The organism is Spirillospora sp. CA-142024 (assembly GCF_050942325.1).
Lineage (GTDB): Bacteria > Actinomycetota > Actinomycetes > Streptosporangiales > Streptosporangiaceae > Spirillospora.
Genome location: NZ_CP192077.1, coordinates 4,326,957 through 4,439,401, shown reverse-complemented (window position 1 = coordinate 4,439,401; position 112,445 = coordinate 4,326,957). Strand labels below are relative to the sequence as shown.

Here is a 112,445-nt window from a genome sequence, read left to right as displayed (position 1 = left end):
TGGGCGACGGCGAACGCGGAGTTCGCGGCGGGCACTCCACAATAGATCGCCGTCTGCAGGAGCACCTCCTTGATCTCCTCGGGCGTCAGCCCGTTGCGGAGCGCCGCCCGGACGTGCATGGCGAGCTCCTCCAGATGGCCGCCGGCGACCATCGCGGTCAGCGTGACGCAGCTGCGCGTCCTGCGGTCCAGGCCGGGGCGGTTCCAGATCTCGCCCCACGCGTACCGGGTGATCATGTCCTGGAAGTCGGCGGTGAAGTCGTCCTTGCGGGCCTCGGCGCGGTCCACGTGCGCGTCGCCGAGCACCTCGCGGCGGGTCTTCATGCCCTGCGCGTGCCGCCGCTCGTCGCTCATGCGCTCGCTCATCGTCCGGTCCCTCTCCAGGTGCGGTCCAGGTGCGCGGTGACCGCCTCGGTGACCGCCTCCGGGCGCTCGGCGTTCGCCAGGTGCCCGGCGCCGTCGATCACCGTGAGGCGGGCGTCCGGGATGCCGGCGGCGAGGCGGCCGGCGTGCCCGTCCGGTGGTGTCGGGGCGTCCTGCGCTCCGGCGATCACCAGGGTCGGCGCGGAGATCGCGCCGAGCCGCGCGGTCGCGTCGAACTCCGCCAGGGCGTCGCAGCAGGCGGCGTAGCCCTCGGCGTCGGTCGCGCGGAGCATGTCCACGTACGGTCGGGCGCCCGTGAAGGACGGCGTGAACCAGCGTCCCGCCGCCGAGCCGGCCACGGGCCCGACGCCCTCGCGGCGGACGAGCGCGGCCCGGTCGCGCCAGGCCCCCGGGTCGCCGAAGCGGGGCGAGGTGCAGCACAGGATCAGGCTTCCGACGAGGCCCGGGGCGCGGAGGGCGAGGGCCGTCCCGACCGCGCCGCCGAGCGACACCCCGGCGTAGGCGGCGCGGCCGACGCCGAGATCGGCCAGCAGGGCTGCGATCCCGCCGGCGAGGTCCTCGACGGTGAACGGGCCGTCCGGGGCGGGCGCGCCGCCGTGACCGGGCAGGTCGTAGCGCAGCACGCGCCAGGTGCGGGTCAGCGCGGGCAGCTGCGGCAGCCACAGGTCCATGGACGTGCCGAGCGACGGGCCGAGCACGACGACGGGGGCGTCCTCCGGGCCGTCCAGGCGGTACTGCGGCACTGCGGGACGCGGCACGGCGGTCACGTGCGGCTCCTGCGATAGGCGTCCAGGGCCTGGCCGACGAGGACGGCGGCGGCGCCGGTCCCGGGGTCGCCGCCGAGCAGGTCCAGCAGCTCGTCGAGGTCGGCCCGCATCAGCTCGGTGGACACCTCCAGGCCGTCCAGCAGCTCGGCGGCCGTCTCCGCGGCGCCGCCGGTCAGCCGGAGGCACTCGCGCAGCGGCTGCCATTCGGCGTGCCACTCCCCCGCCGGCCGCTCGTGCGGCGCGGCCTGCGCGGCGAGGAGCACCTGCACCTGCGCCGGGACCTGCAGCGCGGCGGACCGGATCAGGGTCGACAGCGCCGGGTTGCGCTTGTGCGGCATCGACGACGAGCCGCCCCGGCCGGCGCCCGCGGCCTCGGCCACCTCGCCGACCTCGCTCTGCGAGAGCAGCCACACGTCGGTGGCGATCTTGCCGAGGGCGCCGGTGACCAGCGCCAGCGCCGCGGCGAGCTCGGCGACCGGGGTGCGGCGGGTGTGCCACGGCAGGACGGGGCGGGCCAGGCCCGTCTCCTCCGCGTAGGCCGCGACCAGGTCGAGCGCCCGGTCCCCGAAGGCGTCCAGCGTCCCGGCCGGGCCGCCGAGCTGGACGGGCAGCGGCACCGCGGCGAGCCGCTCGCGGGCCTCCAGGCAGCCCAGCAGCCAGTTCGCGGCCTTGGCGCCGAACGTCGTGGGCAGCGCCTGCCGGCCGAGGGTGCGGGCCGCCATCGGGGTGTCGCGGTACCGTGCCGCGAGCCCGGCCAGCGCGTCCAGCGCCCTGTCGAGATGGGCGAGGACGACGCGCCTGGCCCGGGCCGCGACGAGCATGGCGCCGGTGTCGGCGATGTCCTGGCTGGTGGCGCCCTTGTGGACGTGCTCGCCCGCGCTCCCGGCGAGCCCGCGCAGGTCGGCGACCAGCGGGACGACGGGGTTTCCTGCGCCGCGCGCCCGGCGGGCGACGCCGGCGAGGTCGACACGGCCCGCGTCGGCGGCGCCGGTGATCGCCTCGGCCGCGTCCGCGGGGACGATCCCGAGCCGGGCCTGCGCGCGGGCGAGCGCCGCCTCCGCGTCCAGCATGGCGGTCAGGTAGGCGAGGTCGCTCGTGACGGCCTCCGCCTCCGTCCCCGCGCGGACGGGGGACAGCAGTCCCACGTCCGGCGACGCCGGCAGGCCGCGCTCGTCAGAAACCAAGGAAGACCGTCTCCCGCTCCCCTTGCAGGTGGATGTCGAAACGGTACTCCCGGTTCCCCGCGCGCTCGGCGATCAGGGTCGCGCGTCGTCCGTCCGGGACGACGCCGAGCAGCGGGTCGCCCGCGTGGGCGGCCTCGTCCTCGGGGAAGTACAGCCGGGTGAACACGGGCTTGAGCAGGCCGCGGGCGAACACCAGGACGGCGATGTAGGGCGCGCCGTCGCCGACGGCGCCCGGCTTGACGGTGCTGAACCAGTAGCCGCCGCCGGCGTCGGTGCCGCACCGGCCGAAGCCGGAGAACCCGTGCCCGGCGCGCACGATGCCGCCGGGACGCCGCGGGATCTCGCCGTTCCCGTCGGCCTGCCAGATCTCCAGCAGCGCGTCCGGGACCGGCTCGCCCGCGCCGTCGAGGACCCGCCCGCGCACGGCGATCGCGTCGGGGCGCCAGGGCGGCACGACCTCCGGACCGGCCTCGTACGGCAGCGCGTACCCGAAGAACGGGCCGACCGTCTGGGAGGGGGTGGCGGGAGAAGGCGTGCTCATCAGGCCCTGCCTTTCCGGGGGCGACCCCCAGACCCCCGGGCCCGGCGGCCCGACGATCCTCGCTTCGCTGCGGTCATCAGGCCTCCATCGGGGTGTCGCCGAGCACGATGTCCCACTGGTAGCCGAGCGCCCACTCCGGCCGGGTGGTGTCCATGTCGAAGCGGGAGACCAGCTTCTCCCGGTCCTTCTCGTCCGGGATCGACTGGAAGATCGGGTCGTGGGCGAACAGCGGGTCGCCGGGGAAGTACATCTGGGTGACGAGCCGCTGGGTGAACGCGGTGCCGAACACCGAGAAGTGGATGTGCGCGGGCCGCCAGGCGTTGTGGTGGTTGCCCCACGGGTAGGCGCCGGGCTTGACCGTGACGAACCGGTAGCGGCCGTCGTCGTCGGTGAGGCAGCGCCCGGCTCCGGTGAAGTTCGGGTCGAGCGGCGCCGGGTGGACGTCGCCGAGGTGCCGGTACCGGCCGGCGGCGTTGGCCTGCCAGACCTCCACCAGCGCGCCCCGCACCGGACGGCCCGCGCCGTCGAGCACGCGGCCGGTCACGATGATCCGCTCGCCGAGCGGCTCCCCGGCGTGCTGGACGGTGAGGTCCTCGTCCAGCCGGCCGAGCTCCTGGTGCCCGAACACCGGCGAGGTCAACTCGACGCTGTCCGGGCCGAGCTTCGGCATGATCAGGTCCTGCGACGGGGCGCGGAGCACGGTGCTCTTGTATCCCGGGTACAGGTACGGGGGGTGCATCATGCGCTCTTCCCTTCTGCCGCCGTGTCCATGGGCCCGGTATCGGGGCGCTCGTCGTCCGGGCGCCCGGTCAGCCGCGGCCCGGTCGCCGCACGGATCCGCTCGGCGGTGACGCCGGGGGCCGTCTCGACGAGCACGAGGCCGTCTTCGGTGACGTCCACGACGCCGAGGTCGGTGATGATCCGGTCGACGCACGCCTTGCCGGTGAGCGGCAGCGTGCACTCGTCCACGATCTTCGGTTCGCCGTCGCGGGTGGTGTGGCTCATCACCACGATCAGCTTGCGGGCGCCGTGCACGAGGTCCATCGCGCCGCCCATCCCCTTGATCATCTTGCCGGGGACGGACCAGTTGGCGAGGTCGCCGCGCGCGGAGACCTGCATGGCGCCGAGGACGGCGATGTCGATGTGGCCGCCGCGGATCATGCCGAACGACAGCGAAGAGTCGAAGTAGGCGGCGCCGGGCAGGACGGTCACCGTCTCCTTGCCCGCGTTGATCAGGTCGGGATCGATCTCGTCCTCGGTGGGATACGGTCCGACGCCGAGGATGCCGTTCTCGGCGTGCAGGGTGACGTGGCGTCCCTCGGGCATGAAGCCGGGGATCAGCGTCGGCAGCCCGATGCCGAGGTTGACGTAGGCGCCGTCGGGCAGCTCGGCCGCGGCGCGGGCGGCGATCTCGTTCCTGGACCAGGGCATCAGGCGTCGCCTCCCCCGTCGCCGGTGCCGCTGCGCAGCGTGCGCAGCTCGATGGGCTTGTCGGCGGCCTGCTCGGGGGTCAGCTCCACCACGTGCTGGACGAACACCCCCGGCAGGTGCACGGCGTCGGGGTCGATCTCGCCGGGTTCGGCGAGCCGCTCGACCTCGGCGAGGGTGACCCGGCCGGCCATCGCGGCGAGCGGGTTGAAGTTGCGGGCGGCCTTGTCGAACACCAGGTTGCCGTGCCGGTCGCCGACCGCCGCGCGGACGAGCGCGAAGTCGGTGGTGATGCTCTCCTCCAGGACGTACTCCCGCCCGCCGAACTCGCGGACCTCCTTGGCGGGCGAGGCGACCGCGACCGTGCCGTCGGGCGCGTACCGCCACGGCAGCCCGCCGTCGGCGACCATCGTGCCGACGCCGGCCGGGGTGAAGAACGCCGGGATCCCCGCGCCGCCCGCGCGCAGCCGCTCGGCGAGCGTGCCCTGCGGCATCAGCTCGACCTCGATCTCGCCGGCGAGGTACTGCCGCGCGAACTCCTTGTTCGCGCCGACGTAGGAGCCCCTGGCGCGGGCGATGCGGCCCGCCGCGAGCAGCTGCCCGAGCCCACGGCCGTCCAGCCCGCAGTTGTTCGAGACGACCGTCAGGTCCGCCGCGCCCCGCTCGTACAGGGCGGAGATGAGGACCGTGGGCACGCCGCAGAGCCCGAACCCGCCGACGGCCAGCGACGCGCCGTCGCCGATGCCGGCGACGGCGTCCGCCGCCGAGGCCACGACCTTGTCCATACGCCTCCCATTCCCGCTGTGCGGACGGCACCCGCGCCGGCGCCGCCGGCTACCACACTCGCAGCCACCGCCGCGCGTGCCGCAGCCGGGTTTCCGCCCAGTGGAAGGCCGGGGGCGTGATCAGAGCCGCTCGGCCAGCCCGAACAGCGGGAACAGGCTGGTGTCGAAGAACACCGAGACGTGCGCGACGCCGTCCTCCGTGACGCTCAGGACCTGCAGCTGGTAGGCGCTGTGGACGCCGTCCTCGTCGCGCTTGTAGAGGCCGAACGCCGGCTGCCCGTTCGCGGCCGCCGGAACCATCCGGATGTCGCCGGGGGTCGGCCGGCACTGGGCGATGATGAGGCGTACCACGTGGTCGGGGCCGACGAACCACTGGGGGAACGGCGGCATTTCCCAGACGACGTCCTTCTTGAACAGCTCGATCAGCCCGGTGATGTCGGCGTCCTCGAACGCCTTGGCGTAGCGTTCGAGAAGATCGCGCTGGGCGGGGTCCGTCGGCTCGACGAGCTGGTCCCGCATCGGGGCGTCCTGCTCCAGCTGAGCCCGCGCCCGCTGCAGCGCGCTGTTGACGGCGGCGGTGGAGGTGTCGAGCAGCTCGGCGACCTCGGCGGCCCGCCATTTCAGCACGTCCCGCAGGATCAGCACGACCCGCTGCTTGGCAGGCAGGTGCTGCAGTGCGGCGACGAACGCCAGCCGGGTGCTCTCCCTGGCGGCGACGATCGTGGCCGGGTCGGCGGAGTCCGCGCCGAGGACCGTGTCGGGGGCGGGCTCCAGCCACGGGACCTCGTCCGAGGCCACGACGGGCCGCTCCGGCTCGTCGCTCGGCGCGCCCAGCCCCGACGGCATGGGCCGCCTGCCGCGCTGGTCGATCGCGGTCAGGCACACGTTGGTGGCGATCCGGTACAACCACGTCCGGAGCGAGGAGCGCCCCTCGAAGTCGCCGTACGAGCGCCACGCCCGCAGGTAGGTCTCCTGCACCAGGTCCTCGGCGTCGTGGATCGAACCGAGCATCCGGTAGCAGTGCGCCAGCAGCTCCCGCCGGTACGGGTCGGCGAGTTGCTGGAAGTCACGGTCTGTTTCTATGGTGCTGTTCGCCATGGTGGTCGTCACCTTTGCTCGGCGGCATCGCTCGGACGGCGCGGGCGGCGGGCCCCGTCGCCCCCGACCGTAGGCGAGCCCACCGACAGAACACGTGCAACGCCTCCGATGTTACGCCCCGGGCCCCGGCCGGGCCGCGATTCCGGCGGCCGGCGGGGGCCGTCAGAACTCGAAGCCGCCGGGGCGGCCGTTGCGGTCGGCGATCAGGCCGGCCAGGGTCGCGATGGCGATCTCCGCCGGGGTCCTGGAGCCGATGTTCAGGCCGATCGGGCGGTGCACCCGGGCGATGTCCGCGGCGGGGACGCCGAGCTCGGTGAGCGCCGGGATGTGCGGGGCGGGGTGGCGCGGGTTGCCCATGACGCCGACCCACCGCACGGGCTGCGTCAGCACGTCCCGCAGGACGGGCCCGAGCTCGCGGCGGTGGTGGTCGGTCACCACGACGTCGGCGGTGGCGTCGAGCGGCGGAAGGTCGGCGACGCCCGCACGGTCCTTGTCGGGGTCGACGAGGAACGTCCGGTAGCCCAGGTCGGCGGCGTAGCGCAGGAGGTGGTCGGCGACGGCGCCGGCGAACACCACGACCATCGTCCGCTCCCCCTCGGCGGGCTGGACGTCGCCGTGCGCGACGGCGCAGGACGGGTCGGTCTCGTGCGGTGCGGCCATACCTGAAGTGTGCCCCGGGCGGCGCCGGGCGGTCCAGCGGCCACGCCCTCGCCGGAAAACGGGGTTTCCGGAACGTGGAACTCTTGCGCCGGAACGGGTATGCCTTCTGTCTAGACTGCTGTCACCCGGCGGCCACAGGAGGGACCGTGATCGCGAGACCGGAGGGCGGCCCCCGCGTCGTGGTGGGGGTGGACGACTCCGCGGGGGCGCGCTGCGCGCTCTCCTGGGCGATCGGCGAGGCGCGGCTGCGCGGGCTGCCGCTGCTGGTCGCGCACGCCGCGCCGCTGCCGCCGCACGTGTCGGCGGCGGGCCAGCTCGGCTGCGGCATCACCGAGGCGCTGCGCGGCTCGGGCGCCGAGCTCATCGCCCGGCTGCTGTCGGAGGTTTGCGACGGCCCGCCGGGCGGCGTGGACATGACCGCGCTGGCGCTCGTCGGCGAGCCCGGCGCGACGCTGGTGCGGCTGGCGGGCGACGACGACATCCTGGTCGTCGGGCACGGGACGCGCGGCCCGTTCTCGCGGCTGCTGAGGCCGTCGGTGCGGCTGCACTGCGCCCGGCGGGCCCGCGCGACGCTGGTCTGCGTCCGCACGCCCGCGTTCGACACCCTGCTCGAAAGCCTGACGGTGCGCGACGAGTCGCCCGAGCAGGCCGGCGACTCGCGGTTCCGCCGACTGGGCCGCCGCCTGCGCCTCCCGCTCTGACCGGCCCTCCGCCGCGACCACGGTGCGCATAGGCTCTCCCCATGCGCAAGTACGTCATCATCGGCCCCGTCGGAAGCGGCAAGGGGACGCAGTCGGGACTGCTCGCGCGGGACCTCGACATCGTGCACATCAGCGTCGGGGACATCTTCCGCTGGCACGTCAAGAACCACACCAAGATCGGCGCGCAGGTGCGGCGCATCATGGCGGCCGGTGAGCTGGTCGGAGACGACCTGACGGAGAGCGTCGTCCGGCAGCGGCTCGACCAGCACGACTGGAACTACGGGTTCGTCATCGACGGGTTCCCGCGCAGCCGCAGGCAGACGGAGTTCTTCCTGGAGAGCTACGACATCGACGGCGTGATCCACCTGGACCTGCCGGACGAGGAGGTCCGGCGCCGCGTCCTGGCCCGCCGGCTCTGCGCCCGGTGCGGGATGGACTACAACCTGATCGCCGACCGCCCGACGCAGGACGGACGCTGCGACGTGTGCGGCGGCGAGCTCGTGTCCCGCGAGGACGACACCGAGGAGGCGCTCGCCGAGCGGATGCGCGACTACCACGACAGGACCGACCCGATCCTGGAGCTGTTCGGCCGCAAGGAGTACGTGGTCACCGTGGACGCGCGGCCGGGCATCGACGAGGTGCAGCGGACGCTCCGGGAGAGGCTCGGCCTGCCGATGCCGCGATGACCTCCCCCGTCGTCGAGCTGGCGGACGACCGCGCGGCACGCCGGGGCCTGCGGCTGTTCCTGAAACGCGACGATCTGATCCATCCGGAGCTGCCGGGCAACAAGTGGCGCAAGCTCAAGCACAACATCGCCCCCGCGCGCGAGCACGGGACGCTCCTCACCTTCGGCGGCGCCCATTCCAACCACATCCGGGCCACGGCGGCCGCGGGGAAGATCTTCGGATTCGCGACCATCGGGGTGATCCGCGGCGAGGAACACCTGCCGCTGAACGACTCGCTGGCGTATGCCGAGCGCATGGGCATGCGCCTCACCTACATGGACCGCACCACCTACCGGCGCAAGCACGAACCCGATGTCGTCGGCGCGCTGCGCGAGCGGTGGGGCGGCTTCTATCTCCTGCCTGAAGGCGGAAGCAACGCGCTCGCCGTGAAGGGCTGCGCGGAACTGGGCGCCGAGGTGCCGGATTTCGACGTCGTCTGCTGCCCCTGCGGGACGGGCGGGACGCTGGCCGGACTCGCCGCCGGCCTGGCCCCGCATCAGCGCGCCGTCGGGTTCTCCGTGCTGAAGGGCGGCTTCATGGAGGGGGAGGTAGAACGGCTCCAGCGCGAGACCTACGGCGAACGCCTGGGGACGTGGCGCGTCGAAGACGGCTTCCACTTCGGCGGCTACGCCAGGAGAACCCCCGGACTGGACGCGTTCATCGACGACTTCAATGGCCGGCACGGGATCGTCCTCGACCGGATCTACACGGCCAAGATGATGTCCGGCGTGTTCGCGCTGACCGAGCGCGGCGCGTTCCCGGAGGGCGCGCGCGTCCTGGCCGTCATCACCGGCTAGCCGGACGGCCCCGCTCGCCGGGCGGGGCCGCCCGCCCGCCGTTCAGGCCGGGGGAAGATCGACCAGGGCGGCCAGGGCCGCGCGGTGCCGGTCCGCGGTGCCGAGGGCGATGGAGTCGGCCTTGGCGCGCTTCAAGTACAGATGCGCGGGATGCTCCCAGGTGAAGCCGATGCCGCCGTGCATCTGGACGCACTCCTCGGCCGCCTTGAGCGCGACCGCCGAGCAGTGCGCCTGCGCGACGGCGACCGCGATCGGCGTGTCCTCGTCGCCCGCCGCCACGCAGGACGCGGCGTGCCGGGCGACCGCGCGGGCCTGGGTGACCGACGTCCACAGGTCGGCTAGCCGGTGCTTGAGGCCCTGGTAGGAGCCGACCGGGCGGCCGAACTGGTAGCGGGTCTTCACGTAGGCGATGGTGTCGTCCAGACAGCGTTCGGCGAGGCCGAGCTGCTCGGACGCCAGCATCGCGGCCCCGGTCAGCAGCGCGATGCGGACCGCGTCCGTCCCTTCGGCGACCAGGCGGGCGGGCGCCCCGGAGAAGGCGAGGTCGGCGAGCCGCCGGGTCATGTCGAGCGAGGTCACGGCGGTGCGGCGGGCGTCGGCGGCGTCCACCGCGTACAGGCCGCCGGCGGACGGGACGAGGTAGACGCCGGCGGCCATGCCGTCGGCGACGCTGGTGACCTCGCCGGTCACCCTGCCGTCCGTGACCTGCACGGTCGCCGTCGCGTCACCGGGCGCGGCGCTGAAGGGGACGGCCAGCACGGCGATCTCCTCCCCGCCCGCCAGCCGCGCGAGCAGCTCCCGCTCCCCGGCGGCCAGCAGCGCGGCCGTCGCGATCACCGAGCTGCTCAGGAACGGGACGGGCGCGGCGAACCGGCCGAGCTCCTCCATCACGACGGCGGTCTCGCGCCAGGTGGCGCCGGCGCCCCCGAGGTCCTCGGGGACGGGCAGCCCGGCGCAGCCGAGCTGGCCTGCGACGGCCCGCCACAGCGCGGCGTCGTAGGGCTCGTCCTTCTCGGTGCCGGCGAGCACCGACGTCCAGGGCGCCTTGTCGTCGAGGACCTCGCGGACGCTCGCGCGGAGGTCGCTCTCGATCTCGGAGTAGAGCAGGTCACTCACTTGGGCAGGTCCTTCCACGCCACGTCCTTGTCGACGCGGATCTCACCGGGCAGGCCGAGGACGCGCTCGGCGATGATGTTGCGCAGGATCTCCGAGGTGCCGCCCTCGATGGAGTTGCCCTTGGCGCGCAGGTAGCGGTAGCCGGGCGAGCGGCGGGTGAAGTCCACCTCGGTGGGGCGGCGCATCGTCCAGTCGTCGTAGCGCAGGCCGTCCTCGCCCAGCATTTCCAGCTCCAGGCCGGACACCTCCTGGTTGAGCTCGGCGAAGGCGAGCTTGGCGCCCGATCCCTCCGGGCCGGGCTGTCCGGCGGTGAGCTGCTGGCGCAGCCGCGCCCCGGTGAGCCGGGCGGCCTCGGTCTCCACCCACGAGCGCAGCAGCGCGTCGTGCAGGCCGGGGGTGCGCAGCTCGGGGCGGTCCCGCCAGAGCGCGGCGACCACGCCGATCATGCCGCTCTCGCGCGGCGCGGCGTTGCCGCCGATCGCGACCCGCTCGTTCATCAGCGTCGTGGTGGAGACCTGCCAGCCCTGCCCGACCTCGCCGAGCCGGTGCTCGTCGGGGATCCGCACGCCGGTGAGGAACACCTCGTTGAACTCGGCCTCGCCGGTGATCTGCCGCAGCGGCCGGACCTCGACGCCCGGCGCGGTCATGTCGCACACGAAGTACGTCATGCCCCGGTGCTTCGGGACCTCCGGGTCGGTGCGGGTGACGAGGATCGCCCAGCGCGCCTCGTGGGCCATGGACGTCCAGACCTTCTGGCCGTCGACCGTCCAGGCGTCGCCGTCGCGGACGGCGCGGGTGGCGAGCGCGGCGAGGTCGGAGCCGGCGCCCGGCTCGCTGAACAGCTGGCACCACAGCTCCTCGCCGGTCCACAGCGGGCGCAGGAAGCGGCGCTTCTGCTCCTCGGTGCCGAAGGCGAGGATCGTCGGGGCGGCCATGCCGAGCCCGATGCCGTTGCGCTCCGGGTGGTTGGCCGGGGCGCCGGCCTCGGCGAACCGGCGGTCGACGGCGGGCTGGAGATGCCGCGGGGCGCCGAGCCCGCCGAGCCCTGCCGGGTAGTGGACCCAGGCGAGCCCGGCGTCGAACCGGGCGCGCAGGAACTCCCGCGGTTCCATGGCCGAGGGGTCGTGGCCGGCGAGGAACTCGCCGACCCGCCTGCTCAGCTCGTCGGCGTCGGGCGGTGCTGTGCTCACAGGGCGAACCTCCGCGCGGGGCGAGGGTGGCGGGCGGCCACCCGGACCATGAACATACCAACCGGTCGGTATGGTCAGCCCAGCCTAAGAACCGCCGGGAGGCCGAGTCAACCGTCCCCGCCGCGCCCCATCGCCCGGCCGAGCCCGGGATGGTCGTGGTAGTCGCGGGTCTCCACGATCAGGCCGTCCCGCACCCGCAGGACCTGGATGTTGGCGACGCGGAACGTCCGGCCGGTGGTGGTGACGCGGCCCTCGTAGTCGAACTCCGCGACGATCACCTCCGGGTCGGCGGTGTCGTGCACCACCACGTCGCGGGCGCGCAGTTCGAGCGGGCCCGCGGCGGCGGCGCGGAAGTGCCGGTCGATCGTCGCGCGGCCCTCCAGATGCGGCGGCGCGGGAGGCAGCGCGAACGGCTGGTCGACGACCGCGTCCTCGGCGTACAGGGCAGCAAGCTCGTGCCAGCGGCCGGCCGAGATGCCCGCGCTGAGCCGCGCGAACACTTCGCGCGGCGTGGTGGCCGCGCTCACGCCATCGCCTCGGCGAAGGCGCTGTGGTGGGCGTAGTCGCGGGACTCCACGATGTGCCCGTCGCGCACCCGCAGGACGAAGATGTTGGGCACGACGAACTCGCGCCCGGTCTCGGTGTTGCGCCCCTCGTACTCGAACTCCGCGATGATCACCTCGGGATCGGCGGTCTGGTGGACGACGACGTTGCGCGCCTTCATCTCCACCGGCAGCGTCTCCAGCTGGGCGAAGTGCTCGCGCAGCGCCTCGCGTCCCTCCAGGCGCGAGGCGGGATGGGCGAACGGGTGCACGACCACCGCGTCCTCCGCGTAAAGGCGCGGCAGGACGTCGGGCTGCCGCGCGGTGACCCCGTCGATCAGCCGCTGGAAGACGGCCCGGGGGCTTGCGAACTCGGACATGGCTCTCCCCTACAATCGGAGTTCGTGCTCCGTATGAGAAAATATGGAGTCACGACTCCACTTGTCAACGGAAGGCCGCGATGACCTCACCCGCGTCCGGCAGGCCGCTGCGCGCCGACGCCCTGCGCAACCGCGCCAAGGTGCTCGCCGCGGCCGAGGAGGTCTTCGCCGTCCAGGGGACCTCCTCCTCCACCGAGGAGGTCGCGCGGAAGGCGGGGGTCGGGATCGGGACGGTGTTCCGGCACTTCCCGACCAAGGAGTCGCTGCTGGAGGCCGTCCTGGTCGCGCTGCTGGAACGCCTCGCGGCCGAGGCCGGGGAACTGCGGTCTTCGGCCGACCCCGGCGCCGCGTTCTTCGGGTTCTTCTCCCGGGTCGTCTCGCAGGCGGCCACCAAGCAGGCCGTCACCGAGGCGCTGGCGGAGGCGGGCATCGACGCCCGGCAGGCCACCGGACGTGCCGGGCCGGGTTTGCGGGCCGCCCTCGGCACCCTCCTCGAACGGGCGCAGGAGGCGGGCGCGGTCCGCGCCGACGTCGGCCCCGGTGAGGTCATGGCGCTGCTGGCCGGGATGTCCTACGCGGCCGGACGCGCAGGAGCCCGCGACGACGTGCTACGCATCGCCTTCGACGGCCTGCGCCCGTGCGGGTGCGACGATCAGGCGGCCGCGCGCAGGTAGTGGGCCCAGTAGCCCTGCCACGGCCCGTAGCGCTCGGCGAGCTTCCGCAGCTCCGCTTCGGTGAGCGTCCTGCCGTAGGCGCGCGACGCCGCGCCGAGCAGGGCCTTCTCGGCCGGCGTCTCGTCCATCCTGCCGAGGCCGCGGATCAGGACGAAGTTCGCCGACCAGGGGCCGACGCCGGGGAGGCCGAGCAGAAAGTCCTTGACCTGCTCGTAGGGGCCGGTACGCAGGAAGTCCTCGTCGGTTTCGTGCCACGCGAGCAGGGCGCCGTGCAGGTGGGCGCCCTTGCGCTGGTTGCCGGCCAGTTCCGCGAGCCGCCCCTCGGGCAGGGAGACGAGCTGGTCGATGTCGGGGAACGCGGTGTGCTCGGCGCCGTCCACGGTGAGCCGGTTGCCGAACTCCCCGGACAGCGCCCGCTTGGCCTTGGCCGCGGCGGCGATGGGCGTGCGTTGCGAGAGGATCGCCCAGACCAGGTTCTCCAGCGGCGTGGGGAACTTGACCTGGTGGTACCCGTGGAGCCGGTCGAGGACGGGCGCGAAGCCCGGGTCGTCGCGGCCGAGGGCGTAGAAACCGGTGAGGTCGTCGTCCAGGCTCAGGTGGAACCGGACCCGGTCGGCGGCGGCCTCGGTGACGTCCGGAGTGAACGGTTCGGCGCCGTGCAGGGTGACGCGCACGCCGCTCCCCGCCTGGACGATCTGGGCGACGACGGTCCGGCCGCGTGCCCGCAGGGCCTTGGTCAGCGTCCCTTCCTGGATCGTCTGCTCCCCGGACGTGGGCGTGAACCCGCAGACGAACCGCAGTGAGGGGGCGAGGTCGAACGGCGGCGCGGCGGGCAGGTCGATGGTCTCGGTGAACACGGCCGCACACTATCCAGCGGCTACGACATCGCCAGCTCGGCCGGGAGGTCGTCCTCGTGGAGGACGGTCAGGGTGCTGACGGCGCGGGTCAGCACCACGTAGAGGCGGGCGAGGCCGCGCGCCTCGGCGGCGGCGATGGCGGCGGGCTCGGCGACGATCACATGGTCGTACTCCAGGCCCTTGGCGAGCGTGGCCGGGACGACGAGCAGCCGTCCGGTCCCGTCGGAGTCGGGACCGAGGACCTCGTGCTCCAGCCCGGCGGCGTCCAGCGCCGCGGCGTGCGCGTCCGCCCGCGCGTCCGGCACGATCAGCCCGACCGATCCCGGGCGGGTGAGGGCCGCGCGGACCGCCTCGGCGGTCGCCGCGGCGAGGTCGGGGACGCGCCGCACCTCCAGCGCGCCGGTGCCGGGACGCAGCGAGCGCGGCCGCTCCAGGCCGGGCGCGACGTGCGAGAGCAGGCGGGCGGCGAAGTCGAGGACGGTCCCCGGGACGCGGAAGCCGAGGGTCAGTTCCGTGACCTCCCCGTCCTGCCCGAGATGCGTCAGGACCTCCTTCCAGGAGCGGGCCGACCACGCGGTGGTGCCCTGCGCGATGTCGCCGAGGACGGTCGCCGAGCCCGTCCCGCAGCGGCGGCCGAGCGCCCGGAGCTGCATCGCGGACAGGTCCTGCGCCTCGTCCACGACCAGGTGGCCGAGCGAGGTGGTGCGCTCGATGAGATCGTTCAGCTCGTCCAGCAGCGCGCGGTCGGCGGCGGTCCACTTCGCGGACCGGTGCGAGCGGGCGGGCCTGGCCCACAGCACTGCGGCCTGCTCGTCCTCGTCGAGGGCGCCCTTCGCGGCGCTCCGCAGGAACCCGGCGTCCGACAGCAGCCGGTGCAGGACCTGCTCGGCGGTCACCTTGGGCCACACCGCGTCGAGGACCTGCTTGACCGGCCGGCTCCGCGCGACCTGGTCCTGGACCCGGTCGTCGGGGGCCTCGCCGCGCCGTTCCATCCGGACGAGGATCTGGTGGGCGAGCCGCTGCGCGAACGCGGCGCGGCCGCTGCCGTACCGGGTCGTCCCGCGCAGCGCGGCGGCGATCTCGCGGACCTCGTGGTCGGCGAGCCGGTAGCGCATGGCGCCCCGGGTGACGACGAGTCCCTCCTCGGGCTTGCGGACGTGCAGCCACAGTGCCCTGCGGAGCACGTCGGCCATCCGCGCGTCGCCCTTCAGGACGGCGACGGCCGCGGGCTCTTCACCCAGCGGCGCGCCGAGCAGGTCGCCGATCGTCGCCTGCTCGACCCTGACCTCGCCGAGCGCGGGCAGCACCGCCGAGATGTAGGCGAGGAAGGCGCGGTTCGGGCCGACGATGAGCACCCCCGACCGGGACAGCCGCTCCCGGTGCGTGAACAGCAGGTAGGCGGCGCGGTGCAGGCCGACGGCGGTCTTGCCGGTGCCGGGCGCGCCCTGCACGCACACGCTGCGGGGCAGCCCGGCCCGGACGATCACGTCCTGCTCCGGCTGGATGGTGGCGACGATGTCGCGCATCGGCCCGGTGCGGGGGCGCTCGATCTCCTCAGTGAGGATCCGGGACGGGCCGCGCTCACCGCCTTGCAGGTCGCCGCCGTCCAGCGGCTCGTCCTCGAACGCGGTCAGCTCGCCGGCCTGGAATCCGAAGCGGCGCCGCAGCCGCCAGCCCATGGGGTCGGCGGGGCCGGCCTGGTAGAACGCCCGGGACACCGGGGCGCGCCAGTCCAGGACGAGCGGCCGTCCCTCGTCGCCGTCGTGGACGTGCCGCCGTCCCACGTACATGACCGCGGGCAGGTCGGGACCGTCGTCGCCGTCGCGGTCCATGCGCCCGAAGAACAGCGGGGTGCCGGGACGGTCGGCGAGCGCCTCGACCCGCTGGTCGAGCAGCGACTCCAGGAACTGCTTGGACACCCAGTCGGCGGCGACGTCGGCGGACAAGTTCTCGGCGTGCTCGCGCATGCGGCGCAGCGCGGCGCGTGACTCGGCCAGGTGGGCGCGCTCGGCGGCGAAGACCGCGGGTTCGGAAGGGTCGGCGGGCTCGGCGGGCATGCGGACGGACCTCCGGTGACGAGGCGGGGTGAGGGCGAAACTCACAACCTTACCGGCCGGGTGAAGATCCGGGCGTGCGTCGGCGCTTCGCCTTGCCGGGCGGAGCGGGGTGTGTGACGTTGGGCGGCATGGTCACTCTGACGGGACGGTCCGCGCTGGTCACCGGCGCCTCGTCCGGTATCGGCGCGGTGGTCGCGGAGGCGCTCGCGGCCGCCGGGGCACGGGTCGGGCTGGTGGCGCGGCGCAAGGACCGGCTGGAACAGGTCCTCTCCCGGTGCCGCGAGCACGCCCCGGACTCGGCGATGTGGACGGCCGACCTCGCCGACCTCGACGGGGTCGACGGGCTCGCGGCGGACGTCGAACGCGAGTTCGGCGGCGTGGACGTGCTCGTGAACAACGCGGGGATGCCGAAGCGGCGCCGCGTCCAGGACCTCTCCCCCGCCGAGACCGGCGAGGTGATGCGGCTCAACTACCTGTCCCCAGTGCGGCTCACGCTGGCGCTGCTGCCCGGCATGGTCGCGCGCGGGCGCGGGCACCTGGTGGCGATGGGCTCGGTCGCGGCGCGGCTCGGCCCGCCGCACGAGGCCGCCTACTCCGCCTCCAAGGCGGCGCTCACCGCGTTCTGGGAGAGCATGGCGGTCGACCTCGACGGAACGGGCGTTCAGGTCCACGTGATCCAGCCCGCGCTGATCGCGGGCACGGAACTGTTCACGCTCCCGGGCAACGAGCCGCCGCTCAGCGACGTCTCGGACGCGCTGCCGCCGCAAGAGGTGGCCGCCGCCGTCCTGGACGTTCTGGAAAGCGGGCGGTTCGAGCAGTACGTGCCCGGCTGGTTCACCGACATGGCCTCCGGTAAGGCCGCGGACGTCGACGCGTTCGTCGCGGGGGTCAAGGAGTGGACGCGCGACCGTCTGGAGCCTCCCGTGTCCTGATCGGACCGCCGTTGCCGCCGCCCTCGCGCCTCAGTAGGGTGAGGATCCGCCAGTGATCCACGTCACAGTAGCCGCGAGGTGCGATGGCCGCTCCAGAGGGCCTGCGGGTCCGCGACGTCACCGTGCGGTTCGGCCGGGTGACGGCCGTCGACGGGGCCGGGCTCACCGTGCCGCCCGGCACGGTCACCGGCCTGATCGGCCCGAACGGCGCCGGCAAGACGACCCTGTGCGACGTGATCACGGGCCTGCGGCGGCCGGCGGCCGGTACCGTCCACCTCGGCGACGCCGACCTCACGGGCAGCGCCGCGCGCGAGCGCGCCCGGCGCGGCATCGCCCGCACGTTCCAGCGGACGGGACCGGCGGGCTCGGCGACCGTCCGGGACGGCGTCCGGGCCGCGGCGGCGCGGCACGCGATGTCCGGGCGGTATCCGGGCCGGACGGCGCGGGACCGGTGGCGGCGCCGCCTCGACGCCCGCCGGGACGCTGGCGGGCGCGCCGACGAGATCCTCGCCCGCGTCGGCATCGAGGAGTACGCGCACAGCTCCGCCCGTACGGTGCCGCCCGGCGTCGCCCGGCTGACGGACCTGGCGCGGGCTCTCGCCGCCGAACCCGCCGTGCTGCTGCTGGACGAACCGTGGGCGGAGCTCCCGGTACGGCAGGCGCGTGCGCTGGAGGTCCTGCTGCGCGACCTGGCCGGGGAGGGGCTGGCGGTGCTGGTGGTCGAGCACGAGCTGGAACCGGTGCTGGGCGTCTGCGACGTCCTCCACGTCCTGGACGACGGCAAGGTGATCGCGACCGGCGCGCCGGCGGAGGTCCGCGCCGATCCCCGGGTGAAGGCCGCCTACCGCGCCGCCTAGGAGATTTGCCCGGCCGTCACCACGTGTCGATCCACCGCCGGGGACGGTCCTCGGCGGGCTGGGCACCGACGAGGACGGTGGTGATCCAGCGGCGGCTGCGGGCGGGGTCGATGACGTCGTCCAGCTCGAACACCGTGGCGGCATGGAGCGCCTTGCCGTACTCGTAGGCGGCGGCGACCATCTGCTCGAAGAACGCCCGCGGGTCGTCGGCGGCCTCCAGTTCCTTGCGGAACCCGAGCCGGACGGCGCCCTCCAGCCCCATGCCGCCGATCTCGCCGGTCGGCCACGCGACGGTCGCCAGCGGCGCCTTGAAGCCGCCGCCGGCCATGGCCTGCGCGCCGAGCCCGTAGCCCTTGCGGAGCACGATCGTGATGATCGGGACGCGCAGGTTCGCGCCGATGACGAACAGCCGGCCGAAGTGCCGGACGGTGGCGGTCCGCTCGGCGTCCGGGCCGACCATGAATCCGGGGGTGTCGCACAGGGACACGACCGGCAGGCCGTGCGCGTCGCACAGCTGCATGAACCGGGCGGCCTTGTCGGCGGCGTCGCGGTCGATGGCGCCGCCGAGGTGCGCCGGGTTGCTGGCGATCAGCCCCATCGGGCGGCCTTCGATCCGGACCAGCGCGGTGATGATCCCGACGCCGAACGCCCGGCGCAGTTCGAGCACCGACCCGGTGTCGGCCAGGTGCGTGATCGCGCGGCGGACGTCGTAGGCGCGGAGCCGGTTCGCCGGGACGACGTGCCGCAGCATCCGCTGGTCGTCGCACGTCCAGCCGTCCGCCGGGCCCTGGAAGTAGGACAGGTAGCGGCGGGCGGCGGCCACGGCCTCCGCCTCGTCGGCCACAACGAGGTCGACGACCCCGCCCGGTTCCTGGTCGGCGACCGGCCCGATCTCCTCGGGCGCGAAGACGCCGAGACCGCCGCCCTCGATCATGGCGGGACCGCCCATGCCGATGTTGGCGTCGCGGGTGGCGATGATGACGTCGCAGCAGCCGAGCAGCGCCGCGTTCCCGGCGAAGCAGCGCCCGTTGGCGATGCCGATCGACGGGACGACGCCGCTGAGCCGCCCCATGGCGTGGAAGGTCGGCACGTCCAGGCCCGACACGGCGGAGGTGTCGGTGTCGCCCGGCCGTCCCCCGCCGCCCTCGGCGAAGAGCACCAGCGGGAGGCGGCGGCGGGCGGCGATGTCGAGCATCCGGTCGGTCTTGCGGTGGTTCTGGTGGCCCTGCGTCCCGGCCAGGACCATGTAGTCGTAGGACATGACGACGGCCTGCGCGCCGTTCACGTCCCCGATGCCGCAGACCATCCCGTCGGCGGGGGTGCGCTCGATCAGGTCGTCCAGGGAGCGGCGCTGCCGCTGGGCGGCGATGGCGAGGGCGCCGTACTCGACGAACGTGCCCGCGTCGCACAGGTCCTCGATGTTCTCGCGCGCCGTGCGGTGGCCGCGCGCGTGCCGCTTCGCGACCGCTTCCGGACGGGCCGCGTCCAACCCGGTCTCGTGCCGGCGCAGCGCCTCGGCGAGGTCGGCGCGGATCAGGTCGAGGTCGGTCTCGTCGTCCTCGGCGGCGTGGTCGCCGCCGGCCTCGGCGGGCTCGGTGAACAGCAGCGGCGCACCTTCGGCGACGGTGTCGCCGGGCGCGGCGGCAAGCGCCCGGACGATGCCGGCCTCGCCCGCGCGGACGACGTGCTCCATCTTCATGGCCTCAAGGATCAGCACCGGCGTCCCGGCCCGGATCAGGTCGCCCTCGGCCACGTCGACGCTCACGACCGTGCCCTGCATGGGCGCGGGCACGGCGATCGTCCCTGGCGGCGCGTCCGGGACGGCCACCGCCTCGGGCTCGGGCGCGTCGTGGGCCGTCTCGACGTAGTAGCGGTGGTGCTCGCTCTCCAGCAGTTCGGTCAGGTGATCGCCGATGAAGGAGGTGTCGGCTCCTCCCGCGGTGAACTCGGGGTGGCGCAGGACGCCCTGCAGCAGCGGAAGGCTCGTCGCGACGCCCGCGATCTCGAACTCGCCGAGGGCGCCGTGCGCCCGGGCCGCGGCGGACGGGAGGTCCTCCGCGCGGGCGATGACCTTGGCGAGCAGCGGGTCGTAGCGCAGGCCGACGCGGTAGCCGGCGTACCCGTGGGTGTCGACGCGGACGCCGGGCCCGGACGGCGGCGCGAACGCGGTCAGCGTCCCCGCCCGGGGGCGCGGCGTGCCGTCCGCGTCGATCGTCTCGGTGTTGACCCGCACCTGGACGGCACAGCCCGACGCCGCCGGCGGCCCGGCGAGGCCGACGCCCGCCAGGTCCTCCCCCAGCGCGAGCCTGATCTGGGTCTTCACCAGGTCGACGCCGGTGATCTCCTCGGTCACGGTGTGCTCGACCTGGAGCCGAGGGTTGGCCTCCAGGAACCAGAACTCGTCTCCTGCGACGAGGAATTCGAACGTGCCGAGGCCCTCGTAACGGACCCGGGCGGCCATGCGGAGCGCCGCGTCCAGCAGCGCCTCGCGGGTCTTCCCCGGCAGCGCGGGGGCGGGGGCGACCTCGATCAGCTTCTGGTGGCGGCGCTGGACGCTGCAGTCGCGTTCCCACAGATGGGTGACCGCGCCGGAGCCGTCCCCGGCGATCTGCACCTCGATGTGGCGGGCGCGCGGCACGTACTTCTCGGCGTACAGGTCGCCGCTGCCGAACGACGCGAGCGCCTCCGACCGGCACCGCTCGTACGCGGCGGCCACGCCGGCCGGTTCGGTGACGACGCGCATTCCGCGGCCGCCGCCGCCCGCGAGGGCCTTGAGCATGACGGGGCCGTGCTCGCGGGCGAACGCCTCGGCGTCCGCCGCGCTCACCGCGCCGCCGGTCCCGGGCGTGACGGGCACGCCCGCGTCGCGCGCCAGGTCGCGCGACCGGGTCTTGTCGCCGAACAGCTCCAGCAGTTCCGGCCGCGGGCCGACGAACGCCAGCCCGGCGGCTGCGCAGCGGGCGGCGAAGCCCGCGTTCTCGCTCAGGAAGCCGTAGCCGGGGTGGACGGCCGCGGCCCCGGCGTCCTTGGCGGCGGCGATGAGCGCGTCCGCGTCGAGGTACCCGGCGACGCCCTCGCCGGGCAGGGCGCGCACCCCGTCGGCGCGCCGGGTGTGCGGTGAGGCGGCCTCGTCGCGGGTGTGCACGGCGACCGTCCGCAGGCCGAGTTCGGCCGCGGCCCGGACGATCCGCAACGCGATCTCTCCCCGGTTGGCCACAAGGATCCCGCCCACCCGGCCCTCCTCACCTCGCCTGAGCCGCAGGGCCTCACTCTAGAGAGCGGCAGTCGGGGTGACGCCGCCGGCCGCCGGACACAAGATGGTCCGGCAGGGCCCCACGGGGGATAATGAAGTCCTGACCAGGACTCTGGAGGAAAGACGACCCATGGGCACCGCCGGCCGTTCCGTGCGCGAGTCCCTGCTGGACGCCGCCGCGGACCTCCTCGTCGAGCGCGGGTACCGGGGCGTCCGCATGCAGGACGTCGCGGCCGCCGCCGGGGTGAGCCGCCAGACGGTCTACAACGAGTTCGGCGACAAGTGGGGCCTGGCGCAGGCGGTCGTGATCCGCGACAACGACCGCTACCTCGACGGCATCGACGCGGTGCTGTCCGAGCACGACGACCTGTACTCGGCCGTGGTCGCGGCGGTGACGTTCACCCTGGAGATGTCTGCGGACGACCAGCTGACGAAGGCCGTGCTGACCGGCGCGGGCGGCGACGAGATGCTCCCCCTGCTCACCACGCAGGCCGAGCCGGTGCTGTTCACCGCGAGCGCCCGCATCGCCGAGCACGCGCTGCGCCAGTGGCCGCAGCTGGACCACGACGCGCTCACCGAGATCGCCGACGCGGCCGTCCGGCTGACGATGAGCCACATCATGCTGCCCTCCGGCCCGCCGGAGGCCTTCGCCCACTTCGTCGCCCGCATGGTGACCCGCTACATGGCCGTCCCGGCGAAAACGCCTGGCCCGGACGCGGCGCCCCGCGCTATCGTCTGACCCGCCTCGCGGCTGCTGAACCCGAGGACGGAGCGGCCCATCGTCCGCTCCCCCGCCGTCGCGCCCTCTGCGCGGACGGAACTTCCCTGTGCACGCGTCACCGCGTGCCTCCCGGCAGCCGCGAAGGACTCCCCGAAATGCCCGCACGTCAAGATCACCGTCTCGTCCGCACGGGCGAGCACTGGCTCACCCTTCCCAACCCGCATGACATTCCGGTCGGCATCTGCGCCGGCGAGGACGTCCCGCTCGAACCCGCCGCCGTGGACGAGGCGCTGGCGCTCCTGGACACCGCCGGCACGCTGGAACGCCTCGCCGAGGCCACGCCCGGCTACGACGGCCCGGCACCGCGGATCACCCGGGTCGTGCTCACCCCCGACTTCCACAAGGGCGCGGGCATCCCGATCGGGACCGTCCTGGAGACCGAGCACGCCCTGCTCCCGCAGGCCGTCGGCAACGACGTCAACTGCGGGATGCGGCTGGAGGTGACCAATCTGCGAGCCGACCGCGTCCGGCCGCGCCTGGACGCGCTGGAGCGGCGGCTGCGGCACCTGTTCTTCGAGGGCGGGCGCCGGATCGCCCTCACCCCGGCCCAGCGGGAGGGGCTGCTGCGGGACGGCCTCCCGGGCCTCCTGCTCACCGGCGGGACGCCGTGGCCGGGCGTCCGTCCCGAGGACGCCGAGGACGGCCTGGACCGCGTCCACGCCTCCGGATACCCCGTCGAGACCGCCGAGGCGTTCGCCGGCTGGATCGGGAGCGCGGGCGGTGCCAGCCACGACGGCATCATCGGCGGGATCGGCGGGGGCAACCACTTCGCCGAACTCCAGTACGTGGCGCAGGTGCACGACGCCACCGCCGCGCACGCGTGGGGCCTGACGCCCGGCACCGTGGTGTCCATGGTGCACAGCGGGTCGCTGTCGCTCGGCCACCAGGCCAACGCCACCGCGCTGGACCGGCTCCGCGCGGCCTGGCCCGCCGGTCTCCCCCGCCCGCGCAACGGGATCCTGCCGTTCCTGCTGGACGAGCGGTCGGCACCCGCCCGGCGCCGGTATCTCGACGCGTTCGGCAACGCCGCCAACTTCGCGGTCGGCAACCGGTTCTTCCTGGCGCTCACGATGCGGGCCGGGCTCGCGGCCGAGTGCGGGGACACGGCGTCCCGGCTCCTGTACGACGCACCGCACAACCTGTTCTGGCGGGACGGGGACCGGGTCGTCCACCGCAAGGGCGCGACCCCGGCGGGCGGGCACGCCGAGATGGCCGGCGGGCCGCACGCGATGTGGGGCGAGCCGGTCATCGTGCCCGGGTCGATGGGGGCGTCGAGCTTCGTGCTGCGCGGGCACGGGGATCCGCGCACGCTCGCCAGCGCGTGCCACGGCGCCGGACGCCGGGTCCCGCGCGGCGCGTCCGCGCGCGGGAGCGACGCCGAACTCGACGCCTTCCTGCGCGAGTTCCGGGTCGTGACGCCGCTCGACCACCGGAGCCCGGTGGTGGCGCGGCGGTCCGACGTGATGGCCGCGTGGCGGCGCGACCTCAAGCAGGAGGCGCCCTGGGCCTACAAGGACATCGGCCCGGTGGTGTCGAGCCTGCGCGGCGGAGGCGTCGCGACGCCGGTCGCCGAGCTGCGGCCGCTGCTGACCGTCAAGGGATGACGGCCCGGAGGCGGACGGCCCACCCATGTCAGTGACCACTTACTCGATCGGCTACCGTGGGGCCGGACGCGAGAGTTCGAGGAGGGCGCGGTGGACTTCGACCTGCCGGAGAGCGCGGCCGCGGTGCGCGAGGGCGTGCTGGCGATCGCCGGGAAGTACGACCAGGAGTACTGGAGCCGCTGCGACGCGGACAAGCGCTGGCCGGAGGAGGTCTGGCGGGAGCTCGTGGACGGCGGCTGGACCGGCCTGGCGATCCCCGAGGAGCACGGCGGCGGGGGCCAGGGCCTGCTGGAGCTGGCGGTCGCCCTGGAGTCCCTCGCCGAGGGCGGCGCGGGCGGCGCCGCGTCGTTCCTGTACCTGCTCACGCCCGCGTTCGGCGGGCTCACCATCGCCCGCCACGGGACGGACGAGCAGAAGCGCGAGTTCCTGCCGAGGATCGCCTCCGGGGAGATCGAGACCTGCTTCGCCATCACCGAGCCGGACGCGGGCAGCAACGCGATCGAGATCTCCACCCAGGCCCGCCGCGACGGCGGCTCCTTCGTCGTCAGCGGGCAGAAGATCTGGATCTCCGGCGTGGAGCGCGCCGACTTCCTCGTCCTGGTCACCCGGACGATCCCGGCCGCCGAAGCCCGGCCGCGCACGTCGGGCTTCACCGTCCTGCTTGTCGACGTCAAGGAGGCCGTCGCCGACGGCACGCTCACCTACCGGCCGATCCCCAAGCTCGGGACCAACACCGTGGCGTCCAGCATGGTGTTCCTGGACGGCGTCCGCGTCCCCGCCGAACGGGTCCTCGGCGAGGTCGACCAGGGGTTCGCCGTCCTGTGGGACATCCTCAACCCGGAGCGGATCCTGGCCGCCGCGGGCGGCGTCGGGTCCGGCGGGCTGGTGCTGAAGATCGCCTGCGACTACGCCGCCGAGCGCGCCCCGTTCGGCACGCCGATCGGCGCGCACCAGGGCATCGCGTTCCCGCTCGCGCGGATCAAGGCGCAGCTGGAGCTGGCCCGGCTGATGACCTACAAGGCCGCCTGGCTGTGGGACCGGGGCCGCCCCTGCGGCTCGGAGGCCAACATCGCCAAGCTCACCGCGGCGGACGCAGCCTGGCAGGCGGCCGACCGCGCGTTCCAGACCCACGGCGGCATGGCGTACTCGCTGGAGTACCCGGTCGCCCGGATGTTCCGCGACGCCCGCATCGCCAAGAACATCCCGGTCGCCGAGGAGCTCGTCCTGGCCCACATCGCCCAGCACGAACTGGGGCTCCCCAAGTCGTACTGACGGGGGCGGCCTTGTAGGTCATCGGCCGGGCCCGCGGGCCCGGCGTGTTCCCGCAGTGTTAAGCGCACGTTAGATATCCGGCCGCTCCCCTGGACGCGGTCTCCTCCCCGGGCGAGGCTCCCACCAGCAACGACCCGTCCCGAGGAGGTTCCAGTGACGGCTCCACCCACCCCCGCGCGGCCCGGCCGCATCCCGTGGAAGTCGGTGTTCGGCGGCTCGGTCGGCAACATGGTCGAGTGGTACGACTGGTTCGTCTACGCGAGCTTCGCCACCTACTTCGCCTCCGCGTTCTTCCCCAAGGGCAACGCCACCGCCCAGCTGCTGAACACCGCCGGCATCTTCGCCGTCGGGTTCTTCATGCGGCCGGTCGGCGGCTGGCTGCTCGGCCGCTACGCCGACCGGCGCGGGCGCAAGGCGGCGCTCACCCTGACCGTGACGCTGATGTCCGGCAGCGCGCTGCTCATCGCCGCCGCGCCGACCTACGAGTCCGTCGGGTACTTCGGGGCTCTCGTCCTGCTGCTGGCGCGGCTCCTGCAGGGCCTGTCGGTCGGCGGCGAGTACGCGGCCAGCGCCACCTACCTGACCGAGGCGACCCCGCCCGGCCGGCGCGGCTTCGCCTCCAGCTTCCAGTACGTGTCGATGACGGCGGGCCAGCTCGCCGGGCTCGGGCTCCAGATCGTCCTGCAGCGGACGATGACGGAGGAGGCGCTGAAGTCCTACGGCTGGCGCATCCCCTTCATCGTGGGCGCGGCCGCCGCGGCGGTGATCTTCTATCTGCGGCGCAGCCTGCTGGAGACCGAGGCCTACGGCGAGCAGGAGACCCGGACGGAGGCGGCCGAGCGCGGCACGATCCGCGAGCTGCTCGCGCACCGGCGCGAGGCGGTCCTGGTCATCGCGCTGACGATGGGCGGCACGCTCGCGTACTACACGTACACGACGTACCTGACCAAGTACCTGTCCAACACGGCGGGGCTGCCCAAGAGCACGGCGTCGCTGGTGAGCTTCTGCGCGCTGTTCGTCTTCATGCTGCTGCAGCCGCTCGCCGGAGCGCTGTCGGACCGCGTCGGCCGCCGCCCGCTGCTGATCGCGTTCGGGATCGGCGGGACGCTCGGGACCGTCCCGCTGATGACCGCGCTGTCGGGCGTGACCGGATTCGGCGGCGCGCTGGCGCTCTCGCTCGCCGGCCTGGTCGTCGTCACCGGCTACACCTCGATCAACGCGGTCGTGAAGGCGGAGATGTTCCCCACGCACGTCCGGGCGCTCGGCGTGGCGCTGCCGTACGCGATCGCGAACGCGCTGTTCGGCGGCACGGCCGAGTACGTGGCGCTGTGGTTCAAGAAGGCCGGCGCGGAGTCGGGCTTCTACTGGTACGTGGCCGGCTGCGCCGCGGTCTCGCTCGTGGTGTACGTGTGCATGCGCGAGACGCGGGACGCGGCGCTCTCGCGCCGGGAACGCAAGGCGGCGGGCGAGGTCCCCGCGCACGCCTAGTCTTGTCGCCATGCGGATTCTCCTGGTCGAGGACGACGACCGGCTCGCGTCCGCGCTGATCACGGCCCTGACGCGGCACGGCCACGGGGTCGTGCGCACGGGAATGGGCGTCGACGCCCTCCGCCTGGCGGGGGGCGTCGACTTCGTCCTGCTCGACCTCGGCCTGCCCGACATGGACGGGCTCGAAGCGCTGCGCCGGGTCCGCCGCGTGTCGGCGGTGCCGATCATCGTGGTGACGGCCCGCACCCAGGAGCGCGACGTGCTGCGCGGGCTGCGCTCGGGCGCCGACGACTACCTGGTCAAGCCGTTCCGGACCGCGGAGCTGATGGCGCGGATGGAGGCGGTCGTCCGGCGCGGCACCCGCCCGATGCCGGCCCGCGACCAGGTCGTGACCGTCGGGGACGTCCGCATCGACCTGGAGACCCGGAAGGTGACCGTCGCCGGCCTCCCGGTCACGCTGACCCGCCGCGAGTTCGACGTGCTGGCGCTGCTGGCGCGGGAGCCGGGCGTGGTCCGCGGCCGGGAGGAGATCCTGGACGCGGTCTGGGGCGACCCGCTGCTGTCGGCGTCCCGGTCGCTGGACGTGCACGTGGCGGGGCTGCGCGCCAAAACGGGCCGGCCGGGCCTGGTGGTGACGCTGCGCGGCACGGGGTACCGGCTCGGCACGGCCGGATGAGGCCCCGGCTCGTCGCGGTGTTCACCGCGCTCATCGTCCTGGTGATCACCGCCCTGTCGGTGCCGCTCGGCCTGGCCTACGCCTCGCACCGCGCGAACCGGCTGCTGCTCGACCGGCGCGCCGACGCGACCCGGTTCGCCGAGCTGGCCGACCGGGCCGCGCGGGAGGGCGACCGGACCGCGTTGGTGCCGGAGATCACCCGCTACGCCGAGCTGTACGGGGCGGCGGTGCGGATCCGCGACCGGGACGGGGCGCTGGTCGCCGAGGCCGGCGGCATGGACGCCGACGACACCGCGGCGACCCGCACGGCGCTGTCCGGGCGGACGACCGAGGACCTGCCCGCGCTCGGGCCCTTCGGCCCCCGCGCGGTGCTGATCGCCGAGCCCGCCGGGCGCGACGCCCAGGTGTCGGGCGCCGTGCTGCTGCTGGCGCCGACCGGCCGCGCCCGCCACGACATCGCCCTGGTCTGGGCCGCGCTGGCGCTCGGCGCGCTCGCCGTGCTCGGCTGCTCGACGCTGGCGGCGCGCGGGCTGGCCCGGTGGATCCTGCGGCCGGTCACCGAGCTGGACCACACCGCCGGGGAGATCGCCGGGGGCCGCATGGAGGCACGCGTCGCGCCCGACGTCGGACCGGCCGAGCTGCGCCGGCTCAAGGCCCGGTTCAACGCGATGGCGGACGCGGTGTCGGCGGCGATGGACCGGCAGCGCACGTTCGTCGCCGACGCCTCGCACGAGCTGCGGACCCCGCTGGCCGTGCTGTCGCTGCGGCTGGAGAACCTCCAGCCGCACCTGGCGGCGGAGGGGACCGCCGAGCACGAGGAGGCGATGGCCGAGATCGACCGGCTCGGCGCCCTCGTCGACGACATGCTGGCGCTGGCGCGGGTCGAGTCCGGCGCGGCCGCGCGGGACGTGGACGCCGTGGCCGAGCTCCGGCCCCGCCTGGCGGGCTGGCAGGAGGTGTTCGCCGCCAAGGGCCTGACCCTGGAGGTCGACCTGCCGGAGTCGCGGCACGTCCAGGCGGTGCCGGACGCGGTCGCCCGCATCGCCGACACCGCCCTGGACAACGCGCACAAGTTCGTCCCGGAGGGCGGGACCGTCACGGTCGGCATGGAGGGCACCGTCCTGCGCGTCGCCGACGACGGTCCCGGACTCCCGGAACGGGAGCAGGCCGAGGCGCTCGGGCGCTTCTGGCGCTCCGGCGACCACGCCAACGTGCCGGGCAGCGGCCTCGGCCTGGCGATCGCCGCCGAGCTGGCGAAGGCGTCCGGAGGCACCCTCCGCCTGCTCCCCGGCACCCCGCGCGGGCTGGTGGTCGAGCTGCGGATGGCCGCTCCCCCGTCCGGTCAGCCGTAGGTGGAACGGTAGTAGCGGACGGCGCCCGGGTGCAGCGGGACGGCCCCGGTCCCGATCGCGTAACGGCGGTCGAGCCGCCCGCCGGGCGCGTCCGGCGCCTCCAGCCGGTCCCGGCTCGCGAACAGGATCCGCGTGACGGCGAACGCGACGTCCCCGGACAGGGACGCGCGGCACACCAGGTAGCTGGGCGTGCCGACCGTGGCGACGGGCACGCCGCGCCCGTACTCGCCCGCGGGGACGGCCGCGTCCTCGTACACCGGGCCGTAGGCGCGGCGCAGCGGCGCGACCAGGGCGTCGAGGGCGAGCAGCCGGACCGGAGTCGTCCGGGCGAAGGCGTCCAGCGCCGGGGTCGGCACCCCGCCCGACCAGAAGAACGCCGCGACGTCGCCGTCGCGCAGCGCCTTCGTCGACGCGTCCAGCCCGAGCGTCACGGTGCGGGCCGGCGCCGTCAGCCGGGCGGCGGCGAGGACCCGCTCGGCGGTCACCGCCGTCCCCGACAGCGCGGCGCCGATCGACACGCGGCGGCCCGCCAGGTCGGAGACCGCGCCGACGGGCGAGCCCGCGGGCACGACGAGATGGACGTAGTTCATGTACATCCGCGCCAGCGCGGCCACCTTCGGGTGCCCGGCACGGACGGCCCGGTCGGCGCTGTCGGCCAGCGCGAACCCGAGCTCCGCGCGCCCCTCCGCCAGCATCGCGAGGTTCTCGACGCTCGCGGCGGTCCGCAGCACCTGCGCGGCGAGCCCCCGGCGCCGCAGCTCGCCCGCGAACCGCTGGCCGAGCACCTCGTAGGCACCGCCGGCCTCGCCGGTGGCGAGCCTCAGCCGGACCCGCGGCTCCGGCCCCCGCGAGCACCCCGCGGCCACGGCCGGGACCCCGGCGGCGAGCAGCAGGAAGGCCCTGCGGTCGGGACGCACCCGCACACGCTATCCCCGCGCGCCGCCCGGATCACCAGAAGCGGCGAGAGGCTCTCAGCCGAACTCCGGCGGCCGCTTCTCCCGGATCGCCGCGACCCCCTCGCGCACGTCCGGGCCGGTGAACCCGAAGAACTCCATCGCCAGGGACGCGTCGAACGTCGGCCCGGCGAGGCGAAGCCAGTTGTTCAGCGCGTGCTTGGTGAGCGACAGCGCCTCGGCGGGACCGGCGGCGAGCCGGCCCGCGATCTCCAGGGCGCGATCATGCACCTCCTCGTCGTCCACGCACAGGGAGACCAGGCCGATCCGCTCGGCCTCCTCGCCGGTGAGGACGTCGTTGAGCAGCAGGTAGTACTTGGCCTTCGCCAGCCCGCACAGCAGCGGCCACACGATCGCGGCGTGGTCGCCCGCCGCCACGCCCAGCCGGGTGTGCCCGTCGATGATCTTCGCGGTGCGGCCGGCGACGGAGACGTCGGCCAGCAGCGCCACCGCGAGCCCGGCGCCCACCGCCGGGCCCTGCACCGCGCTGACCACCGGCTTCGAGCAGTTCAGCACGTTCATCACGATGTCGCGGGCCTCGCGCATGATCCGGCGGCGGGAGGCGTGGTCGGTCATCATCTCCTCGATCATGGCGAGGTCGCCGCCGGCGGAGAACGCCGTCCCCGCACCCCGCACGAGGATCACGCGCACCTCGTCGTCGGCGTCCGCGTCCCGCCAGATCTCCGCCAGCTCGCGGTGCCCGGTCGTGTCGACCGCGTTCAGCTTGCCGGGCGTGCTGATCGTGACGCGCAGCACCCCGTCCGCCGCCCAGTCGATCTTCAGCCGCTCGTACCCGCCGTACCGGGTCATCGGTGCTCCCCGCTCATGCCGCACTGCCCTCCCGCGCGTGATCGTCGAATGCCGCGCGCAATCGTCGCACAGCGAACTCCATCGCCTCGGCACCGGCATCGAAGATCTCGGGCAGCAGGAAGAACGAGTGCACGACGCCGTCGTAGCGGCGCAGCTCCACCGGGACGCCGGCCGCGGCGAGGCGGCGGGCGTACGCCTCGGCCTCGTCGCGCAGGATGTCGCACTCGGCGGTGATCACGGTGCCGGGCGCGGCGCCGGTGAGGTCCCGGGCGCGCAGCGGGGCGAGCCGGAAGTCGGACGGGTCGGCGCCGCCCCGGTACAGGCCCATGAACCGGGCGAGCGTCCCGGCGTCCAGCCCGTACCCGGACCCGTACTCCCGCCAGCTCGGGGTGTCCATCGCCGTGTCGGTCACCGGATAGACGAGCAGTTGGTGGAGGAGGGGCAGCCCGCGGTCCAGGGCCAGCAGCGCCACCGCCGCGGCGAGGTTCCCGCCGGCACTGTCGCCGGCGACCGCGACCGCCCCGGGCCGGACCTCGTACCGGCCCGGTTCCCGCACCGCGGACGACACGACGGCCCACGCGTCGTCGACCGCCGCGGGAAACGGATGTTCCGGGGCGAGCCGGTAGCCGACGTTCAGCACCACGCACCCCGCGGCGGCGGCCAGGTCCCGGCAGGCGGCGTCCACGTCGTCGACTCCGCCGAGCACCCAGCCGCCGCCGTGCAGGTAGACGACCGCCGGGAGCGGCCCCTGCCCGGGCGGCGCCGGACGGTACAGGCGCACCGGCACGGAGCCGGCCGGGCCGGGCACCGTGAGGTCGCGGACCTGCGGAAGCTCGCGCCGGACGACCGGGAACGCCGCACCGATCCGCTCCCGCATCTCCGCGACGGTGGGCTCGGCGGCGTCGCCGTGGCCCGGGACCGTCCAGGAGGCGAGCAGTTCCAGAAATCTCACGGTCTGGGGATGTAAGGGCATGCGGCTGCCTCCGGCGGGCGGGTATGCGGCGGAATCTACCGATCGCCTTCCCCGCGGACCGGAGCGTCAATCCCGGGTCAGCGGCCGGCGGCCTCGGCGACCAGCGCCTCGAACAGGCGCTTGTCGTCCCCCTCCTCGGGATGCCACTGGACGGCGAGCCCGAAGCGGTGGCCCTGCAGCTCGACGGCCTCGACGACCTGGTCCTCGGCCCACGCCACGGCGGACAGGCCCTTGCCGAGCCGGCTCACCGCCTGGTGGTGGTAGGTGGGGACGTCGGCCGAGTCGCCGAGGATCTTGCCGACCAGGCTCGTCGCGCTGATCTGCACCCGGTGCGCGCCGACGATGCCGGTCTCCGGGGCGTGCCCCTTGTGGCCCACCGCCTCGGGCAGGTGCTGGATGAGGGCGCCGCCGCGCGCCACGTTCAGCACCTGCATGCCGCGGCAGATCGCCAGGAACGGCAGGTCGGCGGCCACGACGGCACGGGCGAGCGCCAGCTCGAACCGGTCGCGCTGCGGCTGCGGCGGCCCGGTCTCGGCGTGCCGGAGGGCGCCGTACAGCTCCGGGTCGAGGTCGCCGCCGCCGGCGAGGACGATGCCGTCCAGCCGGGAGACGAGGGCGTCCAGCCCGCGCAGGGTCGCGGCCGGCGGCAGCAGGACCGGGACGCCTCCGGCCCGCTCGACCGAGCGCACGTACGGCGCCGGCAGGAGCGCGGCCTCGCGGACCCAGACGCCCCAGCGGGCCGGCTCCTGGTAGGTGGTGATGCCGATGAGCGGCGGCGGGCCGTCACCGGCTGCGGGGCGCGGGGCCCCGCGAGCGGCTTCTGACATGCGTGATTCCCCCTCTGCTGAGCACAGGCCACAGGACGACTTCCGATATGGGTGATTCGCGCCTTTGGCTGCACATCATGGCGCATCACCCGCCCCCTCGGACCGTCCCGCCCCCGGGCCTTCCGCCTGCCAGCTTGCCGCACGGCGCGGATCTTCGCAGTCCGAAGCGGCCGACCTGACCGCCTCCGGAAGGCCGGCGGCGCGGGCCGCCGGCCGCCGTAACGCGCGAAACACCGAAGAATCCTGAAATCTTCCACCCGGGAGCAGAATCCTCCTCCACGCCCTGCCTCGCGGTCCACGCGTCGTTCATTCCACCGCGTCGGTACCGATCAGTATCCGTTTCCTATTGGACACGCAGCCCATTACAGAGAATCAATCATGATTACTCGGCGTGTTGATCCTCACGCCCATCACGGCCGGCCGCTTGGCCACCAGCGCATACGCCTGCGAGAATCTCACAAAGCCGGGCGCCCCGGTGAACCCCGATCACCGTGCGGCCACGGTACCCGGCCACCGAAAGCCCGAGGGGGCGAGCTGGCGAATGTCACCGGAACCCCGCGTCATCAAAGAATGCTTCGCACGTATCGAAACCGATCCGGCGGGCGCCACGAGCTATTTCTACGGCCGGCTCTTCGCGGCGCAGCCCCGGTTGCGGGCCCTGTTCCCGCCCGCGATGGACGCCCAGCACGACCGGTTCTTCCACGCCCTCACCCGGATCGTCTGGAGCCAGGACAACCCCGCGGAACTCGCGGGCCATCTCGGCCGGCTCGGCCGCGGCCACCGCAAGTACGGGGTGCTGCGCGAGCACTACCCCGCCGTCGGGGCCGCGCTGATCGCGACCATCCGCGCCTTCGCCGCCGACGTCTGGACGGCGGAGGCCGAGGACGCCTGGACCGCCGCCTACCGCTCCGCCGCCGACACCATGATCCGCGCGGCGGAGCGGGACGCCGCGCAGGCCCCGCCGTGGTGGGTCGCCGAGGTCGTGGAGCACGACCGCCGCGCCCCCGGCCTCGCGGTCCTCACGCTGCGGCCCGACCGCCCGCTGCCGTTCGCCCCCGGGCAGCACGTGAGCGTGCAGTCCGCCCGGTGGCCCCGGGTCTGGCGGCCGTACTCGATCGCGAACGCGCCCCGGCCGGACGGGATGCTGCGCCTGCACGTCCGGGCCCGCCCGGGCGGCTGGGTGAGCGGCGCGCTGGTCCGGCACACCGGACCGGGCGACACCGTGCTGCTCGGACCGCCCGAGGGGGCGATGACGCTCGACCCCGCCTCGGATCGCGCGCTGCTCCTGATCGGCGGCGGAACCGGCCTCGCCCCCATGAAGGCGCTCGCCGAACAGGCCGTCGCCGCGGGCGGGGACCGCGACGTCCGCCTGCTCGTCGCGGCCCGCGAGGAGAGCGCCCTCTACGATCTCGCCGGCCTGCGGCTGCTGGAGACCGCCTTCGCGCGGCTCCGGGTCGTCCCGGTGCTGTCGCGCGCCCCGGCGCCCGGCGCCCTCAAGGGCCGGGTGCCGGACGTGCTGCCCGGGCTCCTCCACGGCGTCCGCGACCACGAGGCCTACGTGGCAGGGCCCGCCCCGCTCGTCCGCCGGACGGTCACCGCCCTGCAGCGGCTCGGCGTGCCGCTGACGCGGATCCACCACGACCTGCTCACGGCCGGCGACTGACCCCGGTCACCAGCCGGCGCGCTCGCGCAGGAACGCGGTCGTCTTCGCGTCCGCCGGATAGAACGACTCGATCGCCAGCTCGGCCACCGTGATGTCGACCGGCGTCCCGAAGGTCGCGATGGTGCTGAAGAACGACAGCTCCCGGCCGTCCACCCGCATCCGCAGCGGGACGAAGACCTCGTGGTCGGCGGGCGGCGCGATCGCCTCCCCCACGTCCCCGGGGAAGCTCCGCAGCTCCTTGTAGAGCTGGGCGAGAGCCGCGTCCGCGGTCAGCGCGACATGCCGCCGCACCCGGTCGATCATGTGCGCGCGCCACTCGGCCAGGTTCAGGATGTTCTTGGCCATCCCGTCCGGATGCATGCTGAGCCGCAGCACGTTCAGCGGCGGTTCCAGCAGTTCCTGCGGCGCGCCCTCCATGAAGAACGCCGCGGCCGCGTTGGCGTCGATCAGGTTCCAGAACCGGTCGACGACCACGGCCGGGTAGGGCTCGTGCCCCTCCAGCACCTGCCTCAGCGCCGCCCGGACCGAGTCCATCTTCGGCTCCTCGATCGGCGTCTCGTCGAACACCGGCGCGTACCCGGCCGCGACCAGCAGCAGGTTGCGGTCGCGCAGCGGCACGTCCAGATGCTCCGCGAGCCGCAGCACCATCTCCCGGCTCGGCGCCGAACGCCCCGTCTCCACGAAGCTGAGGTGCCGGGTCGACACGTCCGCCTCCGACGCCAGCTCCAGCTGGCTCAGCCTGCGCCGCTGCCGCCACGCGCGCAGCTGGTCCCCGATAGGTCTCACATCACTCAACGCCGTCGTCATCGTGGTCACGCCCCGACGCTACCCGCACCCTGGTCAGGCCCACGATTACGTCCGGGGTAATGGACCCGCGGCGGCCCCATCGCCAGGGTGGGTGCGAAACACGGACCGAGGAGGAGCTCATGACCACGGGACCCACCCCCGACCAGCTGACCGACGCGATGCCGTTCGCCCGCGCGCTCGGCGTGGAGATCGACACCGTAGGGCCCGGGGAGGTCACCGGCCACCTGGACTGGGCCCCGGACCGCTGCACCGCCGGCGGCGTCATGCACGGCGGAGCCCTCATGGCGCTCGCCGACACGCTCGGCGCCGCCTGTGCCTTCCTCAACCTGCCACCGGACACGTCCACGACGACGCTGGAGTCCAAGACAAATTTCTTCCGCGGGGTCAAGGAGGGGCACGTCCGCGGCGTCGCGCATCCGCTGCACACCGGCCGCACCTCGATCGTCGTCCAGACCGACCTGTTCGACGCGACCGGCCGCCGCGTCGCTCAGGTGACCCAGACCCAGGCGGTACTGCGCGGCTGATCTCCGGTTCACCCGGGGCCGGTGAGCGGCGCACCGCCGAGAGCCTTTACGTTGTAGATTTTTTGGTGTCGAGGTGCTCGCCGAAGAAGGCGAAGATGCGGTCCCAGCCGTCCGCGGCGTTCTCACGGCCCCTGCCGACCCCGAAGGCGATCTTCGCGACCGGGCCGAGCGGGGCGGGCGGGGTGAAGTCGGTGAGGAAGCTGTGCCCGGTCCCCGGGTACTCCTTCACGTCGTGCGTGACACCGGCGATCGTCAGCGCCCGCTCCAGCCTGCCCGCGGCCCCCCGCAGCGTCGGGTCCGCGCCGCCGTAGTTGCCGACGATCGGGCACGCGCCCCGTAGCGACTCCTCCGGCCGGCGCGGCAGGATCCCATAGTTGGCCGCGGCCGCCTTGAAGTCGTACTTCGCGGCGGCGACCAGCGCGAAGCCGCCGCCCATGCAGAACCCGCATACGCCCACGTCGCCGGTGCAGTCGTCCCGGCCGGCGAGCCATGCGCGGGTCGCCTCGATGTGGTCGTAGGTGGGGCCGCGCCGGGCGCGCATGTCCCGCATCGCCTTGGTGACGCAGCGGATCCACGGCGCACCGTCGTACAGGTCGGGCAGGACGGCGAGGTAGCCGTTCGCGGCGAACCGGTCGGCCTGGGCGCGCATGTCCGCGCTCGCGCCCATCGCCTCGAACACGATCACGACGCCGGGCCAGGGCCCCTCCCCGTCGGGGACGGCGAGGTACCCCGGCAGCCCGCGGCCACCCGCCGGAATTCTGATGTCAGACATACCGTCGAATAATTCCGCAGATATACACCGTACGCCTAGACCCGAACCGAACGGTCTGCGATGATCGAAACCGAGACCTGCGAACGACCCGGGTCAGACCTTGCGCCACTCGGGGATCCAGGTGCCGTCCTCGATGACGTAGTCGCCGAACAGGTCGGGGGCCTCCTTGCGCATCACCTCGCCGATCTTGCCGAAGAGGAGCCGGATCTCCTCCTCCGCGCCGGGCGCGGTGCGGTTCTCCAGCGTGTGCCGCAGGGTGCGGACGTTCGCCGTCCAGACCAGGCCGGTGCCGACGCCCTCGGGGGCGAAGCGGCGCATGAACGAGGTCTTGTGCTTCTTCTCCTTGAACGGCACGCCCTCGTCGTCCAGGCCGAAGTGCGCCGCCATCCAGCCCTGGAACTCCTCCATCTGCTCCAGCATGGCGGTGGCGCGCTTCATCAGCTCGGCGTCCTCGCGAGCCCACTCGGGGAACCAGAACGGGATGTCCTGGAGCCGGACGAACCGCAGCGACTCCTGCGAGATGGCCACCCCGGGACGGTGCCGGACGAGCTCGTGCGTCAGGACACGGCTCACGTTGTGCAGAACGAAGCTGAAGCTGACGTGCTCCAGCACCGAGCCGTGCAGGCTCCGCAGGATGTTCTCCAGGTACACGCCGGAGTCCGTGCGGATCTTGGTCACGTTGGGGTTGAGGCCCGGCTCCCACGAGCGGTAGCAGAGCCGCCCGGCGAACTCGGCCAGGTTCTGCGGGTCGTTCAGCTCGTCGTCGAGCTCGCCCCGGTCGAGCCGCTCCAGCCAGCTCTCCCCGCCCACGTCCCGCAGGTACCGGGCGACCTCGTCGTAGTCCAGTTCGGGCCGCGCAACGAGGAACACCTCGGGCTCGACGCTCTTCACTCTCGTTCCCCCTACGGTTCGTTTCCGTCGCCCCTTAGGAAACCACCCCGGTACGACGACCGCGACCCCGGCACGGTGGCGGAGGTGTCGTGCCGCAGACTAGAGGGGTTCGTCCAGGTAGGGAGGTTCGATGCCGTCGGAACTGAAGGTGCTGGGAGCCTGCCCGCTGGACTGTCCCGACGGGTGCTCGTGGGTCGTCACGGTGCGGGACGGCGAGGCGGTCGGGCTGCGGGGCAATCCCGGCCATCCGTACACGCGCGGGGCGCTGTGCGCGAAGGTGAACCGGTGGCTGGAGCGGGCCGCCCAGCCGGACCGGATCCTGCATCCCCTGCGGCGCGTCGGTGCGAAGGGCGAGGGACGGTTCGAGCGGATCGGCTGGGACGAGGCGCTCGACGAGATCGCCACGCGGCTGGAGGACGTCGTCCGCGAGCACGGCGGGGAGGCGATCTGGCCGTACTGGGGGACGGGCACGCTCGGCTACCTCCAAGGTCTTGAGGGGCACTCAGGGCGGCGGTTCTTCAACGTGCTGGGCGCGTCGGCGCATCACGCGAACATCTGCTCGGCGGCGGGCAGCGCCGGGATGACCGAGGCGGTCGGCTCGCCCGGCGGCATGGATCCGGAGGACCTCGCGCACGCGGGGCTGATCCTGCTGTGGGGCACGAATCCGCTGACCAGCGGCCATCACGTGTGGAAGTTCGTGCAGGAGGCCCGCAAGGCGGGGGCGTACCTGGTCGCGATCGATCCGGTGCGGACGAGGACGGCGCAGCAGGCCGACGAGCACCTGGCGCCGATCCCGGGGACGGACGCGGCGCTCGCGCTCGGCCTCCTGAACGTCATCGTGGGCCTCGGCGCCCAGGACGAGGACTTCCTGCAACGGCACACGCTCGGTTGGGACGAGTTCCAGGGGCGGATCGCGGAGTTCCCGCCGGAGCGGGCCGCGGAGATCACCGGCGTCCCCACGGAGAGCATCCGCGCGCTCGGCGAGCGGATCGCCCGGACGCGCCCGACCGCCATCCGGGCGACGCAGGGGCTCCAGCGGCACTCTGGCGGCGGGGCGGCGCTGCGGGTGATCGCCGGCATCCCCGCGGTGACGGGCGACTGGGCACGCCGGGGCGGCGGGGTCGCGTTCTCCACGTCCGGTCACGTGAAGCTGGACAAGGCCGCGCTCTGGCGGGACGACCTGCGTCCCGGCCCGGTGCGGACGCTGTCGATGAGCCGCCTCGGCGAGGGACTGCTGGACGTCCAGGACCCGCCGGTGAAGGCCCTGTTCGTCATCGCGGCCAATCCGGCGGGCAGCACGCCCCACCAGAACAAGGTGCGGCGCGGGCTGGCCCGCGACGACCTGTTCACCGTGGTGATGGAGCAGTTCCCGACCGACACCGCGGACTTCGCCGACATCGTGCTGCCCGCCACGGCACAGCACGAGCACACCGACCTGCACGAGGGCTACGGGCACCTGTACCTGACGTGGAACGAGCCGGCCGTGGCGCCGCCGGGCGAGTGCCTGCCGACGACCGAGACGTTCCGGCGGCTGGCCCGCCGGATGGGCCTGGACGAGCCGGCGCTCTTCGACTCCGACGAGAGCCTCGCCGAGCAGCTCCTCGCGTCCGGCCACCCGTGGATGGCCGGGATCACCCTCGACCGGCTCCGCAAGGAGGGGTTCCTCCGGATGTCGGTCCCGGACCCGTTCCTGCCCTATGCCGAGGGGTTTCCGACCCCGTCGGGGCGGTTCGAGTTCCGCTCCCCCACCGCCGGGCTGGCCGGGTACGTCCCGCCGGTGGAGGTCGCCGACACCGAGCGGGCCCGGAAGTATCCGCTCGCGCTGATCTCGGCGGCGTCGCACGAGTTCCTCAACACGCAGTTCGGCAACAATCCGGAGCTGATGCGGCGCTCTGGCGGCCTCATCGTGCGCCTGCACGAGGACGACGCCAAGGCACGCGGGCTGACCGAGGGGCAGCGGGTCAGGGTGGGCAACGACCGGGGCGCCTTCGAGGCCGTGCTGAAGATCACCGACCAGGTGCGTCCGGGCGTGGCGGCCACCGCGAAGGGCCACTGGGCCAAGCTCGCGGGCGGCGCGAACGCCAACGCCGTCGTCGACGAGCGCGACACCGACCTCGGCGGAGGCCCCGTCTTCCACGACACCCGCGTGGAGATCACCGGTCTTCCGTGACGCGGTCGTCACGATCCGTCCGACCGGTACGGTATGACCCGGAGGGATCATGACTGTTCAGGCCGATGCCGGCGCCCTGTTCGACCGCGCCCGGAAGTACGAGCGGCAGGGCCGGCCCGGGGAGGCCGCGGCCGCCTACGCCAAGGCCGCCGAGGCCGTGGAGGCGCGCGGGGACTGGACGTCCGCCGTGGCGGTGCGGGCCCGGTACGCCCGCGCGCTCGCCGCGGCAGGGAGCACGGGCGAGGCGCAGCGCGTCCTCGACGTGCTCGACCGGGGCGCCGCGTCGCTGCCGGGCGAGGTCCGGGCGGGCCTGGACGCGCAGGCGGCGCACGTCCTGGCGGCGGCGGGCCGGACCGGCGAGGCGGCGAGGCGCGCCTGGGCCGCGATGTCGGGGTTCGGGTCGCTGCAGGACGCCGGGCGCGCCGGTGCGGCCGGGCTCCACGCCGCGCGGCTGATCGTGAAGGACGCGGGCCCGCGCGGGGCGCTTCAGCCGCTCCGCGAACTGCTGGCGCGGATGCCGCCGGGCGGGGACGAGTACCGGCAGGTCGCCAAGCTGCTCGCGGACGCCGAGCGGCGGCCCGACCGGAACCACGACGTCCTGATCACCGATCCGGGCAGCGCCGCCTGGGGACGCCTCGCCGCGGCGCTCGCCGTGGGCGCGCACCTGGCCGTCGGCAACGGGGTCTCCTGGAACAGCCTCGCCGACCACGACGAGAGCGCGGGCGATGACCGGGTCCTGCTGGAGCGCGACTGGGGCATCACCGACACCGAGAGCTGGCGCAAGCAGATGGACGCGCTGCTCGACGCCGAGAACAGCGACGCGGCGATCCAGATGGTGCTCGACCGGCGCGGCCGCGGCACCGACCAGCGGGCATGGCGCGACGCGATCGTCGCCTGGTGCAGTGAGCGCGACATCTCCGACCAGACCGTCCGGGAGGTCGTGGAGCTGTCCGGGCAGATCCTGCGGTACGAGGCGCGGTTCCGGGCGGACGGCCTGCTCCCGCCGGACGGCCTGGTCGAGAGCGTCTACGGCTACGACTTCGGGCGCGCGGTGAACATGGCCCGGTGGGGCCTCAACGCCGGATACTGCGACGCCGAGGGAGCCGAGAAGTGCGTCCTCACGGCAGGGCACCGCGCCCACCAGGTGTATCAGTCATGGGGTTCGTTCTCCGCCGGGTACGTCCTCGGCCGGATGCTGCGGTTCGACGAGGGCGAGTTCGGCGAATGGTACGAACGCTCCCTCGCCGGCCACCGCATCCTCACCGATGACCCCGAAAGCCCATGGCGGCGCATGGCCTGGGGCTGACCGCGTCAGACCAGGCCGTCGATGTCGGCGATGACGGCCTTCCGCCCGTCCTCGTCCAGTGACGAGGCGAGCACGGCGTTGCGGGCCAGGTCCGCCAGCTCGGCACGGCCCAGCCCGAAGACCTCCGCGGCGACGCGGTACTCGCCGGTCAGGGTGGTGTTGAACATCGGCGGGTCGTCGCTGTTCAGGGTGACGAACAGCCCTTCCTCCAGCATCCGCGGCATCGGGTGCTCGGCGAGGGCGGCGACCTGGCCCGTGCAGACGTTGGACGTCGGGCACACCTCCAGCGGCAGCTGCGTCTCACGCAGGTGGGCGACGAGGCGCGGGTCCTCCATGCAGCTGATGCCGTGGCCGATGCGCTCGGCGTGGAGCCCCTCGATGGCCTCCCAGATCGTCTCGGGGCCGGTCATCTCCCCCGCGTGCGGGAGGCTGCGCAGGCCCGCGGCGCGGGCGGCGGCGAACGCGGCGCGGAACGCGTCCCGGTGCGGCGGGCGCATCTGCTCGATGCCGCCGATCCCGAATCCGACGAGCGCCTCCGGCGGGTGCTCCAGGGCGTGGTCGACGGTGCCGCGGGCGCCGTCGGCGCCGAACTCGCCGGGGATGTCGAAGATGTAGGCGACCTCGATGCCGAGCCGGTCGCGGGTCTCGCGGACGGCGTGGTCGAGCGCCTCGGTGATCGCGGGCATCGGCATCCCGGCCCGCTGGTGGGTGTACGGCGTGACGGTCAGCTCGACGTACCGGACGTTCTGCGCGGCGAGGTCGCGGGCGACGCCGAGGACGAGCGTCCCGACGTCCTCCGGGGTCCGGACGAGGCTGGAGACGGACTCGTACACCTCGGCGAAGTGCGGGAAGTCGCGGAACTCGTAGAAGGCGCGCAGCTCGCGCTCGTCCACGGGGACGGGCCCGTCCGGGTGGCGGCGGGCGAGTTCGAGGACGGTGGGGACGGAGGCGGAGCCGACGAGGTGGACGTGGAGCTCGACCTTCGGGAGGGCGTCGATGAACGCCGCGATGGTGGTGTTCTCGGTAGGCACGCCGCGAAGCTAACAGGCGCCCGACCTGCCAGGACAGGCGAACCCGGCGAATCTCCCAGGAAATTGTCAGAAATGCCCGATCGTGCGGCAGGATGGACCCGTGCGGGCGGCTCGGTTGATCTCTGTGGTGCTCCTCCTGCAGTCGCGGGAGACGATGACGGCGGGCGAACTGGCGCGTGAGCTGGAGGTCTCCGAGCGGACCGTCTACCGGGACATGGAGGCGCTGTCGGCGGCCGGGGTCCCGGTCTACGCCGACCAGGGCCGCGGCGGCGGGTACCGACTGGTCGGCGGCTACCGGACGCGGCTCACCGGGCTCACCCGCGAGGAGGCCGAGGCGCTGTTCCTGTCCGGGCTGCCCGGCCCCGCCGGGGACATGGGCCGCGCCGGCGCGCTCGCTGCGGCCGAGCTGAAGGTCCTCGCCGCGCTGCCGGCGTCGCTGCGGGACGCGCCGGCCCGCGCGAACCAGCGGTTCCACCTCGACGCCCCGGGCTGGTTCGGCGAGACCGGCCCGCCGCCGCTGCTGCGCCACCTCGCCCGCGCCGTGTGGGACGACGAGATCGTCGAGCTGCGCTACCGCCGCAAGGACTCCGAGGTCACCCGCACGGCCGAGCCGTACGGGCTCGTCCTCAAGAACGGCACCTGGTACCTGGTCGCGCGGGTCGGCGGCCGGCACCGCACCTACCGCGCGGACCGCGTCACCGCCGTCCGGCCGGCCGGTGGCTTCTTCCAGCGCGACGAGGACTTCGACCTCGCCTCCCATTGGCGCGAGCAGGCGGGCGCGTTCGTGCGCTCGATGCTGCGCGAGGAGGTCACCGTGCGGCTGAGCCCGGCCGGGATGCGCGCCCTGCGGTACGCCGTCGAGCCGCACGCGGCGCGGCGGGCCGCCGAGGAGGCCGGCGAGCCGGACGCGCGTGGATGGGTGGTGACCACGCTCCCGGTGGAGTCGATGATCGTCGCGGCGTCCGAGCTGCTGCGGCTCGGGCCGGAGGCCGAGGTCCTCGCCCCGCCGGAGCTGCGGGAGCGGATGGCGGGCGACGCCGCCCGGCTCGCGGAGCTGTACCGCGGGCCGGACGGCCCCCCCGCCGGGCGGCGGCGCCGCTAGCGGTAGCCGGTGACGTCGGCGGGCCTGCCCGCGTCGGCGACCTCGGTGATGTAGCGCCAGGCGTCGGGACGGCTGCCGTCGGCGTCGGTGAACCCGTAGACCTGGGCGAGCCCCCCGCTGGACGGCGACGCCCCGTTCCAGCGGGCGCGGTCCGGGTCGGCGGCGAGCGCCGCGACGGCGCGCCCCACGAACGCGGGCGACTCGGAGATCGCGAAGTGCGGGATCCGCTCCGTGGCGTCGCGCCAGGTCTCCTCGGTGACGCCGTAGATGTCGAGCATCGCCTCGGAGCGCAGCCATCCCGGGGTCAGCGAGAGCGCCGTCGCCCCGTACGGCGCGATCTCCTCGGACTGGGCGAGCGCCATCCGGATGACGGCGCTCTTGGCGAGGTCGTAGAAGAACCCGACGTCCTTGCGGTACTTCGCGTTGTACTCGGCGGTCCCGTCGGTGACCTCGACGACGAGGCCGCCGGGCTCTCGGATCAGCAGCGGCAGGGCGTGATGGCTGGTGATGGCGTGGGTGTCGATGGCCAGCCTCAGCATGTGCAGGCCGTCCTCAAGGGACTGCTCCCACAGCTTCTTGCCGAACTCGAAGAGGCGGTCGCCGCCCCAGACGTCGTTGACGAGAACGTCCAGCTTGCCCTGCTCGTCGTCGATGCGGCGCACGAGCGCGGCGACCTGCGCCGGGTCGAGATGGTCGACCTGGACGGCGATCCCCTCGCCGCCGGCGGCGGTGACCAGCTCGGCGGTCTCCTCGATGGTCTCGGGACGGTCCATCTCCGACCGTTGCGCCCGGGTGGACCGTCCCGTCACGTACACGGTCGCTCCCGCGGCGCCGAGTTCGGTGGCGATCCCTCGCCCCGCTCCGCGCGTCGCGCCGGCGACCAGTGCGGTCTTGCCTGTCAGTGCACGGCTCATGGGGACGATGCTGGCACCGAAACCTGACAGGGGGCGTCAGGGTTCCGTCCCGGCCTGGCGGATTTTCGGTCAGGTGAAGATGCTCACCCCGCCGGGCCCGACGAGGAGCCCGACGACGATGAGGACGATGCCCCAGAGCAGTTCGCGCCGGGCCAGGATCACATAGATGCCGGCGATCACCAGGATCGCCGCGATGATCGAGAGGATGGTAATCATGGCCCCGGACGTCCCCCCGGAGGAGGCCGAGAAACAACCGCTTCGTTCCGGATGCCCGAAATGCCCTTTATATGCGGAGGGGGGAGGACGGGCCTCCCCCCTCCACCGGGATAACGGCGATCATCCGCGTCGCGCGAGCGCGGCGCGATGTGGCCGGGAACAAGTCTTCCGCCATGACCGGGGCCGCGACAGGAACCTCAGGACCATTTCCGGGCCCCCGCCTCTAGTGCTTCGGAACTAGAGGCGGCTCCGCTCCGCGGACGGCCCGGCCTACGGCCGGCACAGGCGCAGGACGTTCGCCACGATCCGGTGCCCGGCCCCGCCCGCCGCGGTGAGGATCGACTCCGGGTGGAACTGGACGGCCCAGCGCCGCCGCTCCGGCGCCTCGATCGCCATGACGACCTCCCCGGTCAGGGCCGTGACCTGGAATCCCTTCACCCGCTCGGGCGTGGCGTGCAGCGAGTGGTACCGGGCCGCGGTGATCTCGTCCGGCAGGCCCCGGAACAGTTCGCCGCCCGCCACCTTCACCCGCCCGGGCTTGCCGTGCGACGGCTCGGGCAGCAGCGCCAGCTCGCCGCCCGCGTGCTCGACCATCGCCTGCAGGCCGAGGCAGACGCCGAAGACCGGCAGGTCCCGGGCGTCCAGCTCGTCCAGCAGCGCGCGGGTACCGAAGTCCTCCGGGCGTCCGGGGCCGGGCGACAGCACCACCAGGTCGGGCGCGTGCTCGTCCAGCATCCGCACCGGGAACCCGTGCCGCAGGGTGACCACGGCCGCGCCGTGCTGGCGGAAGTAGTCGGCGAGCGTGTTGACGAACGAGTCCTCGTGGTCGACGACCAGCACCTTGAGGCCGTCCCCCGGCTGCTCGGGCAGCGGCGCCTCCTGCGCCGCCGCGGGCCCGTCGCCCTTCCGCGCGGTGGCGAGCGCGCTCAGCAGGGCGCTCGCCTTGAGGTGCGTCTCGCGCTCCTCCTCGTCGGGGTCGGAGTCGTACAGCAGCGTCGCCCCGGCCCGGACGGTGGCGACGCCGTCGCGGATCTGCGCGGTCCGCAGCGTGAGGCCGGTGTTCATCGAGCCGTCGAAGCCGACGCAGCCGACCGCGCCGCCGTACCAGCGGCGCGGGGAGTCCTCGTGGTCCTCGATGAACTGCATCGCCCACGCCTTGGGCGCGCCGGTGACGGTCACCGCCCACATGTGGGTGAGGAACGCGTCGAGCGCGTCGAAGCCGGGGCGCAGCCGTCCCTCGATGTGGTCGACGGTGTGGATCAGCCGGGAGTACATCTCGATCTGCCGGCGGCCGAGGACGCGGACGCTGCCGGGGACGCAGATCCGCGACTTGTCGTTGCGGTCCACGTCGGTGCACATGGTCAGCTCGGACTCGTCCTTGGCGGAGGACAGGATCGTGCGGATCTGCTCGGCGTCCTCCAGCGCGTCGGTGCCGCGCTTGATCGTCCCGGCGATCGGGCACGTCTCGACGCGGTCCCCGCTGACCCGCACGAACATCTCGGGCGACGCGCCGACCAGGTACTCGCCGTCGCCCAGGTTGAACAGGAACTCGTACGGCGCCGGGTTCGTCTCCCGCAGCCGCTCGAAGAACGCGGCGGGCGCGTCGCAGCGCCCGTACATCGCGTGCCCCGGCGTGACCTCGAACAGGTCGCCCCGGACGAACTTGTCCTTGGCCTCCCGCACCATCCGCGCGTACACGCCCGGGACGGGCTGCGCCGGCAGCCCGGCCGTGGGCCGGACGGGCGTCGTCCCGGTGTCGCGCGGCAGCCCGGCGGTGCTCGCCCCGTCCACCTCGAACTCGTAGGAGATCCGGTGCGAGGTCTCGCGTTTCCGGTCGACGACGACCATCTCGTCGGCGAGGTGCAGGACGAGGTCGCGCTGGTCGTCCGGCCGCTCCAGCCGGGTCCGCAGCGGCTCGAACTGCAGCGACAGGTCGTACCCGAACGCCCCGTACAGGCCGAGGTGCGGGTCGTCGCAGCCGAACAGGCCGACCACGGCGCGCAGCGCGGTGAAGACCGTCGGCCGGCGGCTGCGCTCCTCCTCGGTGAAGAACTCCTCCGACGGCGGCACGAAGACCTCGAACAGTCCCGGCTCGTCCGCCCGTACCTCACCGACGTCGCGGAGCACTCCGGCCAGGGCGGGCAGGACGACCCGCCCGCGCTCGTTCAGCGGCCGGACGGCGACCGCCCGGCCCCGCGCGACGATCTCCAGGCACGGATCGGCGTAGGCCATGTGCCAGCGGCTGTAGCGGCCCGGATACTCCATGCCGGAGCTGAGCACGCCGCCGCGCCGCTCCCCCACGGCCGCGACGAGGGCGTTCAGGACGGCGGACTTGCGCTCGGGGTCGACCGGGACGGCGGTACGGGTCACCCGTACGCCCCCGGCCGTGACGAACTCGCTGGTCAGCGGCTGTTGTGAGACGGTCTCCACCGCGGTGGCCCCTCATGTCGGGCCCCCACCCAGGCGGCGAGCATGAAAAAACGACCGCCGGGTGGGGGCGGTCGCCTGGTCTGAGCATGCAAGAACCGGCGCCGCCTCAGCGGCGCCACCACCACCGGGAGGCTGCGGTTCGCATGCGCCAAAGCTACCATGGACAAAGGACGCAAGGGTTCACTTACAACAGGGAGAGAGCGGCGCCCATGACCAGGAAGAACACCGAGTTCGAACTGCGCGGGGTCAACCATCTCGCGCTCGTCTGCAGCGACATGAAGCAGACGGTGGACTTCTACCAGGGCGTTCTCGGCATGCCGCTGATCAAGACGATCGAACTCCCGATGGGCTGGGGGCAGCACTTCTTCTTCGACTGCGGCGGCGGCAACGCGCTCGCCTTCTTCTGGTTCCCGGACGCCCCCGAGCCCGTCCCCGGCGTGTCCGCGCCGAAGACGCTGCCCGACCGCGGCGAGCTGCTGTCGGCCGTCGGGTCGATGAACCACGTCGCCTTCGACGTCCCGCCCGAGCGCATCGAGGAGTACCGCGACCGCCTCATCACCAAGGGCATCGACGTCGGCGTCCTCCTCAACCACGACGACAGCGAGTTCGGCGTCGCGCCGGAGAACCACGAGGGCGTGTTCGTGCGCTCGATCTACTTCAAGGACCCCGACGGCATCCTGGTGGAGTTCGCCGCCTGGACGCGCGAGCTGAACCGCCCCGCCGACGTGCGGCACGAGCCGAAGACCGCCGCCGAGCGGACCGTCTGACCACCCCTCTTACCGGCCAGGGAACGGGCCATGACCTGGCGGTTCCCTGGTGGAACGATCCACCCAAGTCGTGCCGCCGCTGAGATCGGGCTGTGATCCGCCGCTGGGTAAGCTCGCCCGGCTGAATTCCCGGGCACGGCCCCGTCTCGCGATCCGAGCGGACCGTGCGCGGGCGACACGAGGAGGACCCCCTTGACTCCTGACAACTCGAAGGAACCGGCCGCGGCGCAGCCCCCGCCGTCTGAGGGCCGCTCCGACCGGAGCGCCTGGAACTGGCTGCTGGTGGTGCCGGTGGTGGTTCCGCTGCTGACGTTGTTCTACAACAGTGACACCCCGCGGCTGGGCGGGTTCCCGGCCTTCTACTGGATCCAGCTGGCGTTCATCCCGCTCGGGGTGGCCTGCACGGTCGTGGTCTACCAGATGACCAAGAAGCGGGGCTGAGCGCGATGGCATCGGACCACCTCACCGAGATCATCGTCTTCGCCGTGCTGTTCGCGCTGGTGTCGGGGATGGGTTTCGTCGCCGCCCGGTGGCGGCGCCCCGACACCATGCACAGCCTGGACGAATGGGGCCTGGGCGGCCGCAGCTTCGGCAGCTGGATCACCTGGTTCCTGATCGGCGGCGACCTGTACACCGCCTACACCTTCGTCGCCGTCCCCGCCCTGGTCTTCGGCGCCGGCGCCGCCGGATTCTTCGCCGTCCCCTACACCATCGTGGTCTACCCGCTGGTGTTCCTGATCCTGATCCGGCTCTGGTCGGTGTCGCACGTGCACGGGTTCGTCACCCCCGCCGACTTCGTCCGCGCCCGGTTCGGCTCCCCCACCCTGGCCCTGGTCATCGCCATCACCGGCATCGTCGCCACCATGCCCTACATCGCCCTGCAACTGGTCGGCATCGAAGCCGTCCTCAAAGCCATGGGCGTCAACGGGCACTGGCCCATCATCATCGCCTTCGTCATCCTGGCCGCCTACACCTACCAGTCCGGACTACGCGCACCAGCGCTGATCGCCTTCGTCAAAGACGTGCTGATCTACCTGGTCATCATCGTCGCCGTGCTGTACATCCCGTCCAAACTCGGCGGCTGGGGCGACATCTTCGACGCCGCCAAAACCAAATTCGACAAGACCCCGGCGCCCGGGGACGGCATCACCATCGCCGGGTCCGGCCAACTCAACTACGCGATGCTCGCACTCGGCTCGGCGATGGCGCTGTTCCTGTACCCGCACAGCGTCACCGGCGTCCTGGCCAGCCGCAACCGCAACGTGATCAAGCGGAACATGGCGGCACTGCCCGCCTACAGCTTCGTCCTGGGCCTGATCGCGCTGCTGGGCTACATGGCCATCGCCGCCGGCGTCAAACCCATCACCACCGGCGGCAAACCCGACACCAACACCGTCGTCCCGGTGCTGTTCGACCACATGTTCCCCGACTGGTTCGCCGGCGTGGCGTTCGCCGCCGTCGGCATCGGCGCACTGGTCCCCGCCGCGATCATGTCGATCGCCGCAGCCAACCTGTTCACCCGCAACATCTACAAGGAATACATCCGCCGCGACGCCGACGCCAAAGAAGAAGCCACCGTCAGCAAACTGGTCTCACTCATCGTCAAAGCCGGCGCAGTCGCCTGCATCCTGGCCCTGGACCCCGAGTTCTCCATCGACCTGCAACTGATCGGCGGCGTCATCATCCTGCAGACCCTGCCCTCGGTCGGGCTCGGCCTGATCACCCGCTGGTTCCACCGCGGCGCCCTCATCACCGGCTGGGCCACCGGCATGGCCACCGGCCTATGGATGCTCTACCAAATCCCCAACCCCGCCAAGAGCAAAGAGCACTTCGGCGGCTCCGCCTACCCCCTCAACGACCTCGGCCTCGACACCCAAACCACCGTCTACGCCGGGATGCTCGCACTCGCCGTCAACGTCGCCATCGCCGTCATCGCCACCATCATCTTCAAAGCCGCCAAACTCGCCGACGGAGAAGACACCACCCGCACCTCCGACTACCTCGCCGACAAGGGCGACCCGAAGGTCAAGGACCTGGAGGTCACCGCCAGCACCTGATCCGGCTCTGTCCGGGCACGGCTACGGCCCGGTCGTCCGCCCACGCGGACGGCCGGGCCGTCTGCTTCCGGCTCTCAGCTCTGGGATCGGGGCTCGCCGGACACCTGCGGGGCGCGGGCGCCGGACGCGGCGGCGGGCAGCCCGCCGAGGACGAGGTCGACGAGGCCGTCCACGACGGCCTCCCGCGGCACCTCGTCGGCGTGGTCGAGCCACCAGTCGCCGGCCGTCTGCACCATGCCGACGATCGCGTGCCCCCACACGTAGGCGCGGGTCCGGTCCGCCATCTCCCCCTCGGCGACCATCACCTCGGCCAGTTCCCGGCTCACGTCCCGGATCATCGTGCTCATCGCGCTGTGCGTGGCCGTGTCCTCGGCGCTCGCGCGGTGCATGAGGAACCGGTAGAGGTTGAGGTTCTTGGAGATCGTCGCCAGGTAGGTGTCGATGGTGGAGCGTGTGCGGTCGCGGATCGGGTCGCCGCGGGAGAACTCGTCCCGGATGCCCTCGATCAGCTTGCGGGTGTGCCGCTCGGCGAGCGCCTGGTAGAGGCCGCTCTTGTCGCCGAAGTGCCGGTAGAGGATCGGCTTGCTGATCCCCGCCTCGGCGGCGATCGCGGCCATGGACGCCTCCGGGCCCTCCCGCTGGATGACCCGGTCCGCGGCCTCCAGGAGGGCACGGCGGCGGCCGGGATCACGCCGTGATCCCGGCCGCGGCCGGCCCGCCGTACTCGTCATGGACAGCAAGGTATCCGGGGTGTTACCCGGTGACAACACCGGCTGGCCTGCGCGGAGCCTCCCGGCTACCGGGCGAACGCCTGGAGTTCGGCCGCCCGGACGACCCCGGCCAGCGGGGCGGCGGCGCCGCAGTCGGTGCCGGAGCGCGGATCGTTGTCCTGCTCCCCCGCGTACGCCGGCGCGCCCGTGCACTGGCTGGAGACCACCTGCAGCCGCAGGTGCGTCGCGGTGACGTCCCGCAGGTCGAACGAGCGCAGGGTGATGTCGGGCGCCGTCGGACGCGGCCGGTCGGCGGGGAAGGCGTCGGCCGGGCTGGTGTAGACGGTCCGGTACGAGCCCGCCTGCGAGCAGTCGGCCCTGGTGGCGTCGCAGGCCAGCAGCCGGAAGGCGCGCAGCGCCGTGAACCGGTTCTGCGCGCCGCCCGCGCCCTCCGGATCGCCGGCCGCCGACGGCCGCAGCATCGCGCTGACCTGCACCCGGCCGACCCTGACCGGGCGGTCGCCGGCCAGGTCGACGGTCACCTGGCGGCCGGCGGCCGGCGCCTGCACCGACTGCCAGTTCGTCGTCTCCGTCTCGTCCAGCAGCGCCGTCTGGGACTGCCCGTCGCCGGTGGCGGTCGCGCCGTTGACGCTCGCGGCCTCGTTCCGGGACATCTCGACCGTCAGGGTCCGCCGTGACGCGCCGACCGTGGCGGTGAAGCGCTTGTGGCCGAAGCCCTCGCCCACCGCGACGAAGGAGTAGCGGCCGGGCGTGATGGCGAACGTGGCGCCGAGTGGCGTCGCCGGGTCGGTGTCGGCCACCGGGACGGCGCGGGCCTCGTAGTCGCCCACGTAAAGGCGGACCTTGCCGCCCTTGGCGTCGCCTCCGGGCTTGAGCGTGAGGCTGGCGTTGCGCGACATCGGCGAAGCGAAGCCGGGCGTGGGGTCGGCGTCCGCGGAACCGTTGCTGGCCGCGGCCGATCCCAGGCCGTGCTCGGCGAAGACCTTCCACATCAGCGCATGGTCCTTGCCGCCGAAGCGAATGGTGTCGGCGGCGAGCAGGGCGTTGCGGTGGTCCACATAGCTGACGGCCCCGGTGGCCATGAGCAGCAGCGCGTCGAACGACAGTTGCGCCCACCGCCGGTTGCCCGGGCACTTGGCCACCGGCACCGCACCTTCGGCGCATTTGCGCTGCAGCGCCGCATTGCCACCGCCATACCTCTGGACGAACGCCTGCCGCAGGTCGAACTGCGTGGCGGTCCAGATCTCACCGTCGGCGTGCACCTGCGTGCCGACCAGGTCGTAGCCGAGGTCGCCGTAGTTGAGCGGACTCCGGCTCATGTCGTGGTTGCGGATGCCCGCACGCTCGTCCCCGGTGACATAGGCGCCGATGACGTACGGCGTCCGGCCGGGCGCGCGGAACCCGTGCTCGCCGAGGTACTCCATGGCGAGCAGGTCGGAGGTGCTCTCGTTCATGGCCCCGGCCTGGGGCCCGCTCCACCCCGCGTCCGGCCCGGCGATCATGCGGCCGGAGATGGCGTGCGTGTACTCGTGCCCGATGACGGTCATGTCGAAGTCGCCGTCGACGCACGGCGAATAGAACGCGCCCGCGATCGGCTGCCACAGGTACATGTTGCTGATGGTCGGCGTGCCGTCGGGCGGAGTGATCTGGTTCGCGTTGTCGCGGATCTGGGGGAACCTGGCGCCGGCCTGGGCGTTGCCCTGCTCGGGGTCGCCGCCGAGGCCGCCCCGGTCGCCGTTGTCCGCCTGCATGTTCCAGGCCGACTCCGTGAAGCCGAGCCGGTAGGACCAGTCGTGCATGCGGTTGTGCTGGACGAACAGGTTGGAGATCGCCGGCTCCAGGTCGGCTTCCTGCGGGCTGTCCATGGTCGCGGGGTCGCACTTTCCGGTGTACCACTGGTTGGCCCAGGGGTACCGGTAGGTGCGGTCCGGCTTGGGAGCGTTGGTCCGTGTCCCGACGGTGAAGGGGTCGCTGCTCGCGCGGTTGTCGTACGTGCGGGCCGCGTTCCCCAGGCTGGTCGTGGTCGAGGCGCCGGACGCCGGGTCGACGTCCCAGGGCCGACCGCTGGACGGGTCGCCGCCGACGACGGACCGGCAGCCCGCGGCGGGGCGGAAGCACCAGATCTGCCGGGTGTCCCGGGACGAGTAGTCGCCGGGCGGGGTGGCCGGGAACACCGCCCAGCGCGGGTCGTCGCTGTCGTGGTCGACGAGGTTCTCCCGCACGAGCACCATGCCGGTGCGGGCGTCGACATAGGACGTGACCGCCTTCGGCTCGGCCCCGGAGGCGTCCATGAGCGTGACCTGGTAGGCGCTGCGGACGCCCTCGGCGGTGGGCACCGCCACCAGCCGCGCCTTGCGGGTGCCGGCGGACGAGACGGCGATGCCCGCGTCACGGCCGGCCGCGGTCACCGCGTCCTTCTGGGACAGCGTGGCGGGCGCCGGGGCGGCGTCGTCGCGGGCGAGCGTCGAGGTGACCGAGACGACCTCGCCGCCGGCCACGCCGATCGCCACCAGTCCGTCGTAGCCGGCGGGCAGATCTCCGAAACGCTGGCGCAGCAGCACGGCGGCGCCGTCGCCGATGGGGTTGACCGCGACCTTCTCCAGGGCGCCGACGGCCGCGGCGTCCAGGCCGAACAGATCCCGATGGGCGGTCAGGTACGCGCGCGCCGCCTTCTCCGGGTCGCCGGGCAGCCCGGTGGCCAGGGGCCCCGCGTCGGTCACCGAGGCGGGCGTGCCGAGCCTGTTCCACCGCACGGTCACGCCGCGCGCGGCGCTCCGCTGGCGGCCGGTCGGGGCGAGGTCGCCGGTGCGGGCGTCCTTGTCGGGCAGCTCGGCCTGCTCGCCCGGGGGCCGGGGGCGCGGCGGCGGTTCGGCCCGGCCGGGGACCGCGAGGCCGAAGCTGAGAAGCGTCCCGGTGACCGCCAGCGCGGTCACGGTGGTCCGGCGTGTCCTGGGCACCTTTGCCTCCTGGAGGCGGCGGACGGACCCGTCGCAGCGGATCCGCCGGGGTGATCACCCGGCGAATGAAGAGACAAGCAGCACCCAACGGGCACAACCATGGCGATTCACGACGCCCAGCACACGTCGACGGACGGCGATCTTCGCCGTTGACAGCGGCCGCCCGCCATGGAGCGCGAGTCCACGGGCACGAACGTCCCGGCGGACCCGGACGTCGCGGCCGATGAGTTTCGCGGCCGGGACCGGTCGTAACAGTGGTGAGTTGTGCCGAGGAGGTTCGGAAGGGAGCACGGACATGAGCGCCGTACGGGTTCTGGTCGGCACGCGCAAGGGCGCGTTCATCCTCACGGCGGACGGGGGCCGTGACCGCTGGGAGGTCAGCGGGCCGCACTTCGGCGGCTGGGAGATCTACCACGTCGCCGGCTCCCCCGCCGATCCGGCACGGCTGTACGCCTCCCAGTCGAGCGGCTGGTTCGGCCAGCTGATCCAGCGCTCGGACGACGGCGGAGCCACATGGCGGCCGATGGGCAACGAGTTCCGCTACGAGGGGGAGCCGGGCACGCACCAGTGGTACGACGGAACCCTCCGCCCCTGGGAGTTCACCCGGGTCTGGCACATCGAGCCGTCGCCGGACGATCCGGACACCGTCTACGCCGGGGTGCAGGACGCCGCCCTGTTCCGCTCGTCCGACGGCGGGCGGACCTGGCAGGAACTGCCCGGTCTTCGCAATCACGGCTCGGGGCCGGACTGGCAGCCGGGCGCCGGCGGGATGTGCCTGCACACGATCACGCTCGACCCGGTCAACGCGGGCCGGATGTTCGCGGCCATCTCCGCGGCGGGCGTGTTCCGCAGCGACGACGCGGGCAAGAGCTGGCGCGCGGTGAACCGCGGCCTGCGCTCCGAGGGCATTCCGGACCCGGGCGCCGAGGTCGGCCACTGCGTCCACCGCGTCGCCATGCACCCGTCCCGTCCCGAGGTCCTGTTCATGCAGAAGCACTGGGACGTCATGCGGAGCGACGACGCCGGCGAGACATGGCACGAGATCAGCGGTGACCTGCCGAGCGACTTCGGCTTCCCCGTCGCCGTCCACGCGCACGAGCCGGACACCGTGTACGTGGTGCCGATCAAGAGCGACTCGGAGCACTACCCGCCCGAGGGCAGGCTGCGCGTCTATCGCAGCCGCGCCGGCGGCCACGAGTGGGAGCCGCTGACCTCCGGGCTCCCGCAGCGCGACTGCTACGTCAACGTGCTGCGGGACGCGATGGCCGTCGACTCGCTCGACCCGTGCGGCGTCTACTTCGGCACGACCGGCGGGCAGGTGTACGTGTCGGCCGACGCCGGGGACGGCTGGACGCCCATCGTCCGCGACCTGCCCGCCGTCCTCTCGGTGGAAGTGCAGGTCCTGCCATGATCCGCGTCGTGCTCCCCGCCCATCTGCGCGGGCTCGCCGGCGTCGACGGCGAGGTGCTGCTGGACGTCCCGGAGCGGGTCACGCTCGCTGCGGTGCTGGACGCGCTGGAAGCCCGCCATCCGGTGCTGCGCGGAACCATCCGCGACCACACGACCAAGCGGCGACGCGCGTTCGTGCGCTTCTACGCCTGCGCCGAGGACCTGTCGCATGATCCGCCGGACTCCCCGCTCCCCGAGCTCGTCGCCACGGGAACCGAACCGTTCGTCGTCGTGGGGGCCATGGCGGGCGGCTAGTCCCGCGGATCCGCCGGCTCGCGCAGACGCAGCAGGACGGGGCCGTACAGGCCGGATGCGCGCTGGCCGGTGAAGACGAAGTGCGTCGGGCTCACCTCGTCGAGGTAGGGCGCGAGGGTCCCGCAGACCAGGACCTCGATCTCGTTCTCCCCTTCGCGTAGGGCCGTGCCGAGGTCGAAGCGGTACGGGGTGCAGATCCGGACGCCGGCGGAGGCGCCGTTGACCGTGACCTCGGCGGTGCCCCGCACCCGCCCGAGGTCGAGCGTGGCCGCGGCCGGTGCCCCGGGGAGGTGGAGCACGCGCCGGTACCGGACGGCGCCGCTGTATCCGGCGAGTCCCGCGTCCTCCCAGTCGCCCAGCTCGATCGTGCCGGGGCCCGCGGTGAACCGCACCGGCCCGGCGAGCGCCGCGCCCGCGCGGTGGCCGGGCAGCGTCCGGATCCGCAGCTCGGCCGTCCGGGCGGACGGCGCCGCCGGACCGGGCAGCGGCATCTCCGGCGCCGGTTCGAGCGGCTCGCCGTCCAGTGTCGCCTCCAGCAGTTCTCCGCGGACGTCGACCGCCATGCGCATCGCGCCGGGCGGCACCGTGAAGCGCAGTCTCTCCACCCGCGGGGCTCCCTCCGGCGGCGCGAGCAGCGCGGGCAGGACGACGCCCGTTCCGGGGTCGTCGTCGAGCCACATCGCGCCGGGCAGCGGATGAGGCCGCCGACGCAGGTGAAGGGACGCCGGGTCGCCGTACTGCGCACGCTTCGCGACGACCGGCACCGTGTCGCCGTCACGCGCCGCGGTCCAGCCGGAGCCGGAGACGACCGGGCCGTCCACGAGGACCGCGGGCGGCGTCCCGGTCTCGGTGAGGACCAGCGTCAGCTCGCCACCGGTCACCCGGTAGCGGCCGACGCGCGGCACCTCCTGTTCGGCGTACGGGTCGAATCCGCCTTGGCGCCCGATCTCCTCGCCGTCGAGGAGGATGCGGCAGGGCGCCGCCGAGGCCACCTGCAGCGTCGCCTCCCCCGCCGACGCGGGGAGGGAAGCGCTGAGTGTGACCCGCGCGCCCGCCCGTGCCGGCCCGGCCGCAGTGATCCACTCCGGCCGCCGGTACCGCTCGCGGTCGGTGACGACGGCGAGGTGGCCGCGCAGCCGCACGTCCTCGTCCGGAGCGAGCCGCAACTCGACATCGTGCTCGCCGGCCGGGACGGGGGTCTCCGCGACCGCCAGATGGCCCCGGTCGTCCAGCGGGACGGTCACGCCGTCCACCCGCAGCGTCTTGGCCGCGGCCGCGCCGACGGCCACGAAGCCGCCTTCGCCGGGCACGGTCAGGCGCGCGCGGAACACCACCGCGTCCCCGGCCCGGACCTCGCCGAAGTCGAGGAACTCCTCGGGGACGTGCCCCTTGGGGCCGAGGAAGGCCCGGTGCAGGGCGTCCTTGCGGATGCCGCGGGAGTCGGAGTACACGGCGGGCAGCGGGCGCCCCTCGGACTCCCGGTACCAGACGCCGTGCGGGCCGAACGTGGCGTGCACCTCTGCCCAGTCCGTCTCCTCTTCCGTCCGGTGCCACAGGGTCCAGCACTCCAGCGGGACGTCCTGACCGGCCGGACGGGCGAAGTCTCCCCAGGTGTTGTCCAGTGTGGGGACCAGACCCATCGTCCAGGAAGAACCGAGGTCGAGGACGGTCTCCCGTACCGCCGGTGCCGGGCTCGGCACCGCGGCGTCCGCACCTCCCGGAAAGAGGAGCAGTGCGGCGGGACCGTCGTCGAACGGGACGACCACCTCCACGGAGGCGCCGTCCACCGTGCGCGCCTCCAGCGGGCGCGGCGCGCCCCCGAACGGGCTCGCCAGGAACGCGGGCCCGCTGACGCCGCGCACCCGAACCCGCATGTCCCGCTGGTAACGCTCCGGGTCGAAGTCGTAGGTCACGTCGAGCCAGCCGAGGTCGGCGCCGCGCTCGTCTGGCCGTTCCACCGACACGCGGCTGGCCATGGACGGCGCGGCCGTCAGGAACACCACCGTGGTCCCGTCGACCTCCCGGACGAGCGCGGGGACCGGCGCGTCCACCCGGCGGGCGTCGGCGAGGTCAGGTGCTAGCGCGGCGGCGTCCGGCACGACCTCCATCACGGCGCGGAGCCGCGCCACCGCCTCGTCGGCGTCCGGGTCGCCGACCCCGTGGCGCGGCGGGTCCCCGACCGCGATGACCCTGCCGCCGTGCTCGGCGAGCGCGGTGAGCCTCCGCGCCGTCTCCCCTTCGAGCACGGCGCAGGACGGAAGCAGGACGATCCCGTACGACTCGTCCGCGACGTCCAGCCGTCCCTTCGAGACGGTGGCCCGTTGCACGGAGTCGTCGTCCACGACGTCGGCGTCGATCCCGAGCCGGTCGAGCGCTCCGGGCACCATCCGGAACCAGGCCATGTCGCCGACCAGGTCCCGATAGGCGGCCTGGGCCTGGGCGGCGGCGGGATCGACGCCGTCCAGCCGCGTCCCGGCCTGCGCGGTCGCGGTGGGGAACAGCACCGCCACGTCGCAGACGTGACGTCCGAGCGAGAGCGCGGCGCAGAGACGGGTGACCGCCTCGGCGAAGACGCGATAGTGCCGCCAGTAGGGCTGGCGCCAGTCCGTCGACGGGGGCGCCCACTCCCACCAGCCCGCCTTGGTCGTGTAGTAGACGGCGTGCGGGTTGTAGAGGGTCGCCCCGGAGCGCAGCCAGGGAAGCAGCCAGTCGAAGGTCTCCTCCAGCGTGCCGCCCCAGCCGCTGGAATGGAACGCCTCGATCCAGGTGCGGTCCCGGCCGTACAGGTGCGCGAGCGAGGAGTGGATGCGCGCGTCGCCATGATGGTCGGACCCGGGGGCGCCGAACCAGCGGTGCGTGCGCGCATAGTCGGCGTAGAGCCTGACGCCGTCCACCGGATGCCCCGCCCGCGCCGGATCCTGCTGGTCGCAGCCGTGCAGCAGGCCGTGCTCCTCGTGCCATTTCGCCAGCGGCCGGAAGAACGCCTCCTCGGCCAGCTCGGCGCGGGTGAGGTGGTAGTCGCGGCGGACCCGGAAGGCGTCCCGCCCGCCGTCCCCCCACAGCGCTTCGAGGTGCGGCGTCACGTCGTAGCCGCGGCGGCGCTCGAACTCTCCGGCGAACCCCTCCGACCAGGTCGGGAGCGCGGGCAGCTCGTCCTGGAACGACCCGGCGATCACGTTTCCGAGCCGGTGCCCGAGCCGCCGCGCGAACTCTCCGTGCACCCGGTCGAGGAGCACCCCGCACGCCTCGGCCGACAGGTAGTCGAAACCGCGCATGTCCGCCCGCCCGTCCGGCCGGAGCCAGCGCCCCGCGAAGGCGGGGACCTCGCGGACCAGACGGGCCTGCAGATCGGCGCCGGAGAAGCCGAGCTGGTCGTAGAACCACAGCGACACGCCCAGCTCGGCGGCGTCCTCGCAGACGGCGTCGAGCAGTTCCCACCAGGCTGCGGAGAAGAACTCCGGCTCGTCGGCGTCCGCGCCGAACATCGGGCCCGACGGCGCCAGGTTCAGCACGACCAGGTTGTACACACCGCCCTCGGCGAACCGTTCGAGCTGGCCGCGCAGCCGCCGCCGGTCGAGCCGCTCCCCGCTCCACCACCAGATGGGCGCCGGCGAGAACGCGGCGGGCGGCGCGTCCAGCACCCGCCGCAACCGCCCCGTAATCGCTTCGCTCATCCCTTGAGCCCGCTGGCAAATCCCTTGATCACGTACCGCTGCAGGACCAGGAAGATCACGATGATGGGCAGGGCGGCGAGCACCAGGCCGGCGAAGACCAGCCCGTAGTCCGACACGTACTGCCCGACGAACGCGAAGATCCGCACCGGGACGGTCTCCCGCGCCGACCCGCCCAGGTAAAGCAGCGGCGTGAAGAAGTCGTTCCAGATGAACACGGCGTTGAGGATCAGCACGGTGCCGGTGATGGGCCGCAGCAGCGGGAACACCACCCTGGTGAAGGCCTGCAGGTGGCCCGCGCCGTCGATCAGGGCGGCGTTGGCGTAGTCCCCCGGCAGCGCCCGGATGAACCCCGTGTACAGGAAGATCGTGAACGGCAGCTGGATGCCGGTGTAGAAGACGATCATCCCCTGGTAGGTGCCGAGCAGGCCGGCCGAGTCGACCAGCTTGAACAGCGGGATCATGCCGAGCTGGAACGGCAGCACGATGCCGAGCAGGAACAGCACGTAAAGCGCGTACCCGAGCCGCGTGGCGCAGCGGGCCAGGAAGTACGCGGCGAACGACCCGATCGCGATGAGCGCCACCAGGCTGACCGCCGTGATCACCGTGCTGTTGAGCAGCGCCGAGCCGAGCGACGCCCGCGACCAGGCGTCGGAGTAGTTGCCGAACGTCGGCGACGACGGCGGCGACAGGGGCGCCGAGGCGATCTGCTGCTTGTCCTTCAGCGACAGCGTCACGAGCGCGTACACCGGGAACAGGAACGCCACCGCGACGGCGATCATCAGCACTTCGAGCGCGAACGTGCGCAGCCCGTACCGCAGGCTCATGCCACCTCCCGGCCGCGCAGGTACTGGATCTGGATCAGCGAGACCGCCGCGACGAACAACGCCAGCACCAGCGCGATCGCCGTGCTGTACCCGTAGTTCCCGAAGACGAACGCCTGCTTGTAGAGGACGGTCGACAGGGTCTCGCTGGAGTGCCCGGGGCCGCCGCTCGTGGCCGCGTAGACCTGGTCGAACAGCTTGAGCCCGCCGATGGTGGACAGCATCACGTTGATCGTGACGGCGGGCGCCAGCAGCGGCCAGGTCACGCTGCGGAACCGCTGGAAGCGGCCGGCGCCGTCGATCATCGCGGCCTCGTGCAGTTCGGCGGGCACGCCCTCCAGCCCGGCCAGGAAGATGACCATCGAGTAGCCGGAGAACTGCCAGATCACCATGCCGGCCACCGACCACAGCGCCAGCGACGGGTCGCCGAGCCAGTCCTGGCGCAGCGAGCCGAGGCCGACCGAGCCGAGGATCGCGTTGAGCCCCGCGTCCGGCGCCGGGTTGTAGACGTACTTCCACAGGAACGCCACCATCACGGGGCTGACCACGGCGGGCGCGAAGAACACCACCCGGAGCACCGCGCGCGACCTGATGCGCGTGTGGACTCCCAGCGCGAGCAGCAGGCCGATGCCGTTCTGGACGACGACGATCGCGACCGTCAGCAGCAGCGTGTTGACCAGCGACCCGCGCGCGGCGTCGTCGTCCAGCAGGCGCTGGAAGTTGTCCACGCCGTTGAACGACCGGTCGCCGATGCCGTTCCAGTCGGTGAAGGCGTAGACGACTCCGCTGAGGCTCGGATAGAGGACGATCAGCGCGTACACGAGCAGGGCGGGCGCCGCGAACCACCACGGCGGCGTCAGGAAACCTTTCCGCCGCCGCCGCCGTCGGTGGGGCGGCGCCGCGGGACGGGCCGCGCCTTTGGAGGGGCCGGCGGCACCGGCCGCCGAGGCGGCCGGTGCCGGGCGTGCAGTCGGGGACACCGATTACTTCTTCCGGTAGGTCTCGTCCAGCTTGGCCAGGCCCTTGGCGACCGTGGTCTTGCCCGCGAGGAGTTCCTGCACCATCGCGAAGTGGGCGGGCTGCACCTCGGCGTTGGGCCACGCCTGGTCCATGAACGGGACGGCCTTGTTGCCGTCCATATAGGGCAGGAACGGCTTGAGCACCGGGTCGATCTTGGACGAGGAGTCGCGCACCAGGGGGACGCACGCGACCGCCTCGGACCAGCGGTTGATGTTCTCCTGCTCGCCGAGGAAGGCGATGAAGTCCTTGGCCGCGTCGCGGTTCTTGCTGCGGGCGCTGACGCCAAGCCCGACGACGACACCGGCGGGGATCCACACCTGCGCAGGGTCGTCCGCCCCCGGCACCGGGAACATCGACAGGTCGTTGGGGTCCGAGGCGGCCTTCCGGAAGTCGGGCAGGACCGCCGAGACCTGGATCGCCATGGCGGCCTTGCCGGTGGCGACCATGGACGTCGCCTGCTCGAACGTGGTGCCGTTCGGGTTGTCGTTGAAGTACCCGCGCTTCTGCAGGTCCAGGTACATGTCGAGGGCCTGGACCCAGCCGGACTGGGCGAAGGACGCCGTCCCCGCCTGCATCCGGCTGTCGAAGTCCGGGACCTTGGCGTACACGGTGGACGGGACCAGCGCGTAGGTGATCAGCTGGGTGATCCACGGGGTCTGCGCGCCGAGCGCGATCGGGATCTTGCCCTTCTTCTTGATCTTGTCGCAGACCTCCAGGAACTCGCTCCAGGTCTTCGGCGGCGCCACCCCGGCCTCGTCGAAGACCTTCGTGTTGTAGATCGCGCCGATCACGCTGGACCCGGCCGAGTAGATGAAGGTCTTGCCGTCCTTCTGGAACGCCGGCTTCAGGCCCGCCGGGATCTTCTTCGTCCACGCCTGGTCGCTCAGGTCGGCGAGCAGCCCGGCCTGGGCGATCTGCGCCATGCTCATCGCGCTGCCGTTGCCCGGATAGACCACGTGCACGTCGGGCGCGTTGCCCGCGCCGAGCTGCGTGCGCACCGAGGTCTGCACCTGGTCGGTCGGTGCGAACGACGTGCTGAACTTCGCCTTGGTGTAGGCCTTGGTGAGCAGGTCGAGCGGCTTCTGCTGGTCGGCCACCCCGACCAGGCGCAGGGTCCCCGATCCGCCGGACGACCCTCCGCAGGCGGCGAGGGCCGCCGGCAGCGCGGCCGCCGCGGCGACCCCGCCGGACAACCGCAGGAACCCGCGGCGGCTGAGGGCCGCCCTCTCGAACGACGATGTCATCTGTCCTCCTCGCGTTCATGGCGCGGCCCGCCGTGGGGTGGCGGTCCCGGCCATGGCCCGTCCCACGCGGGGACGGTGGTCAATGCAGGCCCGCCGTGAAGCGGTACTCCCCCGAGGCGATCCGGCAGCGGAGCTCCCGCGGCCCCGCGCCGGCGATCCGCACCCCGGGCGCGTCCGCCGCCGGGACCCCGCTCTCCCGCACACCGGCCGGATCGTCGGTGGGGACGTGGACGGTGGCGGTCGCGCCGGGCGGCACGGTCACCCGGAGGTCGAAGACCCCGTCGTGGCGGGACCAGGCGGTGGCGACGGTGCCGCGCACCGACTCGTACCGCGCGCTCGCCGACGTGAGGTCGCCGGGTCTCGGCCGGATCAGCAGCTCGCGGTACCCGGCCGAGCCGGGCGCCTGGTCGAGGCCGGCGACGCCCCGGTGGAGCCACTCGCCGACCGAGCCGAGCGCGTAGTGGTTGAACGAGTTCATCGCGGCGGCCTGGAATCCCCTCTCGGCGGTGTAGCCGTCCCAGCGCTCCCAGACCGTGGTCGCGCCGTGCCCCAGCGGGTACAGCCAGGACGGCGGGTCGGTCCGGCGCAGCAGCGCGTGCGCGAGATCGGCGTGCCCGTGCGCGTCGAGGACGGGCGCGATCAGCCCGACTCCGAGGAAGCCGGTGGTGAGGCCGGGTCCGGCCTCCTCGACCAGCTCGGCGAGGCGCCGCACCGCGCCCGGTACCAGTTCGGCGGGCAGGAGCCCGAACGCCAGCGCCAGCAGGTAGCCGGTCTGGGTGTCGCCGTGGATCCGTCCGTCCGGGGTCGCGAACCGCTCGGTGAAGGTCTTGCGGATGTGGCCGGCCAGCGCCCCGTACCGTGCGGCGGTCTCGTCCCGGCCGAGGACCCCGGCGGCGCGCGCCGTCAGGTCGGCGCTGCGCGCGAAGTAGGCGGTGGCGAGGACGTCGCGGGGCGTCGGGGCGGGCGCCAGCCAGTCGGCGAAGTGCGGGCCGACGCGGCGGGTCCACACCAGGCCGGGATTGTGGCGGTGGATGTGGTCGACCCAGGCGCACATGGCGTCGAGGTTGCGTTCCAGGAAGCGCTCGTCCCCGTACACCTGGTAGAGATGCCAGGGAATGAGGACGCCCGCGTCGCCCCAGCCGGGGGCACCCTCGTCGGCGACTCCGGCGAGCCTCGGGGCCACGTTGGTGAACGCGCCGTCCGGTGACTGGGCGCCCCGCACCTCGCGCAGCCAGCCGTCGAAGAACGCGGCGACGTCGGCGTTCAGGCACGCGGTCGGCAGGAAGACCTGCGCGTCCGCCAGCCAGCCGAGCCGCTCGTCGCGTTGCGGGCAGTCGGTCGGGACGCTGACGAAGTTGGAGCGCTGCCCCCAGCAGATCGCCTGGTGGAGGCGGTCGATCCCGGGGTCGGAGCAGGTGAACTCGCCCGCCCAGGGGGTGTCACTGTGCAGGACCACGCCGGTGATGTCGCCGGCGTCGAGCGCGGTCAGGCCGGTCACTTCCACGTGCCGGAACCCGTGGTAGGTGAAGCGGGGTTCGAAGACGGTCTCCGCGTCGTCGCCGGCGATCAGCACGTCGGTGGCGTCGGCGGTGCGCAGGTTGGCGGTGTAGAGCCCGCCCGCGTCGTCCAGGGCTTCGCCGTGCCGGACGACCACCCGGTCACCTCGGGTGAGGCCGCGCGCCGTGAGCCGCACCCGTCCGGCGAAGTTCTGCCCGAAGTCGACCAGGAAGCGGTTCTCGCCGGCCCGGGTGACCGAACGCGCCGGCAGTTCCCGGACGGCGCGGACCGGTGGTGCGGCGGAGGCGGTGAGCCGGCTCGGGTCGGTGCCGGCCACCCAGGCGGGCAGCCATCCCGCATCGTCGCGGTCGCCGGCCGGAAGGTCCCAGCCCGGAGTCTCACGGCGCAGGTCGTGGCACTCCCCCTTCAGCAGGTCGGCGTACCGGACGGGCGACCGCGCGCTCTGCCAGTCGCCGCCGGTCGCGATGACGTCGACGGCGCCGCCGGCGTGGACGAGGTGGAGTTCGGCCAGCAGCTGCGGGAACGTTCCGTAGTGGGCGCCGGGGCGGCGCGGGTCGAAGCCGGCGAATCCGCTCCACCAGCCGTCCGCGACCGTGGCGGCCAGCATGTTCGTGCCCGGCCGCAGCAGGCCGGTCACGTCGTGCACCTGGTAGTCGACGCGGTCGCGGTAGTCGGTCCAGCCGGGGGCGAGTTCGGCGTCCCCGACGCGTTCCCCGTTGACGCGCATCTCGTACAGGCCGCGGGCGGTGACGTAGAGCCGGGCGCCGGCCGGCGCCGCGGGAACCTCGAACGCCTTCCGGAGCCGGACGGCCGGCTGCAGGCCGTGGTCGGCGAGAGCGAGTTCGCCCTCTTCCGGCGCGTCCACGACATCGAGCACGGACGGGTCATGCGTGATCCAGGCGGCGGTCCACGCGGACGGGCCCTGCATCCCGGTCTCGAACCAGGAGCCCTCTTGCGTCCACGCCCCGTCGGCGCCGGCCACCGCGACCGTCCAGAGGTAGCGGGTGCGGGCCCGCAACGCCGGGCCCCCGTAGCGGACGGAGACGGCGGACGGATCGTCCACCGCGCCGGTGTCCCAGACCTGGGTGCCGTCCTCGTCGCGCACCCGGACGCGGTACCCGGCGGGCGCGTCGCCGCGCCGGCCGGAGGACAGCCGCCACGACAGCAGCGGCGCCGGCTCGTCGAGGCCGAGCGGCTCCACCCGGTGGTCGCAGCGGAGCCCGTACGGCAGCGGCCCCCGGCCCTGGGATTCGGTCACCACCCGCTCCGATCGCAAGCCAACAAGTTGGCTTGTGAAGATAACGCCGAAAATGTGAGCTTGAGCGTAGAAGGCGGCTGATCTGGGTGTCAAGACTCGGGGCCGGGCCCGCGTCCCCGCGGCGCCGAACCCGGGAACGAACGTAAGGACCGGCTGGTCAGCGACCGACCGCGGGCCGTGCCGTCAACCGGCCGCGGGCCCCGCCGTCAGATCGCCGCCAGTTCGTAGGCGACCTTGTGCTCGTCGAGCCCGCGCAGCGCCTCGGCTCCGGCTCCGTCGTCGACGATGACCCGGTCGAAGTCCGACAGCGGCGCCACCCGGTGCAGCGCCACCCGGCTGAGCTTGGAATGGTCGATGAGCAGCACGCTGCGGGCCGCCGCGCCGAGCATGGCGCGCTTCACCGACACGATGCGCTGCTCCTGGTGGTAGGCGAACCCGCCGTCGACCGCGGACGTCGACACGAAGCACAGGTCCACGTTGAGCGCCTCGATCGCGTCGACGCACGACACCCCGAGGAACGAGTCGTGCAGCGGGTCGTAGTCGCCGCCGAGCGCCAGCAGCCGGATGTCGCGCTCGCCCGCCAGCAGGTTGATGGCCTGCAGGAAGTTCGTGACGACCGTCAGCGGGACCACGCCCGCCAGCCGGCGGGCCAGCGCCAGCGCCGTGGTGGAGTCGTCCAGCATGATCGCCATGCCCGGCTCGACCAGCTCGACCGCCTTCGCGGCGATGGCGTCCTTCGCGGGCCGCATCGACTTCATGCGGTAGGCGACGTTGCTCTCGAACACCCCGGACGGCTGGGCGGTGACCCCGCCCCGGTGCTTGCGGACGACGCCCTGGCGTTCGAGTTCGTCGAGGTCGCGGTGGATCGTCATGAGGCTGACGCCGAACCGCTCGGCGAGCGCGGCCGCGGTGACCGAGCCCGCGGACAGGACGGTGTCGGCGATGTCCTGCCGGCGCCGCTCCGGGCCGCGCGAGTCCCCGCCCTGCTTGGTCATGCCGGAACCTCCCGGTGGCCGGCGCCGCTCCGACGGGATGTCGGCAGGGACCGGGCGCCACAAAAGGTAACACGTCCCGATGCTTTGTTAACACGCGCGTCAGCTAAGTTGACGGCGCTCCGTCCGGAGCCGGCGGGAGCCGCCGCCACGGTTCTCGCGCCGTCACTGAACGAAACGCGGGGTGATCGGAGTACTCACCATTGAGGCCTGAACGGTGAGGAGCCCCCGTGAGCTATCCAATGAACACCGATCCCCGGTACGGCGTGGGACACGACACCATCCGGTACGAGCTCGGCGACGATGCCCGGTACGGTCTGGACGAGCCGCGCGGCCCGGGCTTCCCGTCCCCGTCGCCCCCACGTACGTGGCCCCAGGACGATCCGTTCAGGCGACCGGCGCCGTCCGGCCCGTGGGCGCCGCCCGACGACCACGAGCCCCGCCACGCCCGCAGGAGCGGCCCCGGCCGGGCGGTGGTCGCGGCCGTGCTCGCCGCCCTGCTGACCGGGGGCCTGGCCGGCGCCGTCGCGGGGCGCCTGACCGCGGGCGGAGGGGTGTCCACGGCTCTGCCGCGGTCCGGTGGCGGGCCGGCGACCGGCGGGGCCGCCACCCTGAGCGACGTGGCCGCGCGGGTTCAGGCGAGCGTGGTGTCGATCGAGGTGCGGTCGGGGAACGGGGGCGCCACCGGGTCCGGGTTCGTGATCGACCGGCAGGGGCATGTGCTGACCAACGCGCACGTGGTCGAGGACGGCGGCCGGGTCGCCGTGGTGCTGGCGAACCGGCGCAACGTCCCGGCGCAGGTCGTGGGCGCCGACCGCGCCAACGACCTCGCGGTGCTGGCGATCCCGTCCGGGCAGAGCCCGGCGCCGCTGGCGTTCGGCCGCCTCTCGGACGTGCGGGTCGGCGACCCGGTGCTCGCGCTGGGCTCCCCGCTGGGCCTGCAGGGGACGGTCACCGGCGGCATCGTCAGCGCGCTGAACCGCGAGGTCCGCATCGGACAGGGCGGAGCGGGCACCGCGCTGCAGACCGACGCGTCGATCAACCCCGGCAACTCCGGCGGCCCGCTGGTCAACGCGCGCGGCGAGGTGATCGGCGTGAACACGGCGATCGCGACGCTGATGCGCGGCGGGGGCGGCGGCTCGATCGGCATCGGCTTCGCGATCCCCGCGGACCGGGCGAGGGAGGGTGCCCAGCGACTCGCCCGCTGAAGCCGCGCGGAGGCGGCGTCGCCATGGCCCGAGCGCGACCCGGTACCGCCTGGCCGCCCGGTTTCCGGTCCCGGCCATGACCACCCTCGCTTGGCATGTCGGATATGCCGGGTAACGTGCGAAGTGTGCTTGCCGAACCCGCTCAGTCCCTGAGCGATCTCGCGCTAGGCGTGATCGTGGTGGCGCTCGCCGTCAGGCTGGGACGCTCGCCGACGGTGCATCGGCACTGGCGCACGTCCTTCTGGTGGGCGGGCATCGCGGCGCTGGCGGGGTTCGTCCACCACGGCGTCGTGGCGTACTCGGAGCGATGGGCGGGGCCGAGCTGGGCCTTCATCAGCGCCATGGTCGTCGTCGCGGTGTCCTACCTGCTGGCGGCCACCGTCGCCGAGGTGCTCGGCCCGCGCCACCGCACGACGTTCTGGCTGCTGCGCTCGATCGGGCTCACCGCCTACGTCGTCCTCGCGGTCACCGGGCACGCCGGCGTCTCCGCGTTGCTGGCCTGCGAGAGCCTGACCATGGTCAGCATCCTGGCCCTGTGGGGCTGGGCGGCCCACCGCCGCCATCCGATGGCCGGCCCGGTGATCGTCGCACTGGTCACCAGCGGCGCGGCGGCGGCCACGAAGGCGATCGACCCGAGCCTCGTCCGGCCCGTCGCGCTGGACCCGACCTCGGTCTACCACCTCGCCCAGATCGTGGGCATGGTCCTGCTCTACGCGGCCGTGAGCGCCTCGCGCCGCCCGGACCGCGAACCGCACGCCGTCGCCGGGTGATCCGGCCAACTGTCCCGGGTGGGACATTTGCGGGACGGGATGCCTGGCTTCTGTGCTGAGCGGTCCCCTTCCTGACACGGACCGTCACCGTTAGCTTTCATCGCGTGACTGAGCGCATCGATCCTGAACCGGTCCGCGCCGGGCCGGGCCTGCCCGCCCGCCGGAACACGCCGCCGAGAGGAGAACGCCCATGACCGCCATCGCCAGCGTCTACCAGAACGACGTGGCCACCTACTGGAACACCGAACGCAACCCGGTCAACCTGCGCCTGGGCGACGTGTCGGGGATCTACCACCATCACTACGGCATCGGCGAGGTCGACCGGTCCGTGCTGGAGGCGCCGGAGGACGCCCGCGAAGAGGCGATCATCGCCGAGCTGCACCGGCTGGAGAACGCCCAGGCCCAGTTCCTGCTCGGTCATCTCGGCGACATCCGGCCGGAGCACCGCCTGCTGGACGCCGGCTCGGGCCGGGGCGGCTCCAGCATCATGGCCAACGCCGCCTTCGGCTGCCGGGTGGACGGCGTCTCCATCTCCCAGGCGCAGGTGGACTTCGCCAACGCCCAGGCCGCCGAGCACGGCGTGGCCGGCAAGGTCCGGTTCCACTTCAAGAACATGCTCGACACCGGCTTCGAGGCCGGCGCGTTCCAGGCGATCTGGAACAACGAGTCGACGATGTACACCGTCCTCGACGATCTCTTCGCGGCGCACTCCCGGCTGCTCGCCCGCGGCGGCAGGTACGTCACCATCACCGGCTGCTACAACGACGTGTACGGCCTGCCGTCCAAGGCGGTCTCCACGATCAACGCCCACTACGTGTGCGACATCCACGCGCGCAGCGCCTACTTCCGCGCGATGGCGGCCAACCGGCTCGTGCCCGTCACCGTCGTCGACCTGACCGCGGACACGATCCCGTACTGGGAACTGCGCCGGAAGTCGTCGGTCGCCACCGGCATTGAGGACACCTTCCTGGAGGCGTACCGCGACGGCAGCTTCCAGTACCTGCTCATCGCCGCCGACCGCATCTGAAACCGTCCACGCCAGACCCGTCGCCTTCGGGCAGAGGCAGGTGAGCAGAGCATGGAAGCGACGCACCACCGATGCAGCGGCGCACGCGGCCCGTCCGCACCGCCCGCGGGCACGGTCCCGCCGGGACCGGCCGGCCCGGGGGCCGCCGCGGCGCTCCTGCCGTCGCTGATCGCGGCGGCGCGTCCCAGCCGCGAGCCGTCCTACGGCGACCTGCTCGCCGGGCCGCCTCCGGGCCCTGCCCGCGGCGGTCCCGGCTACGCCGAACGAGCGTGGGGGGACGGGTCGCACTCACCGCTCTACTGCCCGGTTCCCGAACGGACCGACGACGCCCTCGCCGGGGAGGTGGACGCCCGGCTGATCTCCTGGGCGCGCGACTGCGGGTTCGCCGACCACGAACTCGACGCGCTGACCGGTGCCGCCTTCGGGCGGCTGGTCACCCTCGCCCATCCCGACACCGACGACCCCGACGCCCTGCTGGTGGCCGCCCAGCTGAACGCCGGATGGTGGGCGGCCGACGACTACTACGCCGACGACACCGCCCTGGGAGCCGTGCCGGCGCGGCTCCCGGCGCGGCTCGCACTCGCGATGTCGGCCATGGACCCGGTCCCGCCCGCGGGCGAGTTCACTCCCCCGCTGACCGAGGCCCTCCGCGACGACCTGGTCCTGCGGATGCTCGGATCGGCCGTCGGCCACCTGAGACGCCACGCCACCGACGCGCAGGTCCAGCGCGTCTGCTACTCGACCTTCGCCATGTTCGTCAGCTGGACGGCCTACGCCGCCTGGCGCGAGACGGGTGAGCATCCGCCCGCCTGGGAGTACCTGGCGGCGCGCCAGCACGACAGCTTCTACACCTCGATGACGCTCGTCGACGTCGTCGGCGGCTACGAACTCCCGCCCCACCTCTTCTACGACCCGCGGGTCCGCCGCGCCGCCTTCCGGGCGGGCACCGCCAGCGTGATCGTCAACGACCTCCACTCGGTCGCCAAGGACGCCGCCGACGAGAACCCGGTCTGCAACCTCGTCCTGCTGATCGCCGCCGACCGGGACGCCTCGGTCGAGGAGGCGACCGAGATCACCGTGGCCCTCCACAACGACCTCGTCCGCGACTTCGAGGCCGGCCACCGGGAGCTCGCGGCCGTCCCCTCCCCCGAGCTCCAGCGGTTCCTGCGGGGGCTGCGGGCCTGGATGGGCGGCGGCTTCGAATGGCACGCCACCAACCCCCGCTACGCCGCGGAGGCGGACGGTCAGTGACCGAACAGGGGAAGGATCGCCCTGATCGTCTCGACCACGCCGTAGATCAGCGGGATGCCGACGATGGACCACGAGATGACGAGCCGCGGCGCGTCCCCGCCCGGGGACGCGTCGAGCCGGCCCTCGTCGGAGGCGGAGCCCTCAGGTGACGCCATGGTGCACTCTTCCTTCGCTCGTTCTCAGGTGGCGGGGCTGGGGTCCGAGACGCGGGGCTCGGCGCCGGGCACGTGGTGACGTTCCGCCACGGGGCGGATGAACAGGTTGGCGGCGAAGCCGATCGCGAGGACCCCGACCATGGTGAAGAGGGCGGGACGGTAGTCGGCGGCCACCAGCGCGCCGGGTTCGCCGCGGGCGTCCAGGAACCGGTTCACGATCAGCGGCCCGGCGATGCCCGCCGCCGACCAGGCGGTCAGCAGCCGGCCGTGGATGGCGCCGACCTGGTAGGTGCCGAACAGGTCGCGCAGGTAGGCCGGGACGGTGGCGAAGCCGCCGCCGTAGAAGGAGATGATCAGCGCGGCGAGGGCGACGAAGAACGCGGTCGAGGCGTCGCCGAACATCGCGAGCACGATGTAGGCGGCCATCCCGACACCGAGGTAGCCCACGTACGTGGGTTTGCGGCCGATGTAGTCCGAGGTCGAGGACCAGACGAACCGGCCGGCCATGTTGAACATGGAGAGCAGCCCGACGAAGCCGGCCGCCTCGGTCGCCGACACCGAGGTCGAGCCGCCGGAGCGGAAGAAGTCGCTGATCATCGGCCCGGCCTGCTCGAGGATCCCGATGCCGGCGGTGACGTTGCAGAACAGCACCGTCCACAGCAGCCAGAACTGCGGCGTCCTGATCGCGGACGCCGCGGAGACGCTGCTCGCCGTGACCATCGCCCTGGCGCGCTCCGCCGCGGGGTCGAATCCGTCCGGGCGCCATCCCGGGGCGGGCACCCGGACGTTGAACACGCCGAGCATCATCACCAGGAAGTAGACGATGCCGAGCGTGACGAAGAGCAGCGCGACGGCCCTGCCGGACGCGGGGTCGCCGTCCGGGTCGTAGCGGGACAGCAGTTCGCGGGACAGCGGTGAGGCGACGAGCGCGCCGCCGCCGAAGCCCATGATGGCCATTCCCGTCGCCAGGCCCGGCCGGTCGGGGAACCATTTGATCAGCGTCGACACCGGCGAGATGTATCCGATGCCGAGCCCGATCCCGCCGATGAACCCGTAGCCGATGTAGACCAGCCAGAGCTGCTCGGTGGCGATGCCCAGCGCGCCGACCAGGAAGCCCGAGGCCCAGAAGCAGGCCGCGGTGAACATCGCGCGGCGCGGGCCGACCCGGTCGACCCAGGTGCCCATGACCGCCGCCGAGGCGCCGAGCATGACGATCGCGATGGAGAAGATGACGCCGATCGCGGTGAGGCTGACATCGAAATGCTTGACGAGGGCGGTCTTGTACACGCTGGTCGCGTACGCCTGCCCGATGCAGAGGTGGACGGCGAGCGCGGCCGGGGGGATCAGCCAGCGGTTGTAACCCGGTTTCGCGACGGTGTGCCGCTGGTCGAGGAAGGAGAGCGCCACTGCGGGCCTCCGGTTCGGGAGCGTGTCCGGACAGGTGGTGCGCCCCCGATGGTGAAGACCATAAACACAAACGTGCTACATGAACACCCCTCTGCGCCAGCAGGATGTTGAGTGTCCTGTGGAGGACACGAGCGCGCGCTGGCGTCTCTCCTCCCGCATCGGACGGTCTTTTCCAGGTCTAGGTCAAGGACCGGACCGTCCCTCCGATGGTCGGAGGGACACTTACAACGGAAAGAGGTCATCTGACATGGCATCTGTCAGCCGTAGGAGCCTGCTCGTCGCAGGCGCTGCGGGCGCCCTTCTCGCCGTCACCGGCACGGGCAAGCCGCGGAGCGAGCAGCCGAAGAACGGGACTCCGTGTCCCCCCGCGACTCCGACGTCGGGCAAGAAAACCGACAAGTGAGTAACGGGTCCTGAAAAGGGCCGGCCTCCCCTCACCGGGGGGCCGGCCCGCGTCTTTCGCCCACCGAGCCCCTCATCGCCCACACCCTGCCCAAGGTCCCGCGATCCCCGGCCGCGGGACCCTACAATCCCGTGGGTGACCACCTACAGCGATCTTGATGCGTTCGGGGACCTGGACGCCTCGGCTCTGCCCCCGCGCCAGCAGCGGATCCTGGTCACGATCCGGGACTGGGTGGTCAGATACGGCTATCCCCCGAGCACGCGGGAGATCGGCGACGCCGTCGGGCTGCGGTCAACGTCGTCGGTGTCGCGGCATTTGGCGAGCCTGGAGGAGAAGGGCTTCCTGAAGCGCGGGCCCTCGCTGTCCCGGCCGATCGACGTGCGCGTGTTCCTCCAGGAGCACCCGCCCGGGGAACTCGCCGACGATCGGGTGTCCGTCCCCGTGGTCGGCCAGATCGCCGCAGGCACGCCCATCACGGCGGAAGAGCACGCTGACGACATGCTGATGCTGCCCCGCGAACTCACCGGGCGCGGCACCGTCTTCGGCCTGCGGGTGCGGGGAGACTCGATGATCGGTGCGGCGATCTGCGACGGCGACATCGTCGTGGTCCGCCGGCAGCCGGAGGCCCATTCGGGCCAGATCGTCGCCGCGATGATCGACGGCGAGGCCACCGTGAAGGTGTTCCGGCGCCGCAACGGTCACGTCCATCTCGAACCCTGCAACCCCGACTACGACGTCATCGACGGCGACGAGGCCGTCGTGCTCGGCATCATCGTCTCAGTAGTGCGCAGCGTCTAGTGCCCACATTCTGAACCCCCGCCGCTCACACCGCACCGGCCGCACGCCGTCACGCTCACCGTCACCCCGCAGGGCACGACGGCGCACCGCCGCCTTCGTCATCGCGGTGGTGTAGGGCCACGCGCGCACCGCGAGTGGGAGGACGCCCGAATCCCTGACGGGCAAGGGCATCTCGTCGCCCGTCCACGTCCTCGCTGGTGAGGACTGTTTATCACGGATCGATAACATCGCCGGCCGTCCATTGACGGCACCTGCCAAGGCAAAAGAGACTCAGCCCTCAACTGAGAATGCATTCCATATTGAGGACTGGATGTCGATGCCTCCCTTCGACCGTGACCACATCCGCACCGTTCCCGACCTTCCGCGCGCGCCGGCGGACCGGATCGCCGGCTTCGCCGGGGTCCCGGTCGCGGTCATCGGGGACGCGATGGAGCGGCTCGGCATGTGCGACGCGGGAATCGGGTCGATCACCCCCGGCCGGACGGCGGTCGGCTCGGTGCTTCCGGTACTGGTGCGCAGCGGCGACAACGCGGGCGTGCACGCATGCCTGGAGTACGTCCGCCCCGGAGACGTCGTCGTCGTCAGCGGCCAGGCCGACATGTCGCGCGCGCTCGTCGGCGCCCTGCTGGCGCGCAAGTTCGCCGCCGCCGGGGCCGTGGGGGTGGTGATCGACGGGTGTGTGCGCGACCAGGCGGAACTCCGCGAACTGGGCTTCCCGGTATGGGCTCGGGGGGTCACGCCCGCCGGGCCGTACAAGCACGGACCCGCGGTCATCGGCGAACCCGTCGCCGTCGGGGGTGTCGTGGCGGCCGCCGGTGACCTGGTGGCCGCCGACGACGACGGCGTCATCGTCGTGCCCGCGGCGCGGGCGGCGGAGATCCGCGCCGGCGTCGACCTCGTCCTGGAGAAAGAGGCGGCGATGCTCGCCGCCATCAAAGGTCAGTCCTCCGATCACTAGCGGTTCCGGCCTCCCTTCCAGAAAGGCACCCCCATGCGTCTGCGCATCCTCACCGCGGCCACCGCGCTGCTGGCCGCCGGATCCACGGCCCTCGCCGGCTGCTCGTCCGACACCGGCGTGGCCGCCGGCGCCGCGAAAGGCGGGTCGGGCGAGAACGGCCTCGCCGCGTCCTCGGCCGTCGGCGAACTGAAGGTCGACACGGCGGCACGCGACCTTCTTCCCGAGGGCGTGCGGAAGTCGAACGTCCTGAAGGTGGGCGGCTCGACGGATATCGCGCCGTACCTGAGCGTCAACGGCAAGAACCTCGTCGGCGTCGAGGCGGACTTCATGACCGCACTGGGCCGCACCCTCGGCGTGAAGTTCGAGGTCGGCAACACGAAGTTCGCCGCGATGGTGCCCGGGTTGCAGTCGCAGCGGTTCGACGTCGCGATGGCCGACTTCAGCGACACGCTCGAACGGCAGAAACAGGTCACGTTCGTCGACTACACCCGGGCCGGGCAGATCCTGATCGTGCCGAAGGGCAACCCGCTGAAGCTGAAGGCGGTCGCGAACCTGTGCGGGCATTCCGCCGCAGGCCCGACAGGGAGCCTTTCCGTGGACATCGCGATGGCGCAGTCCAAGAAATGCACGGATTCCGGTGACAGCGCCGTGAAGGTGCAGCGGTACCCGACCGCCGCGGAATCCGCGCTGGCATTGCAGAGCGGACGGATCGACACGCTGGCCATCGACTACGGCATCGCGTCGTCGCTGGTCCAGCAGTCGCAGGGGAAGCTGCAACTGACCGGCGGGCTCTTCGGTAAGGGCTTCCACGGCGCGGCGTTCCGCAAGGACGACCAGGACCTTCAGAAGGCGTTCACCGCCGCGTTCACGACCCTCATGAAGAACGGCACGTACAAGAGGATCCTGGACCATTGGAACCTGCCGCAGATGTCGCTGGACAAGGTCGTCACGAACGGCGCGACCGAATGACCACGCTCCCGGCGCGCGTTTCCGGACGGCCGCGGATCGAACGGCGCAGGCATTACGGCCAGTACGTCGCGGCGGGCGTGCTCGTCGTCGCGGCGCTGTTCCTGGCGAAGTCGCTGGCCACCAACCCGCGCATGCAGTGGCCGATCATGTGGCACTACCTGTGGAACACGCACGTCGTGTCGGGCCTGGTCGTCACGCTCGTCATGACGGTCGTGTGCCAGACGGCCGGCACCGCTCTCGGTTGCCAGCTGGCGGTGATGAGACTGTCGCGCAACCGCGTGCTCCAGGCGACGTCGGGCCTGTACATCTGGTTCTTCCGCGGTACCCCCCTGCTGGTCCAGCTCATCTTCTGGTACAACCTCGCCGCGCTCTTCCCGACGCTCGGCGCGGGAATCCCGTTCACGGGGATCGGCTTCAGCGTCGCCACCAACACGCTCATCAGCGGGCTGGTCGCCGGGTTCCTCGGATTCACGCTCAACGAGGCCGCGTACATGGCGGAGATCGTGCGGAGCGGCATCTCGGCGGTCGACCCCGGCCAGCGCGAGGCGGCCCTGTCGGCCGGCATGACCGAGACGCGGTGCATGCGGCGGATCGTGCTGCCGCAGGCCATGCGGGTGATCGTGCCGCCGACCGCGAACCAGGCGATCAACCTGCTCAAGGCGACCAGCCTGGTGGCCTTCATCTCCGGCGGCGACCTGCTCACCAATATCCAGGACATCTACGCGAACAATTTCGCGGTCATTCCGCTGCTCGTCACCGCGAGCGTCTGGTACCTGATCGTCGTCAGCGTCGCGTCAGTCGGCCAGCGGTACCTGGAACGGCACGTCGGGCGCGGGTTCACCACGTTCAACGACGCGCCCGAACAGGCACGGGACAAGCGGGAGGCGGCCGGATGAAGACCATCGTGGACATCCGTCACGTGTCGAAGTCGTTCGGCCGTCTCCAGGTGCTGCGCGGCGTGAGCCTGGCCGTGCCCTCCGGGTCCGTGACCGCCGTGCTCGGGCCGTCCGGGTCGGGCAAGTCCACCCTGCTGCGCTGCGTCAACCACCTGGAGACGATCGACGACGGCGAGATCGTCGTCGACGGCGAGCACATCGGGTACGCGCGCCACGGCGACGTCCTCAAGGAGTTGTCCGGCCGCGCCCTGGCCCGGCAGCGGGCGTCGATCGGCATGGTCTTCCAGCGGTTCAACCTGTACGCGCACAAGACGGCGCTGGAGAACGTGATGGAGGCGCCCGTCCAGGTCCTCCGCAGGCCGGCGGACAAGGCGCGGGAACGCGCGATGGCGCTGCTCGAACGGGTCGGCCTCGCCGACAAGGCGCACGCCCACCCGGCGCAGCTGTCCGGCGGTCAGCAGCAGCGGGTGGCCATCGCCCGCGCGCTGGCCATGGACCCCAAGGTCATGCTCTTCGACGAGCCCACGTCGGCGCTGGACCCCGAGCTGGTCGGCGACGTGCTGGCCGTGATGCGCGAGGTCGCCGAGACCGGCATGACGATGATCGTGGTCACCCACGAGATCGGCTTCGCCCGCGAGGTCTCCGACCAGTCCGTCTTCATGGCCGACGGCGTCGTCGTGGAGGCCGGCACCCCCGACGAGGTGCTCCGCGACCCCAAGCAGGCCCGCACCCGCGACTTCCTGAACCGCGTCCTCTGACCACCACCAGCACGGAAAGAAGCCCCGTGGCAGCACAGAACGAGCTGGTGGCGCGGATCCGCGCCACCAGCCTGCGGACCCCCATGTCACCCCCGACCGGGGACGTGGTCTCACTGGCGATCGGCGAACCCGACTTCGCCACCCCGCCCGGCATCGTCGCCGCCATGAAGCGGGCGTTGGACGCCGGGCACACCCACTACACCGACCCGCTCGGCCTGCCCGAGCTGCGATCGGCGATCGGCGACCGCGCCGGGCGCGGCCACGGCCCGGACAACGTCACGATCACGCACGGCGGGTCGGCGGGGCTCGCGGCCGTCATCATGTCGGTCGTGAACCCCGGCGACACGGTGGTGATCGACGACCCGACGTACTCCCTGTACGCGGACATCGCCGCCGCCGCCGGGGGCACCGCGGTACGGGTGGCGCGGCGGGCCGACGGGCGGCTCGACCGCGAGCGGCTGCGCGCCGCGCTGGCCGGCGCCGCGCTGCTGATCGTCTGCCAGCCGGGCAATCCCACCGGCCGGATCCTGACCGCGGACGAGTGGCGGACGATCGCGGAGGCCACCCGTGGCACCGGCACGCTCGTGCTGTCCGACGAGGCGTACGGCGGCATCGTGTACGGCGACGGCTTCGTCTCCGTCCTCGACGTCGCGGACCTGCGCGACCGGGCGGTGCTGTGCCAGACGTTCTCCAAGACGTACGCCATGACCGGCTGGCGGCTCGGCTACCTGGTCGGCCCCGCGCCCGTCGTCGCGGACGCGGCGCTGGTGCACCGCACGATCAACGGCGCGATCAACACGGCCGCGCAGCACGCCGCGCTCGCGGCCTTCGACGCCGCGATCGAACGCGATCTGAAAGCGATGGTCGACCAGTATCGTGAACGCCGTGACGTCATGGGCGCGGAACTGGCGGCTGTCCCCCGGCTTACCTTCGAGCCGCCCGAGGGCGGGTTCTACTTCTACTGCGCGTACGACGACCCGCGCACGTCACTGGAGATCCGGGACGCGGCGCGGCGGTGCGGCGTGCTGATCAGGCCCGGCCGCGAGTTCGGCCCCGCCGGGGAGGGCCACATCCGGCTGTCCTTCGCCACGTCGGTCGCCGGCATCGAACGCGGGGTGCGGCGGCTGGCCCGGGTCTTCACCCCCCAGGAGCCGCCTGGTGCGTAGCGACACCGAACGCAACTACCGCATGCTGCTGAGGGTGGCGGAGGAGATGCTCGCGCACTCCGACGAGACGGTCACGCTCACGCAGATCGCGAAAGAGGCGAACATCGCGCCCGCCACGGCATACCGGTATTTCGGCTCCCTCGACGGGCTGGTGACCGCGTTCCGCGTGGAGGTCAACCGGGAGCTGATGGCGTTCAGCGAGGACTGCGACGCGGAGGGGCTGGACCTGCTGGCCGCCGTGTGCCGCCGATGGGTCGACCTGGTCGACGAGCACGGCCACGCGATGGCCCAGGTCCGCTCCCGCGAGGGCTACCTCACCCGGTTGCGCGCCGCCGTCCCCGACATCGCCTCCCAGGCCGCCGCCATGCGCCGCCCCCTCGCGGAGGCGGGCCGGGCCCTCGGTGTTCCGGACGCCGGCGACGAGGCCCTCCACCTCTGGAACGTCCTGTACGACCCCCGCGACATCCTCGACCTGCGGGCCACCCTCGGCCTGTCGATCGACGAGCTCGCGGCCCGCCTGTTCTCCGTCCTCTGCGCGGCCCTCACCGCGTGGAGCGCGCAGCCCTCGCCACCGGCCGACCGGTGACGGGGCACCCGGTGGGGACTCATCCCACGGTGCCGCGTAGCCGCGGGTGGAGCCGGGTGCCGAGTGCCAGCTGGGTCGCGGCCACAACCGCGAGCAGGCCATAGGGCACCGCGTACCCGCCCGTCGCGTCCCGTAGGGCCCCCACGAGCACCGGTGCCAGGGCGGCCGTGCTGTAGGCGACGGCAAAGGCGAGCGCCGCCAGGCGGCCGGCGGCGGCCGGGTTCGCGCCGCAGTCGACGATCAGGACCATGGCGAGCGAGAAGGCCCCGCCCAGGCCGAGTCCCAGCACCGCCGACGCGGCCCAGGGCAGCGTGTCCGGCAGCGCGAACAGCCACAGTGCACCGGTCAGCGTGCATCCGACCGCGCCGCCGAGGACGGGCCGCCGATCGACGAACAGATCGGCGAGAACCGGAAACACGAGCGCGCCGCCGAGCTGGGCGAGATTGCCGGCGGCCAGCAGCGCGCCGGCCGCCTCGGGACTCCAGCCGCGCGCCTGGTAGGCCGGGGGCAGCCAGGCCAGGTAGGCGTAGGCGAGAAAGGACTGCGCGGAAAGGAAGGCCGCCAGCAGCCATGCCGCCCGGCTGCGCCAGGGCAGCCGCACCATGGCCGCCTCGGCGACGGGCTCCCGGTGGGCTGGACGTTCGCGCGACCGGTGCCAGGCCACGGCGGCGAGGGCCGCCGGCAGCGCCCACATGGCCAGCGACCACCGCCACGATCCCAGCGCCCGCTCCAGGGGGACGGCGGTCGCGGCGGCGATGGTCGCGCCGAGCATCATCGCCACCGTGTAGGCCCCCGTCACGAGACCGGAGCGCAGGGGAAAGGCCTCCTTGACCGTTCCTGGCAGCAGCACGCCGCATGCCGATACGCCGATTCCGGCGACGAGCGTGCCCGCCAGAAGCGCCCACGTGTCGATGGCGCGCACCCCGTTGCCGACCATGACGCACCCCATCGCCGCCAGCGCCGTGGCGTCACGCCCGAACCGGTGGGCGAGGCGGTGCGCGGCGGGCGCGAACCAGGCCATGCACACGACCGGCAAGGCCGTGAGCAGCCCGGACGTCCAGCCGGACAGGGCGAGGTCGTGTTCGATGTCGCGTTGCAGCGGCGGCAGTGACGCGACCGTGGTGCGCAGGTTGACCGCCAGCAGCAGCAAGGTCGCGAGCAGAAGGCGCGGGTTTCGGGCCGCTCGCGGCGCGGCCAAGGTCGTCATTCCCATGCCCGCGGGCATGGGAATCGGACCTCCGGAGAGATGGCCGGGATCGTCACGCGTACAGGGCGGGCTTGTCGGGGAGGGACACTCGCACGCGCTGCCCGCCGGCATACGACGAGACGGCGGAGGCGGCGACGGCCACCGCGGCGAACCCGTCCCAGGCGCTGGGGCCGCCGACCACGCCCTCCCGGCAGCCGCGGACCCATGCCTGGAGTTCGTTCGTGTAAGCCTGGCCGAAGCGGACGCGCCAGTCGGCGGGCACCGCTTCGCTTCGCCGTCCTTGGACGCTGATGGCCGTGAAGCCCGGGTTCTGCACCGCCGCGGTGCCGAGCGAACCGACGATCTCGCAGCGGACGTCGTAGCCGTACTGGCAGTTGACGAACGACTCGACGTCCACGAGCACGCCGCCGGCGAGTTCGAGGATCACCAGCTGCGGATCCCTGAGGTGGGCCGGGGCCAGCGGGCTCCGGCGGGGAGCGAGCACCTCGACGGACACGATCTCCCGGTCGAACAGCCAGCGGAACAGGTCGAACTCGTGGACGACCGAGTCCGTCAGCGACATCTCTCCGGTGAAGCCGGCGGGCACGGCGGAAGTGCGGTGGACCGCGTGCGCCATCAGCGGCTCGCCGATGGTCCCGTCGGTCATCGCCGTCTTCAGCTCCAGGTAGGCGTGATCGAAGCGCCGCATGAAGCCGACCTGCAGGAACCGGCGGCCGGCCGCCGCCTCGGCCTCGACCACCTTCAGCGCGTCGGCGGTCCCGGTGGCCAGCGGCTTCTCGCACAGCACCGGTTTGCCCGCCGCGATGCAGGCGATCGCCTGCTCGGCGTGCAGGTCGCCGGGTGAGGCGATGACGACCGCGTCCACGTCGTCGTCGCAGATCAGGTCGAACGCGCTCGGGTGCGATCTGGCACCGACGCCGGCCGCGACCCGCGCCGCTCGTTCGGCCGCCACGTCGAACACGGCGGTGACCGCGGACCCGGCCACCTCCTGCGCGAGCCGCCCGACGTGTTCGGTGCCGATCATCCCGGTGCCGATCACACCGATCTTGAGGGGCATGCGTTCTCCTGTTCCGGGGGACGGGGACGACTATCCGGCGGCGTACCGCTGGATCTGCTCGCGATTGTGGATCGCCGACTCGCGGGCGCGTTCCTCCCAGGCGAACACGCAGACCGTGGCGGTGCCGTCGAAGTCCAGGTCCGCGAGGGTCTGGAAGAAGACGTCCCAGTCGACCTCGCCCTGCCCGACGTCCAGGTGCTGGTGGATCCGGACCTGGTCGGCCAGGCTCGGCGGGTTGACGATGTAGCGGTTGCCCGACGACGCGCGGTGGTCGAGGGAGTCGGCGATGTGGAGGTGTGTCAGCAGCGGCCCGGCGTGCCGCATGATCCCGGCGATGTCGCCGCCCTGATGGAAGGTGTGCGGGGCGCAGTACACGAACGAGACGAAGTCGGCGCCGATCCCCCGGACCAGGTCGACGGCCGCGCGGCCGTCCTCGACGAAGTCGTACGGGTGCGGTTCCAGGCGCAGCTCCAGGCCCTCGCGTTCGAAGATCGGCAGGAGTTCCTCCAGGGACCTCCAGAACTGGCGTTCGCTGTCGGCGGGCGCCACCACCCGGCCGTTGAACTCGGAGTTCATCACCGTGCAGCCCAGGTCCGCGGCGATCTCGATGGCGCGTTTCCAGTAGCGGACGGCGGCTTGGCGGTCCTCCTCGACGGGGCTCGCCCACTCGTAGAGCGGCAGCACCGAGGCGAGCCGCACGCCGGCGGCGTCCAGGGCCTTCCGGAAGGCGGCGACCGCCGCCTTGTCCGCCCTCGGATGCCGGTAGAACGGCAGGAAGTCGTCGCGGGGCGACAGCTCGATGTACTCGTAACCAAGATCGGCGACGACTCCGGGCAGCTCGGGGAGCGGCACGTGCCGCAGCATGTACGGGTCCAGGGCGATCTTCAATTCAGTTCCTCCTTCGCGGCGGCGGGTGCCGGGCGGCCGGTCATCTCGGCGGCCTTCCGCCCGAGTTCCTCGGCGACGTGGGCCAGTTCGCCGCCCGCCGTCCCGGCCCGTTCGAGTTCGTGGCCGAGCTGCTCCAGTTCGGTTCCACCGGCCATGAGCCCGGTGAGCTCCTCGCGGGTGATCTCGTTCTTGGCGTGGTAGCCGAGGCTGCGGCCGCGGTTGAGGATGAGGAAGCGGTCGCCGACCGGGTAGGCGTGGTGCGGGTTGTGGGTGATGAAGACGACCCCCAGCCCGCGCTCGCGGGCCTGGACGATGTAGCGCAGCACGACCCCGGCCTGCTTGACGCCGAGCGCGGCGGTCGGCTCGTCCAGGATGAGGACCTTGGCGCCGAAGTAGACGGCACGGGCGATGGCCACGCATTGCCGCTCACCACCGGACAGGGTGCCGATGGGCTGGTCGACGTCCCGCAGGTCGATGCCCATCGCGGCCAGCTCTGATTTGGTCGTTCTCCGCATGAAGCCGATGTCCAGGCGGGTGAAGGGCCCGAACCCCCTGCGCTTTTCCGAGCCGAGGAAGAAGTTGCGCCACACCGGCATGAGCGGGACGACGGCCAGGTCCTGGTAGACGGTGGCGATGCCGCGGTCGAGAGCGTCGCGAGGGGAACCGAACCGCACCGGCTCGCCCTCGACCTCGTACGTTCCCTCGTCGTGCTGGTGCATTCCAGCGATGATCTTGATGAGGGTGGACTTGCCGGCCCCGTTGTCGCCCAGCACGCAGGTCACCTCCCCTGCGCCGACCTCCAGGTCGACCCCGGTGAGCGCGATGACGTTCCCGTAGTGCTTCTCGCAGCCGGTGAGCCGCACCAGCGGCGTCCGTGTGCCCGTGTCGATCATTTGCTGACCTCCGCCCTGCGGCGGACCCAGAGGTTGAGCAGGGTGGCCGCCAGGAGCATCGCGCCGAGGAAGAACTTGAACCAGTCGGGATTCCAGCCCGCGTAGACGATGCCCTGGGTGGTCATCCCGAAGATGAAGGCGCCTATCGCGGCGCCCACCGCCGAGCCGTGCCCGCCCGTGAGCAGGCAGCCGCCGATGACGGCGGCGATGATGTACAGGAACTCGTTGCCGACGCCCTCGCCGGACTGGATCGAGTTGAAGGAGAACAGCAGGTTCATGCCGGTGAACCAGGTCAGTGCGGACACGGTCATGAACAGGCCGATCTTCACCCGGTTCACCGGCACGCCCACGCCGCGGGCGCTGTGCGCGGCGCCGCCCACCGCGAAGATCCAGTTGCCGACCCGGGTGCGCAGCAGCACCCACGTGGCGGCGGCGACGAACAGCAGCCACCACAGCACCGAGATGCGCAGGCTGGCACCGCCGACGCTCCACTCCTGGGCGAAGATCTTCTGCGCGGAGCCGAAGCCCTGCATGTCGGAGATGTTCGGGCTGGCGACGTTGCCGGTGATGATCTTCGTGACGGCCAGGTTCAGCCCCTGCAGCATCAGGAACATGGCCAGCGTGACCAGGAAACTGGGGATGCCGGTCCGGATGACCATGTAGCCGTTGAGCCAGCCGATCCCGAGCGCCACCAGCAGCGAGACAGCGATCCCCACCCACAGGTTCGCGGTGAGCTGGAAGCTGAACATCGAGGCGACCAGCGCGGAGCTGGTCACCGCGACGCCGGTGGACAGGTCGAACTCGCCGCCGATCATCAGCAGCGCGACCCCGACGGCCGGGATGCCGAGCGTGGAACTGGCGTACAGGATGGTCGCCAGCGCGTCCAGGCCGCGGAACGGCTCGGCGACCACGAAGAACAGGACGTAGACGCCGATCGCGCCGACCAGCGCGCCGACCTCGGGCCGCACCAGCAGCCGGGCCGTCAGCGACTTCTCGGTCAGGCGTTCGTCCGGCGGGCGAACGCCGGCGTCGAGCGTGTCACTCATGGGAAACACCTCCGATGGGCATGGGGTGGTGGTCGTCGGGAGGCATCACGTCGAAGTGGGGAAGTTCAGGTGCGCCGCGTGGCGTTCGTCGTGTCCGGTGCGGGCGTCGTGGTCCTCCGGCCAGCGGCTCGTGACCGCCTTGGCACGGGTGTAGAAGCGGACGCCTTCCGGGCCGTGGACGTGGGTGTCGCCGAACAGCGAGTCCTTCCAGCCGCCGAAGGAGTGGAAGGCCATCGGCACCGGGATGGGGACGTTGACGCCGATCATCCCGACCTGGACCCGGCGCTGGAACGTGCGGGCGGCCCGGCCGGACGAGGTGAAGATCGCGGTCCCGTTGCCGAACGGGTTGGCGTTGACCAGGTCGACGGCCTCGTCGAAGCCGCCCGCGCGCAGCACCACCAGCACGGGCCCGAAGATCTCGTCCCGGTAGACGTCCATGTCGGGGGTCACCCGGTCGAAGAGGCAGGGGCCGAGGAAGAAGCCGTCCCGGTGCCCGTCGACGCGCAGGTCGCGGCCGTCGACCACCAGTTCGGCCCCGGCCGCGACGCCGCGCTCGACGTACCCGGCGACGCGCTCCCTGGCCTCCCGCGTGATCACCGGGCCCATCTCGCTGCCCGGTTCGCGACCCGGCCCGACGCGGATCGCCCGTGCCCGCTCCCGCAGCCGCTCGACCAGGCCGTCGCCGGCGTCCCCGACGGCGACGACGACGGAGATCGCCATGCAACGCTGACCGGCGGAGCCGTACCCGGCGGCGGTGAGCTGGGCGGCGGCGAAGTCCAGGTCGGCGTCGGGCAGGACGACGGCGTGGTTCTTGGCGCCGCCCAGCGCCTGCACCCGCTTGCCGTTGGCGGAGGCGCGCCCGTGTACGTACTTCGCGATCGGTGTGGAGCCGACGAACGACACCGCGGCGATGCCGGGATGGTCGAGGATCGCGTCGACCGCGGTCTTGTCGCCGTGCACGACGTTGAACACCCCGTCGGGCAGGCCGGCCTCGGCGTACAACCGGGCGATGAGATTCGACGCCGACGGGTCGCGCTCGCTGGGCTTGAGGACGAACGTGTTGCCGGTGGCGATCGCGATCGGGTGCATCCACAGCGGCACCATGGCCGGGAAGTTGAACGGCGTGATCCCCGCGCACATCCCCAGGGGCTGGCGGAAGGAATGGGCGTCGACGCCGGTGGAGACCTGGTCGGAGTACTCCCCCTTGAGCAGCTGGGGGATGCCGCAGGCGAACTCGACGACCTCCAGGCCGCGCACGACCTCGCCGCGGGCGTCCGCGAGCACCTTCCCGTGCTCGTCGGCGATGATCTCCGCGAGCCGGTCGACGTGGCGCTCCGCGAGGTCGCGGAAGGCGAGCATGATCTTCGCCCGGCGGGTCACCGGCACGTCCCGCCATTCGTCGAAGGCCTTGGCGGCCGCCTGCACGGCGGCGTCGACGTCGGACGGCTCGGCCAGGGCGACCCGGGCCTGCTGGACGCCGAGCGCCGGGTCGTGGACGGCGCCGAACCGGGCCGAGGCGCCGCTCGTCTCCGCTCCGGCGATCCAATGCTGGATGGTGCGCATGAGGAATTTCCTTAGAGGTAGGGGCGCTGCGCCGACTTGGCGGCCTGGTAGTCCGCCCGCGCCTTGCGGGTGTGGTCGAGGGCGGAGACCTCCGCGACCGGAACGTCCCACCAGCCCTCCGAGGAGGGGACGGGCGCGAGCGGGTCGGTCTCGACGTGCACGACGGTCGTCCGCTCGGAGGCCTTGGCCCGCCGCAGCGCCGCGCGGAACTCCTCGACCGTCCCCGCGTGCAGGACCTCGGCGCCGAGGCTCGCGGCGTTCGCCGCGAGATCCACCGGGAGGATCCCGCCGTCGAGCAGGCCGGTCTCGGCGTTGCGGTAGCGGTAGGCGGTGCCGAACCTGTCGGCGCCGACGGTCTCCGACAGCGCGCCGATGGAGGCGAAGCCGTGGTTCTGGACGAGGACGATGGTGAGCTTGAGGTGTTCGGCGATCGCCGTGACGATCTCCGTGGCCATCATCAGATACGAGCCGTCGCCCACCAGCACGAACACCTCGCGGGAAGGGTCGGCCATCTTCGCGCCGAGCCCGCCGGCGATCTCGTAGCCCATGCAGGAGTAGCCGTACTCGACGTGGTACTGCTTGGGGTCGCGGGCGCGCCACAGCATCTGCAGGTCGCCGGGCATGCTCCCGGCCGCCTGGACGACGACGTCGCGGGCGCCGGACTCCTCGTTGAGGACGCCGAGGATCTCGGTCTGAGCGGGCAGCGGCGTGTGGCCGAGATGGTAGGCGCCGTCGACGACCCGCGCCCATCCGGCGGCCAGCTCGCGCGCCCGCGCCGTGTACGCCTCGTCCACACGGTGGCCCCTCAGCGCCTCGGTGAGCGCGTCCAGTCCGGCCCGCGCGTCGGCGACCAGGGGGATGCTCGCGTGCTTGACCGCGTCGAAGGAGGTGATGTTGAGGTTGACGAACCGAACGCCGGGGTCCTGGAAGGCGGTCCGTGACGCCGTGGTGAAGTCGCTGTAGCGGGTGCCGACGCCGAGCACCACATCGGCCTCCCGGGCGAGGGCGTTGGCGGCGGCCGAGCCGGTCGCGCCGAGCCCGCCCACGGCGCACGGGTGATCCCAGTCCAGCGCGCCCTTCCCCGCCTGCGTGTCGGCGACCGGGATGCCGGTCGCCTCGGCGAAGCGGCGCAGCGCCCCGGTGGCCCGGCTGTAGATCGCTCCCCCGCCCGCGACGATCAGCGGCCTGCGGGCCGACCGCAGCGCCTCGGCCGCCCGCGCCAGCGCGGCGGGCTCCGGAACGGGCCGCGGCACGTGCCAGACCCGCCTGCGGAACAGCTCGTCCGGCCAGTCGAAGGCCTCCGCCTGGACGTCCTGCGGCAGCGCCAGGGTCACCGCACCTGTCTCGGCCGCGTCGGTGAGCACGCGCATCGCGGCCAGCAGCGCCGAGGGAAGCTGTTCGGGACGGTTGATCCGGTCGAAGAACCGCGACACCGGCCGGAAGGCGTCGTTGACCGACACGTCGTAGGACCGCGGGTCCTCCAGCTCCTGCAGCACCGGGCCGGCGACGCGGGTGGCGAAGATGTCGCCGGGCAGCAGCAGGACGGGGATCCGGTTGATCGTGGCCAGGGCGGCACCGGTCACCATGTTGGTCGCGCCCGGCCCGATCGAGGACGTGCAGGCGAAGGTCTGCAGCCGGTCCTTCATCCGCGCGTAGCCCACCGAGGCGTGCACCATGGCCTGCTCGTTGCGGGCCATGTAGTACGGGAGTCCGTCCCCGCCCGCCGCTCCGCCGGTCTCGTGCGCCTCCAGCAGCGCCTGCCCGAGCCCTGCCACGTTGCCGTGCCCGAAGATCCCGAAGCAGCCGGCGAACAGGCGCTGCTCCTCGCCGTCGCGCTCGGTCCACTGACGGCCGAGGAAGCGGACGATCGCCTGGGCGACGGTGAGTCTCATGTTGCCTTCTCCATCGTGGAGGTGAGCGGAAGCCGGGGGTCGGCCGGACGGCCCGCCCACGTCGCGCGCACCCCTGCGTGGGCGGGGTCGTCGCAGATGAGCCAGGCCCTCTCGGGCGACGGCCCGGCCATGACGTTGAGGTAGTAGAGGTCGTAGCCCGGCGCGGCCATCGACGGTCCGTGCCAGCCATGCGGGACGAGCACCACGTCGCCGCCGCGCACCTCGGCGAGAACCTCGACCGGACGCTCGTCCGTGCCGTACACCCGCTGGTAGGCAAGGCCGGACGGGCCGGAGACCTCGAAGTAGTAGATCTCCTCCAGAACGCACTCGCCGGGACGGTCCTCGTCGTGCTTGTGCGGCGGATACGACGACCAGCACCCGCCCGGGGTGAGCACCTCGCAGGCGATCAGCCGGTCCGCCTCGAACGCCTCGGGGGTGCAGAGGTTGTTGACCTGGCGGCTGGCCGGACCCGCGCCGCGCAGCTCGACCGGGACGTCCCCGGCGGGGCCGTACCGCGGGGTCAGCCGGTTCTCGCAGCGGGCGGCGGGCAGGGCGAACCTGCCCGTCCCGGTCACGGTCACCTCGGAATCACGCGGGACGTACACGAAGTCGGTGACGCGGGAGAACACGCTCCGCCTGCCCTGGACATCGAACGAACGGCCGTCACAGGTGACCCGGCAGGAGCCCGACAGCGGCAGCACCAGCATCTCGAACTCGCCGGTGCCGAAGGTGTGGCCGGAGCCGGAGAGTTCCAGGACACGCAGGCCGGAGCGGTCCCAGCCGGCGACCTCCGGGGTCACCACCAGGCCGAACGGCCCATCGGCCGTGCTCCCGGCGGGGAGGTGGTGCTTCACTCGTCCTCCTGAAGCCCAAGGAACTCGTGTACTTCGGCCGGGGTCGGCATCGCGTCCGAGCACGCCAGCCGCGTGGCGACGATCGCGCCCGCCGCGTTGGCGAAGCGCACTACTCGCTCGGTGTCCCATCCGGCGAGCAGCCCATGGCACAGCGCCCCGCCGAACGCGTCTCCGGCGCCGAGCCCGTTGACGACCTCCACCGGGACCGGCGGCACCTCCACAGCGCCGGAGTCGTCCATCGCAAGGACGCCCTTGGGTCCCTGTTTGACGACGGCCAGCGTCACGCCACGGTCGCGCAGGGCTCGCGCGGCGGCGTACGGTTCCCGCTCCCCCACGGCGACCTCGCACTCATCGAGGTTGCCGACCGCCACCGTCGCGTGCTCCAGGGCCCTGGCGACCCACGAACGCGCGTTCTCCCGGGACGGCCAGAACATCGGCCGGTAGTCCAGGTCCAGCACCGTGAGAGGCCTGCGACCGCGGGCTTCCAGCGCGCCAAGGGTCGCCTGCCGGCTCGGTTCCTCCGACAGCCCGGTCACCGTTGCCCAGAAGACCCCGGCGCTGGCGATCGCGTCCACGTCGAGTTCGTCCGCACGGATCTCCATGTCCGGCGCCTTGGGAAACCGGTAGAAGTACAGCGGGAAGTCGTCGGGCGGGAACAGCTCGCAGAACGTCACCGGTGTTGGCAGATCCGGCACGGCGCTGACAAAGCGGTCGTCGACGCCGTAGTCCTTGAGCGCCTTGTGCACGAAACGTCCGAACGGGTCGTCACCCGTGCGGGTGATCACGGCGGGGCGGCGTCCGTGCCGCGCGGCGGCCACCGCGACGTTGGTGGGACTGCCGCCCAGGTACTTGGCGAAGGTCTCCACGTCCTCCAGGGCGACGCCCTTTTGCCGCGGATAGACGTCCACGCCGACCCGCCCCATGGTCACCACGTCGAAACCGTCGATCGCACTGGTTCCCGCGTCGGCAGAGCTCTCGGCTCCGGTCCTCATCTCATCCCTTCCAGCGTGTGGGGCCCCTCTGGCGCGGGGCCCCACGGGCGCGCTGCGCTATCGAGTGCCCGCAGACGCGAACTTGGCGACCTGCGCGAGGTTGCTCTGGTCGATGAAGGACGGGCCGGTGAGCGTGGTCTGGCCGCCGCCGATGACGTTGCCGTTGGCCTTGTACAGCCACAGGGAGTCGATCGCCAGGTATCCCTGCAGGTAGGGCTGCTGGTCGATCGCCCACTGGACGTCCTTGTCCTGCAGCGCCTTGACGAGTTGGGAGTTGGTGTCGAAGGTGGCGACCTTCGCCTTGCTGCCGCTGTCCTTGACCGACTGGACGGCCGTCAGGGCGATGGGCGCCCCGAGGGTGATCACGTGGTCGATGCTCTTGTCCGTCTGGAGCTTGGCGGTGATGGTGGACTTCACCGACGGCATGTTGGTGCCGGTCACGTAGAGCTTCTCGGTCGTCCCGGAAAAGCCCTTCTGAACACCGGCGCAGCGGGCCTCCAGCTGCACCTGCCCCTGTTCCTGCACGACGCACAGGACCTTCTTGGCGCCTTCGGCGCTCAGCCGCTTGCCGGCGGCCTCACCGGACACGGTCTCGTCCTGGCCGAAGAACATCAGCGCGCCGGACTTCTGCCAGTCGTCGACTCCGGCGTTGAACGCCACCACCGGGATGCCCGCGGCCACGGCCTTCTTGACCGCGGGGTTCAGCGCGCCGGGGTTGGGCAGGGTCACCGCGATCGCGTCGACCTTGCTGTCTATGGCGTTCTGGATCAGGGTGGCCTGCTTGCCCGGGTCGACGTCGTTGGTGTACTGGAACTGGACGTTGTCCTTGGCGGCGGCGGCCTGGGCGCCCTTCCGGATGATGTCCCAGAAGGTGTCGCCGGACGGCGCGTGCGTGATCATCGTGATCTTCATGCGCGGGGTGTCGGCCTTTCCCGCCGCGACCCCGGTCGCCTCTTCCCGTGCCTGCTTACCGCCGGTGCTGCTGCACGCGGACAGGGCCAGCGCCGTGACGAGCACGGCGCCGGCGGCGCGTCTGCCCGTTCTGAACCTCGCCGGTGTTCTTGTTGCCTTGCGCATTGCGCCTCCTACTTCCGCCCGCCCCGGCCGCGACTGCCCGGCCGGTGACGTGGTCCTCGTTTCCCGGGCCGTCCGGTCACAGGCCGGCGGCCTCGGCCGCGCCGGTCAGGGCCTCCGCCGCTAGGCGCAGCCCCTCGACCTGGTCGAACTCCTCGTCCTCGTGCTCGATGTTGACCGCCATGTCCGGGTCGACGTCGTGCAGCGCCCGCAGGAACCGGCTCCAGAAGTCCCGGCCGTGCCCCCGGCCCACGGCCACGAACTCCCAGGACGGCGTCTCCGGCCACCGGGTCACCGTGTAGCGGCCGCCGATCCCCAGCGGGTTCTCCGTGGCGGGAATCCGCGTGAACCGGTCGTCCAGGACGCCGTTGACGCGGCAGTTCTCATTGATTCGGGTGTCTTTGGCGGCGGCGTGGAAGACCAGCGGGCCGAGGTGCTCGACGGCCGCGATCGGGTCGATGCCCTGCCAGAACAGGTGACTGGGATCCATCTCGGCGCCGACGTGGGTCGCACCGGCCTCGGCCACCAGCCGTTCCAGGGTCGCCGGGTTGAACACCAGGTTATGCGGGTGCATCTCGATGCAAACCTTGACTCCGGCGTCCCGCGCCCGGGCGTCGATCTCCTTCCAGAAGGGGATCGCCACCTCGTTCCACTGGTACTCCAGCACGTCGAGGTAGGCGCTGTCCCACGGGATCACGGCCCACGACGGCGCGGTGCCCCCGGCGTGGGCGGCGGGCTGGCCCGACATCGCCACGATCCGGCGCACTCCGAGCAGCCCGGCCGTGGTGATCGCCTCCCGCAGGTCGTCCGCGTGCCTGGGCCCGACCTCCGGATCGGGGTGCAGCGGGTTGCCGTTGACGTTCAGGCCGGTCAGCGCGATGTCCGCGTCCTCGAAAAGCCCCAGGTAGTCGTCCCGCGCCGCCGCGCTCTCGCGGATCCGCGCGGCCGGGATATGGGGTGAGGGGCGGAATCCGCCCGCGTTGATCTCGGCGCCGGTCAGCCCGAGCTCGTGAAGGAGCTTCAGGGCCTGCGGCAGCGGCTTGTCGTCCAGGCACGCGGTATAGGCGCCCAGCTTCATGGTGCTTGCCTCCGTGTCGGTGGTCATGGGACAGGCGCGTGCCTGCCAGGGGACGTGATCGGTTTCGGGCGGCGTTCCGCCCGGACGGGGACGGATCTCAGCCGGGGAGCGCGCCGCCATCTGGGCCGGCGGATTCCACAACGGCGTCGAGCAGTTCCAGGTTGTGCAGGCCGGCGGCGAAGCCGGCGCAGGGCGGCAGCCCGTCCACTCCGGCGATCTGCTCCAGGAACGCGCGCGCCTGATAGGTGAAGAAGTCGTTGACCCCGTGGGACACGCCCGGGAAGTCCATGGCCAGCCCGCCGGCGATGTACGGGTGCTCAGGGCCCACCAGGACCCTGCGGTGGCCCCCGGCCGCCGAGTCGGACACCGTGAACTCGGCCGGGCGGGACACGTCGAACGCGGCCGACCCGCCGGCGCAGAAGAGTTCGAAGCCCAGCGCGTTCGGCAGCGCGTGCGCGACCCGGGACACCGAGAACGTGCCGACGGCGCCGCCGGCGAACGTCGCGGTGAACGTGGCCACGTCCTCGTTCTCCACCGGCTCGCGCCGGTCGCTCAGCTCCACGCCGCCCGCGTGGCCGATCGCGGTGCCGAGCGGAACGGGGCGATCGGATATCACCGTGGACAGGACGGCGCCGTTGACCGACTCCACCGGACCGCAGAGGAACTCGGCCAGGTCGACGAGGTGGCTGCCCACGTCGGCGAGGATGCCCGACCCGGGCCCGCCCTTGTAGCGCCAGCTCATCGGCGCGCCGGCGGCGGAGCCGTAATCGCACCAGTAGTGGCCGTTGAAGTGCAGCGGGCGGCCGAGCTCCCCGGCGGCCACCCGCTCCCGGATCGCGCCGATCGCCGGGGACCTGCGGAAGCTGAACCCGACGGCGGCGACCCGGCCGGACCTCTCGGCGGCCTTCACCATCGCCCGCGCGTCCTCGACGCTCGGTGCCAGCGGCTTCTCGCAGAGCACGTGCTTGCCCGCCGCCAGCAGCTCCTCGACGATCTCCCGGTGCAGCGTGTTGGCCACCACGACGCTCACCGCGTCGATATCGGGCGCCGCGGCGATCGCCTGCCAGCCGGTCTCCGCGCGCTCGTAGCCGTATCGCCGCGCGGCGTCCGCGCCGAGGTCCTCGTTGACGTCGGCGATGGCGACCAGCCGGACCTCGGGCAGTCCCGCGGCGAACACGGTCGACGCGGACCGGTATCCCTGGGCGTGCGCGCGGCCCGCCATGCCGGCACCGATGACCGCGACCCCGATCGACGATTTCACAGCGTTCTCCTTACACGAATCGGCCACGCGCCTTACGACGGTCCTCGACTATCGCCGGCATTTGTCGGCACACCATCGAAACAGCCCTCTGACGTGCGAGAATGATCGACAGTGATGTGCGTCACCGGCTCTTGGGTCCTTGAAACTAGACCGGTCTAGGTGGCCCGTCAAGAGGCAACCTAGACCGGTCTAGGAGAAATCGATTTCCGATGCCGGCCGTGCTACTGTCGGCACTGCGACAGGAGAATGAGATTCGGCAGGGAGAGAAGCTGGACGCGACAGGACCCGACACCCCCCAGGTCGCCGCGAACGCGTCAGAGCCGGCCAGGCGCCCGACGATGCGGGATGTGGCCGCCAGGGCCGGGGTGTCCAAGGCGCTGGTCTCGCTGGTGTTCCGCAACGCACCCGGCGCGAGTGCTCCGACACGGGCCCGCGTCCTTGAGGCGGCCGCCGAGCTGGGCTACCGGCACAACCGGACGGCGAGCATGCTCGCGCGCCGCCGCACGCATCTGCTCGGCGTCACGATGACGCTGCGCAGCGCCTTCCACGCCGAACTGGTCGAGGACCTCCAGGAGGCCGCCGACGAGTTCGGCTATGAGCTGGCCTTGGGGACCGTGACCCGCACCCATGACGAGCGCCGGGCCATCGAGAAGCTCCTGGAGTTCCGCTGCGAAGGCCTCGTCCTGATCGGCGCCGAACTCCCGGCACCGAGACTGGCCGCCCTCGGGAAGCAGCTGCCGGTGGTCGCGGTGGGGCGCCGCATCGCTTCGCCGGACCTGGACGTGGTGCGGACGGCCGACGACCAGGGAGTGGGCCAGGTGGTCGACCACCTGGCCGAGCTGGGGCACCGTACGATCGCGCACCTGGACGGCGGCGCCGGAACGATTGCGTCCGACCGTCGCCGCGGCTACCGGACCGCCATGCGCCGCAACGGCCTGGACGACCACGTGCGGATCATCGCCGGCGACTACACCGAGGAGGCGGGAATGGCCGCCGCCCGCACCCTGCTCGACGGGCCCGGCCTGCCCACCGCCGTGGTCGCCGTGAACGACCGCTCGGCCGTCGGCCTGCTCGACAGCCTCGCGCGCGGCGGCGTGGACGTCCCGAAGGCCGTGTCCATCGCGGGATACGACGACAGCACGCTGTCGCGACTCGCCCACGTGAACCTCACCACCGTCGGCCAGCAGCCCCTCGACCAGGCACGACACGCCGTGCGGGCCATGGTCGAACGACTGGACGAAGGCCGCACCGCACGCCGCGACGTGGTCCTGACACCACGGCTCGTGGTACGCGGGACCACGAGCGTCCCCCGCTGACGATCACCGCCGCGGTCCGCACAGGCGGGCCCTCGATGCGGGATGCGCGCAAGCTCCGGGGCGGGCTCAGCCAGGATCCTGGGCGCCACCACGATTCTCGAGAACTGTCAACAATTTGGCGTGCAATCTAGGACCTACTTTGGCGACCAAATCGTTGACAATCTCGTCGGCGAATTCGTAGCATCTGCTTCACGCCAGCGGCGCCTTCGGGGGGACGGCCGCACCCGGTCCGGTCCGTGACAAGTGCTGACGTCAACCGTCCCGCCCCTCGACCGACGTCCTGGAGAAGCACCGTGATCAGAATCCGCGCGGCCCTGGCCGCGGCCGCGTCCGCCCTCCTTCTCGCCGCCTGCGGAGGTGGAGGGGGCTCGGACGCCTCCGGTGACGGCCCCACGCCGGTGAAGGTCAGCGTCATCCCGATCGTGGACGTGGCGCCGATCTACCTCGGAGACCGGCAGGGCTTCTTCGCCGAGCAGGGGCTGAAGCTGGAACTCGTCTCCGCCCAGGGCGGCGCCGCCATCGTGCCCGCCGTCGTCAGCGGTCAGGTCGACTTCGGGTTCAGCAACTACACGTCGCTGATCATCGCCAAGTCCAAGGGACTGCCGCTCAAGGTCGTCGCGCCGGGCGCCGGTTCGACCGGAGTCAGGGGCAAGGACTTCGGAGGGGTGGTCGTCAAGTCCGGCAGCCCGATCAGGTCCGCAAGGGATCTCGCCGGAAAGCGGGTCGCGGTCAACACCCTGAACAACATCAACGACACCACGGTCCGGGCCTCGATCCGGGCAGCCGGCGGGGACGCCGAGAACGTCAGGTTCACAGAACTGGCCTTCCCGGACATGCTCGCCGCACTCGACAAGGGGAACGTCGACGCGGTCCAGGTCGTCGAGCCGTTCCTGGCGACCGCGCTGAAGAGCGGCGGAAGGCTGGTCGCGTCCAACTACGTGGACACCGCTCCGGACCTCACCGTCGCCGGTTATTTCACATCAGAAAAGACCGCCGCCGCCAAGCCGGAACTGGTCAAGAGGTTCACGGCGGCGATGCAGAAGTCCCTGAAGTACGCCACCGGCAACCCGGACGCGGTGCGCAAGATCCTCGGCACCTACACCAAGATCGACCCGTCGCTGACCGGCTCGCTCACGCTTCCGACCTACCCCGCGCAGGTGAACCGTGCTTCGCTGCAGACCCTCTCGACCCTGGCCGTGCAGGACGGGCTGATCACGAAAGCCCCCGACGTCGGCGAGCTCCTTCCGTGACGGCGGACGCGGCCGGGAGCGGCCGGGATGGGCGACGTCGCCGCCCTGTCCCCGCGTGGGTCCTCGGCCTCGCGGGCCTGGGCTGCGTGATGGCGGTGGCGGAGGCGGTGCCTCGCGCGGGGCTGGTGAACGAGCGTTTCCTGCCACCGTTCAGCGAGATGGTCTCGGCGCTGGCCGAGCAGGCCGGGACCTCGGCGTTCTGGCTGTCGTTGCTGGAGACGCTGCGCGGCTGGGTGATCGGCCTGGGGATCGCGATGCTCGCGGGCGTCGTGCTGGGCCTGCTGATCGGCGGTGTCCCGATCGTGCGGGCGGCGATGTCCTCGACGATCGAGTTCCTGCGCCCGATCCCGTCGGTGGCGCTGATCCCGCTGGCCGTGCTGCTGTACGGCACCGAGATGCGTTCGACGCTTCTGCTGGTCGTCTACGCCTCCTTCTGGCAGGTCCTGATGCAGGTCCTGGACGGCGTGCGGGACGTGGATCCGGTGGCCCGGGAGACCGCCCGGTCCTACCGGTTCCGTCCGCTGTCCCGGGTGCGGACGGTGGTCTGGCCGACCGCGCTGCCGTACGTGGTGACCGGGTTCCGGCTGGGCGCGGCGGTCGCGCTGATCCTGGAGATCACCGGTGAGCTCGTCATCGGCTCGCCGGGGCTGGGCAGGCAGATCGCGGTCGCGCAGAGCTCCGGCGCCGTGGCGTCGATGTACGCGCTGGTCATCGTGGTCGGCCTGATCGGCGTGGTCGTCAACCTGCTCGCCCGGGCCACCGAGCGCCGCGCCCTGCGGTGGCACCCGTCGATCCGCCGGGAGGTGTTCTCGTGAACGTCCCGGGCTTCCTGCGCAGGGTCCTGCTGCTCGTGACGGTGCCGGCGTCGCTGGTCGCGGCATGGTGGGCGGCGACGGAGAACAGCACCGACTTCTTCTGGCCTCCGCTGAGCCGGATCCTCGGCACGTTCGGCGACACCTGGTTCCACGGGCGGCTCACCAGCGACGTGCTGCCCAGCCTGGCCCGCCTGTCCGCGGGCTACGTCCTGGCCCTGATCCTGGGGGTCGGGCTCGGAGTCGCGATCGGCTCGGTGCGCGTCCTCCGGGCCTTCCTGGAACCGGTGCTGGAGTTCTTCCGCGCGATCCCGTCCCCGGTGCTGGTACCGGTCCTGATGCTGTTCGCCGGCATCGGCAACGGGATGAAGATCCTGGTGATCGTCTCCGGATGCGTCTGGCCGATCCTGCTGAACACGGTGGAAGGCGTGCGCGCGTTGGACGAGGTGCTGCGCGACACCTCCCGTTGCTACCGGATGCGTCCGCACTCCCGGCTCGTCCATCTGGTGCTGCGGGGCGCGAGCCCGCAGATCGCCGCCGGCGCGCGGCAGGCGCTGTCCATCGGGATCATCCTCATGGTGATCAGCGAGATGTTCGCCGCGAGCAACGGGGTGGGCTTCACGATCATCCAGTTCCAGCGCGGCTTCTCGATCCCGCAGATGTGGACCGGGATCATCCTGCTCGGGCTCATCGGCATCGTCCTGTCGGCCGTCTTCCAGCTCGTGGAGACCCGAGCACTGAGCTGGTACACCGGCCTGCGCCGGTCGCAGCGGGAGAGTTGAGATGACCACCACGCCCCTCGGCGCGACGAGCCCGGACACCTCTACGGCGCTCCTGGACGTCCGCAGGTTGAGAAAGGTCTACGAAGGCAGGGGACGCGGCGTCGAAGCGGTCCGCGACCTGACCTTCGCCGTCGGAACGGGGGAACTGGTCTGCATCGTCGGGCCCTCCGGCGCGGGCAAGACCACCCTGTTGAGATGCGTCGCCGGGCTCCTGAACTGCACGTCCGGCGAGGTGGTGCTCGAAGGGCGGAGGGTGACGAGCCCTCCCCCGGGCATGGCCGTGGTCTTCCAGGAGTACGGCCGCAGCCTGTTCCCCTGGATGACGGTGCGCCAGAACGTCGAACGCCCGCTGAAGGAGAAGCGGGTCCCGAAGGCGGAGCGGCGGCGGCTCGTGCGGGAGGCCCTGGACGCCGTCGGGTTGGCCGAGGTCGGCGACGCCCACCCCTGGCAGCTGTCGGGAGGCATGCAGCAGCGCGTGGCCATCGCCCGGGCGGTCGCCTACGAGCCGCACATCCTGCTGATGGACGAACCCTTCGCCGCGGTCGACGCCCAGACGCGCGCCGATCTCGAAGACCTCGTCCGGGCGCTTTGGACGCGCCTCGGGGTCACCGTCCTCTTCGTCACCCACGACATTGACGAATCGGTGTATCTCGGGCAGCGCGTCATCGTCCTGTCGAACTCGCCGACGGTCGTCTTGGAGGAGGTCGCCATCGACCTGCCGGTCGAGCGCGACCAGCTCACCACCCGCTCCGACCCCCGTTTCGCCGAGCTGCGAGCCCGGATCTACCGGCTCGTCCAGCAGGCCAAGGGAGGCCGCCGGCCGGCGGACGGGTAAGGTGCCCGCCCGGCGAGGCGGACCCCTAGAATCGATCACCGGTTGGGATCGCCGACGATCCGCGTGGCGACGAGAGGGGCGTGCGCCCGGCGCAGGCCCGCGAGCGAGGGAACATGCCAGCGCACGACCAGACGACGGACGCCCCCGGGAGCCGGGACGTCGCCGACGCGATCCGCGAGGCGATCGCCCGCGGGGACTTCGCGCCCAACCAGCGTCTGGTCGAGGCGGACCTGTCCGAGCAGTTCGGCGCCAGCCGCAGCGGCGTGCGCGCGGCGCTGTTCGAGCTGACCAACGAGGGCCTGGTCGAACGCGTCCAGCACCGGGGCGCACGCGTCCGCGCGGTGACCCTGGAGGAGGCGATCGAGATCTCCGAGGTCCGCATGGCCGTCGAGGGCCTGTGCGCGGCCAAGGCCGCCGAGCTCATCACCGACCAGGAGATCGCCGAGCTGCGCTCCCTGGGCGACTCCATGCGGGCCGCGGTCGCCCAGGGGCACGTTCTGGAGTACTCCGAGCTGAACAAGACGCTTCACCAGCGCATCGTCGACATCAGCGGCCAGGCGACCGCCGCCGGCGTGCTGCGGCGGCTGCGGGCACAGAACGTCCGGCACCAGTTCCAGCTGGCCCTGGTCCCCGGCCGCCCGAACGTGTCGCTGGCCGAGCACCTGGCCATCATCGACGAGATCTGCGCGCACGCCCCCGAGGCGGCCGAACGGGCGGCGCGCCGGCACCTCGTCAGCGTCATCAACGCGCTCAAGGCGGTCTGAGGGCTCCGGCCCGTCACCCGAGTTCGGCGCGCGCGGCGTGCAGGAAGGCGTTTCTCGGCCCTTCGAGCTGCTCGGTGAAAGCCCACCGCGCCGTGGAGTCGTCCGGGTCGAAGTCCCGGTTCATCGCCGCGTTCAGAGCGCGCGCGTTCTCCTGCGCCAGGTCGCCGAGGGACGGCCCGAACATCAGCTTGATCATGCTCCGCCGGATCCAGACCGCGTCCATGGCGTCCTCGGACCTGGCCCACCAGGCGTCGGTGTCCTCCTTCTCGCCGGCCGTGCGCTCGGCTCGCTGGACCGCCTCGATGAACTCGCGCAGCACCGCGAGCCGCTCGGTCCGCCGCCGGTCCGCCAGTTCGTTCGCCTGATGGCGGACGGCCTGCCGCTGGGCGGTGAACTGCCCCAGATAAGACAGGCCACCGCCCAGCCCCACACCGATCAAAGAGGTGACGGACACCAATATCTCTAGCCGCATGAAGCATCTTTACCACCGGCGTCACTCCAGCAGCACGGACACGAGGGTGGCGCCTGGTGGCGGCGATCTCGGGATCGACCGCGGCACCCGAACCCCAGCATCGCGACGATGTCGCCGCACCGTTCGCGCACCTGGCGGGCTCGCCCTGGCGCTCCTCGTGTCCACGGCCGTCCTCAACACCGGCGCGCTGCGCCTCGGGCTGCTCAACTTCCCGGTCATCAAGCCGTCCGACTTCCCGCCCACATCGGTGGTGGGCTACGGCTTCGGCTACGCCGCGGTCGTCGCGATCGCGATATCTCTTGACCTCTCAAGCGGCAGCGGTCCGGCTCGCTCGCATCGCGGCGAGGTGTTCGCGGGGGGCGTCCGGGGTCCGGCGTACGCTGGGGGCACCATGAGGAGGCCGTCGGACGGCGCGCTGAGCGGCCGGAGGTTGATCGCCGGGTGGGCGCTGGCGCTGGCGGGCCCACCCCTGCTGACCTTGCTGCTCGCGCCGGTGCGCAGTCAGATCGGCCTCGCGTCCACGCTCCTGCTGTTCCTGACGTTCACCGTCCTCGTCGCGGTCGTGGGCGGGCTCGGGCCGGCGTTGCTGGCCGCGGTCGCCGGGAACCTTCTGACGAACTGGTTCTTCACCCCGCCGTACTACACGTTGAACATCGCCGACTTCGAGCATGTCCTGGCCTTGGTGCTCTGGGTGGTGGTGGCCGTCGCGGTGTCGCTGGTGGTGGATCTGTCGGAGCGGCGGCGGCGTTGGGCCTCCCAGTCCGGGGCGGAGTCGGTGACGTTGAGCCGGCTGTCCACGACGGTCCTGCGTGGTGAGGACACCCTGCCGGACCTGCTGCGGCAGGCTCGGGAGACGTTCGCGCTGTCGTCGGTGAGCCTGCTGGAAGGGACGGGGCACGGCTGGTCGGTGGTGGGGTTCTCAGGTGAGGACCACTGCACCGATCCGGGAAAGGCGGACATGCTGCTCCCGGTCACGGACGAACTGCTGCTGGCGGTGCGGGGCCGGGTACTGCCGGACACGGATCGGCGGGTGCTGTCGGCGTTCGCCCATCAGGCCGCGGCGGCGGCGGACCGGCAGCGGCTTCAGGCCGAGGCCACCCGCGCCCGCGAGCTCGCCGAGACCGACAAGGTGCGGACGGCGCTGCTGGCGGCGGTCTCCCATGACCTGCGGACCCCGCTGGCGTCGGTGAAGGCGAGCGTGAGCAGCCTGCGCCAGGACGACGTCGACTGGGATCCGGAAGACCGCGCGGAACTGCTCGCCACGATCGAGGAGTCCGCCGACCGGCTGAACCGGCTGATCGCGAACCTGCTGGACATGACCCGGTTGCAGACCGGCGCGGTCGCCCCGCTCACCCGTCCGGCGGCGGTGGACGAGATCGTCCCGTTCGCGCTCGCCGGGGTGCCGGATGCGCGGGTCGAGGCGGACGTGCCCGAGACGCTGCCGCAGGTGCTCGTAGATCCGGGTCTGCTGGAACAGGCGATCGCAAATGTGGTGGAGAACGCCGTAAGGTACAGCGCGGGCCGGGTCCTGGTGGCGGCCAGTGAACTGCGCTTCGGTGTCGAGCGGGACCACATCGAGATCCACGTCGTCGATCACGGGCCTGGTGTTCCGGACCACGACAAAGACCGCATCTTCGGTTCCTTCCAGCGGCTCGGCGACGCTCCGCAGGGCACCGGCGTCGGGCTGGGCCTGGCGGTCGCCCGCGGCTTCACCGAGGCGATGGGCGGGACGCTGGCCGCGCGCGACACTCCCGGCGGAGGGCTGACCATGGTGTTCGCGTTGCCGATAGCGCAGGACGGGCCGAACGTGGAGGACCGATGACGCTGGTGCTCGTGGTCGAGGACGAGCCGCAGATGGTCCGGACGCTGCGGATCAACCTGAAGGTCCGCGGATACGAGGTCCTGGCCGCCCCCGACGGGAGGGCTGCCCTCGACCTCGCCGCGCGACGCCGTCCGGACGTGGTGATCCTCGACCTCGGCCTGCCCGACATGGACGGCACCGAGGTGATCCGCGGTCTGCGCGGCTGGCTCAGCGCGCCGATCATCGTGCTGTCGGCGCGGCACGCCTCGACCGACAAGGTCGCCGCGCTCGACGCGGGGGCGGACGACTATGTGACCAAACCTTTCGGGATGGACGAGCTGCTGGCCCGGCTCCGGGCGGCGATCCGGCGGGCCGCCCCGGTCGAGGAGGGCGTCGTGGTCAGCACCGACGCGTTCACCGTCGACCTCGCCGCCAAGCGGGTCGTCCGGGAGGGCGCCGACGTCCGGCTGACCCCGACCGAATGGCATGTCCTGGAGCTGCTGGTGCGCCATTCCGGCCGCCTCATCAGCCAGCGGCAGCTGCTGCGCGAGGTGTGGGGGCCGTCCTACGAGACGGAGACGAACTACCTGCGCGTCTACCTCGCCCAGCTCCGGCGCAAGCTCGAACCGGATCCGTCCAGGCCCAGGCACCTGATCACCGAGCCCGGGATGGGGTACCGCTTCGAGCCGTGACCGGCCCGGCGCTAAGAACGCGTCAAGATCCAGGGCGGGGCCGTCAAGGGCGCGTTAACGCATCTGTCGACGGCGGCGCGCGGGGCGGTCGCATGGGATCGTGCGTAGTCTCCTGGCCCCCAAGCGTCTCGTGGTGGGACGCCCGCTGCGGAACGAGCAGATGGGCGAAACCCTCCTGCCGAAGAAGATCGCCCTTCCGGTCTTCTGCAGCGACCCCCTGTCCTCCAACGCGTACGCGACCGAGGAGATCCTGCTCGGGCTGAGCCTGGGCGGGCTGGCACTGTTCCATCTCGCGCCCTGGGTGGCGCTCGCGGTGATCGTCCTGCTGACGGTGGTCGTCCTGTCGTACCGGCAGACCTGCCACGCCTACCCCAGCGGCGGCGGCGCCTACGCCGTATCCCGCGAGAACCTGGGGGTGAACGCCTCGCTGACGGCCGCGAGCGCGCTGCTGGTCGACTACGTGCTGACCGTAGCCGTGTCGGTGGCGGCGGGTGTCGCCAACATCGTCTCGGCGTTCCCGGCGCTGGCCTCCTACTCCGTGCCGCTCTGCCTGGGGCTGGTCGCGCTGCTGGCCCTGTTGAACCTGCGCGGGGTCAAGGAATCCGGCTCGATCTTCGCCGTCCCCACCTACGGGTTCGTCACCGTCATCCTCCTCATGATCGTCTGGGGTGGGCTCCGCATCCTGTTCGGTGACACCCCCCAGGCCGAATCGGCGCACTTCGGCATCCAGGCGCATCACGGGACGACCGGCTGGCTCGCCCTGGCGCTGATCCTGCGCGCCTTCTCCCAGGGCTGCACCGCGCTGACCGGCGTCGAAGCGGTCAGCAACGGCGTCCCCAGCTTCAAGAAGCCGAAGAGCAAGAACGCCGCCGACACCCTCGCGATCATGGGCGGGCTCACCATCGCGATCTTCGCCGGGATCACCTGGCTGGCCCTCGCCTCGCACGTCCGGATCTCCGACAGCGTCGCCTCCCTGACCGGTGCCCCGGCGGGCTACGAGCAGAAGACGGTGATCACGCAGGTGGCCGCCGCCGTCTCCGGGGACGGGTCCTGGCTCTTCTACCTCGTCGCGGGCTTCACGGCGGCGATCCTGGTGCTGGCCGCCAACACCGCCTACAACGGCTTCCCCATCCTGGCCTCGATCCTCGGCCAGGACGGCTTCCTGCCCAAGCAGTTCTCCCGCCGCGGCGACCGCCTGGTCTTCAGCAACGGCGTCGTCATCCTCGCCGTGCTGGCGGGCGCGCTCATCTGGGCCTTCGACGCCAGCACCACGCGGCTGATCCAGCTCTACATCATCGGGGTCTTCGTCTCCTTCACCCTCAGCCAGGCAGGCATGGTCCGGCACTGGACCACCAAGCTCCGCACCGCCCCTCCCGGCGCCCGGCACGTACTGCACCGATCCCTGGTGATCAACGCGGCGGGCGCCGTCCTCACCGCGCTGGTCCTCGTCGTCGTCCTGATCACCAAGTTCACGCACGGGGCGTGGATCGTGGTCATCGCGATGCCGCTGGTGTTCGCGATGATGAAGGGCATCCACCGCCACTACACCCGGGTGGCCCAGGAACTGGCCCCGAGCGGCGACCCCCTCTCCCTGCCGAGCAGGATCCACGCCGTGGTGCTGGTCTCCAAGCTCCACGCCCCGACCCTGCAGGCGCTCGCGTTCGCCCGCGCGACCCGCCCGTTCGACCTGACGGCGGTGACCGTGGCGACGTCCGCCGCCGACATCGCCGCGCTCGAAGAGGAATGGTCGCGGCGCGACATCCCGATCCCGCTCAAGGTCCTGGACTCGCCCTACCGGGACATCACCGGCCCCGTCCTCGACCACGTCGGCCGGATTCGCCGCAAGAGCCCCCGCGACCTGGTCTGCGTCTTCATCCCCGAATACGTCGTCGGCCACTGGTGGGAGCACCTGCTGCACAACCAGAGCGCCCTGCGGCTCAAGGCCCGGCTGCTGTTCCGGTCCGGCGTCATGGTCACCAGCGTCCCCTGGCAGCTGGGCTCGGCCGAGGCCGCCCTCGCCCGCCGCTCCGAAGCCTCCGCCCTGGCCTCCCGCCACCAGGCCACGAGATGAACCCGCCCGCGCAGCCCCCCGAACCGGCGCTAGTCCCGGTCGCGTGAAACGGGTTCCCGGCTGCGCGGTTGGGCTGTGCGGGGACGCATGATGAGCGCGGCGACGTAGTAGGTGCACGGGCCGGAGCCGGCGTTGGCGTAGGCATGGGTGACATCTGCGGCGAAGTAGACCGAGTCGCCCTCGTTCAGGTCGATGGACATGTCGGGGACGGTCAGGCGCAGGACGCCGGATTCGACGACGATGTACTCGTGGGAGCCCGCGGCGTACGCCGGGAATCGGCCCGCGTCACACCCCGGCGGCAGGGTCGTGCGGATCCATTCGAAGTTCACGCCGGGGACGACCGGGGTGAGGATCGTCCGCCGCCACCCTCCGGGCTCGTCGACGACGTCCTGGTCGGCGGCACGCCGCACGATGACCTGCCCCTCGTCCGGCTGTGCGACGAGATCGGCGAGCGGCACGCCGAGGCCCTCCGCGATGCGGGCCAGAACCACGATCGTGGGCGCCTTCTGCCCGCGTTCGACCGACGACAGCATGCTCACGCTCACATCGGCCGTCTCGGCCAGCCGCCGAAGGGTCAGCCCCCGGTCGCGCCGGAGCCCCTGAATACGGGCTCCCAGCACCGCCAGATCCAACATTCCTCTATAATGGCATTGAATTTCACTATAGAGAAATGGACGCCCCGTGACAGTCCCCGAAGCGGTCATCCGTCCCGCCGGCCGTGGGGATCCGAAGGCCGTGGCCGAGATCTTCACGCACTACGTCTCGCACACCGTGATCACGTTCGAGCAGACCCCGCCGGCCGTCGCCGAATGGCGGCGGCGGCTGGACGACCTCACCGGCCGGGGCCTGCCCTTCCTGGTCGCCGATCTGGACGGCGAGGTGGCCGGGTACGCCTACGCCGGTCCATGGCGCCCCAAGCCGGCCTACCGGCACACCGTGGAGGACTCGATCTATCTCGCTCCGGACCGGACGGGCCGGGGTCTGGGCGGCGCGCTGCTCGGCGGCCTGGTGAACCGGTGCGCACGGGCGGGCATGCGCCAGATGATCGCGGTCATCGCCGACACCGGAGGCGACGCCTCAACCGCGCTGCACCGGCGTTTCGGCTTCACCGACGCCGGACGGCTGACCGGCGTCGGGCACAAGCACGGCCGCTCGATCGACACGCTGCTCATGCAGCGGGCCCTGACCGGCCCGTGACCTGCGGCCCTCGCACGACCACGCGCACCGCGCCGTGGCGGCGGGTGTTCTACGGCTGGTGGATGGTCGCCGGTCTCGCCGTCACCGAACTGGTCTCCTGGGGCGTGCTGGTCTACGCCTTCTCGGTGCTCGTCGTTCCCATGCGCGCCGAGCTCGGCTGGTCGACGGCCCAGCTGAACGGCGCGTACACCACGGGAGTGGCGGTCTCCGGCCTGGTCGCCGTCCCCGTCGGGCGCAGGCTGCAGCTGCACGGCGCCCGGGGCGTCATGACCGCCGGCAGCCTGCTCGGGGTCGCCGCGTTGCTGGCCTGGGCGAACGCCCATTCCCTGGTCGCCTTCTACGCGGCGTTCGCCGTCGCCGGGCTGGCCATGGCCACCACGCTCTACGAACCGGCGTTCGCCGTCACCGCCGCCTGGTTCGCCAGGCATCGCGCCCGCGCCGTGCTGGTGCTCACCGTGGCCGGCGGCCTCGCCAGCACCGTGTTCGTCCCGCTGACCGGGGGCCTCGTCCACGTGTACGGCTGGCGCACCACCCTGGTGCTGCTCGCCGGGGCGCTGGGCCTGGTCACGGTCCCGCTGCACGCCGGGCTGCTGCGGCGCCGGCCGTCCGACATGGGGGCACACCCCGACGGGCGCCCTGCCGACGTCCAGGCGCCGACGCACTCCGACACCGCCGAGGGCGCGATCACCCGGCGTGCGTCGTTCCGCTGGTTCACCCTCTTCCTGGTCTGCCATACCACCGGCAAACTGGCCGTGACCGTCATCCTGGTCGCCTACCTCACCGACCGCGGCTACTCGCTCCCCCAGGCCACCGCCGCCGCCGGCGCGGTCGGGGCCTTCCAGGTCCTCGGGCGGCTGGCGTGCACCGCGTTGCGGCCCCGGTTCCCTGCGCAGCGCACGGCGATCCTGCTGTTCGCCGCGCAGGCCGTCGCCCTCCCCGTCCCGCTGCTCACGACCGGACACGCGGCGGCCGCGACCGGCACCGTCGTCACGCTGGTCGTGTTCTTCGGCCTCGGGTACGGACTGCCCGACCTGCTGCGCGGCACCCTGCTCGTGGACTACTGCGGTCCGGGCCGCTACCCCGGCGTCAACGGGATCGTCGCCATCTTCGTGGTCGCCGCGCGTGCCACCGGCCCCCTCCTCGCCGGCCTCGGGGCCGCCGTCTTCGGCGGCCACTCCGCCACCCTGATCGGCGCGGCGGCCCTGACGGCGACCGGCGCCCACGCCCTGCACCGCGCCCATCAGGCGTTCACCAGGGAGTCCCGAGAGTGAGATCGCCCATCACATCGTCGCGGGTGCCGCGATCAGCAGCAGGCAGGAGCCGATAGCGCGGAGGCCAGGGCCACCGGATGGGCGGAGGCGCTCTTCTCCTCGTCGGTGGCGATGCGCCCGCGGAGCATGGTCTCCATGACCTTCATGAAGCGCCGGACCCTGGCATGGCCGATGATGAACGGGTTCGCCGGCACCCCGGACCTCAGTTCCTCCATGCGCGCCAAGCCCTGGTCACAGGTCCCGTGGTTGTTCAGTTCGACGTCCACACCCGCCTGCCTCATCCGGGCGGCGAACGCCAGGACGGACGAGACGTAGGTCCGCTTCTCCGCGGTCGCTGCGGGCGGATTGGTCCCGCCCCACAGCATCGCGGTGTGCCGCCGCCCCTTCCACCGCACCGGGAAGATCGGCGAGACGGTCCCGGGCGTGTGCCCGGGTGTGTGGTGGAGCACGACCGTCGTGTCTCCGAGGGTCAGCCGCTGACCGTCGGCGATCTCCAGGTCCCGGGTGGGAGCGTCGGATTCGCCGGCCACGAGATCCCAGTCGGCCGGGCTCATCATGACCCGGGCCCCGTAGCGGTCGGCGAGGTACCGGGCGCCGCCGTAATGATCGCTGTGGCCGTGGGCCGCCACCACATACTTGATCTTCGACGGGTCCACGCCCACCGCGCGCAGCCCCGGGACGAGGGTGTTCTCGGCCTCGTCCGGCGACCCCAGCGCGTCGACGAGGATGACGCCGCCGGACGTGAGGAGCGCCGTGGCCGACACGAACCCGGTGCTCACCACCGCCACGTCGTCGAAGATCCGCAAGGGCTCGGGCGCCTTCACCGGCGGCATCACGGCGCCCGGCCTGAGCGCCCGCACGAGGTTCTGCAGGACGGGATCGCCGCCGGCCAGCCGCACCGCGCGGTCGTAGTACTCCTGCGCACTCGTGGGTGCTGTCCCGGCCGCGATCTTGGTCGCGCCGGCCGGGGACTCGGCCCGGCATCCCGCGAGCGGCAGAAGAGCCGCCGCCGCGAGCAGAGCACGGCGGGACGGCCCGGACTGCTCAAGCGACATTCGATGACACCCGCTTTCTCTGGCCCGAGCGATCACGATCCCGGGCGGTCTCCGGTGACGCCCAGAAGACCAGAGACGATCATGTGATGTCCAATATCGATACCGCTCCCGAATCAATAAGGAAATGAATATCGAGGCTCTACGCCGCCACCGTCACCTGCGGCGAAACGGCTTCGGGCGGGCCTCAACGGACCGCACGGCGCGCCCGGTGCGCGCCCGGTTCCTGCGCTCGGCCACGCACCGCGTGTCCATCCCCAGAAAGCGAACAAGCGGCCCCCCGGAATTGAAGGGGGCCGCCTCGACAGACCTACAAGCGCGTCTTCGGCCAGCAGGTGTCGGTTACTGTCCGAACGGGTTGTGCGGGTCGAGGTTGACCTCGTTCGGGCCGACCTCCAGCGGGTCCCTCAGGGGCTCCTCCGGCTGGTCGGCAGCCTCCTGCGGCTCCTCTTCCTGCGAGGCGCCCTGTGTGTTCCGCATGGTGAACCATCCTCCGATCTCTTCTTTTCGTCCCCGACGCAAAGCGTGGTGAACGGCTCCGTTGCGTCGTCCGAAGCCGTGAAGGACCGTCCGAGTGGGTTCCGTCAGGGCAACCGCCACTCGAACACAGTCGGCCTCAGCCGCGCCAGGGGCTCACAGAGGCAGGGGCCGGTTCTCTACGACGCTCTTCATGATGAGAGTGGAGGTGAGGCGCTGGACGCCGGGGAGGGTGGAGAGTTCGTCGTCGTAGAGCCTTTGAAAGGCGGGCAGGTCGCGGGTGATGACGCGCAAGAGATAGTCGGGGTCGCCGAAGAGGCGTTGTGCCTGCAGGACGTGGGGAATGTCGGCGACGGCCTGTTCGAACGCGGAGATGGTGTCGTGGGCCGCGCTGCGCATGGTGACGAAGACCAGGGCCTCGAAGGTCAGGCCGAGGGCGTTGGCGTCCAGGTGGGCGTGGTATCCGCTGATCGCGCCGGAGCGTTCCAGGGCGCGCAGGCGGCGATGGCAGGGCGAGAGGCTGAGGCGGACGCGCTCGGCGAGTTCGGTGACGGTGAGGCGGCCGTCCTGCTGGAGCTCGGCAAGGATTGCGCGGTCTACGTCGTCCATGAGGGAGATTCTTCCCCACAGCTTCGTCAACAGGGAAAAGGTTGGAAGCACATTCCAGGCAATCGGCCCTAATCTTCCTTCCCGTGGATCCTCGGTGCTTCTGGGTTCCGTGTTCGCGAAGGAGGACAAGGTCATGGCGGTCGGTACCGTCGCCGCGTTCTGGGCGGTGTCCCTGCTGTTCGTGGTGACGCCGGGAGCGGACTGGGCGTACGCGATCGCGGCCGGGCTGCGGCATCGGACGGTGCTGCCGGCGGTGGGCGGGATGCTGGCCGGGCATCTGGCGGCCACCGCTGTGGTGGCGGCCGGGGTCGCCGCGCTGGTGGCCCGCTCGCCCCTGGTGATGGCGGCGCTGACGGTGGTGGGCTCGGTCTATCTGGTGTGGCTGGGGATCGGGACGCTCGCCCGTCCGGCGGCCCCGGAGGCCGATGCACAGCAGGCGGCCGGCTCGTGGGTGCGGCAGACGGCGAGGGGCGCCGGGGTCAGCGGGCTCAACCCGAAGGTCTTCCTGCTGTTCCTGGCGCTGCTACCGCAGTTCACCGACCCGGCCGCGGCATGGCCGGTCGCGGTGCAGATCACGGTCCTGGGGCTGGTTCACGTGGTCAACTGCGCCGTGGTCTACACGGGGGTAGGCGTGGGAGCGCGGCTGGTGCTGCGGGCGCGGCCCGCGGCGGCACGGACGGTGGCCCGAGCGTCCGGCGCCGCGATGGTCGGGATCGCCACATTCCTGCTGGTGGAGCAACTGGTCGCATAGAGCAGAAGGCCGCCCGCACACCTGGACACCCAGCCATCTGCCCCTCTGCGGCAGCCGGAAGATCGACTGCCAGCGATCGCTCGGCGCAGATTCGCCGACCCGGCAGGACGGTTCGCGGCGGCGCCCGACGAGGCCGCGTCGCCGCGGTGGCGCGCCCGGTCCCGGTCGATCAGTGTCGCCGGGGTGCGGGCAGGGCAGGTCCCAGGGTCGACTGGAGATAGGTCATGGCGTCGGCGTACTTGGGGTCTCGCGCACGTGCCTCGATCTGTTCGGGGGTCAGTTCCGCAACCCGCCGGCTCGGTGACCACGGTGGCGCCGGCCTTCACGGCGCGCTGGACGACCGCATCCGCATCGTCCACGTAGAGGCGAAGCAGGCCCGGGGTCTCGATGGCGAACGGCGAGTCGAACATCATCACGATAATTCCCACTCTAGCAGAACGGAACGCTCTGTTCCAGAATCGCGCAGTGAGCCCGCCGATGGTGCCGTGAGCGCGGGCGGCGGTCATCATGTGTCGATCTGGCCGGCCGCCCAAAATGAATCACCGGAAGCGAAAGGTAGTGCTCATGGCCGAAACCATGGTGCCGCTGACGATCCGCGACCTGACCCACCACGACCTTCCCTTGTGCACCTGGTCCGGGTCGAACACCCACCTCGCGAGCGTCGCCAAGGCGCTGGACCGGGTGGCGCACGGCGAAGTGGACTATCTCGCCGTCTGCCCACCGTCCGGTCTGCCAGTGGCGATCGGCGGCATCGACTACGCCAAGGCGCCCGGTGCGGGAACGCTGTGGCAGTTGGCCGTTCATACGGCGATGCAGTCATGCGGAATCGGCACAATCCTCATCCAGACCGCCGAGCAGCGGATCCGTGCCCGCAACTTGCACCGTGCAGAGCTCAGCGTGGAAGAGCACAACTCCCGAGCCCGCGCGTTGTATGAACGACTCGGCTATGTCGCCTACGGACGCGCACCCGAGTCCTGGGACGTGGAGGCTCCAGACGGTTCCACCACCCGGTACGAGACGGTGTGCACGCTGATGCGCAAGCAACTACCGTAGGTTCGCGGCGTGCAGACCAGGCACGATCGCCGACTAACCCGCAAAGGGTCATTGGCCTCAGCGACGTGAACTCTTACAGCGCCGAGGAGAAACCCGTGGCCGACCGGCCCCTGATCACGGTGAGCGACGCCGATCTGGAAGATCTGCGTGCCCGGCTGCGCGCCACCCGCTGGCCGACTCCCTGGCCGCTCGACGCGTGGCAGGCCGGCACCGACTCCGGCGAGTTGCGCCGCCTCGTGGACTATTGGGCCACCGACTACGACTGGCGCGCGCACGAGGCCACGCTCAACGCGCTTCCCTCCCATTTCGCCGACGTCGACGGCACGCCCGTCCACTATCTGCGCTTCGACGGCGAGCATCCGGACGCCCTGCCCATCGTCCTGACCAACGGATGGCCCAGTTCCTTCCTGGAGCTCACCGCCCTGGCCCGACGCCTGGCGGCGCCGACACAGCACGGGGGCGACGCCGCCGACGCCTTCACCGTCGTCGTCCCGTCCCTGCCCGGCTACGCGTTCTCGCCCCAGCGCCCGTCGCTGCCGCCGGCACTCCAGACCCACGAGATCTGGCACCGTCTCATGCACGACGAACTCGGCTTCGACCGGTACGCCGCCCACGGCGGCGACCTCGGCGCCGGCGTCACCTCCCGCCTGGCGGAGGCGTACCCGGACGCCATTGCCGGGATTCACCTCCTCGCCGTCGCCGCGCCCATCGAGTACGACCCGGCGAGCCTTACCGCCGAGGAGCGGACCTACCTCGACGAGGTCGCCACCTGGAGCGCGGAGGAAGGCGGCTACCAGCACCAGCAGAGCACCCGGCCCCTTACTCTCGCCCATGCCCTGTCCGACTCCCCTACCGGCCTCCTGGCATGGTTCGTCGAGAAGTACCGCGCCTGGAGCGACAGCGACGGCAGCCTGCGGGGCCGGTTCACCGACGACTTCGTTCTGACCCAGGCCTCGCTCTACTGGTTCACCGGCGCCATCTCGACGTCGTTCCGGCCGTACTACGAGTACGCACACGGCCTGACGAGACGCGTCGAACGGGTCGAGGTCCCCACAGCCGTCGCCGTCTTCCCCGCCGACCTCACCCGGCCCCCACGCTCCTGGGCCGAGCGCACCTACAACGTCGCCAGGTACACCAGGATGCCCCGCGGCGGCCAGTTCGCGGCGCATGAGGAACCCGGCCTCCTCGCACGCGACGTCACCGAGTTCTTCCGCACCCTCCGCTGACCGACCCGCCGGCCAAACGTCGACCGCGTCGGCGTCAGGCTCACCTGAGCCTGACGAAGCGCAGGATCCGGGTCCAGGTCGAACGGGAACGGGACGAGGCGAACCGCTTGAAGCTGTCGCGGTCTTCCGGTTCGGCCATCTGCTCGAAGATGGCACGCGCCTCCTCGCGGACGGCCTGGTCGCCGTGCAGCATCTGCTCGAACAGCAGTTCGCTGCCGAGTGTGCGCCCAAGAAGGACGGACTTCGCGCGGACGCTCACCATGAGGGCCGGGTGAGCCGAGAGTCGATGCATGGCCCGGACCAGCTCTGCGGGATCTCCGATTTCATGGATTCGCAGGTGCCGGACGAGTTCCAGAGCGAGGTGCAGTTCCGCGGGATCCGGTTCCGGCGAACGCGCGGTGAGGATGGCCGTCACCGCGTGCGCGAACGGCCTCCTGTCGTGATGGGTGTTCCGCAGGAGAAGGCGAAGATTCTTTCTGAGCTTGCGGTCATGGCCGCGAGGTTCGCCCTGAGCGGCCATCGAAATGGCCGAGCGGATGATCTGAGCTGGGGGCAGGGATGCATATTCGGCAGCTCCGGCACTGTCTCCTTCGAGCTTCCGGAGCATCTTCAGGGCATCCCACCGGCGCGAATCGTTCTCGTCAATGGCGAGGTAGACCAGTGAATCGCGGATGTCGAGCCCCGTGAGCGCCGCGGCGTCGTCGTCTGCGAGTTCACCGACCACGTGCCAGGAGGGCGGCGACGACTTCGGGGAAGCCCATGCCATCGGGATCGACGAGAGTGGCGGCGTCCAGCAGAAAGGGAACGGCCTGATCGGATCGAATGTCCCGCAGCGCCAGAGCGGCACGGTGGACGCAAACAGGATCGCGGAGCGCGTCGGCGAGGACGGCGCCCGCGCGCTCGTCCCCGAGCCGGTGCAGGGCTACGACGAGTCCCTGCTTGAGGCGGCTCGGGTCCCGGTAGCGGCGCACCTCGTCCGGCGACGGGAGGTCTTCGCTTCGAATGGTGAGGTGGCGCTCGTGGTCACCAAGGCCGTGGTCGGCGGTGAGGCTGTCCATCTCGTCGTACCAGATATCCCAGGCATCAACGACCTCGGCGAGTTTCTCGCGGTGGTCAGCGGTGTCGGCCAAGAGTGCTTCAAGTCGCGAGATGAGCGCGGGAACCACCTGCGGGCCGAGCTCCCCGACTTCTTCGATGGCCTGATCCCGCGGGCTCGGCCCGCCGTAGTCCGAGGAGCTCAGCTCCACCGACAGGCTGCTGATCAGGTCTTCGAGTTCTCTCGTCCCCATCGGACTGGATCTCCTTCCAGATCGCGGCACACGGCATGACCAATACACGCCGGCGCCCGGGAGCGGTCCCGACCAACGCCTTGAGGTCTCTGGATCATAAGTGGCTCGCAGGAGATCGCGGATGGGCCCCGCTCCATGGCCGCTGCGGCTGACAGCGGCCATGGAGCGGGGAGCAGTTCGATTCGGCTCCGGACGATCAGTCCCGGCCGGTGAACGGGGTTATGCCGATCCGGTCGATGATCGGCGCGTACTTGGAGCGGAGAAGTACGTCCGGGAAAGTCTCCGAGATGTAGGTCTTCCCGTCGAAGTTGGGCAGTTCCTCAGATCCGAACGAGATGGTGTTCGCGCCCGCTTTGAGGTCTACCTGGATGGTCTGTTGCCAGTAGTTGTTGGCGTGGAAGGTGTGCGGGAACAGCACCCGCCGCGTCTCGCCGTTGACGGAGACGTCGGCGTGCCGGGCCAGCGGGTCGGGGTTGTAGTGCGTGGCCGGCGACTGCTCCGGTTTGGAGTAGCGGACCGTGAGCGCATACCGTCCGGCCACGGGGGCGGCGACGTCGAACGTCAGCGTGTTCGCATTGCCCCGTTCGCCGCCGATGCCGGTGACGGCCTTGCCCCCGCCGGCCAGCGAGGAGGCGGTCACCTGCGCCGTGCCGGCGAGACGAGCGCCCTCGGCCTCGTACCAGGTGGTGTTCAGCGTGCCGGCGGTGCTCTCGGTGCGGAGCCGGTCGAGGCGCAGGCGTCCGCGCTCCCCGGTCACGGTCATCTTGTTCACCCCTCCGGTCAGGAACACCTTGGCCTCGGCCGAGGCGGCCAGGTTCCGGACCTTCCGGCCGTTGACCGCGAGCCCGCCCACGCCGCCGCCGAAGGTGTCGACGTGCAGGGTCGGTGACGGTGCAGCAGCAGGCGCTCAAGGACTTCCACCAAGCCATGAGCCACTTCTTCGCCAGTACCCACCGGCGTCCCACCTGGCGTAAGGCCGGAGGGCACGAAGGGTTCCGGATCGTGGCGGTCAAACCCGGCGACGTGCGGCGGGTGTCCCGCCGGGTGGGGCAGGTGAAGATCCCCAAGGTGGGGTGGGTGAGGTTCCGCTGGTCCCGGGCCGTCCCCGACGGCGTCAAATCCTTTCGGGTCACCCGTGACCGGGCGGGCCGCTGGCACGTCGCGTTCGCCGCGATCCCCAATCCGATCCCCGCACCCGGCAGCGGCGAGGTTGTGGGGGTGGACCGGGGGGTGGCCGTGGCCGCGGCGTTGTCGACTGGTGACCTGCTGCGGGTGCCCGGGCTGCGGGAGACCGAGCGGGCCCGGCTTGCGCGGCTGCTGCGCCAACTCGCCCGCGCCCAGCGCGGCTCGAAGCGGCGGGCCCGGGTCAAGGCCGCCATCGCCCGGCTGAAAGCCCGCGAGACCGACCGGCGCAAGGACTGGATCGAGAAGACCTCCACCGATCTGGCCCGCCGGTTCGACCTGTTCGGCGTCGAGGACCTCAACATTCGGGGCATGACCCGCTCGGCACAGGGCTTGGTGGAGGCGCCGGGCCACAACGTGGCTCAGAAGGCCGGGCTGAACCGGGGCATCCTCGCCGCCGGCTGGGGCGCTCTGGTGCGGCGGCTGGAGCACAAGGCGCCCGGACGCGTCATCAAGATCGACCCGCGCAACACGTCGCGGACCTGTAACGCCTGCGGGCATATCGCCGGGGAGAGCCGCAAGAGTCAAGCGGTCTTCTCGTGCGTGGCCTGCGGGATCCGGGTCAACGCCGACGTGAACGCGGCCTGCAATATTCGTGATACGGCCGCAGGGCATGCGGTCGCTGCACGGGGAGGCCCGCCGTTGGGCTGGCCGGTGAACCATGAACCCCAACACGACCTGCCCCTCACAGGGTAGATGTCGGCTGTTGGAATCCCCCTCGGGAGTTCACGAGGGGGAGGATGTCAAAGCTTCCCGTCGAGACCGGACTGCGAGCTGTCGTGCACGACACCGGTGGTGAGGAAGTCATCGTTGAAGTCGTAGTGCAGGACCAGGTTCGCCGACGGCTCCGCGGCGGCCGTCACGGGGACGGCCCCCAGGCCGCCGGTCAGCAGCCCGGCCGTGGCGAGCCAGGCGGTGAAGCGTCTTCCTCTGGACATGTGCGTGTCCTCCTCAGGGCACCGGGGTGGGAGTGGGGACGTCCGTGCGGCGCCGTTCGTGGGCGGCGGCGAGGATCAGGTAGCCGCTCGCGGTCCAGGTGTAGGCGCGGTCGCGCAGGCCCGCGCCGGTGAGGGCGTCGAAGTTCTCCGCGAATCCCGATTTCTCGCACAGGGCACGGAATCGGGCGCTGATGTCGTCGGCGAGCTCGGTGAACC

At 72.2% G+C, this 112,445-nt stretch carries 107 protein-coding genes (2 of these 107 cut by a window edge); 48 read left to right on the top strand and 59 right to left on the bottom strand.

The window, feature by feature from the left end; translation table 11 throughout:
* The 9 genes from pcaC to ACQPZP_RS21315 form a co-directional block, all read right to left on the bottom strand.
* A protein-coding gene (pcaC, locus tag ACQPZP_RS21355; RefSeq protein WP_433469613.1) for a 4-carboxymuconolactone decarboxylase crosses the window boundary here: on the bottom strand, positions 1-365 show its 5' portion. Its footprint begins 25 nt before the window's first position; 365 of the gene's 390 nt are visible here — the first part of the coding sequence; its start codon is at positions 363-365; its stop codon lies beyond the left edge, outside the window.
* Positions 362-1,150 (bottom strand): 3-oxoadipate enol-lactonase, encoded by a 789-nt coding sequence (gene pcaD / locus ACQPZP_RS21350; protein ID WP_433479359.1) that lies wholly within the window; start codon positions 1,148-1,150, stop codon positions 362-364. Before pcaD ends, pcaC begins: the two co-directional genes overlap by 4 nt.
* Entirely contained in the window at positions 1,147-2,334 is a 1,188-nt protein-coding gene (gene pcaB / locus ACQPZP_RS21345) for a 3-carboxy-cis,cis-muconate cycloisomerase (protein ID WP_433479358.1), read from the bottom strand. The genes pcaD and pcaB overlap by 4 nt, the downstream gene beginning before the upstream one ends.
* A complete protein-coding gene (gene pcaG / locus ACQPZP_RS21340) occupies positions 2,324-2,875 on the bottom strand; it encodes a protocatechuate 3,4-dioxygenase subunit alpha (protein ID WP_433479357.1) in 552 nt (183 codons plus the stop codon). The genes pcaB and pcaG overlap by 11 nt, the downstream gene beginning before the upstream one ends.
* Positions 2,876-2,951: 76 nt before the next feature.
* A complete protein-coding gene (pcaH, locus tag ACQPZP_RS21335; RefSeq protein ID WP_433479356.1) occupies positions 2,952-3,617 on the bottom strand; it encodes a protocatechuate 3,4-dioxygenase subunit beta in 666 nt (221 codons plus the stop codon).
* A complete protein-coding gene (locus ACQPZP_RS21330; protein WP_433479355.1) occupies positions 3,614-4,306 on the bottom strand; it encodes a CoA transferase subunit B in 693 nt (230 codons plus the stop codon). The genes pcaH and ACQPZP_RS21330 overlap by 4 nt, the downstream gene beginning before the upstream one ends.
* Entirely contained in the window at positions 4,306-5,088 is a 783-nt protein-coding gene (locus tag ACQPZP_RS21325) for a CoA transferase subunit A (RefSeq protein ID WP_433479354.1), read from the bottom strand. Before ACQPZP_RS21325 ends, ACQPZP_RS21330 begins: the two co-directional genes overlap by 1 nt.
* A gap of 120 nt (positions 5,089-5,208) precedes the next feature.
* Entirely contained in the window at positions 5,209-6,186 is a 978-nt protein-coding gene (locus ACQPZP_RS21320) for a sigma-70 family RNA polymerase sigma factor (protein WP_433479353.1), read from the bottom strand.
* A gap of 162 nt (positions 6,187-6,348) precedes the next feature.
* Positions 6,349-6,846 carry an XdhC family protein gene (locus ACQPZP_RS21315; RefSeq protein WP_433479352.1) on the bottom strand — a complete coding sequence of 166 codons (498 nt, stop codon included), beginning with the start codon at positions 6,844-6,846 and terminating at the stop codon, positions 6,349-6,351.
* Positions 6,847-6,992: 146 nt separating this feature from the next.
* On the opposite strand from ACQPZP_RS21315, the gene ACQPZP_RS21310 reads away from it, so the two are divergent.
* From ACQPZP_RS21310 to ACQPZP_RS21300, 3 genes are read left to right on the top strand one after another with little or no spacing between them, the layout of a single operon-like run.
* Positions 6,993-7,547, top strand: coding sequence for a universal stress protein (locus ACQPZP_RS21310; protein ID WP_433479351.1), 555 nt, complete (start codon positions 6,993-6,995; stop codon positions 7,545-7,547).
* A 41-nt stretch (positions 7,548-7,588) separates the two neighbouring features.
* Positions 7,589-8,233, top strand: a complete 645-nt coding sequence (locus tag ACQPZP_RS21305; protein ID WP_433479350.1) for an adenylate kinase family protein — start codon at positions 7,589-7,591, stop codon at positions 8,231-8,233.
* Positions 8,230-9,069 carry a 1-aminocyclopropane-1-carboxylate deaminase/D-cysteine desulfhydrase gene (locus ACQPZP_RS21300; protein WP_433479349.1) on the top strand — a complete coding sequence of 280 codons (840 nt, stop codon included), beginning with the start codon at positions 8,230-8,232 and terminating at the stop codon, positions 9,067-9,069. The genes ACQPZP_RS21305 and ACQPZP_RS21300 overlap by 4 nt, the downstream gene beginning before the upstream one ends.
* Before the next feature lie 42 nt (positions 9,070-9,111).
* Here the strand turns inward: ACQPZP_RS21300 and ACQPZP_RS21295 are convergent, their stop codons facing one another.
* The 4 genes from ACQPZP_RS21295 to ACQPZP_RS21280 all read right to left on the bottom strand — a co-directional run bounded on the left by ACQPZP_RS21295 (position 9,112) and on the right by ACQPZP_RS21280 (position 12,297).
* Complete coding sequence (locus ACQPZP_RS21295; protein WP_433479348.1) at positions 9,112-10,185, bottom strand: acyl-CoA dehydrogenase family protein; 1,074 nt, start codon at positions 10,183-10,185, stop codon at positions 9,112-9,114.
* Positions 10,182-11,375 (bottom strand): acyl-CoA dehydrogenase family protein, encoded by a 1,194-nt coding sequence (locus ACQPZP_RS21290; protein WP_433479347.1) that lies wholly within the window; start codon positions 11,373-11,375, stop codon positions 10,182-10,184. The genes ACQPZP_RS21295 and ACQPZP_RS21290 overlap by 4 nt, the downstream gene beginning before the upstream one ends.
* Positions 11,376-11,482: 107 nt before the next feature.
* Complete coding sequence (locus ACQPZP_RS21285; RefSeq protein ID WP_433479346.1) at positions 11,483-11,902, bottom strand: nuclear transport factor 2 family protein; 420 nt, start codon at positions 11,900-11,902, stop codon at positions 11,483-11,485.
* Positions 11,899-12,297 (bottom strand): nuclear transport factor 2 family protein, encoded by a 399-nt coding sequence (locus tag ACQPZP_RS21280; RefSeq protein WP_433479345.1) that lies wholly within the window; start codon positions 12,295-12,297, stop codon positions 11,899-11,901. Before ACQPZP_RS21280 ends, ACQPZP_RS21285 begins: the two co-directional genes overlap by 4 nt.
* An 80-nt stretch (positions 12,298-12,377) precedes the next feature.
* On the opposite strand from ACQPZP_RS21280, the gene ACQPZP_RS21275 reads away from it, so the two are divergent.
* The gene (locus tag ACQPZP_RS21275) at positions 12,378-12,971 is read left to right on the top strand and encodes a TetR/AcrR family transcriptional regulator (RefSeq protein ID WP_433479344.1); all 594 of its coding nucleotides are present in this window, start codon (positions 12,378-12,380) and stop codon (positions 12,969-12,971) included.
* Here ACQPZP_RS21275 and ACQPZP_RS21270 read toward each other — a convergent pair.
* Positions 12,950-13,828, bottom strand: coding sequence for a DNA-3-methyladenine glycosylase family protein (locus tag ACQPZP_RS21270; RefSeq protein WP_433479343.1), 879 nt, complete (start codon positions 13,826-13,828; stop codon positions 12,950-12,952). The two genes, ACQPZP_RS21275 and ACQPZP_RS21270, sit on opposite strands and share 22 nt — an antisense overlap.
* A 20-nt stretch (positions 13,829-13,848) precedes the next feature.
* Positions 13,849-15,885, bottom strand: coding sequence for a HelD family protein (locus tag ACQPZP_RS21265; protein WP_433479342.1), 2,037 nt, complete (start codon positions 15,883-15,885; stop codon positions 13,849-13,851).
* Positions 15,886-16,013: 128 nt separating this feature from the next.
* On the opposite strand from ACQPZP_RS21265, the gene ACQPZP_RS21260 reads away from it, so the two are divergent.
* Both ACQPZP_RS21260 and ACQPZP_RS21255 read left to right on the top strand, forming a co-directional pair.
* On the top strand, positions 16,014-16,817 hold the full coding sequence (locus ACQPZP_RS21260) for an SDR family NAD(P)-dependent oxidoreductase (RefSeq protein WP_433479341.1): 804 nt from the start codon (positions 16,014-16,016) through the stop codon (positions 16,815-16,817).
* An 83-nt stretch (positions 16,818-16,900) separates the two neighbouring features.
* Complete coding sequence (locus ACQPZP_RS21255; protein WP_433479340.1) at positions 16,901-17,674, top strand: ABC transporter ATP-binding protein; 774 nt, start codon at positions 16,901-16,903, stop codon at positions 17,672-17,674.
* 16 nt (positions 17,675-17,690) lie between these two features.
* On the opposite strand, the gene ACQPZP_RS21250 is transcribed toward ACQPZP_RS21255, so the two are convergent.
* Positions 17,691-20,906, bottom strand: coding sequence for a carboxyl transferase domain-containing protein (locus tag ACQPZP_RS21250; RefSeq protein ID WP_433479339.1), 3,216 nt, complete (start codon positions 20,904-20,906; stop codon positions 17,691-17,693).
* Between the two features lie 151 nt (positions 20,907-21,057).
* Between ACQPZP_RS21250 and ACQPZP_RS21245 the strand changes: the two genes are divergently transcribed.
* The 6 genes from ACQPZP_RS21245 (at position 21,058) to ACQPZP_RS21220 (ending at position 28,100) form a co-directional block, all read left to right on the top strand.
* Positions 21,058-21,666, top strand: coding sequence for a TetR family transcriptional regulator (locus tag ACQPZP_RS21245; protein ID WP_433469591.1), 609 nt, complete (start codon positions 21,058-21,060; stop codon positions 21,664-21,666).
* Between the two features lie 137 nt (positions 21,667-21,803).
* Positions 21,804-23,312, top strand: coding sequence for an RtcB family protein (locus ACQPZP_RS21240; protein WP_433479338.1), 1,509 nt, complete (start codon positions 21,804-21,806; stop codon positions 23,310-23,312).
* A 90-nt stretch (positions 23,313-23,402) separates the two neighbouring features.
* Positions 23,403-24,584 carry an acyl-CoA dehydrogenase family protein gene (locus tag ACQPZP_RS21235; RefSeq protein WP_433479337.1) on the top strand — a complete coding sequence of 394 codons (1,182 nt, stop codon included), beginning with the start codon at positions 23,403-23,405 and terminating at the stop codon, positions 24,582-24,584.
* A 153-nt stretch (positions 24,585-24,737) separates the two neighbouring features.
* Complete coding sequence (locus tag ACQPZP_RS21230) at positions 24,738-26,072, top strand: MFS transporter (protein WP_433479336.1); 1,335 nt, start codon at positions 24,738-24,740, stop codon at positions 26,070-26,072.
* A gap of 10 nt (positions 26,073-26,082) precedes the next feature.
* Positions 26,083-26,748: a response regulator transcription factor gene (locus ACQPZP_RS21225; RefSeq protein ID WP_433479335.1), complete on the top strand. Its 666-nt coding sequence runs from the start codon at positions 26,083-26,085 to the stop codon at positions 26,746-26,748.
* Positions 26,745-28,100, top strand: a complete 1,356-nt coding sequence (locus ACQPZP_RS21220; protein ID WP_433479334.1) for an ATP-binding protein — start codon at positions 26,745-26,747, stop codon at positions 28,098-28,100. Before ACQPZP_RS21225 ends, ACQPZP_RS21220 begins: the two co-directional genes overlap by 4 nt.
* Here ACQPZP_RS21220 and ACQPZP_RS21215 read toward each other — a convergent pair.
* From ACQPZP_RS21215 to ACQPZP_RS21200, 4 genes are all read right to left on the bottom strand, one after another.
* Positions 28,091-29,017, bottom strand: a complete 927-nt coding sequence (locus ACQPZP_RS21215; protein WP_433479333.1) for a TAXI family TRAP transporter solute-binding subunit — start codon at positions 29,015-29,017, stop codon at positions 28,091-28,093. The genes ACQPZP_RS21220 and ACQPZP_RS21215 overlap by 10 nt on opposite strands.
* A 54-nt stretch (positions 29,018-29,071) precedes the next feature.
* The gene (locus ACQPZP_RS21210) at positions 29,072-29,863 is read right to left on the bottom strand and encodes an enoyl-CoA hydratase/isomerase family protein (protein WP_433479332.1); all 792 of its coding nucleotides are present in this window, start codon (positions 29,861-29,863) and stop codon (positions 29,072-29,074) included.
* 13 nt (positions 29,864-29,876) lie between these two features.
* Entirely contained in the window at positions 29,877-30,815 is a 939-nt protein-coding gene (locus tag ACQPZP_RS21205) for an alpha/beta hydrolase (protein ID WP_433479331.1), read from the bottom strand.
* Between the two features lie 98 nt (positions 30,816-30,913).
* The gene (locus tag ACQPZP_RS21200; RefSeq protein WP_433479330.1) at positions 30,914-31,663 is read right to left on the bottom strand and encodes a gamma-glutamyl-gamma-aminobutyrate hydrolase family protein; all 750 of its coding nucleotides are present in this window, start codon (positions 31,661-31,663) and stop codon (positions 30,914-30,916) included.
* Between the two features lie 541 nt (positions 31,664-32,204).
* Between ACQPZP_RS21200 and ACQPZP_RS21195 the strand changes: the two genes are divergently transcribed.
* The gene (locus ACQPZP_RS21195) at positions 32,205-33,326 is read left to right on the top strand and encodes a globin domain-containing protein (RefSeq protein ID WP_433479329.1); all 1,122 of its coding nucleotides are present in this window, start codon (positions 32,205-32,207) and stop codon (positions 33,324-33,326) included.
* A 6-nt stretch (positions 33,327-33,332) separates the two neighbouring features.
* On the opposite strand, the gene ACQPZP_RS21190 is transcribed toward ACQPZP_RS21195, so the two are convergent.
* Positions 33,333-34,133: a helix-turn-helix domain-containing protein gene (locus ACQPZP_RS21190; RefSeq protein ID WP_433479649.1), complete on the bottom strand. Its 801-nt coding sequence runs from the start codon at positions 34,131-34,133 to the stop codon at positions 33,333-33,335.
* Between the two features lie 119 nt (positions 34,134-34,252).
* On the opposite strand from ACQPZP_RS21190, the gene ACQPZP_RS21185 reads away from it, so the two are divergent.
* Positions 34,253-34,657, top strand: coding sequence for a PaaI family thioesterase (locus ACQPZP_RS21185; RefSeq protein WP_433479328.1), 405 nt, complete (start codon positions 34,253-34,255; stop codon positions 34,655-34,657).
* Between the two features lie 46 nt (positions 34,658-34,703).
* Here the strand turns inward: ACQPZP_RS21185 and ACQPZP_RS21180 are convergent, their stop codons facing one another.
* Complete coding sequence (locus ACQPZP_RS21180; protein WP_433479327.1) at positions 34,704-35,429, bottom strand: dienelactone hydrolase family protein; 726 nt, start codon at positions 35,427-35,429, stop codon at positions 34,704-34,706.
* Positions 35,430-35,522: 93 nt separating this feature from the next.
* Positions 35,523-36,320 carry an FAD-dependent thymidylate synthase gene (gene thyX, locus ACQPZP_RS21175; protein WP_433479326.1) on the bottom strand — a complete coding sequence of 266 codons (798 nt, stop codon included), beginning with the start codon at positions 36,318-36,320 and terminating at the stop codon, positions 35,523-35,525.
* Positions 36,321-36,450: 130 nt separating this feature from the next.
* Between thyX and ACQPZP_RS21170 the strand changes: the two genes are divergently transcribed.
* A complete protein-coding gene (locus ACQPZP_RS21170; RefSeq protein WP_433479325.1) occupies positions 36,451-38,490 on the top strand; it encodes a molybdopterin-containing oxidoreductase family protein in 2,040 nt (679 codons plus the stop codon).
* 49 nt (positions 38,491-38,539) lie between these two features.
* Entirely contained in the window at positions 38,540-39,796 is a 1,257-nt protein-coding gene (locus ACQPZP_RS21165) for a DUF1266 domain-containing protein (RefSeq protein ID WP_433479324.1), read from the top strand.
* A 5-nt stretch (positions 39,797-39,801) separates the two neighbouring features.
* Here ACQPZP_RS21165 and add read toward each other — a convergent pair whose 3' ends face one another.
* Positions 39,802-40,827, bottom strand: a complete 1,026-nt coding sequence (gene add / locus ACQPZP_RS21160; RefSeq protein WP_433479323.1) for an adenosine deaminase — start codon at positions 40,825-40,827, stop codon at positions 39,802-39,804.
* Between the two features lie 100 nt (positions 40,828-40,927).
* Between add and ACQPZP_RS21155 the strand changes: the two genes are divergently transcribed.
* Positions 40,928-41,929, top strand: coding sequence for a helix-turn-helix transcriptional regulator (locus tag ACQPZP_RS21155; RefSeq protein WP_433479322.1), 1,002 nt, complete (start codon positions 40,928-40,930; stop codon positions 41,927-41,929).
* Here ACQPZP_RS21155 and ACQPZP_RS21150 read toward each other — a convergent pair.
* From ACQPZP_RS21150 to ACQPZP_RS21140, 3 genes are all read right to left on the bottom strand, one after another.
* The gene (locus ACQPZP_RS21150; RefSeq protein ID WP_433479321.1) at positions 41,926-42,843 is read right to left on the bottom strand and encodes an SDR family oxidoreductase; all 918 of its coding nucleotides are present in this window, start codon (positions 42,841-42,843) and stop codon (positions 41,926-41,928) included. The genes ACQPZP_RS21155 and ACQPZP_RS21150 overlap by 4 nt on opposite strands.
* A gap of 69 nt (positions 42,844-42,912) precedes the next feature.
* Positions 42,913-43,059: a GPGG-motif small membrane protein gene (locus ACQPZP_RS21145; protein WP_433469549.1), complete on the bottom strand. Its 147-nt coding sequence runs from the start codon at positions 43,057-43,059 to the stop codon at positions 42,913-42,915.
* Positions 43,060-43,329: 270 nt separating this feature from the next.
* The gene (locus tag ACQPZP_RS21140; protein WP_433479320.1) at positions 43,330-45,489 is read right to left on the bottom strand and encodes an anthranilate synthase component I; all 2,160 of its coding nucleotides are present in this window, start codon (positions 45,487-45,489) and stop codon (positions 43,330-43,332) included.
* A 209-nt stretch (positions 45,490-45,698) separates the two neighbouring features.
* On the opposite strand from ACQPZP_RS21140, the gene ACQPZP_RS21135 reads away from it, so the two are divergent.
* From ACQPZP_RS21135 to mctP, 3 genes are all read left to right on the top strand, one after another.
* Positions 45,699-46,256 (top strand): VOC family protein, encoded by a 558-nt coding sequence (locus ACQPZP_RS21135; RefSeq protein WP_433479319.1) that lies wholly within the window; start codon positions 45,699-45,701, stop codon positions 46,254-46,256.
* A gap of 192 nt (positions 46,257-46,448) precedes the next feature.
* A complete protein-coding gene (locus ACQPZP_RS21130) occupies positions 46,449-46,697 on the top strand; it encodes a DUF3311 domain-containing protein (RefSeq protein ID WP_433479318.1) in 249 nt (82 codons plus the stop codon).
* Between the two features lie 5 nt (positions 46,698-46,702).
* A complete protein-coding gene (mctP, locus tag ACQPZP_RS21125) occupies positions 46,703-48,313 on the top strand; it encodes a monocarboxylate uptake permease MctP (RefSeq protein WP_433472798.1) in 1,611 nt (536 codons plus the stop codon).
* Positions 48,314-48,387: 74 nt separating this feature from the next.
* Here the strand turns inward: mctP and ACQPZP_RS21120 are convergent, their stop codons facing one another.
* Positions 48,388-49,044, bottom strand: coding sequence for a TetR family transcriptional regulator (locus tag ACQPZP_RS21120; RefSeq protein ID WP_433479317.1), 657 nt, complete (start codon positions 49,042-49,044; stop codon positions 48,388-48,390).
* Positions 49,045-49,109: 65 nt separating this feature from the next.
* Positions 49,110-52,001 carry a M36 family metallopeptidase gene (locus ACQPZP_RS21115; protein ID WP_433479316.1) on the bottom strand — a complete coding sequence of 964 codons (2,892 nt, stop codon included), beginning with the start codon at positions 51,999-52,001 and terminating at the stop codon, positions 49,110-49,112.
* A gap of 295 nt (positions 52,002-52,296) precedes the next feature.
* On the opposite strand from ACQPZP_RS21115, the gene ACQPZP_RS21110 reads away from it, so the two are divergent.
* Positions 52,297-53,412, top strand: coding sequence for a WD40/YVTN/BNR-like repeat-containing protein (locus ACQPZP_RS21110; protein WP_433479315.1), 1,116 nt, complete (start codon positions 52,297-52,299; stop codon positions 53,410-53,412).
* Positions 53,409-53,705, top strand: a complete 297-nt coding sequence (locus ACQPZP_RS21105; protein ID WP_433479314.1) for a MoaD/ThiS family protein — start codon at positions 53,409-53,411, stop codon at positions 53,703-53,705. Before ACQPZP_RS21110 ends, ACQPZP_RS21105 begins: the two co-directional genes overlap by 4 nt.
* Here the strand turns inward: ACQPZP_RS21105 and ACQPZP_RS21100 are convergent.
* From ACQPZP_RS21100 to ACQPZP_RS21075, 6 genes are all read right to left on the bottom strand, one after another.
* Positions 53,702-57,379: a glycosyl hydrolase gene (locus tag ACQPZP_RS21100; RefSeq protein ID WP_433479313.1), complete on the bottom strand. Its 3,678-nt coding sequence runs from the start codon at positions 57,377-57,379 to the stop codon at positions 53,702-53,704. The two genes, ACQPZP_RS21105 and ACQPZP_RS21100, sit on opposite strands and share 4 nt — an antisense overlap.
* Positions 57,376-58,203, bottom strand: coding sequence for a carbohydrate ABC transporter permease (locus tag ACQPZP_RS21095; RefSeq protein ID WP_433479312.1), 828 nt, complete (start codon positions 58,201-58,203; stop codon positions 57,376-57,378). Before ACQPZP_RS21095 ends, ACQPZP_RS21100 begins: the two co-directional genes overlap by 4 nt.
* Positions 58,200-59,180, bottom strand: a complete 981-nt coding sequence (locus tag ACQPZP_RS21090) for a carbohydrate ABC transporter permease (protein WP_433479311.1) — start codon at positions 59,178-59,180, stop codon at positions 58,200-58,202. Before ACQPZP_RS21090 ends, ACQPZP_RS21095 begins: the two co-directional genes overlap by 4 nt.
* 3 nt (positions 59,181-59,183) lie before the next feature.
* Positions 59,184-60,464 (bottom strand): extracellular solute-binding protein, encoded by a 1,281-nt coding sequence (locus tag ACQPZP_RS21085; RefSeq protein ID WP_433479310.1) that lies wholly within the window; start codon positions 60,462-60,464, stop codon positions 59,184-59,186.
* Positions 60,465-60,543: 79 nt separating this feature from the next.
* Complete coding sequence (locus ACQPZP_RS21080) at positions 60,544-63,240, bottom strand: family 78 glycoside hydrolase catalytic domain (protein ID WP_433479309.1); 2,697 nt, start codon at positions 63,238-63,240, stop codon at positions 60,544-60,546.
* Between the two features lie 206 nt (positions 63,241-63,446).
* Positions 63,447-64,235: a DeoR/GlpR family DNA-binding transcription regulator gene (locus ACQPZP_RS21075; RefSeq protein WP_433469535.1), complete on the bottom strand. Its 789-nt coding sequence runs from the start codon at positions 64,233-64,235 to the stop codon at positions 63,447-63,449.
* A 227-nt stretch (positions 64,236-64,462) separates the two neighbouring features.
* Here ACQPZP_RS21075 and ACQPZP_RS21070 point away from each other — a divergent pair, with 227 nt between their 5' ends.
* From ACQPZP_RS21070 to ACQPZP_RS21055, 4 genes are all read left to right on the top strand, one after another.
* Complete coding sequence (locus ACQPZP_RS21070; protein WP_433479308.1) at positions 64,463-65,440, top strand: S1C family serine protease; 978 nt, start codon at positions 64,463-64,465, stop codon at positions 65,438-65,440.
* A gap of 116 nt (positions 65,441-65,556) precedes the next feature.
* Positions 65,557-66,210: a DUF6962 family protein gene (locus ACQPZP_RS21065; RefSeq protein WP_433479307.1), complete on the top strand. Its 654-nt coding sequence runs from the start codon at positions 65,557-65,559 to the stop codon at positions 66,208-66,210.
* 190 nt (positions 66,211-66,400) lie between these two features.
* Complete coding sequence (locus tag ACQPZP_RS21060; RefSeq protein ID WP_433479306.1) at positions 66,401-67,237, top strand: geranyl diphosphate 2-C-methyltransferase; 837 nt, start codon at positions 66,401-66,403, stop codon at positions 67,235-67,237.
* Positions 67,238-67,288: 51 nt separating this feature from the next.
* On the top strand, positions 67,289-68,488 hold the full coding sequence (locus ACQPZP_RS21055; protein ID WP_433479305.1) for a family 2 encapsulin nanocompartment cargo protein terpene cyclase: 1,200 nt from the start codon (positions 67,289-67,291) through the stop codon (positions 68,486-68,488).
* Here ACQPZP_RS21055 and ACQPZP_RS21050 read toward each other — a convergent pair.
* Both ACQPZP_RS21050 and ACQPZP_RS21045 read right to left on the bottom strand, forming a co-directional pair.
* Entirely contained in the window at positions 68,482-68,643 is a 162-nt protein-coding gene (locus tag ACQPZP_RS21050; RefSeq protein ID WP_433479304.1) for an MFS transporter small subunit, read from the bottom strand. The genes ACQPZP_RS21055 and ACQPZP_RS21050 overlap by 7 nt on opposite strands.
* A gap of 24 nt (positions 68,644-68,667) precedes the next feature.
* Positions 68,668-70,050 carry an OFA family MFS transporter gene (locus tag ACQPZP_RS21045; RefSeq protein WP_433479303.1) on the bottom strand — a complete coding sequence of 461 codons (1,383 nt, stop codon included), beginning with the start codon at positions 70,048-70,050 and terminating at the stop codon, positions 68,668-68,670.
* A gap of 538 nt (positions 70,051-70,588) precedes the next feature.
* Between ACQPZP_RS21045 and lexA the strand changes: the two genes are divergently transcribed.
* The 7 genes from lexA (at position 70,589) to ACQPZP_RS21010 (ending at position 76,584) form a co-directional block, all read left to right on the top strand.
* Entirely contained in the window at positions 70,589-71,251 is a 663-nt protein-coding gene (lexA, locus tag ACQPZP_RS21040) for a transcriptional repressor LexA (RefSeq protein WP_433479302.1), read from the top strand.
* A gap of 310 nt (positions 71,252-71,561) precedes the next feature.
* Positions 71,562-72,209, top strand: a complete 648-nt coding sequence (locus ACQPZP_RS21035) for a methyltransferase (protein WP_433479301.1) — start codon at positions 71,562-71,564, stop codon at positions 72,207-72,209.
* Positions 72,210-72,242: 33 nt separating this feature from the next.
* A complete protein-coding gene (locus ACQPZP_RS21030; RefSeq protein WP_433479300.1) occupies positions 72,243-73,178 on the top strand; it encodes an ABC transporter substrate-binding protein in 936 nt (311 codons plus the stop codon).
* The gene (locus ACQPZP_RS21025; RefSeq protein WP_433479299.1) at positions 73,175-74,074 is read left to right on the top strand and encodes an amino acid ABC transporter permease; all 900 of its coding nucleotides are present in this window, start codon (positions 73,175-73,177) and stop codon (positions 74,072-74,074) included. The genes ACQPZP_RS21030 and ACQPZP_RS21025 overlap by 4 nt, the downstream gene beginning before the upstream one ends.
* On the top strand, positions 74,071-74,832 hold the full coding sequence (locus tag ACQPZP_RS21020) for an amino acid ABC transporter ATP-binding protein (RefSeq protein ID WP_433479298.1): 762 nt from the start codon (positions 74,071-74,073) through the stop codon (positions 74,830-74,832). Before ACQPZP_RS21025 ends, ACQPZP_RS21020 begins: the two co-directional genes overlap by 4 nt.
* Before the next feature lie 26 nt (positions 74,833-74,858).
* The gene (locus ACQPZP_RS21015; RefSeq protein WP_433479297.1) at positions 74,859-75,998 is read left to right on the top strand and encodes a pyridoxal phosphate-dependent aminotransferase; all 1,140 of its coding nucleotides are present in this window, start codon (positions 74,859-74,861) and stop codon (positions 75,996-75,998) included.
* Positions 75,991-76,584, top strand: coding sequence for a TetR/AcrR family transcriptional regulator (locus ACQPZP_RS21010; protein ID WP_433479296.1), 594 nt, complete (start codon positions 75,991-75,993; stop codon positions 76,582-76,584). Before ACQPZP_RS21015 ends, ACQPZP_RS21010 begins: the two co-directional genes overlap by 8 nt.
* 19 nt (positions 76,585-76,603) lie before the next feature.
* Here the strand turns inward: ACQPZP_RS21010 and ACQPZP_RS21005 are convergent, their stop codons facing one another.
* The 12 genes from ACQPZP_RS21005 to ACQPZP_RS20950 all read right to left on the bottom strand — a co-directional run bounded on the left by ACQPZP_RS21005 (position 76,604) and on the right by ACQPZP_RS20950 (position 90,389).
* Positions 76,604-77,797, bottom strand: coding sequence for an MFS transporter (locus tag ACQPZP_RS21005; RefSeq protein ID WP_433479295.1), 1,194 nt, complete (start codon positions 77,795-77,797; stop codon positions 76,604-76,606).
* A 46-nt stretch (positions 77,798-77,843) separates the two neighbouring features.
* Positions 77,844-78,848, bottom strand: a complete 1,005-nt coding sequence (locus ACQPZP_RS21000) for a Gfo/Idh/MocA family protein (protein WP_433479294.1) — start codon at positions 78,846-78,848, stop codon at positions 77,844-77,846.
* A gap of 30 nt (positions 78,849-78,878) precedes the next feature.
* The gene (locus tag ACQPZP_RS20995) at positions 78,879-79,736 is read right to left on the bottom strand and encodes a sugar phosphate isomerase/epimerase family protein (protein ID WP_433479293.1); all 858 of its coding nucleotides are present in this window, start codon (positions 79,734-79,736) and stop codon (positions 78,879-78,881) included.
* Entirely contained in the window at positions 79,733-80,629 is an 897-nt protein-coding gene (locus ACQPZP_RS20990) for an ATP-binding cassette domain-containing protein (protein ID WP_433479292.1), read from the bottom strand. Before ACQPZP_RS20990 ends, ACQPZP_RS20995 begins: the two co-directional genes overlap by 4 nt.
* Positions 80,626-81,675: an ABC transporter permease gene (locus ACQPZP_RS20985; protein WP_433479291.1), complete on the bottom strand. Its 1,050-nt coding sequence runs from the start codon at positions 81,673-81,675 to the stop codon at positions 80,626-80,628. Before ACQPZP_RS20985 ends, ACQPZP_RS20990 begins: the two co-directional genes overlap by 4 nt.
* A 45-nt stretch (positions 81,676-81,720) precedes the next feature.
* Complete coding sequence (locus ACQPZP_RS20980; protein ID WP_433479290.1) at positions 81,721-83,238, bottom strand: CoA-acylating methylmalonate-semialdehyde dehydrogenase; 1,518 nt, start codon at positions 83,236-83,238, stop codon at positions 81,721-81,723.
* Between the two features lie 11 nt (positions 83,239-83,249).
* Complete coding sequence (gene iolD / locus ACQPZP_RS20975) at positions 83,250-85,130, bottom strand: 3D-(3,5/4)-trihydroxycyclohexane-1,2-dione acylhydrolase (decyclizing) (RefSeq protein ID WP_433479289.1); 1,881 nt, start codon at positions 85,128-85,130, stop codon at positions 83,250-83,252.
* The gene (gene iolB, locus ACQPZP_RS20970; protein ID WP_433479288.1) at positions 85,127-85,984 is read right to left on the bottom strand and encodes a 5-deoxy-glucuronate isomerase; all 858 of its coding nucleotides are present in this window, start codon (positions 85,982-85,984) and stop codon (positions 85,127-85,129) included. The genes iolD and iolB overlap by 4 nt, the downstream gene beginning before the upstream one ends.
* Entirely contained in the window at positions 85,981-86,976 is a 996-nt protein-coding gene (gene iolC, locus ACQPZP_RS20965) for a 5-dehydro-2-deoxygluconokinase (RefSeq protein ID WP_433479287.1), read from the bottom strand. The genes iolB and iolC overlap by 4 nt, the downstream gene beginning before the upstream one ends.
* 57 nt (positions 86,977-87,033) lie before the next feature.
* Positions 87,034-88,053: a sugar ABC transporter substrate-binding protein gene (locus tag ACQPZP_RS20960; RefSeq protein ID WP_433479286.1), complete on the bottom strand. Its 1,020-nt coding sequence runs from the start codon at positions 88,051-88,053 to the stop codon at positions 87,034-87,036.
* A 76-nt stretch (positions 88,054-88,129) separates the two neighbouring features.
* Complete coding sequence (locus ACQPZP_RS20955; RefSeq protein WP_433479285.1) at positions 88,130-89,155, bottom strand: sugar phosphate isomerase/epimerase family protein; 1,026 nt, start codon at positions 89,153-89,155, stop codon at positions 88,130-88,132.
* A gap of 70 nt (positions 89,156-89,225) precedes the next feature.
* Positions 89,226-90,389: a Gfo/Idh/MocA family protein gene (locus ACQPZP_RS20950; protein ID WP_433479284.1), complete on the bottom strand. Its 1,164-nt coding sequence runs from the start codon at positions 90,387-90,389 to the stop codon at positions 89,226-89,228.
* Between the two features lie 338 nt (positions 90,390-90,727).
* On the opposite strand from ACQPZP_RS20950, the gene ACQPZP_RS20945 reads away from it, so the two are divergent.
* From ACQPZP_RS20945 to ACQPZP_RS20920, 6 genes are all read left to right on the top strand, one after another.
* Positions 90,728-91,705 (top strand): LacI family DNA-binding transcriptional regulator, encoded by a 978-nt coding sequence (locus tag ACQPZP_RS20945; protein WP_433479283.1) that lies wholly within the window; start codon positions 90,728-90,730, stop codon positions 91,703-91,705.
* A gap of 293 nt (positions 91,706-91,998) precedes the next feature.
* Entirely contained in the window at positions 91,999-92,955 is a 957-nt protein-coding gene (locus ACQPZP_RS20940) for an ABC transporter substrate-binding protein (protein ID WP_433479282.1), read from the top strand.
* Positions 92,952-93,770 (top strand): ABC transporter permease, encoded by an 819-nt coding sequence (locus ACQPZP_RS20935; RefSeq protein WP_433479281.1) that lies wholly within the window; start codon positions 92,952-92,954, stop codon positions 93,768-93,770. The genes ACQPZP_RS20940 and ACQPZP_RS20935 overlap by 4 nt, the downstream gene beginning before the upstream one ends.
* Positions 93,767-94,549, top strand: coding sequence for an ABC transporter permease (locus tag ACQPZP_RS20930; protein ID WP_433479280.1), 783 nt, complete (start codon positions 93,767-93,769; stop codon positions 94,547-94,549). Before ACQPZP_RS20935 ends, ACQPZP_RS20930 begins: the two co-directional genes overlap by 4 nt.
* A gap of 1 nt (position 94,550) precedes the next feature.
* Positions 94,551-95,384 carry an ABC transporter ATP-binding protein gene (locus ACQPZP_RS20925; RefSeq protein WP_433479279.1) on the top strand — a complete coding sequence of 278 codons (834 nt, stop codon included), beginning with the start codon at positions 94,551-94,553 and terminating at the stop codon, positions 95,382-95,384.
* 113 nt (positions 95,385-95,497) lie between these two features.
* Positions 95,498-96,148 carry a GntR family transcriptional regulator gene (locus ACQPZP_RS20920; protein WP_433479278.1) on the top strand — a complete coding sequence of 217 codons (651 nt, stop codon included), beginning with the start codon at positions 95,498-95,500 and terminating at the stop codon, positions 96,146-96,148.
* 13 nt (positions 96,149-96,161) lie between these two features.
* Here ACQPZP_RS20920 and ACQPZP_RS20915 read toward each other — a convergent pair whose 3' ends face one another.
* Entirely contained in the window at positions 96,162-96,620 is a 459-nt protein-coding gene (locus tag ACQPZP_RS20915; protein ID WP_433479277.1) for a hypothetical protein, read from the bottom strand.
* Positions 96,621-96,777: 157 nt separating this feature from the next.
* Here ACQPZP_RS20915 and ACQPZP_RS20910 point away from each other — a divergent pair, with 157 nt between their 5' ends.
* From ACQPZP_RS20910 to ACQPZP_RS20900, 3 genes are all read left to right on the top strand, one after another.
* A complete protein-coding gene (locus tag ACQPZP_RS20910; RefSeq protein WP_433479276.1) occupies positions 96,778-98,442 on the top strand; it encodes a sensor histidine kinase in 1,665 nt (554 codons plus the stop codon).
* Positions 98,439-99,113, top strand: a complete 675-nt coding sequence (locus tag ACQPZP_RS20905; RefSeq protein ID WP_433479275.1) for a response regulator — start codon at positions 98,439-98,441, stop codon at positions 99,111-99,113. The genes ACQPZP_RS20910 and ACQPZP_RS20905 overlap by 4 nt, the downstream gene beginning before the upstream one ends.
* Positions 99,114-99,213: 100 nt before the next feature.
* Complete coding sequence (locus tag ACQPZP_RS20900) at positions 99,214-101,184, top strand: APC family permease (RefSeq protein WP_433479274.1); 1,971 nt, start codon at positions 99,214-99,216, stop codon at positions 101,182-101,184.
* A 29-nt stretch (positions 101,185-101,213) separates the two neighbouring features.
* Here ACQPZP_RS20900 and ACQPZP_RS20895 read toward each other — a convergent pair whose 3' ends face one another.
* Positions 101,214-101,819, bottom strand: a complete 606-nt coding sequence (locus tag ACQPZP_RS20895; protein WP_433479273.1) for a helix-turn-helix domain-containing protein — start codon at positions 101,817-101,819, stop codon at positions 101,214-101,216.
* A 46-nt stretch (positions 101,820-101,865) separates the two neighbouring features.
* Between ACQPZP_RS20895 and ACQPZP_RS20890 the strand changes: the two genes are divergently transcribed.
* Positions 101,866-102,381 carry an N-acetyltransferase family protein gene (locus tag ACQPZP_RS20890; RefSeq protein WP_433479272.1) on the top strand — a complete coding sequence of 172 codons (516 nt, stop codon included), beginning with the start codon at positions 101,866-101,868 and terminating at the stop codon, positions 102,379-102,381.
* On the top strand, positions 102,378-103,652 hold the full coding sequence (locus tag ACQPZP_RS20885; protein WP_433479271.1) for an MFS transporter: 1,275 nt from the start codon (positions 102,378-102,380) through the stop codon (positions 103,650-103,652). The genes ACQPZP_RS20890 and ACQPZP_RS20885 overlap by 4 nt, the downstream gene beginning before the upstream one ends.
* A 32-nt stretch (positions 103,653-103,684) precedes the next feature.
* On the opposite strand, the gene ACQPZP_RS20880 is transcribed toward ACQPZP_RS20885, so the two are convergent.
* The 3 genes from ACQPZP_RS20880 to ACQPZP_RS20870 all read right to left on the bottom strand — a co-directional run bounded on the left by ACQPZP_RS20880 (position 103,685) and on the right by ACQPZP_RS20870 (position 105,790).
* Positions 103,685-104,707, bottom strand: a complete 1,023-nt coding sequence (locus ACQPZP_RS20880) for an MBL fold metallo-hydrolase (protein ID WP_433479270.1) — start codon at positions 104,705-104,707, stop codon at positions 103,685-103,687.
* Positions 104,708-105,046: 339 nt separating this feature from the next.
* Positions 105,047-105,184: a hypothetical protein gene (locus ACQPZP_RS20875; RefSeq protein ID WP_433479269.1), complete on the bottom strand. Its 138-nt coding sequence runs from the start codon at positions 105,182-105,184 to the stop codon at positions 105,047-105,049.
* A 153-nt stretch (positions 105,185-105,337) separates the two neighbouring features.
* On the bottom strand, positions 105,338-105,790 hold the full coding sequence (locus ACQPZP_RS20870) for an Lrp/AsnC family transcriptional regulator (RefSeq protein ID WP_433479268.1): 453 nt from the start codon (positions 105,788-105,790) through the stop codon (positions 105,338-105,340).
* A gap of 94 nt (positions 105,791-105,884) precedes the next feature.
* On the opposite strand from ACQPZP_RS20870, the gene ACQPZP_RS20865 reads away from it, so the two are divergent.
* The 3 genes from ACQPZP_RS20865 (at position 105,885) to ACQPZP_RS20855 (ending at position 108,820) form a co-directional block, all read left to right on the top strand.
* Entirely contained in the window at positions 105,885-106,541 is a 657-nt protein-coding gene (locus tag ACQPZP_RS20865) for a LysE family translocator (protein ID WP_433479267.1), read from the top strand.
* Positions 106,542-107,105: 564 nt separating this feature from the next.
* On the top strand, positions 107,106-107,594 hold the full coding sequence (locus ACQPZP_RS20860) for a GNAT family N-acetyltransferase (protein WP_433479266.1): 489 nt from the start codon (positions 107,106-107,108) through the stop codon (positions 107,592-107,594).
* A gap of 65 nt (positions 107,595-107,659) precedes the next feature.
* Positions 107,660-108,820, top strand: a complete 1,161-nt coding sequence (locus tag ACQPZP_RS20855) for an epoxide hydrolase family protein (protein WP_433479265.1) — start codon at positions 107,660-107,662, stop codon at positions 108,818-108,820.
* A gap of 40 nt (positions 108,821-108,860) precedes the next feature.
* On the opposite strand, the gene ACQPZP_RS20850 is transcribed toward ACQPZP_RS20855, so the two are convergent.
* From ACQPZP_RS20850 to ACQPZP_RS20840, 3 genes are all read right to left on the bottom strand, one after another.
* The gene (locus ACQPZP_RS20850; RefSeq protein ID WP_433479264.1) at positions 108,861-109,544 is read right to left on the bottom strand and encodes a hypothetical protein; all 684 of its coding nucleotides are present in this window, start codon (positions 109,542-109,544) and stop codon (positions 108,861-108,863) included.
* Entirely contained in the window at positions 109,534-110,109 is a 576-nt protein-coding gene (locus tag ACQPZP_RS20845) for a hypothetical protein (protein ID WP_433479263.1), read from the bottom strand. The genes ACQPZP_RS20850 and ACQPZP_RS20845 overlap by 11 nt, the downstream gene beginning before the upstream one ends.
* 196 nt (positions 110,110-110,305) lie before the next feature.
* Positions 110,306-110,962 (bottom strand): CBM35 domain-containing protein, encoded by a 657-nt coding sequence (locus ACQPZP_RS20840; RefSeq protein ID WP_433479262.1) that lies wholly within the window; start codon positions 110,960-110,962, stop codon positions 110,306-110,308.
* Positions 110,963-110,994: 32 nt separating this feature from the next.
* Here ACQPZP_RS20840 and ACQPZP_RS20835 point away from each other — a divergent pair, with 32 nt between their 5' ends.
* Positions 110,995-111,987: an RNA-guided endonuclease InsQ/TnpB family protein gene (locus tag ACQPZP_RS20835; RefSeq protein WP_433479261.1), complete on the top strand. Its 993-nt coding sequence runs from the start codon at positions 110,995-110,997 to the stop codon at positions 111,985-111,987.
* Between the two features lie 47 nt (positions 111,988-112,034).
* On the opposite strand, the gene ACQPZP_RS20830 is transcribed toward ACQPZP_RS20835, so the two are convergent.
* Positions 112,035-112,229 carry a hypothetical protein gene (locus tag ACQPZP_RS20830; protein WP_433479260.1) on the bottom strand — a complete coding sequence of 65 codons (195 nt, stop codon included), beginning with the start codon at positions 112,227-112,229 and terminating at the stop codon, positions 112,035-112,037.
* A 13-nt stretch (positions 112,230-112,242) separates the two neighbouring features.
* On the bottom strand, positions 112,243-112,445 hold the end of the coding sequence (locus ACQPZP_RS20825) for an amylo-alpha-1,6-glucosidase (protein WP_433479259.1). The gene runs 1,546 nt beyond the window's last position; the window shows 203 of its 1,749 coding nt (coding positions 1,547-1,749); its start codon lies off the right edge, out of view — the gene reads right to left on this strand; the stop codon is at positions 112,243-112,245.

What these genes read in the sequence shown, in the direction of transcription:
- ACQPZP_RS21305 (WP_433479350.1), top strand. Translation starts at nt 7,589, where the DNA reads ATGCGCAAGTACGTCATCATCGGCCCCGTCGGAAGCGGCAAGGGGACG.
- ACQPZP_RS21180 (WP_433479327.1), bottom strand. Translation starts at nt 35,429, where the DNA reads ATGTCTGACATCAGAATTCCGGCGGGTGGCCGCGGGCTGCCGGGGTAC.
- ACQPZP_RS21135 (WP_433479319.1), top strand. Translation starts at nt 45,699, where the DNA reads ATGACCAGGAAGAACACCGAGTTCGAACTGCGCGGGGTCAACCATCTC.
- ACQPZP_RS21190 (WP_433479649.1), bottom strand. Translation starts at nt 34,133, where the DNA reads ATGACGACGGCGTTGAGTGATGTGAGACCTATCGGGGACCAGCTGCGC.
- ACQPZP_RS20985 (WP_433479291.1), bottom strand. Translation starts at nt 81,675, where the DNA reads ATGAGTGACACGCTCGACGCCGGCGTTCGCCCGCCGGACGAACGCCTG.
- ACQPZP_RS21240 (WP_433479338.1), top strand. Translation starts at nt 21,804, where the DNA reads ATGCCCGCACGTCAAGATCACCGTCTCGTCCGCACGGGCGAGCACTGG.
- ACQPZP_RS21200 (WP_433479330.1), bottom strand. Translation starts at nt 31,663, where the DNA reads ATGTCAGAAGCCGCTCGCGGGGCCCCGCGCCCCGCAGCCGGTGACGGC.
- ACQPZP_RS21100 (WP_433479313.1), bottom strand. Translation starts at nt 57,379, where the DNA reads ATGAGCGAAGCGATTACGGGGCGGTTGCGGCGGGTGCTGGACGCGCCG.
- ACQPZP_RS20920 (WP_433479278.1), top strand. Translation starts at nt 95,498, where the DNA reads ATGCCAGCGCACGACCAGACGACGGACGCCCCCGGGAGCCGGGACGTC.
- ACQPZP_RS21195 (WP_433479329.1), top strand. Translation starts at nt 32,205, where the DNA reads ATGTCACCGGAACCCCGCGTCATCAAAGAATGCTTCGCACGTATCGAA.
- ACQPZP_RS21020 (WP_433479298.1), top strand. Translation starts at nt 74,071, where the DNA reads ATGAAGACCATCGTGGACATCCGTCACGTGTCGAAGTCGTTCGGCCGT.
- ACQPZP_RS20905 (WP_433479275.1), top strand. Translation starts at nt 98,439, where the DNA reads ATGACGCTGGTGCTCGTGGTCGAGGACGAGCCGCAGATGGTCCGGACG.
- ACQPZP_RS21050 (WP_433479304.1), bottom strand. Translation starts at nt 68,643, where the DNA reads ATGGCGTCACCTGAGGGCTCCGCCTCCGACGAGGGCCGGCTCGACGCG.
- ACQPZP_RS21255 (WP_433479340.1), top strand. Translation starts at nt 16,901, where the DNA reads ATGGCCGCTCCAGAGGGCCTGCGGGTCCGCGACGTCACCGTGCGGTTC.
- ACQPZP_RS20830 (WP_433479260.1), bottom strand. Translation starts at nt 112,229, where the DNA reads ATGTCCAGAGGAAGACGCTTCACCGCCTGGCTCGCCACGGCCGGGCTG.
- pcaH (WP_433479356.1), bottom strand. Translation starts at nt 3,617, where the DNA reads ATGATGCACCCCCCGTACCTGTACCCGGGATACAAGAGCACCGTGCTC.
- ACQPZP_RS21325 (WP_433479354.1), bottom strand. Translation starts at nt 5,088, where the DNA reads ATGGACAAGGTCGTGGCCTCGGCGGCGGACGCCGTCGCCGGCATCGGC.
- ACQPZP_RS20990 (WP_433479292.1), bottom strand. Translation starts at nt 80,629, where the DNA reads ATGATCGACACGGGCACACGGACGCCGCTGGTGCGGCTCACCGGCTGC.
- ACQPZP_RS21330 (WP_433479355.1), bottom strand. Translation starts at nt 4,306, where the DNA reads ATGCCCTGGTCCAGGAACGAGATCGCCGCCCGCGCCGCGGCCGAGCTG.
- ACQPZP_RS21005 (WP_433479295.1), bottom strand. Translation starts at nt 77,797, where the DNA reads ATGGGAATGACGACCTTGGCCGCGCCGCGAGCGGCCCGAAACCCGCGC.
- ACQPZP_RS21170 (WP_433479325.1), top strand. Translation starts at nt 36,451, where the DNA reads ATGCCGTCGGAACTGAAGGTGCTGGGAGCCTGCCCGCTGGACTGTCCC.
- ACQPZP_RS21265 (WP_433479342.1), bottom strand. Translation starts at nt 15,885, where the DNA reads ATGCCCGCCGAGCCCGCCGACCCTTCCGAACCCGCGGTCTTCGCCGCC.
- ACQPZP_RS21035 (WP_433479301.1), top strand. Translation starts at nt 71,562, where the DNA reads ATGTCGATGCCTCCCTTCGACCGTGACCACATCCGCACCGTTCCCGAC.
- ACQPZP_RS20880 (WP_433479270.1), bottom strand. Translation starts at nt 104,707, where the DNA reads ATGTCGCTTGAGCAGTCCGGGCCGTCCCGCCGTGCTCTGCTCGCGGCG.
- ACQPZP_RS20925 (WP_433479279.1), top strand. Translation starts at nt 94,551, where the DNA reads ATGACCACCACGCCCCTCGGCGCGACGAGCCCGGACACCTCTACGGCG.
- ACQPZP_RS21300 (WP_433479349.1), top strand. Translation starts at nt 8,230, where the DNA reads ATGACCTCCCCCGTCGTCGAGCTGGCGGACGACCGCGCGGCACGCCGG.
- ACQPZP_RS20960 (WP_433479286.1), bottom strand. Translation starts at nt 88,053, where the DNA reads ATGCGCAAGGCAACAAGAACACCGGCGAGGTTCAGAACGGGCAGACGC.
- ACQPZP_RS20860 (WP_433479266.1), top strand. Translation starts at nt 107,106, where the DNA reads ATGGCCGAAACCATGGTGCCGCTGACGATCCGCGACCTGACCCACCAC.
- ACQPZP_RS20915 (WP_433479277.1), bottom strand. Translation starts at nt 96,620, where the DNA reads ATGCGGCTAGAGATATTGGTGTCCGTCACCTCTTTGATCGGTGTGGGG.
- ACQPZP_RS20845 (WP_433479263.1), bottom strand. Translation starts at nt 110,109, where the DNA reads ATGGGGACGAGAGAACTCGAAGACCTGATCAGCAGCCTGTCGGTGGAG.
- ACQPZP_RS21025 (WP_433479299.1), top strand. Translation starts at nt 73,175, where the DNA reads ATGACCACGCTCCCGGCGCGCGTTTCCGGACGGCCGCGGATCGAACGG.
- ACQPZP_RS21075 (WP_433469535.1), bottom strand. Translation starts at nt 64,235, where the DNA reads ATGACCAAGCAGGGCGGGGACTCGCGCGGCCCGGAGCGGCGCCGGCAG.
- ACQPZP_RS21120 (WP_433479317.1), bottom strand. Translation starts at nt 49,044, where the DNA reads ATGACGAGTACGGCGGGCCGGCCGCGGCCGGGATCACGGCGTGATCCC.
- iolD (WP_433479289.1), bottom strand. Translation starts at nt 85,130, where the DNA reads ATGAGACTCACCGTCGCCCAGGCGATCGTCCGCTTCCTCGGCCGTCAG.
- ACQPZP_RS21095 (WP_433479312.1), bottom strand. Translation starts at nt 58,203, where the DNA reads ATGAGCCTGCGGTACGGGCTGCGCACGTTCGCGCTCGAAGTGCTGATG.
- ACQPZP_RS21060 (WP_433479306.1), top strand. Translation starts at nt 66,401, where the DNA reads ATGACCGCCATCGCCAGCGTCTACCAGAACGACGTGGCCACCTACTGG.
- pcaG (WP_433479357.1), bottom strand. Translation starts at nt 2,875, where the DNA reads ATGAGCACGCCTTCTCCCGCCACCCCCTCCCAGACGGTCGGCCCGTTC.
- ACQPZP_RS21260 (WP_433479341.1), top strand. Translation starts at nt 16,014, where the DNA reads ATGGTCACTCTGACGGGACGGTCCGCGCTGGTCACCGGCGCCTCGTCC.
- ACQPZP_RS21105 (WP_433479314.1), top strand. Translation starts at nt 53,409, where the DNA reads ATGATCCGCGTCGTGCTCCCCGCCCATCTGCGCGGGCTCGCCGGCGTC.
- ACQPZP_RS21030 (WP_433479300.1), top strand. Translation starts at nt 72,243, where the DNA reads ATGCGTCTGCGCATCCTCACCGCGGCCACCGCGCTGCTGGCCGCCGGA.
- ACQPZP_RS21055 (WP_433479305.1), top strand. Translation starts at nt 67,289, where the DNA reads ATGGAAGCGACGCACCACCGATGCAGCGGCGCACGCGGCCCGTCCGCA.
- ACQPZP_RS20895 (WP_433479273.1), bottom strand. Translation starts at nt 101,819, where the DNA reads ATGTTGGATCTGGCGGTGCTGGGAGCCCGTATTCAGGGGCTCCGGCGC.
- ACQPZP_RS21165 (WP_433479324.1), top strand. Translation starts at nt 38,540, where the DNA reads ATGACTGTTCAGGCCGATGCCGGCGCCCTGTTCGACCGCGCCCGGAAG.
- ACQPZP_RS21315 (WP_433479352.1), bottom strand. Translation starts at nt 6,846, where the DNA reads ATGGCCGCACCGCACGAGACCGACCCGTCCTGCGCCGTCGCGCACGGC.
- ACQPZP_RS21000 (WP_433479294.1), bottom strand. Translation starts at nt 78,848, where the DNA reads ATGCCCCTCAAGATCGGTGTGATCGGCACCGGGATGATCGGCACCGAA.
- ACQPZP_RS20955 (WP_433479285.1), bottom strand. Translation starts at nt 89,155, where the DNA reads ATGACCACCGACACGGAGGCAAGCACCATGAAGCTGGGCGCCTATACC.
- ACQPZP_RS20875 (WP_433479269.1), bottom strand. Translation starts at nt 105,184, where the DNA reads ATGCGGAACACACAGGGCGCCTCGCAGGAAGAGGAGCCGCAGGAGGCT.
- ACQPZP_RS21185 (WP_433479328.1), top strand. Translation starts at nt 34,253, where the DNA reads ATGACCACGGGACCCACCCCCGACCAGCTGACCGACGCGATGCCGTTC.
- ACQPZP_RS20945 (WP_433479283.1), top strand. Translation starts at nt 90,728, where the DNA reads ATGCGGGATGTGGCCGCCAGGGCCGGGGTGTCCAAGGCGCTGGTCTCG.
- mctP (WP_433472798.1), top strand. Translation starts at nt 46,703, where the DNA reads ATGGCATCGGACCACCTCACCGAGATCATCGTCTTCGCCGTGCTGTTC.
- ACQPZP_RS21280 (WP_433479345.1), bottom strand. Translation starts at nt 12,297, where the DNA reads ATGTCCGAGTTCGCAAGCCCCCGGGCCGTCTTCCAGCGGCTGATCGAC.
- ACQPZP_RS21225 (WP_433479335.1), top strand. Translation starts at nt 26,083, where the DNA reads ATGCGGATTCTCCTGGTCGAGGACGACGACCGGCTCGCGTCCGCGCTG.
- ACQPZP_RS21145 (WP_433469549.1), bottom strand. Translation starts at nt 43,059, where the DNA reads ATGATTACCATCCTCTCGATCATCGCGGCGATCCTGGTGATCGCCGGC.
- ACQPZP_RS21150 (WP_433479321.1), bottom strand. Translation starts at nt 42,843, where the DNA reads ATGAGCCGTGCACTGACAGGCAAGACCGCACTGGTCGCCGGCGCGACG.
- iolC (WP_433479287.1), bottom strand. Translation starts at nt 86,976, where the DNA reads ATGAGGACCGGAGCCGAGAGCTCTGCCGACGCGGGAACCAGTGCGATC.
- ACQPZP_RS20870 (WP_433479268.1), bottom strand. Translation starts at nt 105,790, where the DNA reads ATGGACGACGTAGACCGCGCAATCCTTGCCGAGCTCCAGCAGGACGGC.
- ACQPZP_RS21210 (WP_433479332.1), bottom strand. Translation starts at nt 29,863, where the DNA reads ATGACCCGGTACGGCGGGTACGAGCGGCTGAAGATCGACTGGGCGGCG.
- ACQPZP_RS21275 (WP_433479344.1), top strand. Translation starts at nt 12,378, where the DNA reads ATGACCTCACCCGCGTCCGGCAGGCCGCTGCGCGCCGACGCCCTGCGC.
- ACQPZP_RS21110 (WP_433479315.1), top strand. Translation starts at nt 52,297, where the DNA reads ATGAGCGCCGTACGGGTTCTGGTCGGCACGCGCAAGGGCGCGTTCATC.
- ACQPZP_RS21085 (WP_433479310.1), bottom strand. Translation starts at nt 60,464, where the DNA reads ATGACATCGTCGTTCGAGAGGGCGGCCCTCAGCCGCCGCGGGTTCCTG.
- ACQPZP_RS21220 (WP_433479334.1), top strand. Translation starts at nt 26,745, where the DNA reads ATGAGGCCCCGGCTCGTCGCGGTGTTCACCGCGCTCATCGTCCTGGTG.
- ACQPZP_RS20980 (WP_433479290.1), bottom strand. Translation starts at nt 83,238, where the DNA reads ATGCGCACCATCCAGCATTGGATCGCCGGAGCGGAGACGAGCGGCGCC.
- ACQPZP_RS21320 (WP_433479353.1), bottom strand. Translation starts at nt 6,186, where the DNA reads ATGGCGAACAGCACCATAGAAACAGACCGTGACTTCCAGCAACTCGCC.
- ACQPZP_RS21245 (WP_433469591.1), top strand. Translation starts at nt 21,058, where the DNA reads ATGGGCACCGCCGGCCGTTCCGTGCGCGAGTCCCTGCTGGACGCCGCC.